Genomic DNA, 115,343 nt, shown 5'->3' with positions numbered 1-115,343 from the left:
CAGCGCCTTTTCTTTATAAGCACTGCGTTGGCTAAACCAGCTGGAGAGCGTATTGATCTGCTGCATAATGCCGGGCGTGGATTGCCCGCGCGGACGTTCCGTCTCTTGCAGGAACGCTAATCCTTCGGTAATACGCACCAGCGCCAGATGACCGGGGTCAATCATGCTCGCCAGTTTTTCCACCAGCTTCAGGCGCATCATCAGATTCTCGCTGGAGACGCCCGCCAGAACCCACGCCCGCAGCTGTGTCTGGGATAACACTTCCTGCGTCAGGCGCGCGCGCAGACGCTGCTGCTGTTGCAGAAAACCGCCGGAACGTTTGGTTTCATCTCCCTGAACCAGATCGACCATAAACTTTGGGTAGACGCACTCCAGCGCCCGCCCGGGGCCTTCCAGTAACACGTTAGTCATGTATGCTCAGCTGCAAAAAGGGTATGGATATCATCACGTAGCAAACGGGAGTCTTCATAAATCCATGACGCAATCGTAATACGGTGCTGCAGTTGTTCACTCAATGCGCTCACAGCAGATTCATTTTGCTGACGCAGGATCAGACTCTCACGCAGGCTCGCCTGCAATTGCGTCAGACACAGCGAAAAATCGGCAAAAAACGTCGCCATGCCAGCCGTAACAGAAATATCGACCTGCGCCACTAAAGCTTTACGAATTTGTTGGCAAAACAGCGTAACGTACTGCCCAAGGCTGTTGTGCAGTGCGTTGATATCAATCAGGTACCGCGTTTTTGCGGCGACATCATCATTCCATCCCCAGTTCGGCTGATTCAGCCAACGTGAGAACGTATCCCGCACTCCGCCCGCGGAGGATGTGCCTTCATCCAACGGCGTATCCTGCTCAATCGCTTCGTTAAACAACTGGCGGGTATTGAAGTTAAACATCGCCGAATGAAACGCCGGAAAGCGGATCCGGGCACGGAATCCGGCATGGCTTAACTCCTCTTTCACCCGCTGCTCAATGGGTCGTATGGCGTCATTTAACGCCCGCGACAACGTCGACTCAAGTTGCTCAAAGCGCAGGGCTAAATCGCGGCTGATACTCTCCTGTGCCGCCAGCAGGACGACTTCACAGGCGGAACGAATTTTATCTAACACAATTTTCGCTTGCCCTTCATCATGCAGCACCAGCATTTCTCCGGCCATTTCCGCCGCCGCAACGCCCGACCCCATACCGTGTCGTGACATCCTCAGCACGCTTTCTTTTTCAAACAGCCTATCGATACTGCCCAGGATCTCAGCCTGCTGCTGATTGAGAAACGCGGTGGTCGCCTCCAGTGCCAGATCAACTTCGTGTTTAACCTCATCGCTGACCTGCTCCTGACCCACCTGGATCTGCTGCATATCCTCTTCAATATGGTCGATGTTCAGCTGCAACTTGTCACACGCGACCGTTAATCCGTGATAGCGAAACTCAAGGTATTCGTGTGCGCTTTGCGCATAATTCAACAGCTTATGGGACGCGGAGCGGAGCGCATAGAGCGAGGCATTCGCGTAGGCGGCATAAATAACATTCTGAATCGGCTGCTCAAACAGCGAGTCTTGCCACAGTAAATCGGCAGCATGCCGAATATGCTCGGTATCATCCAGATCGGCGGTACGCCAACGCCGACCCAGCGCCGCTTCGGCAAAATCCTGTACCCAACGTTGTTGCTGGTGATCCGGCAGCCGCCCGTGAGTCATCAGTTCATGACGTGCGCGGTTCGCCAGATACCCCCACATGGAAGACACCGGATAAATACGCTCAGGCGTAATACCGCCCTTCATCAACGTGCCAGAAATCAGCGCCCGCACCTGCTCTTCATCATCGCTATTACGGTCTTTTTGATCGAATTTATTGACCAGGGCATACAGCGGTACCGATTTACCCACCGCGGTGATCGCCTGGCGAACTTCCTCATCCGAAATCGACTTCAGTTGGGTATAGTCCATCACCGCCAGTACCGCAGACGCCCGCGCCAGCTGTTCCTTCAGCATCTTTTGTAAGTGCGGCTGTCCGGCTTCATTCGGCCCCGGCGTATCCAGCAGGGTTAACTGCCCCGGATAATTTGCCTGCCCGGCCAAATGCACAAACTCAACCTCAATCACCGGAATATGCTCAATGGCGGCGTACGCAGAAAAAGGAAAATCAACCTCCAGCGCTTTTGACAGACGCACCAGATCGTTCAGGCTCTTGAGGCACTGGAAAATAGGTTCGGCACCTAAATAGGTGCGCTCGAACGCCACACCGTTTTCAATACGCAGCAGCAGCGTATTCATATCTTTATCAATTTCCAGCTCATGGCTAAGAGACCGGCGATCGCACTCGCGCACACGCTGCTGCAAGGTTTTCATTAAGGCATCAATCGGCGCGACATGAGAAAAATACAACACCGGATCTTTCTGGCCTGGCGTATGGCGGATCAGCGTCGGCAGGGCCGTCATCGGACGATTACGATTGGGTAACACTTCCGTCCCCACAATCGCATTAATCGTCGTCGACTTTCCCGCTTTCATCGTGCCGACAATGGCCAGTACCATTTCCAGACGCGTGACCTTCCGTAGCTCATTATTGAGCGTTGCTTGCTGGACATCCATGCCACGCGCAGTGAAATGCAGGGGCTGTACGTGCCCGCTATGCTCACCTTTTTTCAACGCGACATCATCCAACGACGTCGTCGGCAATTTTTTCAACTGCCTGAGATGGTCAAGAGAGAGCATCAGCAAGCGTTCAGCTTCCTGACTTAATTCATATATTGTCTGTGTGTACATGGAAAATTTTTCCTTAACGCAAATAATCTTACTTTTATTCAGCCAAATCTTTTTATTTATGAATTTTCGGCTTTTATCATTACGTGTGGAAATAATTAAAATCAAAATAACTAATTGATATTATTAAATTAAATTTGTTTTATAACCGCTGGCCCGATGCCTCTCCCTTACTGTAATAAGTAAGAAAGATAAACAGAGTAGTTCAGTTTTGAAAAATGCCAGTTTAATTCCCCTACCTAAATTAAGGGGGATGCGATATCCACTTACAATAACTAAGCCATTCTGAGAGCCATGTTATCAATGAATATCAGGTGGTTCGCCTCACCTTAACTTAAATAACAAAGCGGAGCAATTTCCCTTAAAAAATATTCCGCCAAACGTGCAAGTAGTGGAAAGTACAGGTATTGAGACCTTTATCTGCGCCGTGCCTCAGCGCTTAATCAGACAGTAGTCCCGACAACCGCAGGGATTTTATGTATAATTGCGGCCTTTTTCGGCAATCTGCCATTTTTTGGGCGCTTTTGCCCCTGCTGACTTTTGAGGAAATCCACATGTCATTACCACACTGCCCACAATGCAACTCCGAATACACCTACGAAGATAACGGCATGTTCATCTGCCCGGAATGCGCTCACGAATGGAACGATGCTGAACCCGCGCATGACGGCGACGAACTGATCGTGAAAGACGCTAACGGTAATCTGCTGGCCGACGGCGACAGCGTAACCGTCGTGAAAGATCTGAAGGTCAAAGGTAGCTCTTCCATGCTGAAGATCGGTACCAAAGTGAAAAACATCCGCCTGGTGGAAGGCGACCACAACATCGATTGCAAGATTGATGGATTCGGACCGATGAAACTGAAATCCGAGTTTGTGAAAAAGAACTAATTTTGTTGGCCGGATAAGGCGTTAGTCGCCATCCGGCTTTTATTGCCCGGTGGCGCTTCGCTTACCAGGCCTACGCTAACTACACTTAACGGGCTTCTTTTACCTGAGGTAAAGATCATGTCGTTAAGTCCCTACATCTCTTTTGCAGGCAACTGCGCTGACGCCATTGCGTACTACCAACAGACGCTGGGCGCAGAACTGCTCTACAAAATCAACTTCGGTGAAATGCCCCAGTCGGCGCAGGACAGTGAAGAGGGTTGCCCTTCTGGAATGAAATTCCCCGATACCGCCATCGCCCACGCCAACCTGCGTGTTGCGGGCAGCGACATCATGATGAGCGACGGCGTCACGACGGGAAAAGCCCATTACTCCGGCTTCACGCTGGTCCTCGACACGCAGGATGTCAACGAAGGGAAGCGCTGGTTTGACAACCTGGCAGCAACAGGTCAAATCGAAATGGACTGGCAGGAAACATTCTGGGCGCACGGTTTCGGTAAAGTCACCGACCAGTACGGTGTGCCGTGGATGATCAACGTCGTCAAACAGCAGCAGCCCCCCACGGAGTAATCCTACGGGAGGCTTGTCCTCCCGTACTGTCATCAAATATCGCTCAACTCTTCATCTTCGAGTAACCATCCCTTAACGAAAATGTCACATTAATCCGCCACGATGGGGCCACTTTTTTAGGGAGGCCGCATCATGCAAACGGTTATTCGCGTCGAGAAACTCTCCAAATCATTCAATCATCATCAGGCGCTGAATGCGGTTGATCTGACTATCCATTCCGGTGAGATGGTGGCTCTGCTTGGGCCATCAGGTTCCGGCAAATCCACCCTTTTACGTCATTTAAGCGGGTTGATTACCGGTGATAAATCGCCAGGTAGCCACGTCGAGCTATTAGGCCGCACGGTACAACGTGAAGGCCGACTGGCGCGTGACATCCGCAAAAGCCGTGCCCATACGGGCTATATCTTCCAACAGTTCAATCTGGTGAACCGTCTCACCGTGCTGGAGAACGTGCTGATTGGCGCCCTCGGCAGCACGCCGTTCTGGCGCACCTGTTTTAGCTGGTTTACGCCACAGCAGAAGCAACGGGCGTTACAGGCGCTGACCCGCGTTGGCATGGCGCACTTTGCCTACCAGCGCGTTTCTACGCTCTCCGGCGGACAGCAGCAGCGCGTCGCCATCGCCCGCGCCCTGATGCAACAGGCAAAAGTGATCCTCGCCGATGAGCCGATTGCCTCGCTGGACCCGGAATCTGCACGCATCGTGATGGACACCCTGCGCGACATTAACCAGACCGACGGCATCACCGTCGTGGTCACGCTGCATCAGGTGGATTACGCCCTGCGCTACTGCGAACGCATTGTTGCGCTGCGCCAGGGACACGTCTTCTACGACGGCAGCAGCCAGCAGTTTGATAACGAACGTTTTGACCATCTCTACCGCAGCATGAACCGCGTCGACCAGAACGCACAGGCTGCCTGACATCCCCACAATGAGGAATGGAAATGAGTTATAAGACAGTTGCCGCGCTGGCCTTCACCAGCATGTTTAGTCTCAGCACCTTCTTAAGCCCGGCATATGCCGAAGAACAGGAAAAAGCGCTGAACTTTGGCATTATTTCGACCGAATCACAGCAAAACCTGAAGCCACAGTGGGAACCGTTCCTGAAGGACATGGAAAAATCGCTGGGCGTAAAAGTGAATGCCTTCTTCGCCCCGGACTACGCCGGGATCATCCAGGGCATGCGCTTTAACAAAGTCGATATCGCCTGGTACGGCAACCTCTCGGCGATGGAAGCGGTGGATCGCGCCAATGGACAGGTCTTCGCCCAGACCGTCGCAGCAGACGGATCGCCGGGTTACTGGAGCGTATTGATCGTCAATAAAGACAGTCCGATCAACAACCTGAACGATCTGATCGCCAAACGTAAGGATCTAACCTTCGGTAACGGCGATCCAAACTCCACCTCGGGCTACCTCGTCCCCGGTTACTACGTCTTCGCGAAAAACAACATTGCTGCCAGCGACTTCAAGCGCACCGTTAACGCCGGGCATGAAACTAACGCCCTGGCCGTCGCCAACAAGCAGGTGGATGTTGCCACCAACAACACCGAAAACCTCGACAAGTTAAAAACCTCTGCACCAGAAAAATTGAAAGCGCTGAAGGTGATCTGGAAATCGCCGCTGATCCCAGGCGATCCGATCGTCTGGCGCAAAAACCTCTCCGAAACCACCAAGGACAAGGTGTACGACTTCTTCATGAGCTATGGCAAAACGCCGGAAGAGAAAGCCACGTTGGAACGCCTGGGCTGGGCGCCGTTCCGTGCCTCCAGCGATCTGCAACTGGTACCGATTCGCCAGCTGGCGCTGTTTAAAGAGATGCAGGGCGTGAAGGACAACAAGGGCCTGAACGCGGAAGAGAAAACCAGCAAAACCTCGGTGATTAAAGCACAACTGGATGATCTCGACCGCCTGACCGCCGCGCTGAGTGCCATGACCAGCGTAAATAAAGCGGTGCAGTGATTTGTAGGCCTGATAAGTGCAGCGCCATCAGGCAAGCGCGTAAATGCCGGATGGCGGTGCAAACACCTTATCCGGCCTACAACGCAAACACCTGTTCCAACGGAGCCAAATATGCAAACCATCACCGTCGCCCCGCCCAAGCGTAGCTGGTTCTCGCTGCTGAGCTGGGCCATTCTTCTCGCCGTGCTGGTCGTCTCGTGGAAAGGGGCCGAAATGGCTCCACTCACGCTGATCGAGGATTCCGGCAATATGGCGACCTTCGCCGCTGACTTCTTCCCGCCGGACTTCAGCCAGTGGCAGGACTATCTCAGCGAAATGGCCATCACCCTGCAAATCGCCGTCTGGGGGACCGCCCTCGCCGTGGTGCTGTCGATTCCTTTCGGCCTGATGTGCGCCGACAACCTGGTGCCGTGGTGGATTTACCAGCCGATGCGTCGCCTGATGGACGCCTGCCGCGCCATCAACGAAATGGTCTTCGCCATGCTGTTTGTGGTTGCGGTCGGTCTCGGGCCGTTCGCCGGGGTGATGGCGCTGTTTATCCACACCACCGGGGTGCTCTCCAAACTGCTTTCCGAGGCGGTAGAAGCCATTGAGCCGGGTCCGGTCGAAGGCATTCGCGCCACGGGTGCTAACAAAATTGAAGAGATCCTCTACGGCGTTCTACCGCAGGTCATGCCGCTGCTCATCTCCTACTCGCTGTACCGCTTTGAGTCCAACGTCCGCTCCGCCACGGTGGTCGGCATGGTTGGCGCAGGCGGCATCGGCGTGACGTTATGGGAGGCGATTCGCGGCTTTCAGTTCCAGCAAACCTGCGCCCTGATGGTGTTAATCATCGTCACCGTCAGCCTGCTGGATTTCCTCTCTCAGCGTTTGCGTAAGCACTTCATCTAATCAGCGAGGCATTGATTGCTATGCACTTGTCTACACATCCGACCAGTTATCCGACGCGTTATCAGGAAATTGCCGCCAGACTTGAGCAGGAGCTTCGTCAACATTATCGCTGCGGTGACTACCTTCCGGCCGAGCATCAGCTTGCCGCCCGCTACGCGGTCAACCGCCACACGTTGCGCCGCGCCATTGACCAGTTGGTCGAACGCGGCTGGGTGCAGCGTCGTCAGGGCGTCGGCGTGCTGGTGCTGATGCGCCCGTTCGATTACCCACTGAATGCCCAGGCGCGCTTCAGTCAGAACCTGCTGGACCAGGGCAGCCATCCCACCAGCGAGAAGTTGCTGGCGGTGCTGCGCCCGGCCTCGAGCCATATTGCCGACGCGCTCAGCGTCACCGAGGGCGACAACGTCATCCATTTGCGCACCCTGCGCCGGGTGAACGGCATCGCGCTCTGTCTTATCGACCACTATTTTTCTGACCTCACCCTCTGGCCGCTGTTGCAGGGCTTTAACCACGGCTCACTGCACGACTACCTGCGCGAGCAGTTGGGTCTGATGTTACTGCGCACGCAAACACGCATCAGCGCCCGCCGCGCGCAGGCCAAAGAGAGCAAGGTACTGGAAATCCCCAACATGGCGCCGCTGCTGTGCGTGCGCACCCTGAACCACCGTGAAGGCGAAGAACACGCGACGGAATACTCCGTCAGCCTGACCCGCGCCGACATGATCGAATTCACCATGGAGCACTGAATGCACCTTGATACCGCCACCCGCCAGCGCTGGATGCGCGCGCTGGCTTACAGCAACGCTGAAGACCTGAATGCGCGCGTCAACGCGCTGAAACTGACACCAGAATATGAACTTATCCGCGCACCTGAAAGCGGGCTGATGCAGATCCAGGCCCGCATAGGCGGCACCGGCAACCGTTTTTTTGCCGGTGATACCACGATAACGCGCGCCGTCGTACGCCTGAAGAGCGGCACGCTGGGTTATAGCTACCTGCTGGGACGCAACAAACCCCACGCCGTGCAGTGCGCCGTGATTGACGCACTGCTGCAGGAACAGACGTATTTCCAGAGCGTAATGGAAACCTTAATTACCCCGCTGGAAGCGGAACGCGATGCGCTAATTAACGCTCGCCGTGCCGAAGTCAACGCCAGCCGGGTCGACTTCTTCACACTGGTACGCGGAGATAACGCATGACACGATCTACGGCACTACAGAGCGCCTTTAATTTACCCGTCCAGGATGCGCAGCAGTGCTTTCGTCGCCTGCTGAAAGCCATGAGCGAACCGGGGGTGATTGTCGCCCTGCATCAGCTGAAACACGGCTGGCAGCCGCTGGGTCTGGCGACCACCAGCGTGCTGCTGACCCTGGTCGACGGTGACACCCCGGTGTGGCTGGCTCCAGCCATGGATAACGACATTGCCCGACAGAACCTGCGTTTTCACACCAATGCCCCACTGGTAGAACAACCGCAGCAGGCGGCCTTTGCCATCGCCGACAATCGCATTAGCAGCGAACAGCTCAACGCCCTCTCTTCCGGTTCCGCCGTAGCACCAGAGACCAGCGCGACCCTGATTGTGCAGATCGCGGGCTTAAGCGGTGGACGCATGCTGCGCCTGACCGGGGCCGGTATCGCCGAAGAACGGATGATCGCCCCACAATTACCGGAATGCCTGATTCATGAACTGACCGAGCGCCCGCATCCGTTCCCGCTGGGGATTGATCTGATCCTCACCTGTGGCGAACGGCTGCTGGCTATTCCGCGAACCACCCACGTGGAGGTGTGCTGATGTACGTTGCCGTCAAAGGGGGCGAGAAGGCAATAGCCAACGCCCACGCGCTGCAGGAGAACCGACGCCGGGGCGATGCGCACATTGCCGAACTGAGCGTGGCGCAAATCGAACAGCAGATGAACCTCGCCGTTGACCGGGTCATGACTGAAGGCGGTATCGCCGACCGTGAACTGGCGGCACTGGCGCTCAAGCAGGCCAGCGGCGACAACATTGAAGCCATCTTTTTGCTACGCGCTTACCGCACGACGCTGGCAAAACTGGCGGTGAGCGAGCCGGTCAACAGCGCAGAGATGCGCCTGGAACGGCGTATTTCCGCCGTCTACAAGGATATTCCCGGCGGGCAGTTGCTGGGTTCAACTTACGACTATACCCACCGCCTGCTTGATTTCACTCTGCTGGCCAACGGCGAGACGCCGCCGCTGCGCGCCGCGGAGAGTGAACAGGATGCCGCCCCGCACGTCTTCTCCCTGCTGGCAAATCAGGGGCTGGCGAAGCACGAAGAGGACGACGGCGCTCAGCCCGATGACATCACCCGCACGCCGCCGGTGTACCCCTGCTCGCGCGCCTCGCGCCTGCAACAGCTAATGCGCGGCGACGAAGGGTATCTGCTGGCGCTGGCTTACTCCACCCAGCGCGGCTACGGGCGCAATCACCCGTTTGCCGCCGAGATCCGCAGCGGCTATGTGGCGCTGGAAATAGTACCGGAAGAGCTGGGATTTGCGGTAAACGTCGGCGAACTGCTGATGACCGAATGCGAAATGGTGAACGGCTTTGTCGCGCCAGAAAATGACTCTCCCCATTTTACCCGCGGCTACGGGCTGGTGTTCGGCATGAGCGAACGCAAAGCGATGGCAATGGCGCTGGTAGACCGCGCCCTACAGGCACCCGACTACGATGAAACGGTCACGGGACCGGCGCAGGACGAAGAGTTCGTGCTGGCGCATGCGGATAACGTCGAGGCGGCGGGTTTTGTTTCCCACCTCAAACTCCCCCACTACGTCGATTTCCAGGCCGAGCTGGAACTGCTCAAACGCCTGCAACAGGAGGCCGTCCGTGACCGCTAATCTTTCCGGCTACAATTTTGCTTATCTCGATGAACAAACAAAACGCATGATCCGCCGGGCACTGCTGAAAGCGGTCGCCATTCCGGGGTATCAGGTGCCGTTCGGCGGGCGTGAAATGCCCATGCCCTACGGCTGGGGCACCGGCGGTATTCAGCTTACCGCCAGCGTGATAGGTGAAGCTGACGTGCTGAAGGTCATCGACCAGGGCGCGGATGACACCACCAACGCGGTGTCCATTCGCAACTTCTTCAGGCACGTAACCGGGGTAAACACCACCGACGCGACCTGCGACGCGACGCTTATTCAGACCCGTCACCGCATCCCGGAAACGCCGCTCACGGAAGATCAGATTATTATTTTCCAAGTGCCGATCCCCGAACCGCTGCGCTTTATCGAGCCACGCGAGACGGAAACCCGCACCATGCACGCGCTGGAAGAGTACGGCGTGATGCAGGTGAAGCTGTATGAGGATATCGCCCGCTTCGGCCATATCGCCACCACCTACGCCTATCCGGTCAAGGTCAACGGGCGCTACGTGATGGATCCGTCACCCATCCCAAAATTCGACAACCCGAAAATGGACAGGATGCCCGCGCTGCAGCTGTTCGGGGCCGGGCGTGAAAAACGCATCTACGCCGTACCGCCGTATACCCGAGTCGAGAGCCTCGATTTCGACGATCACCCGTTTACCGTGCAGAGCTGGGATGAACCCTGCGCCATCTGCGGTTCCACCCACAGCTATCTCGACGAAGTGGTGCTCGACGACAGCGGCAAACGGATGTTTGTCTGCTCCGACACCGACTACTGCCGCCAACAGAGCGAGGCCCTTAGCCAATGATGCAACCGCTGCTTTCCGTCAATAACCTGACCCATCTCTACGCGCCGGGCAAAGGCTTCAGCGATGTCTCTTTTGACCTGTGGCCTGGCGAAGTGCTGGGCATTGTGGGCGAGTCCGGTTCCGGCAAAACAACCCTGCTGAAGTCGATTTCCTCGCGCCTGACGCCGCAGTCTGGCGAAATTGTGTATCAGAACCGTTCGCTGTACGGCATGAGCGAAGCCGACCGTCGCCGCCTGCTGCGCACCGAATGGGGCGTAGTACATCAGCACCCGATGGACGGCCTGCGCCGTCTGGTTTCGGCGGGCGGTAATATCGGCGAACGCCTGATGGCCACCGGCGCACGCCACTATGGCGACATCCGCGCTACCGCGCAGCGCTGGCTGACCGACGTCGAAATTCCCGCCTCGCGCATCGACGATCTGCCCACCACCTTCTCCGGCGGCATGCAGCAACGTTTACAGATTGCCCGCAACCTCGTCACCCATCCCAGGCTGGTATTTATGGATGAACCCACCGGTGGGCTGGACGTCTCGGTACAGGCCAAACTGCTGGACCTGCTGCGCGGCCTGGTGGTGGAACTGGATCTGGCCGTGGTGATTGTCACCCATGATTTGGGCGTGGCGCGCCTGCTGGCAGACCGTTTACTGGTGATGAAACAGGGTCAGGTGGTGGAAAGTGGATTAACCGACCGCGTGCTCGACGATCCGCATCATCCGTACACCCAACTGCTGGTGTCGTCGGTGTTGCAGAACTGATTTTTTGTTGTGCCGGATGGCGGCTTACGCCTTATCCGGCCTACAGGTGCGTTTTTTGTAGGCCGGATAAGCGCAGCGCCATCCGGCAATAAGAACCATGAGGCTCAAATGATCCGCGTAGAAAATGTCAGTAAAACCTTTGTACTGCACCAGCAAAACGGCGTACGCCTGCCGGTGTTGCACAACGCCACTCTGGACGTAAAAAGCGGTGAGTGCGTGGTGCTGCACGGTCACTCGGGCAGTGGGAAATCAACGCTGCTGCGTTCGCTGTACGCCAACTATCTGCCGGACACCGGCCATATTCATATTCAGCACGGCGACGAGTGGGTGGATCTGGTGCAGGCTCCGGCGCGGAAAGTGCTGGAAGTGCGCCGTTCCACCATCGGCTGGGTCAGCCAGTTCCTGCGCGTGATCCCCAGGGTCTCGGCGCTGGACGTGGTGATGCAACCGCTGCTGGATCTGGGCGTCTCCCGCGACGTGTGTGCGGCCAAAGCGGCGCGCCTGCTGGAACGTCTGAACGTCCCGGAAACGCTGTGGCATCTCGCCCCATCGACCTTTTCCGGCGGTGAGCAGCAGCGCGTCAACATTGCGCGCGGGTTTATCGTCGATTACCCAATTTTACTGCTCGATGAGCCCACCGCGTCGCTGGATGCCAAAAACAGCGCCGCCGTAGTGGCACTGATAGAAGAAGCCAAAGCGCGCGGCGCGGCAATTGTCGGTATTTTTCACGATCAAACCGTTCGCGACCGCGTGGCGGACCGTTTGCACCTGATGGGAACCACAGCATGATTATCAATAACGTAAAGCTGGTGCTGGAAGACGAAGTGGTACAGGGATCGCTGGAAATGGAGGGCGGCGTGATTCGCGCCTTTACCGAAAGCCAGAGCCGTCTGCCCGAGGCGCTGGACGGTGAAGGTGGCTGGCTGCTGCCGGGGCTTATCGAACTGCACACCGATAATCTCGACAAATTCTTCACCCCGCGCCCGAAGGTGGATTGGCCCGCGCATTCGGCGATGAGCAGCCATGACGCGCTGATGGTCGCCAGCGGCATCACCACCGTGCTGGATGCAGTAGCGATTGGCGATGTTCGCGACGGCGGCGATCGCCTGGAAAATCTGGAAAAGATGATCAATGCGGTGGAAGAAACGCAGAAGCGCGGGGTCAACCGCGCCGAGCATCGTCTGCATCTGCGTTGCGAACTGCCGCATCACACCACCCTGCCGCTATTTGAAAAACTGGTCGGGCGCGAACCAGTGACGCTGGTTTCACTGATGGATCACTCGCCAGGCCAGCGCCAGTTCGCCAACCGCGAAAAATACCGGGAATATTATCAGGGCAAGTATTCACTTACCGATGAGCAGATGGCCCGCTACGAAGAAGAACAGTTGGCCCTCGCCGCACGCTGGTCGCAGCCCAACCGGACCGCCATCGCGCAGATGTGTCGCGAACGCCATATTGCGCTGGCAAGCCACGACGACGCTACCCATGACCATGTTCTCGAATCACATCAACTTGGCAGCGTGATCGCCGAGTTTCCCACCACCTTTGCAGCCGCAGAGGCTTCACGCCAGCACGGCATGAATGTGCTGATGGGCGCACCCAATATCGTGCGCGGCGGCTCGCACTCCGGCAACGTCGCGGCGCATAAGCTGGCTGAACTGGGGCTGTTGGATATTCTCTCCTCTGATTACTACCCCGCCAGCCTGCTCGACGCAGCGTTTCGTGTAGCGGACGACGATGCCAACCGCTTCACGCTGGCGCAGGCGATTCATCTGGTGACCCGTAATCCGGCGCGGGCGCTGAATCTCGACGATCGCGGTGTTATCGCTGAAGGTAAACGCGCGGATCTGGTGCTGGCGCACCGCAAAGGCGATCACGTGCATATCGACCACGTCTGGCGGCAGGGAAAAAGGGTGTTCTGACTATGGGAAAACTGATCTGGCTGATGGGGCCGTCCGGCTCCGGTAAGGACAGCCTGCTGGCCGAACTCCGCCAGCAGGAACAGGCGCAACTGCTGGTGGCGCATCGTTACATTACCCGGGCCGCCAACGCCGGGAATGAAAACCATATTGCGCTGAGCGAACAGGAGTTTTTTACCCGCGCCGGACAGAACCTGCTGGCGCTGAGCTGGCATGCCAACGGCTTGTACTACGGCGTCGGCGTGGAGATTGACCTCTGGCTACACGCCGGGTTTGATGTGGTGGTAAACGGCTCCCGCGCCCATCTGCCACAGGCAAAATCACGCTACGGCGCGGCGCTGCTGCCGGTCTGTTTGCAGGTATCACAAGACGTGTTGCGCCAGCGCTTACTGGCGCGCGGGCGAGAAAATGAAACGGAGATTGCCGCCCGTCTTGAACGTGCAGCCCGCTATGCGCCAGAGGACTGCCATACGCTAAACAATGACGGTAGTCTGCTACAGTCAGTGAATACATTGCTCACACTGATGGGACGTAAGCATTCTTATGCCTGAGAGCGCACGGACCCGTAGGCCGGATAAGACGCCTGCGTCGCCATCCGGCTATACATGACCTGGGGAGCAACAATGAGCTTAACGATCACTTTAAGCGGCACCGGCGGCGCGCAACTGGTGCCGGTTTTTGGCTGCGACTGCCCCGCCTGCCAGCGGGCGCGTATTCAATCGCAATATCGCCGCCGACCCTGCAGCGGCGTGGTCAAATTCAACCATGCCGTGACGCTGCTCGACGCGGGGATCCCGCATCTGATGGACGACTGGCCCGCCGGCAGCTTCCGCCAGTTTCTGCTCACCCACTACCATATGGATCATGTGCAGGGACTGTTTCCGCTGCGCTGGGGCGTGGGGAAAACGATCCCGGTATATGGGCCGCCGGATGAACAGGGCTGCGACGATCTGTTTAAGCATCCCGGCATTCTCGACTTTAACCACACCGTCGAACCGTTTGTGGTGTTTAATTTGCAGGGGTTGCAGGTGACACCGCTGCCGCTCAACCACTCAAAGCTGACGTTTGGCTATCTGCTGGAAACCGCGTACAGCCGCGTGGCGTGGCTCTCTGATACCGCCGGGCTGCCCGACAAAACGCTGACGTTTCTGGGCAACAATCAGCCGCAGGCGATGATCATCGACTGTAGCCATGCCCCGCGCACGCAACCGCCGCGCAACCACTGCGATGTAAATACCGTGATTGCGCTCAATGACGTTATCCGCTGCCCACGGGTGATTCTGACCCACATCAGCCATCAGTTCGACGAGTGGCTAATGCATAATCCGCTACCGACAGGCATCGAAGCCGGGTATGACGGCATGGAGATTGTGCTGGATTAAGCGGAGACACTTCATAATAAGACTTGTTAACAGGTCTTTCCCATCCTACATTAAGACCAGTTAAATGGTCTTAAGGAGCGATTATGCCACATATCATTTTAAGCGACACCACCGCCAGCGTGAGTGAGCTAAAAAAGAACCCGATGGCGACTGTTAGCGCAGGGGATGGGTTTCCGGTCGCAATCCTGAACCGTAACCAGCCCGCCTTTTATTGTGTTCCCGCTGAGCTTTACGAAAAAATGCTTGATGCGCTGGACGATCAGCAACTGGTTAAATTAGTCCATGAACGGAGCCAACAGCCACTGGTGGATGTTGATCTGGACAGCTATTTATGAGTTATACGGTAAAATTCAGGGAAGATGCGCTGAAAGAATGGCAAAAACTGGATAAAACCATTCAGCAGCAGCTTGCCAAAGAACTTAAGAAATGCGGTGAAAATCCGCATGTCCCCTCCGCGAAGCTCAGGGGAATAAAAGATTGCTATAAAATCCAACTACGCACTTCAAGGTTCCGTCTTGTTTATCAAGTTATTGACGACACCCTGGTCATCGCTGTCGTTGCCGTCGGTAAACGCGAGCGTAGTGAAGTTTATAATCTTGCCAGCGAAAGGCTACGTTAACGATCGTAATCGTCTTCCATTCTACGTTCTTCATCTTCCAGCTGACGCCGTTCCTGATCGAGCCGACGCTGGCGGTCATCCAACTGCCGACGGCGGTCTTCAAACTGGCGGCGACGATCGTCATATTGCCTGCGGCGATCGTCGCTTACCTGGCGTTGCCAGCTTTCGTCGCGCGAGTCATCGTAATCCCGATTATTATCAGGCTTATAGGCGTCGCTGACGGCGCGTTGAATATTGCCGATGGCGTCATCAATAATATCCGCCTGCGCCGACACGGTGGTCAGCATCAGCAAACTGAAAAAAAAGATCGTCGGGGAGCGTGTCATAAACCAGCCTCAAAAAGAAACTCGCCCCACGGTAATCAAAGCGCTTGCTCACGAGTAGCGGAGGAATCTCAATTGCGCGGATGACGCAGCGCCTGCGCCAATTCCCCGCGGGTAAACGGTTTTCGCAGTAGCGCCACCTCCGGCAGGGCCGGGTTGTGTGCCGGACGCAAATCCTGACCGCTGATCAGAAGGATACTCAACTGCGGGTAATGCTTTAGCGCATGGTTAACCACATCCACGCCGCTTAATCCACCGGGCAGCATGAGGTCGCTGATCAGAATGTCGATCTCTGAAGATGCGGCAAGCAAGTGCATCGCCTGCTCGCCGTTGGCGGCCTCCAGCGTCAGATAACCCAGCAGGTGGAGCTGCTCACACAACGTCTGGCGCACATCGGCCTCATCTTCGAGCACCAACACCAGTTTCTCACCGCTGTTCGCCGCATGTTCCACCACAGGGATGTCCTGAGGCTGCACCGGCACAATGGCGCGCGGAAGCTGTAACCGGACCGTGGTCCCTTGCCCCGGCGCGCTCTCAATTTCCACCCGACCACCAGACTGACGCACAAAACCGTACACCATCGACAGGCCCAGCCCGCTGCCGCTGCCGGTCTGTTTGGTGGTGAAGAACGGTTCAAAGACCTGCGCTTTGATCTCCTGCGACATCCCACAGCCCTGGTCGGCCACCTCCAGCATCACCATGTCCTGCTTGCGTCCGTCGCTGCGCGTGACCCGCTGATTCCAGCTGCGAATTTTAATCGTACCCGCCTGCCCGTCCATCGCATCACGGGCGTTCATCACCAGATTAATAATGGCGTTTTCCAGCTGGCTGACGTCGATCCACGCCGGCCAGGCGGGTGACTGCGCTTCAATCTCCAGCGTCAGCGTCGCCGGTAGCGAATGGCGCATCAGCTCCCCCAGGTTCTCCAGCAACGTTTTCAACTCCACCGCATGTGGGTGCAGCGATTGCTTGCGCGAAAAAGCCAGCAGTCGCTGAGTCAGTAGCGCCCCGCGCTCGGCGGCTTTTAGCGCCCGGTTGATACGCGGCGCATCGGGCGAGTCCGGACTGACCAAATCCAGGCTGCCAATAATCACTGCCAGCAGGTTATTGAAATCATGCGCTAATCCACCCGTTAACTGCCCCACCGCCTTCAGCTTTTGGCTGTGCAGTAACGCTTCTTCCAGCCCCTGACGCTCGGTGCGGTCGATTTCCATCTGCGTTGTTTTTTCTTTCAGCAGCCGAGTGGTGTGTTCAAGCGACGCCGTATTGCGGGCAAACACGCTAAAGGCGCGCGCCAGCTCTCCCAGCTCATCGCGCCGCTGTAGGGCCGGCACGCTGACGTCCGATTCGCCATGCGCCAGCCGGGTCATCGCCCGCGAGATAGCCGTCAGGTTCGAGCCTAAGTTACGGTAGATATACCAGCCGGCAAAGCCGGTGATCACCACCGCCAGCAGCGCAAAAATCATGATAAACAGCACGCCGGACTGCAGTTCCTGATGGCTTTGCGCCACCCGCTGCTCGGAGATACTCGCCACCTGTGAGACATACTGGTTGATATCGCTGTTGAGGATCGCCACCAGCGCTTTGATATGGAACATATACCAGCTGATCGCCAGGTCACTCTGCTCCAGCGCGGACGAAAGCGGCTCCAGCTTATGCAGTTCGAGGTTGAAGTCGCTAAGAATACGACTCACCAACTGGCTGGGGTTTTGCAGAACAAGCGCGGGCATCACGCCGCCCAACTGTTTAATTACCGAACGCGGCGTCGGCGTTTCAATAGCGGCAACGATCAGGCGGTCCATCTGCCTCAGCAGCGCGTCATCCTGCGCGCCGGTGAGTTTTTGCAGATGGCGTAAATAACTTTGATTCTGGTACAACGAACTGAGCAGAGCATTACGTTCCAGATGCCGCAACTGCCCGCGCTGCAGCATGCCTTCCACACTGCTTTGCAGTTCGTTACTGCGCTGGATAATGCGCTCGACCAGCCCCGGTTCCTGCTGCGCCAGCGGGGCGCTGGCCAGCTGTTCCAGCGAATGCTTGAGCGCGCGCTGGGTCTCCTGTAGCCGTTCCGCTTCACCTTTGTATTCCAGCGCCCCCACGACCTGTGAGAGCCGCACCGCCGCCGTCGCGACGTTCGCCGTGTCGCGCGCCAGATTCATGCTGCCGGTCATGTCATCAACGGTTTGCTGTTGCACCTGTTCCTGGATCTGGCTGGCGTGCTGAAACCCCAGCACCGCCACCCCGCTGACCATCAGCGTGACCGCCACCACCAGCAGATTGAAGAACAGCAATCGCCCGCGCGCACTGGCGAAAAAGTGACGTCCGGGTTGCGGCATATCACGCTCCATGAAGAAAAATCGCAATATGACAAATATGAACGGCTTCTGACATTTTGCATTTACATTCCTGTGATGGACTGCTGATATCGGCCACCCCGCAGGAGATCCGTTATGAGCAAGACACCGGTTCTGGAGATGCGCAACATTGCCAAAGCATTCGGCAAATTTTACGCGCTGAAAGGGGTCGATTTAACGGTGTGGTCCGGCGAAATCCACGCCCTGATGGGTGAAAACGGCGCCGGGAAAAGTACCCTGATGAAGATCCTCGCCGGGGCCTATACCGCCACCAGCGGTGAGATCTTAATTGACGGTCAGCCCTTTCATATTCGCGGACCCAAGGATGCGCTGAGCGCTGGCATCACGCTGATTTATCAGGAGATGCAGCTCGCGCCAAATCTGACGGTAGCGGAAAATATCTTTCTTGGCAGCGAACTGTCGCGCGGTGGTCTGGTACAGCGCAAAGAGATGGTGATGCAGGCGCAAAAGGTCATCGACCGGCTCGGGGCGCAGTTTAAGGCCAGCGATCGGGTCATGACGCTGACCATCGCCGAGCAGCAGCAGGTCGAAATCGCCCGCGCCCTGCACCGTAACAGCCGCATCCTGGTCATGGATGAACCCACCGCCGCCCTCTCTTCACGTGAAACCCACCGCCTGTTTGAGCTGATCATGCGCCTGCGTGATGAGGGGATGGCGATTATCTACATCAGCCACCGCATGGCGGAAGTGTATGAACTTTCGGATCGCGTCAGCGTGTTGCGCGACGGGCAGTACGTCGGCAGCCTGACCCGCGACAAGCTTAACGCCTCTGAACTGGTGCGTATGATGGTCGGCCGCCCGTTAAGCGATCTGTTCAACAAAGAACGCGATATCCCTTTAGGCAAGGCGCGCCTGAACGTGCATCACCTGACCGATGGCAACAAAGTCCAGCCGTGCAGTTTACTGGTGCGTTCCGGGGAGATTGTCGGCCTGGCCGGGCTGGTCGGCGCCGGTCGCTCCGAGCTGGCGCAGCTGATATTTGGCGTGCGCAAAGCCATCAGCGGCATGATTGAAGTCGACGGCGAGCCGGTGGTGATCCACTCCCCGCGTGAGGCCATCGATCACGGTATCGGCTTTCTGACCGAGAACCGCAAAGAACAGGGGCTGTTTTTAGAGCTGGCGGCGGCTGAAAACATCACCATGGCCACGCTGGAGCGTGACGCCAACTGGGGCATGCTGAACCGCAAAAAAGCGCAGACCATCTCCGATGACGCCATTCAGTTGCTCAACATCCGCGTACCCCACGCGCAGGTCCGCGCGGGCGGACTGTCCGGCGGCAATCAGCAAAAATTACTTATCTCTCGCTGGGTCGCGATTGGCCCACGCATTTTGATCCTCGACGAACCCACGCGCGGCGTGGACGTCGGCGCCAAAAGCGAGATCTACCGGATCATGAACGAGATGGCGCGCAAAGGTGTGGCGATCTTAATGATCTCCAGCGAACTGCCGGAAGTAGTCGGCATGAGTGACCGGGTGTACGTGATGCGCGAAGGCAGTATTGCCGGTGAGCTGAACGGACAAAGCATTACTCAGGAAAATATTATGACGCTGGCAACCGGCGTGAACGACTCCCATCATCAGGCGGTGTCCCATGAATAATCCAACCCCTTCCCAGCCGGTGGCCAAATCCGCCTCGGCGAAAAAAATGTTGATGGGCGATCTGATGCAAACGGTCGGTATCTTGCCCATTTTAATCCTGATTGTGGCGGTATTTGGCTTTATCGCACCCAACTTTTTTACCGAAAGTAACCTGCTCAACATCACCCGTCAGGCGTCGATCAACATCGTGCTGGCAGCGGGGATGACCTTCATCATTCTCACCGGTGGGATCGACCTTTCCGTCGGTTCCATTCTCGGCACCACCGCGGTGGCGGCGATGGTCGTGTCGCTGATCCCGGAGCTGGCAATGTTGTCGATTCCGGCGGCATTGATGCTTGGCCTGGCACTGGGGCTGTTTAACGGCGCACTGGTCGCCTTTGCCGGACTGCCACCGTTTATCGTCACCCTTGGCACCTATACCGCGCTGCGCGGCGCGGCTTACCTGCTGGCGGACGGCACCACGGTTATCAACTCCAATATCAGCTTCGAGTGGATCGGTAACAACTACCTCGGGCCGATCCCGTGGCTGGTGGTGATTGCGTTGGCGGTCATTGCGGTGTGCTGGTTCATTCTGCGTCGCACCACGTTGGGCGTTCATATTTACGCGGTGGGCGGCAACATGCAGGCCGCACGGTTAACCGGTATCAAAGTGTGGCTGGTGCTGCTGTTCGTCTACGGCATGAGCGGGCTGCTTTCCGGCCTCGGCGGGGTGATGAGCGCCTCGCGACTGTACAGCGCCAACGGCAACTTGGGCATGGGCTATGAGCTGGACGCCATCGCCGCGGTGATCCTCGGCGGCACCAGTTTTGTCGGCGGGATCGGCACCATCACCGGCACGCTGGTGGGGGCGTTGATTATCGCTACGCTCAATAACGGCATGACGCTAATGGGCGTGTCTTATTTCTGGCAACTGGTGATCAAAGGGGCGGTGATCATCATAGCGGTGCTAATCGACAAATACCGTACCCGACACCATCAAAGTGCATAGACAAGCTTACTGGCCTACATATTCGTAGGCCTGATAAGCGCAGCGCCATCAGGCGTATAACAACAATACCCTACGTGAGGAAACGAGTATGCGTTTGAAGCCATTAGTTACCGCGCTCTGTGCTGGCGCACTGCTTGCCGCGACGCCGTATGTGCAGGCAAAAGAACTGAAATCCATCGGCGTAACGGTCGGCGATCTTGCTAACCCGTTCTTCGTGCAGATAACCAAAGGTGCAGAGCTGGAAGCGCGCAAGCTGGCGGGGGATAATGTCAAAGTGACGCTGGTGTCCAGCGGCTACGATCTCGGTCAACAGGTGTCGCAGATAGACAACTTTATTGCCGCTAAAGTCGACATGATCATTCTTAACGCGGCAGATTCCAAAGGCATCGGCCCGGCGGTAAAACGGGCGAAAGACGCGGGGATTGTGGTCGTCGCCGTTGACGTGGCAGCGGAAGGCGCTGACGCCACCATCACCTCCGACAACACCCAGGCCGGCGAAATGGCCTGTAAATACATCACCGACCGCCTGAAAGGGAAAGGCAACGTCGTTATCATCAACGGGCCGCCGGTTTCCGCCGTGCAGAACCGCGTAGAAGGCTGCCAGACCGAGTTCAAACGCCACCCGGACATCAAGGTGCTGTCGCATAATCAGAACGCGAAGGGCAGCCGTGAAGGCGGGCTGGAGATCATGACCGCTCTGCTGGCGGCCAATCCGAAGATCGACGGCGTGTTCGCCATTAACGATCCGACAGCGATCGGGGCCGATCTGGCTGCAAAACAGGCGCAGCGTAGTGAATTCTTTATTGTCGGCGTCGACGGATCGCCGGACGGCGAAGAGGCGCTGAAGCGGGAAAACTCATTATTTGTGGCGACCCCGGCACAAGATCCGCAGGTGATGGCAGCCAAAGCGGTCGAAATCGGCTATGACATATTGCAGGGTAAACCCGCGCCGAAAGAACCCGTGCTGATCCCGGTGACGATGATCGATAAGAACAACGTCGGCAGCTATAAGGGTTGGACGGTGAAATAAGTCGCCACAACAACGCCGGATGGCGGCAAAAATGCCTTATCCGGCCTACAAGATCGCTATGAATTTGTAGGCCGGATAAGCGCAGCGCCATCCGGCATTATATTAAGGAGAATTCTGTCCATGAAACGCTCCGCAATAAATGAGATTCTGGGTCACACGCGCCAGTTTTTTTCCTTGCACGACGTGCATCTCCCACCCTTCGCCAGCTTCCCACCCACCCAATGGCGCAAACTCGACGCCGGAGCCTGGAGTGAAGTCTTTGACCTCAAACTCGGCTGGGACGTCACCGCATTCGGCGGTGATAACTTTGCCGTCCTGGGCTTAACGCTGTTTACCCTGCGTAATGGTTCACCAAAAGGCATGCCCTATGAGAAATGCTACGCCGAAAAAATCATGCACGTCCGCGATGGCCAGGTGACACCCATGCATTTTCACTGGCGCAAACGCGAAGACATTATCAATCGCGGCGGCGGTAATTTGATTGTGGAACTGTGGAACGCCGGAGTCAGAGAACAAACGGAAGACAGCGACGTCAGCGTAGTGACTGACGGCTGCCGGCAAACGCACGCAGCGGGCAGCCAGCTGCGCCTGACGCCAGGGGAAAGCATCTGCCTGACGCCCGGTCTGTATCATAGCTTCTGGGCCGAAGAAGGGTTTGGCGACGTGCTGGTTGGCGAAGTTTCTTCGGTTAACGACGACGATCACGATAACCATTTTCTACAACCCATCGCCCGCTATAACGACATTGAAGAAGACGAACCGGCGCTGCTGGTGTTGTGTAACGAATATCGCCTGTTCCGCTAACCAAGGAGCGCATTATGCCGTTGATTTCCCTCGCCGATGGCCTCGCCCATGCTCGCGAGCACCGCTATGCCTTAGGCGCGTTTAACGTTCTGGATTCGCACTTCCTGCGTGCGCTGTTTGCCGCCGCGAAGCAGGAACGATCGCCATTTATTATCAACATTGCCGAAGTGCATTTTAAATATATCTCGCTGGATTCTCTGGTCGAAGCGGTAAAGTTCGAAGCCGCACGCCATGACATTCCGGTGGTGCTTAACCTCGATCACGGCCTGCATTTTGAGTCGGTGGTGCGGGCGCTGCGCTTAGGCTTCAGCTCGGTGATGTTCGATGGTTCTACGCTGGAGTACGAGGAGAATATTCGCCAGACCCGCGAGGTGGTGAAGATGTGCCACGCCGTCGGCGTGTCGGTGGAAGCAGAGCTGGGGGCCGTCGGCGGCGATGAAGGCGGAGCGCTGTACGGCCATGCCGACGAGTCGCTGTTTACCGACCCGATGCTGGCACGGGATTTCGTCGACAGAACCGGCATTGATGCCTTAGCCGTCGCCATTGGCAATGCCCACGGCAAGTACAAAGGCGACCCCAAACTCGACTTCCCGCGGCTGGACGCCATTCGACAGCAGGCGGCGATCCCGCTGGTACTGCACGGCGGCTCCGGCATTAGCGACGACGATTTCCGTCGCGCCATCGAGCTTGGCATCCACAAAATCAACTTCTATACCGGTATGTCACAGGCGGCGCTGACGGCGGTGGAGTCGCGGATGAACAACCGCCAGCCGCTGTACGACGAATTTGCTGAGCTGCTGCTGGGTATCGAAGAGGCCATTACCGATACCGTCTCCGAACAGATGCGCATCTTTGGCAGCGCGGGGCAGGCCTGATGGAACGCAGAGGCATTATCGCCGCAGGCAACATGCTGGTCGATCATGTGCATCAAATTGTGCAGTGGCCGGAATGCGGTTGGCTGGCAGAGATCACCCACAGCGAACGCGCTACCGGCGGTGCACCTCTGAACGTGCTGCTGACGCTGGCGAAAATGCACACCGGGCTACCGCTGCAGGCGGTGGGATTGATCGGTCAGGACAGCGATGGCGACTACATTATGGCGATGCTCGAGCAGTATCACGTGAATCGCCAGCACGTGCAGCGCACCACGTCCGCCCCCACCTCGATGTCGCAGGTGATGACCGACCCGAGCGGCCAGCGCACTTTTTTTCATTCTCCCGGCGCAAACCGGCTGCTGGATCTTCCCGCCTTTGAGCAGCTTGATAGCACGATGAAAATTTTCCATCTCGGCTATCTGCTGCTGCTCGACAGCCTGGACAAGCCGGATGATACCTTTGGCACGCGCAGCGCTCGGCTACTGGCGCAAATGCGCGATAACGGGTTTGAAACATCGCTGGACCTGGTGTCGCGCAAGGGCGATCCGCGCTATCAGCCGCTGGTAATGCCAGCGCTCCGTCATCTCGATTATCTGGTGATCAACGAGCTGGAGGCCGGGGAATTCAGCGGGCTGGCGATCCGCCAGCCTAACGGTGAGCTGCATATCCCGCACATCGCCAGCGCTGCACGTGAGCTGCTGGACGCGGGCGTGCGCCAGCGGGTGGTGATCCACTGCCCGGAAGGCGCCTGGGGCGAAACGCCGGATCGAGACGGCACATGGATCCCTTCGCAGCATCTGGCGCAGGAAGAGATCGTCGGCAGCGTCGGTGCGGGGGATGCATTTTGCGCCGGATTTTTGTACGGCTGCCATGAGCACTGGTCGCTGGAAGAGAGTATCCGGCTGGCGCACGCCTGCGCGCGGGCCAGTTTGCTGTGCGCCAATGCCATCGACGGCGCGAAAACGCTGGCAGAGTTAAAAGCTGGGATGGCTGATGCCTGATGCGCTGCGCTTATCAGGCCTACGTAGCCATTATCGCTTTTGTAGGCTGGATAAGGCGTTTACGCCGCATCCGGCAACTGCACACGATCACGCCGCTTTTTCGTGATGCTGGACGTCAGCGGCAAACACGTACCCTAACCCGCGCAGGGTTTTAATCAGCATAGGCTGATGCGGGTTGGCTTCTATTTTGCGCCGCAGTCGCATGATTAACACGTCGATGGTGCGATCAAACACCTCGACGCTGTCGCTGCGCGTCAGTTCCAGCAGCTGCTCGCGGCTCAGCACCCGCCGGGCATTTTGTGCCAACGCCAGCAGCAGGCTGTATTCACCCTGCGTCAGGTCGACTTTCAACTGCTGGGGATTACGCAACTGGCAGCCCGCGGTATCCAGATGCCAGCCATTAAAGGAAAGCCCGGTGGTTTGCGCACCCGAGCCTTCAGGCGTGAGCACGCCTACGCGTCTGAGCACCGCCTTCACCCGCGCCACCAGCACCCGCGCATTGAACGGTTTACCGATGTAATCATCAGCGCCCATTTCCAGCCCGACCACCACATCCGACTCACTGCCCATTCCTGTGAGCATCACTACCGGCAGGCCCGGCCTCATCTTTTGCACCTGTTGCAGCACCATCAGGCCGTTGGTGTCGGGCAGCACCATATCCAGTAAAACCAGCGCAATATCCGGCTGAGTCTCAATGCAGCGCAACGCCGCCTGTCCGGTATGACAGGTCGTCACGGCAAAGACGTGTTCGCTCAGCACATCCTCCAGGAGTGCGCAGATTGTTACGTCATCATCCACAACCAGTATCGCCGGCTTCATTGTTTTTCCCCATCTCGCGCCAACTCAAATGAGTGTGAATGATTCTGCACAGAGTGACAGCGATAAGGCACAAGGACGTGCGGGAAACATAGCCCCGGTCACACTGCCGGGCCGTCACACTTATAGGATTCGTCACGTCAAATATGACGACAGCCTGTTTTTCGTCAGGGTTTTGCTCAAATGATGCCCGTATTATCGGCCAATGCCCCTGCTAAAAACATGGCATAAAAGATGCATAACAAAAACGACAAGCGCGTATGCGCGATTTGATTAACTGGAGCGAGACCGATGAAAAAAGTCGTCACGGTTTGCCCATATTGCGCATCAGGTTGCAAAATCAACCTGGTGGTCGATAACGGCAAAATCGTCCGGGCTGAGGCGGCGCAGGGGAAAACCAACCAGGGTACCCTGTGTCTGAAGGGCTATTATGGCTGGGATTTTATCAACGATACCCAGATCCTAACCCCTCGCCTGAAAACCCCAATGATCCGTCGCCAACGTGGCGGCAAACTGGAATCTGTTTCCTGGGATGAAGCGCTGGATTACGTGGCAACTCGCCTGAGCGCCATCAAAGCGAAGTATGGCCCGGATGCTATTCAGACGACCGGTTCATCTCGCGGAACGGGTAATGAAACCAACTATGTAATGCAAAAATTCGCACGCGCCGTTATTGGTACCAATAACGTTGACTGCTGCGCTCGCGTCTGACACGGCCCTTCGGTTGCAGGTCTGCACCAATCGGTCGGTAACGGCGCAATGAGTAATGCGATTAACGAAATTGATAACACCGATTTAGTGTTTATTTTCGGGTACAACCCGGCGGATTCCCACCCTATCGTGGCGAATCACGTGATTAACGCTAAACGTAACGGGGCGAAAATTATCGTCTGCGATCCGCGCAAAATTGAAACCGCGCGCATTGCCGACATGCACATCGCGTTAAGAAACGGCTCGAATATCGCGCTGCTCAACGCTATGGGTCATGTCATCATCGAAGAAAAACTGTACGACCAGGCTTTCGTGGCCTCACGTACGGAAGGCTTCGAAGAGTACAGCAAGATCGTCGAAGGCTATACGCCGGAGTCCGTCGAAGACATTACTGGCGTGAGCGCACAGGAAATTCGTCAGGCTGCACGTATGTATGCATCGGCAAAAAGCGCGGCTATCCTGTGGGGCATGGGCGTGACCCAGTTCTATCAGGGCGTGGAAACCGTGCGTTCACTGACCAGCCTCGCCATGCTGACCGGCAACCTCGGTAAGCCAAGCGTGGGCGTTAACCCGGTTCGTGGCCAGAACAACGTTCAGGGCGCGTGCGACATGGGTGCGCTGCCGGATACCTATCCGGGCTATCAGTACGTTAAATTCCCAGAAAACCGCGAGAAATTTGCTAAAGCCTGGGGCGTAGAAAGCCTGCCTGCCCATACCGGCTATCGCATCAGCGAGCTGCCGCACCGTGCGGCGCATGGCGAAGTGCGCGCGGCGTACATTATGGGTGAAGATCCATTACAGACCGATGCTGAACTGTCCGCAGTGCGCAAAGGTTTTGCGGATCTGGAACTGGTCATCGTGCAGGATATCTTCATGACCAAAACCGCCGCTGCCGCAGACGTTATTTTACCGTCTACGTCATGGGGTGAGCATGAAGGCGTCTACTCTGCGGCTGACCGTGGCTTCCAGCGCTTCTTTAAAGCAGTTGAGCCGAAGTGGGATCTGAAAACGGACTGGCAGATTATCAGTGAAATTGCTACCCGTATGGGCTACCCGATGCACTACAACAACACCCAGGAAATCTGGGATGAGTTGCGCGGCCTGTGCCCGGATTTCTACGGCGCCACCTACGAGAAGATGGGCGAACTGGGCTATATCCAGTGGCCTTGTCGCGACACCTCGGATGCCGATCAGGGCACGTCTTACCTCTTCAAAGAGAAGTTTGACACCCCGAACGGTCTGGCACAGTTCTTTACCTGCGACTGGGTTGCGCCAATCGACAAGCTGACCGACGAGTACCCAATGGTCCTGTCGACGGTGCGCGAAGTCGGCCACTACTCTTGCCGTTCAATGACCGGCAACTGTGCGGCGCTGGCGGCATTAGCGGATGAACCGGGCTACGCCCAGATCAACACCGCCGATGCTGAACGTCTGGGCATTCAGGATGAAGAGCTGGTGTGGGTTAACTCGCGTAAAGGTCGTGTCATCACGCGTGCAGCAGTCAGCGATCGTCCGAACAAAGGCGCGATTTACATGACCTACCAGTGGTGGATTGGGGCCTGTAATGAACTGGTCACCGAGAACCTGAGTCCGATTACCAAAACGCCAGAGTACAAGTACTGTGCCGTCAACGTTGAGCGCATTGCCGATCAGCGTGCTGCCGAGCAGTATGTGATTGATGAGTACACCAAGCTGAAAGCCAGTCTGCGCGAAAGCGCGATGGGCTGATCTGCCGGATGGCGGCATGAATGCCTTATCCGGCCTACGACCTGTTTCCACTGTAGGCCTGATAAGATGCGTTGGCATCGCCATCAGGCATTTTCCTTACAACGGTCTCCATTCGGAGGCCGTTTTTTTATGCAAATAATCTCTCTATACTGTTCGTTCCCTACTCTAAATCTAAAAATAAGATGAAACGACTTTTCGCCTTGATGGTGTTATTGACATGTTTTGCCCATGCCGAAGAACCAGGTAGCCAGTTCCTGAAGGCCGCAGAGGCTGGAGACCGACGCGCACAATATTTTCTCGCCGATACCTGGTTTAGTTCAGGCGATTTGAGTAAAGCCGAATACTGGGCGCAAAAGGCTGCCGACAATGGCGATTCGGACGCCTGGGCTCTGTTGGCACAAATTAAAATTACCAATCCAGTCAGTCTGGATTATCCGCAAGCCAAAACGCTGGCTGAAAAAGCGGCCCAGGCGGGCAGTAAGAGCGGCGAAATTACACTGGCACGTATCCTGGTCAATACCCAGGCGGGGCGTACCGATTACCCCAAAGCCATTACGCTGTTACAAAACGCCTCGGAGAATCTGGAGAGCGACTCAGCCGTTGATGCGCAGATGCTGCTCGGCCTGATTTACGCCAACGGCGTAGGCATTCCCGCAGACGATGACAAAGCCACCTGGTATTTCAAACGCAGCTCGGCCATTTCGCGTACCGGGTATTCCGAGTACTGGGCCGGGATGATGTTCTTAAACGGTGAGCAGGGTTTTATTGAGAAGAATAAACAGAAGGCGCTGCACTGGTTGAATCTGAGCTGTACGGAAGGGTTTGATACCGGCTGCGAAGAGTTTGATAAGTTAACGAACGGGTAGTGAAGGTGGATTGCCTGATAAGCATAGCGCCATCCGGCAATCCAGAGCGGGTTGCCGGATGGCGGCGTTGCCTTATCCGGCCTACACGGCGGTCTTATCAAATTTGCCCAATACTTCGCGCTCATAGGCCAGCGCTTTTTTACGGTCAAATTTGTGTTCCCACTTGGCGATAACCAGTACCGCCAACGCGTTACCCACCACGTTCAGCGCAGTACGCGCCATGTCGAGGATACGGTCAACACCGGCGATAAATGCCAGACCTTCCAGCGGAATACCTACGCTACCCAGCGTAGCCAACAGCACCACAAACGACACGCCCGGCACACCCGCGATCCCTTTCGAGGTCACCATCAGCGTCAGCACCAGTACGATTTCCTGCCACAACGACAGGTCAATACCGTACAGCTGGGCGATAAAAATCGCGGCGATACTCTGGTACAGCGTCGAACCGTCAAGGTTGAACGAATACCCGGTCGGCACCACAAAACTGGTGATGGAGGCCGGTGCGCCATAGGCTTCCATCTTCTCAATAATACGCGGCAGCACGCTCTCAGAGCTGGCGGTAGAGTAGGCCAGAATCAGTTCGTCTTTCAGGATACGAATCAGGATCCAGATGCTCAAACCGCACACGCGCGCCACGATACCGAGCACCACCAGCGCGAAGAACAGGATGGCGAAATGCACCAGCAGCACCAGCTTCGCCAGCGGCCACAGGGAGGCAAAACCGAAGTTCGCCACGGTGACGGCGATCAGCGCAAAGACACCGACCGGCGCATAACGCATCACCATGTGCGTCACTTTAAACATCGTTTCAGAGATGGAACGGAACACGGTCACCAGCGGTTCGCGGTGAGTGGCCGGCAGTGAAGACAGGCCCAGACCAAACAGCACCGAGAAGAAGATAATCGGCAGCATGTCGCCTTTCGCCATCGACGCAACGATGTTGGTCGGCACCAGTGACAAAATCGTACCCATCAGGCCATGCGCGTGGCTCTGCACTTCTGCGGTTGTACTTTGATATTTCGAAATATCCACGGTCGCCAGCTGCGACATATCGACACCGGTACCAGGCTGGAACACATTCGCCAGCGTGATGCCGAGGATAATTGCCACGGTGGTGATCACTTCGAAATAGATAATGGTTTTGGCGCCAATACGGCCCAACTGTTTGGCATCACCGACCCCGGCAATACCGACGATCAACGTGGAGATAACTATCGGCACAACAATCATTTTGATCAGGTGGATAAAGATATCCCCTGCCGGAGACAGCAGGTTAACTACCAGCCATTCGCGGCTGTCACTGTGATAATGCAGGTAACTCCCCAGCAAAATGCCCAGCACCATGGCGATCAAAATCTGCCAGGCCAGGCTGACTTTCAAATTTTTCATAACAACGGACTTCCTCGATGGAGCGCTATTTCACATATAACCTATGGGAATAGTACATACTGAAAGGGTATGAATTGTGTTGCGTTCGTTTATGGAATTTTTTAACGCTTATTATCATTATCATTTGCATGGCATTCAGCGCAACCCTTTAAGAACAGGGCCTTTAGCTGATTTTATGCATAAAAACGCGAGTTTATGCGGGTCATCATGAATAACTTTTTGTTATAAAAGAATATTCATTTGATAAAAAATGAAGAATTATGACTGTGCGTTTTTTTCGCTAATTTGTTCAACTGCTGTTTTTTTGCACAGCAAAAACGACGCAAATCACAAAAAAACAAAAATTATTTTTGTCGATTCTGCAGCAATTTCGCCATATTGATTGAGTCAATCAACTGAGCACGATCCACCCTCGGCGAGTTTAAATCGAGAACTTTTTGCCACTGCAAAATAGCCTGTGCATAGTCGGCCTGCATAAACGCATCAGCAGCCAGCAGCATCAGCGCGGTAACTTCTGTCGGGTCCAGCGCCAGCGATTTCTCAATCATCTCACGGGTTTGCGGCGTCATATGCTGCCCGGACTGATAGTACAGCACCGTCGCCAGTGCCGAATAGATCTCGGCGTTTTCACCGCGCAAACGCAGCGCCTGCTCATAGGCCAGTAGCGCATTATGATACGCGTTTTGCCAAAGATAATACTCACCCAGTTGCGCCCATTGCGTGCTGTCTTGCGGGTTGGCACGTATTTTTGACTGCAGCGAAAGCAGCTGTTTTTCCTGCATATTTTCATCAGAAAACGCATGTAACGGGTCAGCCAGTCGCGCCTGCTCCTGCTGGACCGCCTGCCATTTTGGCGACAACAAATACCCTCCCGTGCAGGCAATCACCATCAGCACAGCTATAGCGGCCAGGCGTTTTACCGGCATCGGACGCAACGGTGCACAACATTCAGGCTGACTCATCGTTCATCCTCTTCTACGCGCTGATGCGTTCTCACCCGCCAGATAATCACGCCCACCAGCAGCAATAACAGGCACGGCAGTGCCCACAACAACAGCGTCTGCTTATTGAGCGGCGGGTTATAGCGGACGAAATCACCGTAACGATCGGTCATCCACGTGGTGATCTCATGTTCACTTTTGCCCTCTGCCACCATGCTATACACCTGATGACGCATACTGACCGCCACCGGCGCATTGGATTCCAGTAAGTTTTGATTCTGGCACTGTGGGCAGCGCAACTGGCTGGCAATAGACAGCGCTTTTTCCTGCTGTTGCGGGTTGTCAAAACGCCAGGTGTCGACAACCTGGGCATGCGTAGCGAAAGTGATGAAAAACAAGACGATCGTTAAGAGTAAAAACTTTCTGCCGGATGGCGCTGCGCTTATCCGGCCTACGGTTTGCGTACCCTGTAGGCCGGATAAGGCGTTTACGCCGCCATCCGGCAACGCTGTGATTAATTTACGCATCGCGCTTTCTCCCCCGCCAGCCGCTGAGCAGCGCGCCGAATACCATCAGCAGCCCTCCGCCCCAAACCCAACGCACACCACTTTGCACGTACAAGCGCATGGCATAGCGCTCCGGTCCGGTTTTTTCGCCGATCACCGCGTACCAGTCGTGCAGCAGGTTCCAACGGATACCCGGCTCCATCATTTGCTGGCGACGCGCGGAATAGAAGCGTCTTTCGGGCTGCAGGCTGCCGATGCGTTTCTCATCCTGCCAGAGCGTAATCAGCGCCTTTTCACTGGTGTAGTTTCCTTTTGCTTCCAGAGAGAGGTGCTCAAAGCGGAAAACATAGCCTGCCAGTTCAACCTGCTGCCCAGGACTCAGATTCAGGCTCACTTCCTGGCGGCTCCCGCTGGAGAACACGATCCCTGCAGCAAAAACCAGCACGCCAGCATGCGCCAGCAGCGCCGGAAGCTGGCTTCGCAGCGGCACCTTCCGGCTTCTGATCGTCGCTATCACGATGACCACCAGCATCAGCAGGCCAAACGGCAGCGTTGCACGGTTGAAGTAAGGCGCGCCAACGGAGAGTCGTCCCCAACCAAACAGGCCGTAAATCATCGGATACAGCGTGCCAATCAACACGATAAGCAGCACCGCGCAAAACAGCAGCAGCGCGACCAGAATCATCATCTCACGCGACCAGCCGCCAAAACGTACCGTGTGACCGACGTCCCGCGCCCGCCAGGCATACAGACCGAGCGATGCCAGGCTTAACACGGTAAACAGCGCAAACAGCGGCGCAGCGCGGACGTTGTCCAGCGCAAAGGCATGAACAGAAACCAGTATGCCGGAACGCACAATCAGCGTGCCCAACAGCGATAAAATCAGCGTGACAATCGCCAGCAGCAGCGACCAGTGCGGGAAACCTCCACGCTGCCGTGAGACATACAGGCTATGCAGTAACGCACTGGCGGAAAGCCAGGGTAATAAGGAAGCGTTTTCTACCGGGTCCCAGAACCACCAGCCGCCCCAGCCCAGTTCACAATAAGCCCACCAGGAACCAAGGATGATCCCAAGCGTCAGGGCGCACCAGCCGGGCAGCGCCCAGCGCCAGCACACCCAGGCAGTCCGCGCGTTAAAGCCGCCGCGCAGCAGCGAAGCCAGCGCCACGCCGGCCGCCACCATCAGCCCACCGTAGCCCAGATACAGCAGCGGTGGATGCAGAATCAGCCCCAGGTGTTGCAGCATCGGGTTCAGGTCGCGCCCTTCAATTGCCGGCGGGAAGATGCGTACGAACGGATCGGACCACACCACCACGAACAGCAGCAATGACGCGGTCATCATTGACAAGACACAGAGGGTTAACGGAAATAGCGCGTCCGGCTCACGCCTGGAGCGCCAGGCGAACAGTGCGCTCCAGGCAGAAAGAAACAGCACCCACAGTAGCAGCGATCCTTCATGACCACCCCACACCGCCGCCAGCTTTAATCCCCACGGCAGCAGGCTATAGCTGTGCTGAGCTACGTAAACAACGGAGAAATCACTGGTCAGGAAACAGAACACCAGAATGGCAAAGGCCAGCAACAGCAGCGCAAACTGCGTCCACACGCCCACGCAGGCCAGACGCATAACGCCCTGCCAGCGCTGACGTACGCCCGTCAGCACGGCAAGCGGGGTCAACACGTTGACCCCGAGACTTAACAACAATGCCAGAAAACCGGCTTCAGGAAGGAGTACGTCCAGAAATCACCTTGCCCTACGCAACCGTCAGTTGCCCTGCATACAGAATGAAAAAGCGCAGCAGCAGCACGCCGGTCAGGCTGGCACCACACACTGCCAGCACACCGTGAAACGTCGGGCTGCGATTCGCCCACGGTTTCAGCAGCATCGGCAGGATCAGCCCCAACCCGGCCACGCCCAGCCAGAACCACCAGGTCCAGAAACCACCGCCCAACGCCGCAACCAGCGCGCGCATTTTGCCGTCATCGCCCAGCGCCAGCCCGATAAAGAACGCCGCCAGCAGGAAGATTTCCAGCCACACTACCGGGGTTTCCATGCGGTGTACAAAATGCGCCTCGGTGGTGTGCGGGTTACCGCGATGGCGCAATGCCATGGCGATCAGCGCCACCGCCGCACCGGACGAGATCCCGGAAAACAGGAACAGCACTGGCAAGATCGGGTTATTCAGGAACGGATAGGATTTCAGCGCCGACAGCAGGAACCCTGTGTAGGCCCCGAGCAGCACCGCCAGCACCAGCATCACTGTTTCCAGCAGACGATGGAACGGCGCGATCAGCGCCAGCAGTTTTGGCACGATCGTCAGACGAGGCACGAAGCGCTGTTGCAGGGCAATAACCTCTTTATCAAAGATTTTTGCCAGCCACAGCACCAGCACCACCATATACAACTGGAATAGCATGACCCCCATCGACATCACCGAGGTGAAGCTGTAGTGGAACATCAGTTTCCAGAAGGTCCATGGACGCGTCAGGTGCAAGACCAGGATCAGCAGGCCGAGAATAATCGCTCCCGGCCCGAGTACCAGCGTGGTACGCAGTAACGTACTGTCTGAACCGCCCGCTTCCGGATGCAGCCGTCGAAGCAATACCGACAGCGTCACCAGTCCGGCGGAAATACCGATCAGGAACAGATAGATGGCGATGGGCCAGTCCCACACCAGTGATTCAAAATGGAATGCAGAAGCGGGTGTCATTGACTCACCTCCCCGTATTTAAAGGGAACGCGGTAGACCTTCGGTTTGGTGCCTAACGCCAGCTTGTAACGGTAGGTATTTTTCTGGTGTAACAGACGAGAGACCTCGCTGTTGGGATCGTCCAGATTACCAAACGTCAGCGCTTTCGTCGGACATGACTCAACGCAAGCAGGCTGCTTGCCCGCTTTCAGGTTGGTTTTACGGCAGAAGTCGCACTTATCTGCCGTTTTGTTGACCGGATGAATAAAGCGCACACGATACGGGCAGGCGGCGATGCAATACTGGCAACCGACGCACAGATCCGGGTTCACATCCACAATGCCGGTGGCAGCATCGCGATACGATGCCCCCGTCGGGCAGACGTCAACACAGGGGGCGTGATCGCAGTGCTGGCACGAATGGCGGAAGAAGCGGTACTTCACATCAGGAAACGTCCCCAGCGGCTCGCTGCGAATAATCGTCAGACGCGATACGCCTTCCGGCACGCTGTTCACTTCCCGACAGGCATCCATGCAGGCGGTACAGCCGATGCATAATGATTCATCATGTATCATGCCGTAACGCACGCCGTTAATGTTTAACGTCTTCGCCACGACGCGTCCCGCCGTCCCGCTAACAGCCACCAGCGCGCCGACGCCGGTGATAAACTGGCGACGAGAGCAACTCATGGATGCTCCTTAAGCAAGGGAATCGACGCCGGATTAAAGTTTGGATTGTTACGCTGATCGCTGTGGCAATCGACGCAAATCTTAATCCGTCCTTTATCGCTTAGCGTCTGCATCGTGTCTTGCTTCGGATGCAGTGAGTGACAGCTGGCACACGCTACTTTCGTCACGTGGACATCGTGCGGCCAGAACGCTTTTTGCAACTGCTCAGGCAGGTGACAGGACATACAGACGCTGTTCTGCTGCTCCACGTTGTACATCGGCTCATTAAAGCGCATCACATCCTTCACCCCTTCGCGGTGATTGGGTGACGGCTGGCCGTGACAGTTGGTGCAGGTAACCGGCAGTTTATTATTTGGGTTGATGACTTCGGCATGTTTACCATGCATGCCTTCGGTGTCCGGCTTGTGACAATCCAGACAGGCGGCATCCGGATTACGCTGTTGGGTGACCGTAAAGCGTTGATCTGAGTCCTGTGGCGTGGGGGTCGCGGCATTCCCGCACAGGCTCCAGAACAGGCCTGACGCCAGCACCCCAGCAGTTAATAACGAACGTAATACGCTCATATTCACTCCGTTGAGTTATCCGCCCCTTGCGAGGCGGAAAGGGGTTATTGGCTTAACAGACCGTTTTTACGCGCCTGGTCTTCCCACTGCGGAATCACCGTTTTGATGAAGTCCTGCTTCTCAGCATTGATTTGCTGCATGTTCAAACCGATCGCCTTCTGGGCTTTCTCTTTCGTCGAGATATCCGGCAGCGGAATTTCATGGGTGATGCCTTTGGTCGCCAGCAGACGGACCAGCTTGGTACGGGCATCGGCCGCTTTATCCATCGCGCTACCCAACATACGCAGACCTTCTTCCGGCGCGTGCATGTGAATCCCGTGCGAGGCGATAGACAGATCCCAGCGCCATTGCGCATGGCGAATATCTTCCAGAATCGGCTTCATTTCAGCTTCCGTTGCGCCCGCATCCCATGCAGCTTTCGCTTCGAAGTGGGCATGTACCAGCTGATCTTCAACCTTGATTTTCAGGTCATGAATCGCTTGTTTACGCTCGGCAACCACTTTTTGCAGGGACGCTTTGTCCTGGGTGTGGCAGTTGGCGCAGGTCTGAGGGAAGTTATCGAACGGGTTACCAATTTTATGGTCGGTGTAGATCTTGCCTTCAGCGTTTTGCACTTTCGGCATATGACAGTCGATGCAGGTCACATTGTTCTTGCCGTGAATGCCCGCAGTCCAGGTTTCATATTCCGGGTGCTGCGCTTTCAGCATCGGCGTTTTAGACAGGGAGTTGGTCCAGTCGGAGAACGCAATGGCGTCGTAGTATTTCTCCATGTTCTCAACTTTCATCCCCTCGTCCCACGGGAACTTAACGGCTTTGTTTTTACCGTCGAAGTAGTACTCCACGTGACACTGGCCGCAGACCATGGACTGCTGGTCAAAACGACCGGCTTTATCAAACGGTTTGCCGATGCTTTCCATCGCGCGTTCTGCATAAGGGCGGGACAACGTCAGCTCGGGCTTCCCTTTGGCGAAATCTGCCGAGGCGGTGTTATGGCAATCCGCACAGCCTAAATTGTTAACAATTTCCGGGCCGCCGCGCGCCCATTTACCGTGGAAATAACCGTCTTCGCCGTCTTTCTGGATCAGGCGCGCCACGTCAGGGCTTTTACAGCTCCAGCAGGCCATCGGCAGCGGACCATCTTCTGCAGTTTTTGGCGCGCCGGTACGTAATGTTTCACGGACATCGGTCACCGCGTAAGCATGCCCACGCGGTTTGTTGTAATCACGCGAGAAAGGATATCCCGCCCACAGAATCACCAGTCGAGGATCCTCTGCCAGCGCATCTTCACGTGCGGACTGCTCCGACGTGGCTTTCCATGAGAGGTATTGATCGGGATGCTGAGGGGCGAAGGTTTCATTCTTCGCTTCAACGGTGACGGTTTTTGCGGGTACTGGGGTTTGTTCAGCGTGAACGGCAGAGATAAATAAAAACGGTAATATCAGGCTGAAGAAACGGAGTACGGGTGATTTTGTCCTTGCCATAGGGGGGTCTCATCCAGATGACGCCATTGTCTGCAATGGCGATTCTTTTATTGTTTTCCATAACAGCAACCACACGTATACTGTCATGACATTGCTCCACCCTCTTTTTATCAAAAAACCACACTTAGAATGTTGTTTTTAATCAATTGTAAGTGCATGTAAAATACCACTTTAGAGTTAGTAAACCCCTCCAACCTCTCACTCTTTGGTCTATTCCCAACACCGATCACCTTTTTCAAACTTCTTCATATAACTGCATGTTATCGCGAGATTTAATCAATTTTTGCTAGTTCTCTTCAAAAATCAGTTTGCCGCTAATTTGCACAATTCGCTTATTGCGTGATCTGCCGCTCAAATCCCAAACAAAACTCCAAATGCCCCTACATTTAACGTTTATGAGACATATTATTAACATCCTACAAGGAGAACAAAAGCCATGAGCCAAATACATAAACACGCTATTCCCGCAAATATTGCGGATCGTTGCCTGATAAACCCGGAGCAGTACGACGCGAAATACCAACAATCTATTACCGACCCCGACACATTTTGGGGCGAGCAGGGAAAAATTCTCGATTGGATGCAACCTTATAGCCTGGTAAAGAACACCTCTTTTGCGCCCGGCAATGTGTCCATTAAATGGTACGAAGACGGCACGCTGAATCTGGCAGCGAACTGCCTTGACCGTCATCTACAGGAAAACGGCGATCGCACCGCCATCATCTGGGAAGGCGATGACGCAACTCAAAGTAAACATATTACCTATCGCGAACTGCATCGCGACGTTTGCCGTTTTGCCAATACATTGCTGGATTTAGGCATTAAAAAAGGCGATGTGGTGGCGATCTATATGCCAATGGTCCCGGAAGCTGCGGTGGCGATGCTGGCCTGCGCCCGTATTGGTGCGGTGCATTCGGTGATCTTTGGCGGGTTCTCGCCGGAAGCCGTTGCCGGACGTATCATCGACTCAAACTCACGCCTGGTGATCACCGCCGATGAAGGTGTGCGTGCTGGACGCGGCATCCCGCTGAAAAAGAACGTGGATGATGCGCTGAAAAACCCGAACGTGAAGACCGTTGAGCACGTGGTGGTCCTCAAACGTACCGGCGGAAAAACAGACTGGCAGGAAGGCCGCGACCTGTGGTGGTCCGACCTTATTGAGAAAGCGAGCCCTGAGCATCAACCGGAAGAGATGAACGCGGAAGATCCGCTGTTTATTCTGTATACCTCCGGTTCAACCGGTAAGCCAAAAGGCGTGCTGCACACCACCGGCGGGTATCTGGTTTACGCGGCGACCACCTTCAAATACGTGTTTGATTATCATCAGGGCGATATCTACTGGTGTACCGCTGACGTCGGCTGGGTAACCGGGCACAGCTATTTGCTGTACGGCCCGCTGGCCTGCGGCGCTACCACGCTGATGTTCGAAGGCGTACCCAACTGGCCAACGCCTGCGCGCATGTCGCAGGTCGTGGATAAGCATCAGGTTAATATTCTCTATACCGCACCCACCGCGATCCGCGCTCTGATGGCAGAAGGCGATAAAGCGATTGAAGGCACCGACCGTTCGTCACTGCGTATTCTGGGCTCTGTCGGCGAGCCGATTAACCCGGAAGCCTGGGAATGGTACTGGAAGAAGATTGGCAACGAAAAATGCCCGGTCGTCGATACCTGGTGGCAGACCGAAACCGGCGGTTTCATGATCACCCCACTGCCGGGCGCTACCGAACTGAAAGCCGGTTCGGCAACACGTCCGTTCTTCGGCGTGCAGCCGGCGATTGTCGATAACGAAGGCAACCCGCTGGAAGGCGCGACCGAAGGCAACCTGGTGATCACCGATTCCTGGCCGGGTCAGGCGAGAACCCTGTTTGGCGATCACGATCGTTTTGAGCAGACCTACTTCTCCACCTTCAAGAATATGTACTTCAGCGGCGACGGCGCGCGTCGTGACGAAGACGGCTACTACTGGATAACAGGACGCGTGGACGACGTGCTGAACGTTTCCGGCCACCGTCTGGGGACGGCTGAAATCGAGTCGGCGCTGGTGTCGCATCCGAAGATTGCCGAAGCCGCGGTAGTGGGTATTCCGCATAATATTAAAGGCCAGGCCATCTACGCCTACGTCACGCTGAACCACGGCGAAGAGCCGACACCTGAGCTGTACGCTGAAGTACGCAACTGGGTGCGTAAAGAAATTGGCCCGCTGGCAACGCCAGACGTGCTGCACTGGACCGACTCACTGCCAAAAACCCGCTCCGGCAAAATTATGCGCCGTATTCTGCGCAAAATTGCGGCTGGCGATACCAGCAATCTGGGCGATACCTCGACCCTCGCCGATCCTGGCGTGGTAGAGAAACTGCTCGAAGAGAAGCAGGCTATCGCGATGCCATCATAACCCTAACCGTGAAATGCCCGATGGCGCGCTGCTTATCGGGCCTACAGGTTCAGCATCCCTTGTAGGCCGGATAAGGCGTTAGCCGCCATCCGGCAAAATAAAAAATCCCCCTACCCTCTCTTCATCGGGAGGGAAATTATAAAACCTCCCCCAAAGGATTTCGTGTTGCCGGACTGCGACAGCTAACAGGTCATGCCTGCAGTGTGAAAGACAAAGGGGACCTCTGGAGAGCTCTGCGATGAATGACAATATTTATCAGCGGATAGAAGACAGTGCGCGTTTCAGGGAGTTAGTTGAAAAAAGGCAACGGTTTGCCGCTGTACTATCCATCATCATGCTGGTGGTTTATATCAGCTTTATTTTACTGATTGCCTTTGCGCCTGGCTGGCTGGGGACGCCGCTACATGCGGGAACCAGCGTCACCCGGGGTATTCCAATTGGGGTGGGCGTGATCCTCATCTCCTTCCTCCTGACCGGAATCTATATCTGGCGGGCTAACGGTGAATTCGATCGTCTTAACAATGCGGTTCTGCACGAGGTTAAAGCATCATGAAGAGAGTCCTGACGGCGCTAGCCGCCACGCTGCCCTTCGCCGCAAATGCGGCGGATGCTATTAGCGGTGCAGTCCAACGCCAGCCAACCAACTGGCAGGCGATTGTTATGTTCCTGATTTTCGTCATCTTTACGCTCGGCATTACCTACTGGGCGTCTAAGCGCGTGCGTTCGCGTAACGACTATTACACCGCGGGCGGTAACATCACCGGTTTCCAGAATGGGCTGGCGATTGCGGGCGACTATATGTCGGCGGCGTCGTTCCTCGGGATTTCCGCGCTGGTCTTTACCTCTGGCTATGATGGGCTGATTTACTCACTCGGCTTCCTGGTCGGCTGGCCAATCATTCTGTTCCTGATTGCCGAACGTCTGCGTAACCTCGGTCGCTACACCTTTGCGGACGTCGCCTCTTACCGTCTGAAGCAGGGGCCTATCCGTATTCTGTCGGCCTGTGGTTCACTGGTGGTGGTCGCGCTGTACCTGATCGCCCAGATGGTGGGTGCCGGGAAGCTTATCCAACTGCTGTTCGGTCTGAACTATCACATTGCTGTGGTGCTGGTTGGCGTACTGATGATGATGTACGTGCTGTTCGGCGGCATGCTGGCCACTACGTGGGTGCAAATCATCAAAGCCGTGCTGCTGCTGTTCGGCGCCAGCTTTATGGCCTTCATGGTCATGAAGCACGTCGGCTTCAGCTTCAACAACCTGTTCACCGAAGCGATGGCGGTACACCCGAAAGGCTCGGCGATTATGAGCCCGGGCGGATTGGTGAAAGACCCAATATCGGCGCTATCGTTAGGCCTCGGACTGATGTTCGGAACCGCGGGTCTGCCGCACATTCTGATGCGTTTCTTCACGGTCAGCGATGCCCGCGAAGCGCGTAAGAGTGTGTTCTACGCCACCGGCTTTATGGGTTATTTCTACATCCTGACCTTTATCATCGGTTTTGGCGCAATCATGCTGGTCGGTGCAAACCCGGCATATAAAGACGCGGCTGGCGCACTGATTGGCGGCAATAACATGGCGGCGGTGCATCTGGCCAACGCGGTGGGCGGTAACCTGTTCCTCGGCTTTATCTCCGCAGTGGCCTTTGCCACCATTCTGGCCGTGGTTGCTGGTCTGACGCTGGCGGGTGCCTCGGCGGTCTCTCACGATCTGTACGCTAACGTGTTCCGTAAAGGTGCTACCGAGCGTGAAGAACTGCGCGTGTCGAAAATCACCGTACTGGTACTGGGCGTGATTGCCATCCTGCTCGGCGTGCTGTTTGAAAACCAGAACATCGCCTTTATGGTCGGTCTGGCGTTCGCTATCGCGGCAAGCTGCAACTTCCCAATCATCCTGCTTTCCATGTACTGGTCACGACTGACCACACGTGGTGCCATGCTGGGCGGCTGGTTAGGTCTGATAACGGCAGTGGTGCTGATGGTGCTTGGCCCAACGATTTGGGTGCAAATTCTCGGTCACGAAAAAGCCATTTTCCCGTATGAATACCCGGCGCTGTTCTCCATTAGCGTGGCGTTCCTCGGTATCTGGTTCTTCTCTGCCACCGATAATTCCGCAGAAGGTAATCGCGAGCGTGAGCAGTTCCGTGCTCAGTTCATCCGTTCCCAGACCGGGTATGGCGTAGAGCAAGGTCGCGCGCACTAATAGATCTCCTCCCCGGCTTCACCGGTCGGGGAGTGTTCGGCACAGATTCAACCTGCGGTAAAACTCGCCACCAGACGGAGTTTTCCATCAATTAGCTTAAACAAATATGACGAGGCTCCGTCACAAGACTCTGAGAGGCCAGGCCGTTGTTTATTCGCATCGGTACCCTGAGAAAGCCTTAAAACGCCCTCGTCAAATTCCCCCATAGCAACCGTGTCGCAGGTTCCGTCAACCACGTGACGCTGACCGTTTTCTTCATAATAAAACGTGCCGTCTTCATCACCCGGAAAGTATTTCCGTTTCTGCTCTTGTGCCGATAGCGCGTTTATCCGGTGTTCTTTGATTTCCAGAGTGTCAGGGTTAACATCAAGACTACTCAAGATGTGTAAACCCTTAATAATCTGCGACGCATTTTTATCAAACACCGCCTCGGTAAGCTGATCCGACTGAGATGATTGTGATTCATCGTAAGGAATAAAATCATCAAGGCTGCCCGGTAATGGGAATACAAAATAAGACTTTAATGCGGCAACGTTTTTCTCACTCAGCACCTGCTGGAACTGTTGAAACTGAATCAGCGCGCTTTTCTTTTGTTCGGGCGTGTTGAGAGGGGTAACATCTTTCACATCATCAAGGATGAGCAAGACAGAGGTAAAGTGGAGGCCAGTTTGGGCATACATCGTTTTCCCAGTCAGGATGACATCTTTTCCCAGAGAAGGAGCAAGATCGGCGTAACCAGGCTTACTTTTGCCCATCAACATAAGCTGTACTAGCGGTACACTTTCACTCTCACCGGTAATATCACACTCAAAAGGTTGATCCAACTTTAGATAATCATAAGTTACCGCTTCATCGCCGTCCTTGATGCTTTCGTAATTTGGCGGGCCGGGTAGCGTCTGTTGTATCAATGTTCCCTGAAGTACCACCTTTTGGTCCTCATCAGGACACCAGGCCATAACGACCTGGCTGAACAGGAGAGCAGATAACCACAAATATTTCACACTGAATATCCTTACACTGGCTAACGGAATTAATAACGATTGTAAAATATGAGCGTAAGGCTAAAAAGCGTTCATGGGAAAATCAGAATATCGACATCTTCTCCGGTCTTTTTCGCTGGGGATCACAGTTTTCTCTCTCCAACGTATCCATCACTGTTGATAGCGCTACAGTACCAAAATGAAATTGAAACACTGTTTTTATTAAAAAAAACACGTTAATTCATTTTGAGAAAAGAGGATGCGATGAAGAAATATGCCCTGGTAGGAACCGGCGGGCGAGCGGGCCTGTATATCTCAGCGATTGGTGGGCAATGGAAGGAAAACGCCCGGCTGGTCGCCTTTTGCGACACCAACCGAACCCGTATGAACTACGCGAATCAGCTATTAAAAAATGAGGGGGCCGCTCCGGTATCCACCTGGAAAGCCGCACAGTTTGAAGACATGATCCGCGAAACCCGCCCCGATGTCATCATCGTGACCACTATGGACCGCACCCACGATGACTATATCGTGCGGGCGCTGCACGCGGGCTGTGATGTGATCACTGAAAAACCGATGACCATCGATGAGAAGCGCGCCCTGCGTATTCTCGACGCCATTGAAGAGACCGGACACGAGGTGCGCGTCGCTTTTAACTATCGCTATGCTCCGCATCACAGCAAGGTACGCGAGCTGCTGATGAACGGTGCCATTGGCGACGTCTTTTCGGTTCACTTTGAGTGGTTACTGAATACCGAACACGGCGCCGATTACTTCCGCCGCTGGCATCGGGAAAAGCGCAACAGCGGCGGCCTGCTGGTGCATAAATCAACCCATCATTTTGACCTGATGAACTTCTGGCTGGACAGCTATCCACAGCGTGTTTATGCCGAAGGCAGCCTGCGTTTCTACGGAAAAGAAAATGCCGAACGCCGCGGTGTGACGCAGTTTTATCCACGTGCTCATGGCTATGCGCAGGCCAAGGACGATCCGTTTGCACTGCAAATGGCGGAGAATCCGCAGCTTAAAGCGCTGTATCTGGATGCTGAACACGAAGACAACTATTTCCGAGATCAAAGCGTATTCAGCGATGGCATCACCATTGAAGACACGCTGTCGGTGCTGGTGAAATATCAAAACCAGGTACAGCTCACCTACTCGTTGAACACTTATCTGCCGTGGGAAGGACTGAACGTGGTGTTTAACGGTAGCGAAGGTCGCCTGGAGATGAAGATCGTGGAGAAATCATACGTCAATGCAGGCGGGGCGAGGGAGAACGAAGGCAGCCTGGAAAGCTGTGATATTACCGTTTTCCCGATGTTCGCTGCGCCCTGGCAGGCCGACTTCACGCTGGGCGAAGGTGGCCACGGCGGCGGTGATAACGCGATGCTGGCCGATCTGTTTGGCGAGCCGCGACACGATCCGCTGCAGCGAGCCGCCGACCATCGCGCGGGCGCCATGTCAATTCTGACCGGCATCGCCGGGAATCGCTCCATGCAGCAGCAGCGCCCGGTAAATTTTAAAGAGTTTGAACTGATTTCACGGCTGAAATAGCGTACGGGCCGCTGGTCAGAACATCAGCCTCGCGACCAGCGGTGCCACCAGCACCATCACCACGCCGGAAAGCATCATTACCAGGCTGGCAATCACCCCTTCCTGTTGGCCAAGCTCATAGGAGCGCGCGGTGCCTGCGCCGTGCGACGCCGCACCAAACCCAGCCCCTTTCGCCATCCCTTCACGAATGGAAAGGCGCAAAAACAGCATGTCGCCCACCGCCATACCGAATACGCCGGTGATCACCACAAACAGCGCCACCAGATCCGGTTGCCCGCCCAACGGCTCGGCCGCCGCCAGCGCAAATGGCGTGGTTACCGAGCGCACCGCCAGGCTGCGCTGGATTTCATCGGGTAACATAAACAGACGCGCCAGCCATACCGAACTGGTGACGGCCACCAGCGTTGCCGTCACCACGCCTGCCGTCAGCGACATCCAGTGACGCTTAATGACCGCGAGGTTATCGTAAACCGGCACGGCAAATGCGATGGTCGCCGGGCCCAGAAGCCACATCAGCCAGTGCGATTCACCAATATAGTTTTGCCAGGAGATATGCCCGAACACCAGCATCAGCACCAGCAGCGCGGGCGTGAGGACCAGCGGCATCAGCGGCAATGTCCGAAAACGACGATACAGGCGCTTGTTGGCAAAATAGATACCCAGCGTAATCACCAGACACAACACGCTTAACTGGAAATTACTCACGGTTTAACCTGCTCATTTCATAGCGATACACTTTATCAACCACCCACGCAGTGGCACCGAGCACCATCAGCGTGCTGATGGCAATAACGGCAAAAATGCGCCAGCCATCCACCAGCAACAGGTGCGTATAGTTCACCACGGCAACAACCGCCGGGACAAAAAACAGCAGCATTTCAGCCAGCAGCCAACGGGCGCCTGCGCGTATCCAGCTAAGCGGGATCACCCTGCACACAATCAGCGCCAGCATCAGTACCATCCCGACCAGGTTGGCGGGAAGCGGCAAATGTAGCCAGGAGACAAGATATTGAGCAAAAACAAATAAACCTGCGTACAACAGAACCTGAACGGGGACCTGGAGTCGATGAATAACCGCAGGCGTCACGCGGCTAATCGCCACAGCCATGAGGGAATGTCCGTAAAAAAGAGAGAGCGCCAGTATAGAGACCCTCCCCCAAGGACTGAAATGAATTAAACTCATTGCAGGCATAGTCTTAAGGAATAATCATGGATATCAGAACGCTGCGATATTTTGTTGAGGTGGTTCGCCAGCAGAGCTTTACCCGCGCGGCAGAGAAGCTGTTTGTCACCCAGCCGACCATCAGCAAAATGTTGAAGAACCTTGAAGACGAGCTGAACTGCACGCTGCTAATCCGCGACGGGCGGCGATTGTTGTTGACCGATACCGGACGTATCGTCTTTGAACGCGGCCTGGCAATCCTCGCCGAATTCCGCCAGCTTGAGGCAGAACTGAGCGATATTAACCATTTGAATAAGGGGATCCTGCGACTCGGTATCCCCCCGATGGTCGGCATGTTAATGGCCGGCCCCATCAGCCTGTTTCGCCAGCGTTATCCCGGCGTTGAGCTGAAAATATCAGAATTTGGTGGCTTAACCGTCCAGCAGGCAGTGATGAACGGCGATCTGGATGTGGCGATGACGGCGCTACCGGTCGAAGAAGAGAGCGGTCTGGCGACCTTGCCGCTTTTCAGCCATCCACTTTGCGTGCTGGTGCCGCGCTCCGGCCAGTGGACAACCTGTGATTCTATTTCCCCCGAGGCGCTGGCCGAGCACCCGCTGCTAATCTACAACGAAGATTTCGCCCTAAGCCGTCAGTTGCTGGAGTTGTTTAGCCAGCACCACGTCAAGCCACGCATTGCGGTACGCAGCGGACAGTGGGATTTCCTCGCTGCGATGGTACAAGCCGGGGTTGGGATCGCCATTTTACCAGAACCCATTTGCGAAAAACTGGATAAGCAGACGCTACGCTGGATCCCGCTGGAAAGCCATTTACGCTGGCAGTTGGGCATGATCTGGCGCGAAGGCGTGTATCTGTCGCACAGCGCACAGGCATGGCTAAAATGCTGCGAAGGGTTTTGGTTAACGCAGGAGACGTAAGTTGCCGGATGGCGGCGTGACCGCCTTATCCGGCCTACAATTGCGTTCCGTAGGCCTGATAAGCGTAGCGCCATCAGGCACGTTCACCAGCACGGAGGTCCGTTATCTCACCTGCCCAGTTCTCCGGATACAACCCCAATTTAACATCACGATGAAACGTTGAAAAAGGCCATGACTTCACCTGCTGCGCCCAACCATGTTTCACAGGATTAATATAAATGTAATCCACATGCTGGCAATAATCGCGCTCATCACGAATGGTATGTTCCCAAAAGCGAGGTTGCCAGATATGCCTGACGGATAACGATCGGGTGAAATGCTTTTTAATTTCCCGCCAGCGGGACGAAAAATCAGCGTCATTTTCAGGCAGCGTCCAGATGCAATGCATATGCTCAGGTAAGACGACCCACGCATTGATATGGAAAGGTTTAACCTTGTTTACCTCGGAAATAGCACTGCGAAGATGATAGATTTTTGATGTTAAAAGATGGCTTCTGCGGTCTTGTAGATTCACCGTAAAAAACCATGTCCCACCGTTGATGTAGTGACGCCGATAATCAGACATGTTTCCCCCTTTTCTTAACCGTATGGAGAAAAGAGGGAATCGACAAGACAAACAGATCAGTTCAGGAAAGCGGCTCGCAAATTCCGTAATGATAGATTTGCCGGATGCGGCGTAAACGCCTTATCCGGCCTACAGGCAATTATGCCCATTTCGTAGGCCTGATAAGCGTAGCGCCATCAGGCGCTACCGTTTATTGATTCTCTATCAGCAGTGCTTCCAGCAAATCCAGATCGTGCAGCAGTTTCTGCAGCGTTTCATTGCTGATTTCACGGGTGGCGCGCAGATGATACAGCTCTGCACGCTCCGAGCGCAGCGCCGCCAGACGGAAACGCCGTTCGAGGTTTTCTTCCTGCATCGAGCTTTCCACGTCGTTTCGCCCATCAGCACGACGGCGCAGGTTACCAATCACCCGCGAGCTCACCTCGGTCAGCAGCTGATTATCAATATTCTCTTCGCTATCCGCAGCCAGACGCTCTTCCATTTTCTGGATGGCTACAATCGCCACTTCCGCCGTCGCGGCACGGGCAATGCGGATCTCTTTTTGCTGCTGCGAGTGATCCGCCACTTCAAGATGCTGCAGCAGGATCGGCAGCATCACCACGCCAACAAACAGCGAGAACAGAATCACACCGGCTGCAAGGAAGATCAGCTCATAACGTGCAGGGAAGCCGCTGCCGTCAGGCAACAATAGCGGAATAGAAAGGACACCAGCCAGCGTGATAGCCCCACGCACACCCGCAAAGGATGCGATCAGGATTTCGCGCGTGGTCCACGAGCCAAACTCCATCGGCTTCTTCTTCAGAAAGCGCATGCTGAAGTTTTTCATGGTCCACAGCCAGCCAAAACGCACCAGCATCAGTGCCGCATAGATCAGCACGATATCGGTAAACAGCATCCACATTTCGACATTCGGATCGGCGTCTGCCGCCGCCAGCGAAGACTCCAGAATACCCGGTAACTGCAGCCCTAACAGCAGGAAGACCATGCCGTTAAACACGAACTCGAGCATGGCCCAGGTACTGTTTGCACGTAAGCGCATCGCCAGCGGAGCACGGCGCATGACACCTGAACGGGTAATCGTCATCCCGGCCGCCACCGCCGCGAGGATCCCGGAAACACCGATATGTTCCGCAATCAGATAAGAGGCAAACGGCAGCAGGAACAACAGGACGATTTGCGTGGCTGGCTCATCGCCACCCCAGCGGCTGAGAAAACGCAGGGAGCGACCGTACAGCCAGCTGACAACAAACCCAGCCAGGATACCGCCAATTGCCACCTTGAAGAATTCAACCGTCGCGCCGCCGACGGTAAACACCATCGTGCCCATCGCCACCGCGACAGCAAACTTGAGTGAAACCAGGCCGGAGGCGTCGTTCATTAACGCTTCGCCCTGCAGGATGCCCATGATTTTCTTCGGGATGCGGCCTTCACCGACAATGCCAGAAAGTGCCACGGCGTCAGTTGGCGACAGCACGGCGGCCAGCGCAAAAGCCGGGATCAGCGGAATGCCCGGCACCAGCCAGTAAATCATAAAGCCTATTCCGACCACCGTGACCAGCACGAGCGCCAGCGCAAGGCCGAAAATCTCTCGCCCATGCTCGAGAAACTCACGCGTTGGCGTCTTCCAGCCATCGGCAAACAGCAGCGGCGGGATAAACAGAACCAAAAACAGTTCAGGGTCGAACTCCACATGCAAACCAAACGTCGGCCACGCCAGCAAGGCGCCGATGGCGATCTGCATAAGGGGTAAAGGGAGTTGGAAGGGCAATACGCGAGTCACTACCCCCGACAGCGAGACCACAAGGGTCATGATGAGTATGGTAAAAAAGATTTCCATGCGTTCCCTGTTTGCGATGTTTCTTATGATATGCGACGAGAGGCGTCGTGCCTCAATTCTATCTTCCTCAGAGTAACGCAAAAGACAACGGGATGTGTTCCGAAAATAAAAACGGGCGGCAAAAGCCACCCGTTTTCAGGATCATCATGATGTGAGAATCAGATTGCCCAGCCGCCGGCATAGAAGGCCACCAGCGCGATAGAAATGACTACGGTACCGATGTTCAGTTTACGCCATTCACCGGAAACAATGCGTCCAATCACCAGCGTAGCAAAGCCGATCATAATGCCGGTAACGATGTTACAGGTCAGCACGATGAACACAGCAGTCACCAGACCCGCCATCGCATCCACAAAGTCTGCGAAGTCAATTTTCGCTACGTTGCTCAGCATCAGCAGGCCGACATACATCAGCGCCGGTGCGGTCGCGTAGGCAGGAACCAGATAAGAGAGCGGAGAGAGGAACAGGATCAACAGGAACAGCACGCCGACGGTGATCGCGGTCAGACCGGTTTTACCACCCGCCGCCGTACCCGCTGCGGACTCAATATACACTGCCGCAGGAGCCGCCCCCACCAGACCAGAGAACACGCTGCTCAGGGAGTCGGTGGTTAACGCTTTACCGCCATCAATAATCTGTCCGTCTTTATCCAGCAGATTCGCCTGCCCCGCCACGGCACGGATAGTCCCGGTCGCATCGAAGACGGCGGTCATCACCAGCGCCAATACGCTCGGCAGGACGATCGGGTTCAACGCCCCCATAATGTCCAGGCTGCCGATCAGGGAATTCCCTTCCGCATCGCTCAAAGAAGGCATGGCAAAAATACCGGAAAAATGCACGGTAGGGTCGAAAATCAGGCCAACAACAGAAATACCGATGATGGTCAGCAGGATGCCGCCCGGTACTTTCAGTTTTTCAAGGCCGATAATGACCGCCAGGCCAATCAGCGACATGATCACCGGGAAGGTATCGAAATCGCCCAGAGCAACCGGCAGGCCGTCCAGTGGGTTCTTAATCACCAGCCCAACGCCGTTTGCCGCAATCAGCAGCAGGAACAGGCCGATACCAATCCCCGTGCCGTGCGCAACGCCCTGCGGCAGGTTGCGCAGGATCCAGCTACGAATACCGGTCGCAGAAATAATGGTAAACAGGACGCCCATCAGGAACACCGCACCCAGCGCCACTGGCACGCTAATATGCTGCCCCAGCACCAGGCTAAATGCGGTAAACGCCGTCAGCGAGATAGCGCAACCAATCGCCAGCGGCAGGTTTGCCCACAGGCCCATTACAATAGAACCCACGCCTGCTACCAGGCAGGTCGCTACGAAAACTGCAGCCGGTGGGAACCCGGCTTTACCCAACATCCCCGGAACCACAATGACGGAGTAGACCATTGCCAGGAACGTCGTTAATCCGGCAACGACTTCCTGACGAACGGTACTGCCGCGGTGCGAAATTTTAAACCAGGCGTCGAGTGAGCCGCCGGTACGCGCTGAAGGCGTAGACATAGAAAACATCCCCTGAGAGTTTATTTTTCGTCAATATGCGTGATGGACAATCCACTGCCTGCTAAACGTTTTCTCCATGTGCCAGGTTTGCGCCAAAAGGGGTGTCGCAAAAAAGCAAACGTTTAGCTTCACGCATAAAAAACGGGTGGTAAAAAAAAGCAAACGATTATCCTGCGATCATACGGCGGTTTTCAACAGAACTTTGCCGCTTTTTATGCATTTCTTCTTATAGCGCACAAGAAATAGCCAACCGATGCGCAAACGTTATCGTTAATGCGCAATCTGGCAACAAATTTCGCTGGGTTATTGCAACATGCGCTACTATTTCAGGCGAAAAGTCGCACAGGAAAACAGGTGAAGATGCAGGAAAAATTTCGGCTAAAAAACCGCCAATTGACTGGCAATTGTCCTGGGGTGGCTTACAATTACTTTATCAACACAGACCGGAACCTCCACTACGTGCTCGACTGAGGGGTGTTGATGTCGGGGGAAACCCTCCCGTGAACCAGCGGGATAGAGTGAAAGACAAAGACCGGAACCAAACTAAAGCGCCCAGTTGTGGCGCTTTAGTTTTATACCCATCACCGGTTTCAAACTCATCAATCATCTTCCAGCAATCGCGCCCCAGTCCCCTGCTCACCAAGCTGATCGCCTGGGTTACGCAACGGACAATCACTGCGTGACAAACAGCCGCAGCCAATACAGCCGTCCAGCTCATCGCGTAGTGCCACCAGAGTATGAATGCGTCGGTCAAGCTCTTCGCGCCATTGTGAAGAAAGCTGCCTCCACTCCTTCGCACTGAGCGAGTGGCCTTCGGGTAATACACCCAACGCATCACCAATTGTTGCCAGCGGAATACCAATCCGTTGAGCAATCTTGATGATGGCCACATAACGCAGCACATCTCGTTTGTATCGACGCTGATTACCGCTATTGCGCATGCTGCTGATTAACCCTTTGCTTTCATAGAAATGCAGGGTCGATACTGCCACGCCGCTACGCTTTGCCACTTCACCAGGGGTGAGCAGCGCTTTAATCCGGGGTAATTTCTTTTCCATAAATCGCTTTACCTCAAGTTAACTTGAGGAATTATACTCGCCGACAGACAAAACGACGAATCGAATACTGAGAAAGAGGCTGCCATATGTCCCATCAGCAAATTATTCAGACACTTATTGAATGGATTGATGAACATATCGACCAACCGCTGAATATCGAAGCGGTCGCGAAAAAATCAGGTTATTCAAAGTGGTATTTACAGCGAATGTTCCGTACGGTGATGCGCCAGACGTTAGGCGACTATATTCGTCAGCGTCGACTGCTGCTGGCCGCCGTTGAGCTACGCAATACTGAGCGACCTATTTTTGATATTGCGATGGATCTCGGCTATGTATCGCAACAAACATTCTCACGTGTGTTCCGCCGCGAGTTTGATCGAACCCCCAGCGACTATCGCCATCGTTTGTAGAATTATTGCCCGCCCTGCGTCAGTATGGCGGGCGAGCGCTTAACCCAGTGCATGAACTCCTGCGGCGGCAATGCTTTCGCAAAGTACCATCCCTGACAAAACTGTACGCCGCGCTCCAGCAGCCAGCTGATTTGATCCGCTGTTTCGACCCCTTCTGCAATTGTCTTCAGGTGTAAACTTTGCGCCATTTCGATGATATGTTCGGCAATCATGTGGCTGGTACTGTTGGTGGTCAGCGTACTGATAAACGATTTATCGATCTTCAGAATATCCACATTCAACGAAGACAGATTGTGCAGATTGGAATACCCAGTCCCAAAATCATCAAACGCGACTTCATAACCCGCCTGACGAAATGCCTGAATAACCGGGGTCATCTTCTGCAAATCAATAAATCCGCGCTCGGTGACTTCAACCTTGATTTGCTGCGAACGTACAGAGTAGTCGCGTGATTTTTCAGCAATCAGCGCGATCAGCCGGGATGAATGAAAGTCGGAGGCAGAGAGATTTATTGAGATGTAAAGCTGAGGGTGTGCTGACAGAAAATAGCCCAAATCGTTGAACACTTCTTCGACCACATAATCCGTTATCTTCTCAATCATCCCTTCCTTTTCCGCCAGCGGAATGAATTCTGTCGGACTCATGACCTCACCTTTGCAACCGGGCCAGCGCAACAGCGCCTCGGCCCCAACGCATTGACCATTTTTGATATCAATGATCGGCTGGTAATGCAGGCAAAGCTGGCGTTTTTTGAGCGCGCGTTTTAACAGACGGCGAGGAGAATAGTATTGTTGGCGCGTACGCCACCACATCAGTAGGATCAGGATGCTACAGATCACGCCGAAAGGGAGCGTTAGTACAGCTTCATGATAGAAATTCTGATCAACGCGATCGTCCGTGGTCGACACAATAACCGCAATGGGCCGCTTTTCTGAATGCACGATGGTATAGAAACGATCGTCTTGCTGGAATGTCGGGGCATCGCCGCGTACCAGCGGCAGTAATTGCGCAACGTTTGACCCTTCACTGGCAGAGAAAAAGCTATCCGTTACCGTATCATAGACACCCCAGGCAAGGTCCGGATCATCAGACATGACCTCGCTGTAGGATAAAGGATTGATAACGACAACGTAGTTTCCTCTTTGCATATACGTCATTCTGTAGCCAGAAAAAAACGGCGTATCGCGATAGTAATAAATGGAGATGTCCGGCGTCCGCTTATAGTCAGCGGTGGGCATAATATATGAGGCTGGCGGCACCATCGACGTTGAGCACAAAAAATGATCGCCCTGCGCATAAATGAGATCGCTGATATATAAACGCCCACGAATAATATTCAGCATACTTTTTTGATGCGCCGGGGTACACATCTCCCCTTGATACAGTTGTGCCATATCACGCGCGAGATCGGCTTGCTGGATCACCAGCTCCGTTTTATTGAGGGCCAGCTGCGCAAAAGTGCGGAGTTGATTGCGGGTTTCGGACGTCGCCCTGACATGAGCAAACCATAACGCCAGTACCACGGGGAGCAATACCACCGTGAGTGTTCCAAGGAACCTCAGCGTCTTACGTCGCGCACTGTGAGTCATGTCAGCCCTATTTCCCTGTATCGTATATGCCAGTACCCATCAAGGCAGGATGCTATAAACGCCGGCTAGTTAAGTTGTATGAATCTATCAACATTCGCAACCGCCGTCTCTATGTAAAAGTCTGATAATAGCGGATGATGATATTCTTTTTCCGTAAGGCAAACTTAAAGTTAAGCTTATTTGAAAATAGCACACTGTAAAAGTCGTAATGTTTTATACGCGTTATACGGGCTTCGCATAAAAAATACATAAATTTTTTTAAAGATTAATTTAGGATAAAGATAACAAGCAGCGTAAATACACCTTCTATTACGAATGATGCATTCGCTCACCACACCCCATAACCACAATTAAATAAAGGTTATTAACCAATAAAAAGAGCGTCCCGCACTGGTGAACAAACGAACAGATGTGATATAGTTCACAAAAATCATGTAACAGAAACAGTGTTTCATTGATGTGCATGCCCGCCGATAGCCAGAGTGCCACACCTGTTGTGAACAACCCCGTGCTGTCCTGGGCATCAAGACTTTTTGAGGACGTTTTTCATGGCAACAATAACAACTGGCGTAGTTCTTCTGCGGTGGCAACTGCTGAGCGCAGTGCTGATGTTTTTAGCCAGCACGCTCAATATCCGTTTTCGTAAATCAGATTATATTGGCCTGGCCGTTATCAGCAGCGGTTTAGGGCTGGTTTTCGCCTGCTGGTTTGCAACCGGATTGCTCGGCATCACCCTGATGGACGTGTCCGCTATCTGGAATAACATCCAGTCTGTGATGGTAGAAGTGATGAGCCATACGCCGCCAGAGTGGCCGATGGTATTAAACTGATCAAAAGAAAGCGTCCGACTGAACTAAAATTTCAATCGGACGCTTATTTTTAGGTTAAGTGAACCCATTCAAAGCTATGAACTACCACTCCATACGGAAACCCGCGTTAACCTGCCAGTTCATATCAATGTCACCTCCCGCCGATCTTTCCAGATCAACATACAACCGGGAGTTATTGTTCTGAGTGAGATGGATATTGGTACCTATACCATAGTTGATCCAGGAGTCACTTCCCCCTTCGCTCACTTTCAGTGCGGCATCTTTACCCCAAACGGTGACATCACGATCGCCAGCAAACTCATGCAGCAAATCCAGCTTCACGTAAATATCGCTATCCGGGCGCGATTCAAACCGATAGCCTCCGCGCAATCCGACACGGCCAATAACGCTGTCTATATCGTTTTGACGGACTTTCAACCCACTACTGGTGGTGTAACTGGCCTCATCCAGATAGGTATACACGAGCTGACCTTGCGGTTCGATAAACGTAGAGTTTCCTAAGCTAAACTCGCGACCGTATTCTGCGCTGGCGCTGATTGACCATGTGCTGCTATCTGCAAAGCCAGAGTTGCCGTATGTGTTCCTGTAATTGAAGTCACTTTCATGGCGGCTATATTTCAGCACCAGATCCAGGTAATCTTGTTTCTCTGGGCGATTCCATGCAGCATAAAGTGAACCACCGTAGTTCTTGTTATCGCCAGTACCATAAGTGAAGTCGGCATTGCCTCTCATGTAATGCGCGGCAATCCCTCGCGTCCAGACAGACGATTCGCCTTCGTCTTTGTTGTCATAACCGAGTTGCCAGAAGCTATACAGGTTTTTGAAGTAGCTCCCAGTATCACTCTCTATTTCACCACCTTTATAGCGTATCCACAGACCATTTTGCTGCTGATCCTGGCGGAGTTCGCCTAAACGCTTATTCAGGCTGTCGATTTCAAGACGGGCGGTCGCCATTGCGTAGTTCAGCCCAGCATTGGCGATCACGGTGTTACTACCTGCGCTGGCTTTCGTCGAAACACCCGTGATATACCAGTTGGTACCGTACTGGCTTTGCGGATCGCCTTCACGGATATCAGAACGCAGCAGTGGTTTATAGTCATACACATACTCGTTCGTAATATCGACTTTATCGTACGCTTCGAATATCACATTACTTGCCGCATCGGCAACCCAGATATCTTCCTTCAAATCAGTGAGCTTGTTGATATTCAACGCTTCAATCGCATGTGTACCGCCGGTACTACTTTTAACAACTTCAATGAAGTCGCTGCCGTTACGTCGCTGCTCATCCGTTTTATTGGTATTGACATCAATCAGGAAAATACCGTTGTTCCCTTTCAAATCATGAATTTTAACGGTTTCGTTGATACTCTGATTGGTGTGCAGGTTAAAACCATGCAGGTTTACCGTACCGCCGTCTTTCAGGGTGATGGCACTGATTTCCGCATCTTTACCATCGGGGATCCAGTGGGCGTTATTCGCCAGCGTAAGGTTGAGATCGCCGCTCCATTTCCCGGTTTTTTCATCAAAGTAATTAGCTTCATGCCCATGCCAGTATGAGTCTGCACCATTGAGCGTAATATTCATCTGGCTTGTATTAGAATAAAGTTTATCACCGAAGTCGAGGTTACCTAATAGATTAACCTTGTTGCCTCCAGCCTGATTAATATTAACGACACCACCGTCTTTAGCACTGACCGCATCACTTTTTGATGAGCCTTCCGGGTAACCGCTATTGTTCTCCAGGAGTTCTTTAAAGTTACTGGCATAGGTATTAATGTAAACATCGCCACCGTTTGCCGTAATGGTTGAACCCGCGCCCCGCGCATAAATTCCGTTATTGGCCAGCGTTGCATCTTCGCCCTGTTTGGTGTGCTCAACTTCAGAACGAATGTACACATTGCCGTTCACAGACACATCCGCGCCACCGCCTACATATAACGCAGTATTGTTGTGTGTGTACTTATTGCCAATTAGGAAATTATTTTTAAGACTAAAATTGTCGACAGTCACTTTGGTGTCACTGCCTTCTGCAGACAACCCAAAGAAGGCTAACCCGGCACGATGCTCCTGCTCCGTGGTCCCGCTAATATTGACGTTGTAATTACCAATATGATACTCACCGCCCTGATCACTCGTGATGTTGCCAATCTTGACCTCAAGACCGTTACCTTCGCCTCGCACAGGATTATCAATTTTAACCGTAAAATCGTAGTTGTTGTCGCCGGCAATCGTATCTTTGATGCTGATACCAGGGAGCTCGGGGTCCTTACCGATATAGTTCAGTGTATAATCTTTAGCGAATGCTGCCCCAGAATATAGCGCATTACTAATGCTCACCGACAAGGCTAAAGGCAATATTACCTTAGCGTTATTCTTCCATTGATACATATATAGACTCCGAAGTACAAAAGAATATAGAAATATCAAGACGACTATCAAATCCTCATTAATAAAAAGAGATCGGAGAGCAATACACTTGTATCAATGATGAATTGACAATCTCAGAGCATTATTTAATGCGGTACATCACGCTGTCAATATTTTTTGAATCATGAAACAAATAACTTCGCAATAGTTTATTTAAATTTGATTACTATCAATGTTATTAATTGCATATATTAAAATAGCAATTATAAACAATGATTATATTTCGTTTTTTCCTTGCAAAATATTCGAATATTATATGTGAGAAGATCGTCAAATACAAAAAAGCCCCATTTTAAATGGGGCTTTTCATTCATTACGGTAATAATCGTTAAATCACGATCAGAACGGAATGTCGTCGTCAAAGTCGATTGGCGGTTCGTTAGACGGCGCTGCCGGAGCGGACTGCTGCGGACGAGACTGTGCACCGCCGCTGAACTGGTTGCCACCCTGCGGCTGCTGAGGCTGACCCCAACCACCCTGTTGACCGCCACCTGCATTACCGCCCGCCGGTGCACCGCCGCCCTGACGACCACCCAGCATTTGCATGGTGCCGCCGACGTTCACAACAACTTCAGTCGTGTACTTCTCGACACCTGACTGATCGGTCCATTTGCGGGTACGCAGCTGACCTTCAATGTAGACCTGAGAACCTTTGCGCAGATATTCGCTGGCGACTTCCGCCAGTTTGCCAAACAGCACAACACGGTGCCATTCAGTCTGCTCTTTCATCTCGCCGGTCGCTTTATCACGCCAGGATTCGGAAGTAGCCAGCGTAATGTTGGCAACTGCACCACCATTCGGCATATAGCGTACTTCCGGGTCCTGGCCCAGATTACCGACGAGAATCACCTTGTTTACGCCTCTGCTGGCCATGATCGTGTCTCCTGAAAAACGTTTCTTAATAAGTGTAAGCGCGGGATTGTAGCATTTCCAATAGCGCTTTTACTACGTTGAGAGGTGGATTCCAGTAAACAACCTCAGCCAGACATTGTTACACAGACACCTGCGTTTTGCATTCCAATACTGTATATCCATTCAGGTCAGGTTGTGTCATAATTAACCGTTTGTGATCGCCGGTAGCACCATGCAGCCAGGCAAAAAAGCGTTTAATCCGGGAAAGATGAATGGATAAGATCGAAGTTCGGGGCGCCCGCACCCATAATCTCAAAAACATCAACCTCGTCATCCCGCGCGACAAGCTGATTGTCGTCACCGGGCTTTCGGGCTCAGGCAAATCCTCGCTGGCTTTCGACACCTTGTATGCCGAAGGGCAGCGTCGTTACGTTGAATCGCTTTCCGCGTATGCGCGTCAGTTCCTGTCGCTGATGGAAAAACCGGATGTCGACCACATTGAGGGGCTGTCGCCAGCCATCTCAATTGAACAAAAATCGACATCCCATAACCCGCGATCCACGGTAGGCACCATTACCGAAATTCACGACTACCTGCGCCTGCTGTTTGCCCGCGTCGGTGAGCCGCGCTGTCCGGATCACGACGTACCGCTGGCAGCGCAGACCGTTAGCCAGATGGTGGACAACGTGCTGTCACAACCGGAAGGCAAGCGCCTGATGCTGCTGGCACCGATCATCAAAGAGCGCAAAGGCGAACACACGAAAACGCTGGAGAATCTGGCAAGCCAGGGTTATATCCGCGCCCGTATTGACGGTGAAGTGTGTGACCTGTCCGATCCACCAAAGCTGGAGCTGCAAAAGAAACATACCATTGAAGTGGTCATCGACCGCTTTAAAGTCCGTGACGACCTGTCACAGCGTCTGGCGGAGTCTTTTGAAACCGCGCTGGATCTCTCCGGTGGCACGGCGGTGGTTGCCGATATGGACAACCCGAAAGCGGAGGAGCTGCTCTTCTCCGCCAACTTTGCCTGCCCGATTTGCGGCTATAGCATGCGCGAGCTGGAACCCCGCTTGTTCTCGTTCAATAACCCGGCGGGCGCATGTCCTACCTGCGACGGTCTCGGCGTGCAGCAGTATTTCGACCCTGACCGCGTGATCCAAAACCCAGAGCTATCGCTGGCTGGCGGCGCGATCCGTGGCTGGGATCGTCGTAACTTCTATTACTTCCAGATGCTTAAGTCACTGGCAGAGCATTATAAGTTCGACATAGAAGCCCCGTGGGCCAGCCTGAACCCAACGGTTCACAAAGTGGTGCTGTACGGTTCCGGCAAAGAGAATATCGAATTCAAATATATGAACGACCGCGGTGATACTTCCGTACGTCGTCACCCGTTTGAAGGTGTGCTGCACAATATGGAGCGCCGTTATAAAGAGACGGAATCCAGCGCGGTACGCGAAGAATTATCTAAGTTCATCAGCAACCGACCGTGCGCCAGCTGTGAAGGCACGCGCCTGCGTCGTGAAGCGCGCCACGTGTTTGTTGAGAACACACCGCTGCCTACTATTTCTGACATGAGCATCGGTCATGCGATGGATTTCTTCAACAATCTCAAACTTGCCGGTCAACGGGCGAAGATTGCGGAGAAAATCCTTAAAGAGATTGGCGACCGCCTCAAGTTCCTGGTTAACGTCGGTCTGAACTACCTGACGCTGTCGCGTTCGGCCGAAACGCTCTCCGGCGGCGAAGCCCAGCGTATCCGTCTGGCAAGCCAGATCGGTGCGGGCCTGGTCGGCGTAATGTACGTGCTGGATGAACCGTCCATCGGTCTGCACCAGCGCGATAACGAACGCCTGCTGGGTACGCTTATCCATCTGCGCAATCTGGGTAATACCGTGATTGTGGTTGAGCACGATGAAGATGCGATTCGCGCCGCTGACCATGTGATCGATATCGGTCCAGGCGCGGGCGTCCACGGTGGACAGGTGGTGGCGGAGGGTACGCTCAATGACATTATGGCAGTGCCTGAGTCACTGACCGGCCAGTATATGAGCGGCAAGCGCAAGATTGAAGTGCCGAAACAACGCGTGCCCGCTAACCCGGAAAAAGTGCTGAAGCTCACCGGTGCGCGCGGCAACAACCTGAAAGATGTCACCCTGACGCTGCCGGTTGGCCTGTTTACCTGTATTACCGGCGTATCCGGTTCCGGTAAATCAACGCTGATAAACGACACGCTGTTCCCGATTGCTCAGACCCAGCTCAACGGCGCCACGCTGGCTGAACCTGCACCTTATCGCGACATTCAGGGGCTGGAGCATTTCGATAAAGTTATCGACATCGACCAGAGCCCCATTGGTCGTACGCCACGTTCCAACCCGGCAACCTATACCGGCGTATTTACACCCGTCCGCGAACTGTTTGCTGGCGTGCCGGAATCACGCGCGCGCGGCTACACGCCAGGGCGCTTCAGCTTTAACGTGCGCGGTGGACGTTGTGAAGCCTGTCAGGGCGACGGCGTAATCAAAGTTGAGATGCACTTCCTGCCGGATATCTACGTGCCGTGTGACCAGTGCAAAGGCAAGCGCTATAACCGTGAAACGTTGGAGATCAAGTACAAGGGCAAGACTATCCACGAAGTGCTGGATATGACCATTGAAGAGGCGCGTGAGTTCTTTGATGCCGTCCCGGCGCTGGCGCGTAAACTGCAAACGCTGATGGACGTTGGCTTGACTTATATTCGCCTTGGGCAGTCCGCAACAACCCTTTCTGGCGGCGAGGCCCAGCGCGTGAAGCTGGCGCGTGAGTTATCAAAACGCGGTACAGGACAAACGCTGTACATCCTCGATGAGCCGACTACCGGTCTGCACTTTGCGGATATTCAGCAGTTGCTGGACGTGCTGCACCAGCTCAGGGATCAGGGCAACACCATCGTGGTCATTGAGCATAATCTGGACGTGATTAAAACGGCCGACTGGATTGTCGATCTCGGTCCGGAAGGGGGTAGCGGCGGCGGAGAAATCTTGGTTGCCGGTACGCCGGAAACGGTTGCAGAGTGTGAAGCCTCACACACCGCCCGCTTCCTCAAACCACTGCTGTAGTTACTCATGCCCGATGGCGCAAGCTATCGGGCCTACAGGATAGACGTATTGGGTTGTAGGCCAGATAAGGCGCTTACGCCGCATCCGGCAAAAAGGCTCAGAACTGCGCCAACATCCTGCGTTTATCTTCTGGCAGCGTCTTGATAGCCTGTTGATATGAGGCGTCCACCAAATAGTAAATTTGTGAATCTGGCAGCGAACCATCCAGGTACACCGTGCTCCAGTGCGCCTTATTAAGATGCCGGCTTGGCCGGACATCGCTATGCTGCTGGCGCAATAACTCGGCCAGTTCAGGGCTGGTTTTCAGCGACACAGCAGGGCGTTCTTCCACCTCTTTTACCATCGCAAAAAGCACATCTTCGACTTTAATTTGCGTGGCTTTCCAGTCGCTGTGCACGCTCTGTTCGGCACCTGTTTTCGCCATGCAGTATTGCAGCAACTCCGAGTTCGTCATCTTTATTCCCCTTACCAGCAGCTCGCCTAATGAGAACATCTTTTACTCAGTGTGCAGCAACTCTGCCAAAGGTAAAAGCCAGCAACGCAAATTTGTTTAAAAAATCACCAATAAAGAACCTGTACCCTCAGTATTCTGAGTTTACAATCACCTCTTCGCCATATGCCCCGGCCTGCGGCAGTGGTTTATAGGTGGAGTTGGAGGCGCGCAAAATGCGAATACCGCGAATACCTACGTCGCGCGCGGCGGTGATGTCATTGTCGGAATCGCCGTAGAACATGCGGATGTTTTTATCCTGTAACCACTGCGTTTTGGTGTTCTGCCCGGCTTTATCACCGGCAAAGATAACCGGATTCATATTAGCGGATGGAATGTGGAAGTTATCGGACAGTGTTTTAGACACGGTTTCGGTTTTTGTCGGGCTACGTCCCGTGACAAAGAAGATGCTGTCACCGCGACGAACATGCATATCAATCAACTGACGCGCGACTTCTTTTGGAATACTAAATTCATCCCAGCCATTGTTCATTTTTTCCCAGAACGCCGGATTCTTCAGGTAATCCTCACTCTCCGGGGACCAGGTTTTTTTGCCACGCCAGAAACCCGGGCTGGAAAAAAGAACGGTATCATCAATATCGAATCCGACGGCCATTGGCGGGCGTCCGGTCAGGCTGTTTTCAATCTGAGCAACAGAGACCCAGTGAACCGGAGACTGCTCAGCGAGTTTTGCAACGTTGGTGCCTGGATTAAGCTGCGAGGGGGAAGAAACTAAAGCCTGGGCGGAATGGTTTAACGTGAACAATAAGCAAACGGCACTAAGTGCCAACGTAATCTTGCGCATATTTTTCCCTAAGTAGTCAGCTAGTTATCATTTTTTTATTAACAACTGGTCAAAAAACTATCTGACCTTACCCCCTGGGGAAGGTGAAAGGAAGGGGTTTCTCTCGTTTTGTTACAGAAAAAGAGGATGATCACACAGAAAAAGCGTGCCTGATGGCGCGACGCTTATCAGGCCTACAAACGAAAAATCCAATGCTTTGTAGGCCGGATAAGGCGTTTACGCCACCATCCGGCATCACTGTGCGAGAAATGACAAATCCGGTTACATGACAGCAGCAAACGCTTTTGCCACACGCTGGACGTTACCGTGATTCAACCCGGCGACGCACATGCGGCCGCTGGCGATCAGGTAAACCCCGAATTCATCACGCAGGCGATCGACCTGGGCGGCACTCAACCCGGTATAGCTGAACATACCGCGCTGTTGCAGAAGGTAGTCAAAGTTACGGCCCGGTATCTCGGCATGGAGAACATTGACCAATTCCTGACGCATCGCCAGGATGCGGGTACGCATCGCTTCTACTTCCGCCAGCCAGTTGGCTTTAAGCGCATCATCGCCCAGCACGGCGGCAACTACCTGCGCACCAAAGTTAGGTGGGCTGGAGTAGTTACGACGCACCGTGGCTTTTAACTGCCCCAGCACGCGACCCGCAGTCTCAGCGTCTTCGCACACCACGGAAAGGCCGCCGACACGCTCACCGTATAAAGAGAAAATTTTAGAGAACGAGTTGCTGACCAGGGCAGGCAATCCAGCGCTGGCAATGGCGTGGATCGCATAGGCGTCGTCTTCCATTCCCGCGCCAAATCCCTGATAGGCAATATCAAGGAAAGGGATTAGATCGCGCGCTTGCAGAATCTCGATAACCGCATCCCACTGCGCGGGCGTCAAGTCCGCACCGGTCGGGTTATGGCAGCACGGATGCAACAGTACAATGCTGCGAGCCGGTAAGGTGTTCAAGGTTGCCAGCAGGTCGTTGACGCGCACGCCGTTAGTCGTGTTGTCATACCAGGGGTAAGTGCTTACTTCGAATCCAGCCCCTTCAAAAATCGCGATGTGGTTTTCCCATGTCGGATCGCTGACCCAGACGCCAGAATCAGGGAAGTAACGCTTCAGAAAATCCGCACCTACTTTTAGCGCACCTGATCCTCCCAGCGTCTGAATCGTCGCCACGCGCTGCTGCTGAAGAACCGGGTGTTCTGCACCAAACAGTAGTGGCGCAATGGTGTGGCGATAGCTGTTCAGGCCTTCCATCGGTAAATACAGCGACGCACCCTGCGGCTGAGCATTGAGCCGGGCTTCCGCTTCGCTTACGGCGTTAAGCTGAGGGATTATCCCGTCTTCGTTGTAATACAGACCGATGCTGAGATTCACTTTGTCACGACGTGAATCTTCCTTGAAGCGCTCCATGAGCGATAAAATCGGGTCGCCGGCGTAGGCGTCAACTTTTTGAAACACGTGGTGGTTCTCCAGGTTTACAGGCAGGGGATAAGAACACAATAAACCGGAAGCGGGAGAAGATCGAGAGGATGTTGAGAGGATTATTGCCGGATGGCGGCAGAACCGCTTTATCCGGCAGACAGCCAGATTCAGTCCACGTACTTCATCGCTACCCTTGATGTCAGGCGCGTGATAAGTTCGTAAGCACTTACTTTCGTTATTTCAGCAATGCGTTCAACGGGCAGACCATCGCCCCACAGAATCACCGGATCGCCGGCTTTTTCCTGCGCTTCTGGCCCCAAATCAACGCAGATCATGTCCATTGCCACACGACCAACAATCGGCACTTCCCGACCATTGACCAGTACCGGCGTGCCGGACGGCGCTGCACGCGGATACCCGTCGCCATAGCCCATCGCCACCACGCCCAGGCGCGTGTCACGCGCGCTTTCCCACGTTCCACCATAGCCAACAGGTTCGCCCGCTTTGTGCTCGCGCACGGCGATCAGGCTGGAGGTAAGCGACATCACCGGCTGGCAGCCAAAATCAGTCCCGGCGGAATGATTCTCCAGCGGCGATACGCCATACAGAATTAGCCCCGGACGCGCCCAGTCGAAATGGGACTGCGGCCACAGCAGGATACCGCCAGATGCGGCAATAGAACGCTGTCCCGGCTTGCCTTCACAAAAACGATTGAAGATATCGAGCTGCTTTTCCGTCGCGCCACATTCGGGTTCGTCTGCACGGGCAAAGTGGCTGACGATGTTGACCGGCTGACGCACGTTTTTACAGTGGGTCAAGCGTTGATAAAACGCCTCAGCCTGCTCCGGACGTACGCCCAGACGGTGCATCCCGGTGTCGAGCTTCATCCAGACGGTGACGGGTTCCGCCAGTTCAGCCGCTTCCAGCGCCGCAAGCTGCTCCTCATTGTGCACGGCAGTATGCAGCCGCTGTGCGGAGATGGTCGGCAGATCGGAGGCATCGAAAAAACCCTCCAATAGCAGGATGGGTTGCGTGATCCCACCCGCGCGCAGTCGCAGAGCTTCTTCAAGACGAGCGACACCAAAAGCGTCCGCATCAGGGAGCGTTCGCGCGGTCTCTAACAGACCATGGCCGTAAGCGTTCGCTTTCACCACCGCAACCAGTTTACTGGCAGGTGCCAGTTCACGCAGACGTTGCAGGTTGTGTCGCAGAGCGCGGCGGTTAATGACAACAGTTGCCGCTTGCATTTGAATTCCTTAATAAATGGACGACGGAGCGTTACTCATCGTCATACTGTGGTCCGGCATAATTATCGAAGCGTGACCACTGGCCGTTAAACGTCAGGCGCACCGTACCGATTGGGCCGTTACGTTGCTTACCAATAATAATTTCCGCGATGCCTTTTAAGTCGCTGTTTTCGTGATAAACCTCGTCACGATAAATAAACATGATTAAGTCGGCATCCTGCTCGATAGACCCCGATTCACGGAGGTCCGAGTTGACCGGACGCTTGTCGGCGCGTTGTTCCAGAGAGCGGTTAAGCTGCGACAGCGCCACCACCGGCACATGCAGTTCTTTTGCTAATGATTTCAGCGAGCGCGAAATTTCAGCAATTTCCAGCGTACGGTTATCGGAGAGCGACGGCACCCGCATCAGCTGCAGGTAGTCGATCATAATCAGTCCGATACCGCCGTGTTCACGGGCGATACGGCGTGCGCGCGAACGCACTTCCGTTGGCGTCAGACCGGAGGAGTCATCAATGTAGATGTTTCGTTTCTCCAGTAAGATCCCCATGGTGCCGGAAATTCGCGCCCAGTCTTCGTCATCCAACTGACCGGTACGGATTTTAGTCTGGTCTACGCGCGACAGCGATGCCAGACAACGCATCATGATCTGTTCGGAGGGCATTTCAAGACTGAAGATAAGTACCGGCTTATCCTGCAACATCGCCGCATTTTCGACGAGGTTCATTGCAAACGTCGTTTTACCCATCGACGGACGCGCGGCGACGATAATCAGGTCCGACGGCTGTAGACCGGCAGTCTTTTTGTTGAGGTCGTCGTAGCCGGTATTCACCCCGGTTACACCGTCATGCGGCTGCTGGAACAGCTGTTCGATGCGCGCGACGGTGGCGTCGAGCACCTCGGTAATATTTTTCGGGCCTTCGTCTTTATTGGCGCGGCTTTCGGCGATTTTAAAAACGCGGGATTCCGCGAGATCCAGCAAATCTTCACTGGAACGCCCTTGCGGATCAAATCCGGCCTCCGCGATTTCATGGGCTACCGAAATCATGTCGCGCACGACGGCGCGTTCGCGGACGATATCCGCATAGGCGCTTATGTTCGCCGCACTTGGCGTATTTTTAGATAACTCAGCCAGATAGGCAAAACCGCCGACGCTGTCGAGTTGCCCCTGCACTTCCAGCGACTCGGCCAGGGTTATCAGATCGATGGGTTTGCCCATCTCCTGCAAACGATGCATTTCGGTGAAGATATGCCGGTGCGGTCGGGTGTAAAAATCCTCCGCGACGACACGCTCGGCAACATCGTCCCAGCGTTCGTTATCCAGCATTAAACCGCCCAACACCGACTGTTCCGCTTCAATCGAGTGCGGCGGTACTTTCAGCCCGGCGACCTGCAGATCGCGGTCACGAGCATCAGTCTGTTGTTTGTTGAAGGGTTTATTTCCTGCCATAGTGAATGGAGTTACCGAGATAATGATTGGGTCGAAAGATTACCACATTTCTGGAGGAAGCATGGCAACACGTATTGAATTTCACAAGCACGGCGGCCCTGACGTACTGAAGGCTGTGGACTTTACGCCCGTTGATCCGGCCGAGCATGAAATCCAGGTCGAAAACAAAGCGATTGGCATCAATTATATCGATACCTACATCCGCAGCGGACTGTATCCGCCCCCTTCTCTGCCCAGCGGACTCGGTACCGAAGCGGCCGGCGTGGTCAGCAAAGTCGGTAGCAAAGTAACCCACATCAGCGTTGGCGATCGCGTGGTCTACGCCCAGTCAATGCTCGGCGCCTACAGCTCCGTACATAATGTCCCCGCCGATAAAGCCGCCATTTTACCTGATGCCATCTCGTTTGAGCAGGCTGCCGCGTCCTACCTGAAAGGGTTAACCGTTTTCTATCTGTTGCGTAAAACCTATGAAATCCAGCCTGACGAGCCGTTTCTGTTCCATGCCGCCGCAGGCGGCGTTGGTTTGATTGCCTGCCAGTGGGCAAAAGCATTGGGGGCGAAGCTAATTGGTACCGTCGGCACTGCGCAAAAGGCGCAAATTGCATTACAGGCCGGCGCATGGCAGGTGATTAACTATCGCGAAGAGAGCATTGTCGAGCGGGTTAAAGAAATTACGGGCGGTAAAAAAGTCCGGGTAGTTTATGACTCGGTGGGTAAAGACACCTGGGAAGCCTCGCTGGACTGCCTGCAACGCCGGGGATTGATGGTGAGTTTTGGTAATTCTTCCGGGCCGGTGACCGGCGTTAACTTAGGCATTCTGAACCAGAAAGGCTCGCTGTACGCCACACGCCCTTCTCTGCAGGGTTACATCACCAACCGCCATGAATTGACCGAAGCCAGTAATGAGCTATTTTCACTGATTGCCAGCGGCGTGATTAAAGTCGATATCGCGCAAGGTCAGACGTTTGCGTTAAAAGATGCCCAGCGGGCGCATGAAGTACTGGAAAGCCGGGCCACGCAGGGGTCGAGTTTGCTGATCCCGTGAAACTTCTCCCTTAAATAATTCAAGCAGCCAATACGCCTGCGGTTTGAATTATGACGGGGAAGAAAAGAATTAGGGCTTCCCGTAGGAAGCCCTTTCTTTTTTTAGTTCGGCTGTATGTAGGGTACAGCTCGATGAATTCGTTAACCGCGCAATAGTGACAGATTTAATAATCAATTCCTATTTGGTTCTAAAGGCAATGTTGCAGGTTGTGATGTACCGCTCAATACCTTAGTAAAATCGACGGTTATTGCGCTGATAGTGCGGGACTTTTGGCGCTTTTATGGCCTTGATAACCCACACCACGGCGACAGCCAATAACAGCCATGGCAGCAGTTTAATCATCAGCGCAAACATCCCGCCGAGGAACATCACGGCGGTCGCCACCATCAGCGCAGCCAGAATCCCCAGCAGCGACACGCCGGTGACCATCAGCATGACAAAAAAGCCAATCACAAAAAGTAGTTCCAGCATGATGCTCTCCCATAATGAATTTCTGCTTAAACCATTACAAAAATCATGCCAGAATTAATTGATTGATTTATAAAGAAAACGCCCCGCGACAGTGCGCAGGGCGTGGTGAAATTGACTAACTTTTGGTGAACAATTAACGTTTGTCTGCTACCAGCTTCAACGCATGTTCCAGCACGTTGATATCCGCACCGGCTTTGTGCGCATTTTCGCTCAGGTAACGACGCCACTGACGCGCGCCCGGAATGCCCTGGAACAGTCCCAGCATATGGCGGGTAATATGTCCCAGATACGTTCCCTGGCTCAGTTCCCGTTCAATATACGGGTACATGGCGCGCACCACGGCAACAGGGTCCACGTCAGCACCCGTTGAACCGAAAATTTCGCGATCCACGGATGCCAGAATACCGGGGTTCTGATAGGCTTCACGTCCCACCATCACGCCATCCATATGTTCAAGGTGCGCTTTCGCTTCTTCCAGCGATTTAATGCCGCCGTTGATCGACATAGTCAACTGCGGGAAATCACGCTTCAGCTGGTAGACGCGGGTGTAATCCAGCGGTGGGATTTCACGGTTTTCTTTCGGGCTCAGCCCGGACAACCAGGCCTTGCGCGCATGAATGATAAACATCTCACATTCTCCTTTGCCGGAGACCGTGTTGATGAAATCACACAGAAATTCGTAGCTGTCCTGGTCATCAATGCCAATACGGGTTTTGACCGTCACCGGAATTGACACCACATCGCGCATCGCCTTGATGCAGTCGGCAACCAGTTGCGCATTGCCCATCAGGCAGGCACCAAACATCCCGTTTTGTACGCGATCAGAGGGACAGCCCACGTTGAGGTTTATCTCGTCATAGCCCCGCGCTTCCGCCAGCTTCGCACACTGTGCCAACGCGGCCGGGTCGCTACCACCAAGCTGTAAGGCTATCGGATGCTCTTCGTCGCTATACGCCAGATAGTCGCCTTTACCATGAATGATTGCCCCGGTGGTTACCATCTCCGTATAGAGCAGCGTCTGGCTGGACAGTAAGCGCAAAAAGTAGCGGCAGTGTCTGTCCGTCCAGTCGAGCATCGGCGCGATAGAAAAACGATGTGCAGGGAAAGCGGTGGACTGAGATTCAGGCAGCATGGCGAATAATTAAGCATCCGGTTAAAAAAGGGGCGCCACTATAGCATAGACCGCGACGATAGTGAGCCACATCGTCACGGCCCCCCTCATGCTATTTCGATCCGGGTTTACCGTCGTGGGAACCAAAAAACTGTGGTGGATGGTCAACCCAGCGATCCTCGCGCGTGGCCGCATACACCGGATTCAGTGGGTAATAGATACGATTGAATTTTTTATTTGCCTCGCCGACGACCAGCAGTCGCACCTCTTCACTGGTGTTATTGATAAAGGTGTGACACACGCCGGTTCCCGCTGGAAATCCGACGCTGTCCCCCGGTTCCAGCTTCCATAAATAGCCGTTAATCCAGGCCTCCGGATACCCTTCCAGCACGTAGATAAACTCTTCTTCATCGCTTTCGGCGTGAGGGTACGAGGTGCGACGGCCCGGAGGCAGGCGTTCATGGTGAATACCGAGGCGACCCAAGCCCAGCTTACGAGCAAGCGGTGCGCCGATAGAAAACAGCTCATCACTTCCGGGATAGGTAGCGTCGTCAGCCCCCTCCACCTCACGCCAGTGGCGAATACAATCCGGTCTTTTCATTTTATATTTTCCAGTATTGCGATGCGTCAGGTATAGCACACCACGGCTGATCTCGGCGTTTTATGCAGAACATGATAAAGTAAGGGATTAACCTTCCACGCAAATCGAGGCGCAAAAATGGAAAGAACCCCTACGCAGGAGTTGCTGGCTCACGCTGAAAAACTCTGTGCGCAACGTAACGTGCGACTCACGCCGCAACGCCTCGAAGTGCTGCGCCTGATGAGCCTCCAGGAAGGGGCAATCAGCGCATATGACCTGCTAGATTTATTACGGGAAACTGAACCACAGGCTAAACCGCCTACCGTCTATCGTGCGCTCGATTTTCTGCTCGAACAAGGTTTTGTCCACAAGGTAGAATCCACCAACAGCTACGTGCTTTGCCATTTGTTCGATCAGCCCACCCACAGCTCCGCGATGTTCATTTGTGACCGCTGCGGCGTGGTGAAAGAAGAGTGTGCGGAGGGCGTGGAAGACATCATGCATACGCTGGCGGCCAAGATGGGCTTTGCCCTACGTCATAACGTAATTGAAGCGCATGGCCTGTGTCAGGTCTGTGTGGAAGTTGAAGCCTGCCGTCATCCTGGCGACTGCCAGCATGATCACACGATTCAGGTAAAAAAGAAGGTCGGGCGTTAAGCGAGAGAACGTACATCCTTGTACATTCAGGCGGGAGGGGATAATTACCAACGGTAGTCGTTGCGGGTTTCCCAATCCTTCACTTCTTTCTCCGCCTGATCTTTCGCATAACCGTAACGTTCCTGGACTTTACCCACCAGCTGGTCACGCTTACCTTCAATGACCGTCATATCATCATCGGTCAGTTTGCCCCATTGCTCTTTCACTTTACCTTTCAACTGCTTCCAGTTACCACCGACTTCGTCTTTATTCATCATCAAATCCTCATCGTTAGGTTGTGAATAGCGAGAGTGCTGCGTCCAGACACGCTATGTTTTTGCTGGACGTGAGAATAAGTGTAGTCAGTGATTCTGAGTTCTATTTATTATTCGGAATTTTTAACCATACGAGTCAGGAAAACCAGGTGCCATTTCGCCAGTGACGCCGCCAGATAAAAGCCAGCGAGAGTCCGCGCAGCGTCAGAAAAACGGCGAGTGCCAGCCACAAACCGTGGTTGCCTAACAGCGGTAACGTGAATAAGGTTAAGCCGAATCCTGCAGCGGCAACGGCCATACTGTTACGCATTTCCGCAGCACGCGTTGCGCCAATAAACATGCCGTCCAACAGGTAACACCAGACGCCCACCAGTGGTAACACCACCTGCCAGATAAGGTAACGATCGGCCAGTTGCTGAATCTGCGGTAGTGAGGTCAACGACGCAATAATGTGCTCGCCAAACAGGGCATAGACCAGTGAAAAAAGGATCGCCACAATGCCCGACTGTCGACACGCCGCGCGCCAGACATCCAACAGTTGGCTGCCATCCCGGGCACCATAAGCCTGACCAGAGTGCGCTTCCACGGCATAGGCAAATCCGTCCAGCGCATAGGCGGTGAAGGTCAACAGGGTCATCAGAACGGCGTTGACCGCAATAATATCGCCCCCGAGACGCGCCCCGAGTACCGTAATCGCACCAAAACACAGCTGCAGCAACAGCGAACGCAGCATGATGTCGCGGTTAAGCGCCATCAGACGGCGGAAGTTTCCGCGCCATGCCTGTTTCAGCATCATGAGCGAAACACCGCGCAGGTGGAGAACCTTGCGCACCATCAGCAGGCCAATCAGCAACGTGGCATATTCGGCAATCACCGTCGCCAGCGCGGCGCCCTGCACGTTCATATGCAGCCCCATCACCAGCCATATATCGAGCACAATGTTGAGGATATTGCCGACAATCAACAGGATCACCGGTGCTCGCGCGTACTGAACGCCCAGCAGCCAGCCGAGCAGTACCAGGTTCGCCAGCGAGGCAGGCGCGCTGAGCCAACGGATTTCAAGGAAGCGCCGGGCCTGTTCCAGTACCGCTTCGCTCCCCCCCACGATGTGTAACGCCAGATCGATAATCGGCGTACGAAATAGCGCAATTGCCGCCCCCGCCCCCAAAGCCAGAATCAGCGGCTGCACCAGCGCACGGGCCAGCGCCTGCGGATTTTTTGCGCCAAATGCCTGAGCCGTCAGCCCGGTGGTACTCATGCGTAGAAAGAGCAGCAGCATAAAGAGAAAACTGGTTGCCGTCGCCCCCACGGCGACACCACCCAAATAGACCGGGCTATCCAGATGACCAATCACAGCTGTGTCCACCAGTCCCAGCAGGGGAACGGTGATATTGGAGAAAATCATTGGCAGGGCAAGATGCCAGAGCGCTTTATCAGAGGAGGTAAAGAAAGGCATACAGGAGAGCCTGAGAAGAAGTTAAACGTACTGGACAAAGTTGTGTAGACCCGGTAAACGCAGTGCCACCGGGCACGTTGCCGGATGACGACGTAAACGTCTTATCCGGCCTACAGGAAATCAACAGACCGTTACAGCCATTCACCGTTACGGATAACGCCGACGGCCAGTCCTTCAATGGTGAAGTTCTGCTCACGCAGGTCGACAACGATCGGTTTGAACTCGCTGTTTTCTGGCAGAAGCTCGACCTTATTGCCCTGTTTTTTCAGGCGTTTAACCGTCACTTCATCATCAATGCGGGCAACAACCACCTGGCCGTTACGCACGTCCTGTGTCTTATGCACTGCCAGCAGATCGCCATCCATAATACCAATGTCTTTCATTGACATACCGCTGACGCGCAGCAGGAAATCAGCATTAGGTTTGAACAGGGATGGATCAACCTGATAGTGGCCTTCGATGTGCTGTTGCGCCAGCAGCGGCTCACCTGCAGCAACGCGGCCTACAAGCGGTAATCCTACCTCTTCTTCATGCAACAGACGAATACCACGCGATGCACCAGAGACGATTTCGAGCACCCCTTTACGCGCCAGCGCTTTAAGGTGTTCTTCAGCCGCGTTTGGGGAACGGAATCCCAAACGCTGCGCGATCTCCGCACGCGTCGGTGGCATACCTGTCTGGCTGATGTGATCCCGAATGAGATCAAACACCTCTTGCTGCCTGGCCGTTAACGCTTTCATTCCGCCCCCTGGGTGTATATACAGTTATGCTGTGAGTATATACAGCTAAAGGCGATTTTGGAACCGCAAACTGCACAAAAAACAGGAGATTTATGAAGTTGTGGAATCCTTATCGAAAATGGGACCACAACAGGATGCCCCAGGTGATCAGGGCGACAAAAATAGACAGCAGAACAGCCGCCGACCCCATATCTTTCGCTCGACCGGAAAGTTCGTGATACTCCGATCCAATACGGTCGACCACTGCTTCAATAGCGCTGTTTAAGATTTCAACGATCATCACCAGCATTACTGAACCAATCAACAACACACGGGTAATGGCGTCGACGTCCAGCCAGCAGGCGATGGCGACGCCCAGCAGTACGGCAACGCTTTCCTGACGAAATGCCGCTTCATTTATCCATGCGGCGCGAAAACCTTTCCACGAGTAGCCAGCAGCTTTGATAATTCGGGTAAATCCAGTGGTATTATTGGCCATCAAAAGAACCTTTTTACATTATTAGCGTCAATGTCATTGTAACGTTACCCCGTTTGTTTCAGGGTGTGGCAAAGCAGCGCGAAGTATGACGGGATACACCAGAAATTCACTAAACTTTCTGATATCCTTGCAGCGCATTTGCATTATTAACCAGAGGCTTTACATCGTTTATGTCCGGCTGGCCACGAATTTACTACAAATTACTGAATTTACCATTAAGCGTCCTGGTAAAAAGCAAGTCTATTCCGGCAGAACCTGCCCCGGAGTTGGGACTCGATACGTCTCGTCCCATTATGTACGTCCTACCGTACAACTCAAAAGCAGACTTGCTGACGCTACGTGCCCAATGTTTGGCGCACGATCTTCCCGATCCCCTGGAACCGCTGGAGATAGACGGGACTTTACTGCCGCGCTACGTGTTTATTCACGGCGGTCCGCGTGTGTTCACCTATTACACGCCAAAAGAAGAGTCCATCAAGCTGTTCCATAACTATCTCGATCTGCATCGCAGCAATCCTGACCTTGATGTGCAGATGGTGCCGGTTTCGGTGATGTTTGGCCGCGCGCCTGGCCGCGAAAAAGGTGAAGTCAACCCGCCGCTGCGCATGCTGAACGGCGTACAGAAATTCTTCGCCGTTTCCTGGCTCGGTCGCGACAGTTTTGTCCGTTTCTCGCCGTCGGTCTCTCTGCGCCGCATGGCAGACGAACACGGTACGGATAAAATCATCGCCCAGAAACTGGCGCGCGTGGCGCGTATGCACTTTGCCCGTCAGCGTTTGGCCGCTGTTGGCCCGCGCCTCCCTGCCCGTCAGGATCTGTTTAATAAGCTGCTGGCCTCAAAAGCAATCGCCCGTGCGGTAGAAGATGAAGCCCGCAGTAAAAAGATCTCCCACGAAAAAGCGCAGCAAAATGCCATTGCGCTGATGGAAGAGATCGCCGCCAACTTCTCCTACGAGATGATCCGCCTGACTGACCGTATTCTGGGATTCACCTGGAACCGACTGTATCAGGGTATTAACGTTCACAATGCAGAACGCGTTCGCCAACTGGCGCACGACGGGCATGAAATTGTCTATGTCCCCTGCCACCGCAGCCATATGGATTACATGCTGCTGTCGTACGTTCTGTATCACCAGGGGCTGGTTCCTCCGCACATTGCGGCCGGGATCAACCTGAACTTCTGGCCGGCTGGCCCGATTTTCCGCCGCCTGGGTGCGTTCTTTATTCGTCGTACCTTCAAGGGCAATAAGCTCTATTCCACCGTCTTCCGCGAATACCTCGGCGAGTTGTTCAGCCGCGGTTATTCGGTTGAGTACTTTGTCGAAGGTGGGCGCTCACGTACCGGTCGTTTGCTGGATCCGAAAACCGGCACGCTGTCGATGACCATCCAGGCAATGCTGCGCGGCGGTACGCGTCCTATCACCCTGGTGCCGATTTACATTGGCTACGAGCACGTGATGGAAGTCGGCACCTACGCGAAAGAACTGCGTGGCGCGACAAAAGAGAAAGAGAGCCTGCCGCAGATGCTGCGTGGCTTAAGCAAGCTGCGTAATCTGGGTCAGGGCTACGTCAACTTTGGCGAACCGATGCCATTGATGACCTACCTCAATCAGCACGTGCCGGAGTGGCGTGAGTCTATCGATCCTATCGAGTCGATTCGCCCTGCCTGGCTGACGCCGACGGTCAATAACATTGCCGCCGATCTGATGGTGCGCATTAACAACGCCGGTGCGGCCAACGCCATGAACCTGTGCTGTACCGCGCTACTGGCATCCCGCCAGCGTTCCCTGACCCGCGAGCAGTTAACTGAGCAGCTTGATTGCTACCTCAGCCTGCTGCGTAACGTACCGTATGCATCAGATGCAACGGTTCCGACGCAGAGTGCCAGTGAGCTTATCGATCACGCCCTGCAGATGAACAAGTTTGAGGTCGAGAAAGATACCATCGGTGACATCATCATTCTGCCGCGCGAGCAGGCGGTATTGATGACTTACTACCGCAACAACATTGCGCATATGCTGGTGCTGCCGTCACTGATGGCGGCGATTGTGACTCAGCATCGCCGGATTTCACGCGTCGCATTGCAGCAACATATTGATGCACTGTATCCGATGCTGAAAGCCGAGCTGTTCCTGCGCTGGGAGCGCGATGAGCTTACAGGGGTGATCGACGAACTGGCTGGAGAAATGCAGCGTCAGGGTCTGATTACGTTGCAAAACGATGAGCTGCAAATCAACCCGGCACGCTCCCGCACGCTACAGCTGCTGGCCGCAGGTGCGCGTGAGACTCTGCAGCGCTACGCCATCACCTTCTGGCTGTTGAGCGCGAATCCGTCTATCAACCGCGGTACGCTGGAGAAAGAGAGCCGCACCGTCGCTCAACGTCTTTCCGTACTGCACGGTATNCATGGTAAACGTGCGTTTTCGCTCAACGTCAATGCAGCAACAGTCATAAGCTCCCTGGTGCTGACCCTGCGTGACGAAGGCTACATCAGCGACACCGGAGATGCCGAGCCGGAAGAGACGATGAAGATTTACCAGATGCTGGCCGAACTGGTGACGTCGGATGTCCGTCTGACCATCGAGAGCGCCACTCAGGGTGAGTAAGCATAAAAAAACCGGTCGAAATGACCGGTTTTTTTTATCGCAGACTAAAACTCAAAGATGCCAGTAACTCATCGCAAGGCCTAAGAACAACACCAGGCCCACGTAGTTGTTATTCATAAACGCTTTAAAGCAGGCATCCCGCTCGCGGTTAACGATCAGCTTCTGCTGATACACAAACAGCGCCCCTGCCACCAGCAAAGACCAGTAATAGCCCAGCGCCAGTCCGTTCAGCCAGCCCACCAGCGCCATCAGCACCAGTACGCCCACTTGCAGAAGACCAATAATCAGTTTGTCGTTTTGGCCGAACAGGATAGCGGTCGATTTAATGCCAATCTTCAGGTCATCATCGCGGTCGACCATCGCATATTGGGTGTCATAAGCCACTGCCCAGAGAATATTGGCCAGAAACATCAACCAGCAGCTGAGCGGCACCGACTCGCTCACGGCGGCAAACGCCATCGGGATAGACCAGCCAAACGCTGCACCCAGCACCACCTGCGGCAGGTGCGTATAGCGCTTCATGAAGGGATAAACCCACGCCAGCGCCAACGCGGCAATCGACAACAAAATGGTCATCGTGTTGAGCGTCAGGACCAGCAGGAAGGCGAGCAACACCAGCACAACAAACAACGTGCGGGCTTCTTTCTCCGTCACGGCACCGCTTGGCAGAGGTCGGTTCGCGGTGCGTTTCACATGACCGTCAAATTTGCGGTCAGCATAATCATTCACCACGCATCCGGCGGCGCGCATTAACCAGACGCCAGCCACAAACACCGCCAGGATCCACAATTGCGGAACCCCAGGGGTCGCCACCCACAACGCCCACAGCGTTGGCCAGAGCAGCAGTAAGGCGCCGATTGGCTTATCCGTACGCATCAAGCGGTGAAACGCCAGCAGCTTATTCTGCGTCAGACTCCACTCCATCTTTATCTTCCTCTCAGTACAACGGCGATGCAGGTAAAAAAAGCTCGGTAAGCATCAGTGGCTTACCGCTCAGCCGCAGGCGGGAACGACGCCCCCACAGCTCTGCATCGCGGCCAATCTCAATAAAATCTCGGGTCAATGTCGATGACGTAAACAGGTAGCGCCCGAGCGGGGTTTTCCCCAGATTTTGCAAGGCCAGTTCAGGGCCACACAATGTCGATTCCGGCACCACGGTGCGCCCGGCAAGCCAGGGTTCACCATCCGCGCAGAGCAGGATTTCACGTAACCAATAGCGGGATTCTGTCGGCAGCAGCGTCAGTTCTTCGGCCACCTCATTTTGCCCAACAAATCCTTCTCGTATCAACGTTACGCTGACCTGCTTTCCCTGCTGCTCAAAACGTTGGGTCATGGAGTCTTCCAGTAACAACCAGTCAAGCAGTTGGGGGTCCAGCGTCGGGATCGCATCAAAATAACGCAGCGCACGCAGTTGCGTTAACGCAGGGTGTGGCATGCCTTACTCTCCGATTTATCACGTTCAGGCATTGTATCGCAGAAAAGGCATTACGGGGTGAGCAAACATGATTAAGTGATCGGCGGAGCAACACAAGCATAACAAGTAGCATGGAAGGATAAAAAAAGGTGCGCCAGGAGACGCACCAGTTGTTGCAAAATCAGCAATGTGGGGAGACGGTTACCCCTTGCCTTTTACACTGCTGATAAAGGTGGAACGGGCAGATTTGGATCCCAGACGTTCAGCTTCATCAAGCAGCTTCAGCGCTTTATCGACATCGCCTTTCGCCACAGCATCCTTAATCGCCTGGTTAAAATAGCTTTCCGTGTCGTTCAGCATCGGCTCGCTTTTCTGCGGGGCTGGTGCGGCGACCGGGGCAGCTGCCACCGCAGCCGGAGCCGCATAGGCCGCTGCTGGTGCGGCAGTGTTGCCCACCGTCACCGGTCCCGGACCGGATGAGCCAAACAGCGGCCCGACCAGCACGCTGGAGGAGGAGCTGGTTTTGACTTTTAGTTTCAGCAAGCCATCTGTGGTATGACGGGCGATCGGATCCGGGATATCCGGCACGGCGTTACCCACGCCCTTGGCATAGGCTTTTGCCGGGTCAAGCAGAGTCGTGGTCTGCTGGAGATCTTTCTCGGTGGTGAAGACCAGAACATAGAGCTTCTGCTGGCCCAGCGCTGGCGTCAGGCGCATGACCCCTTCCAGGCGATCCGCGCTCATCACGCCGGGCTCCTGATAGGTGAAATAGCTGCTGGGGAAGAAAGCAGATGGCGTCATGTTCTGATCAAGAATCAGGACGTTTGGCGCAAATACGCTGGTTTGTTTGTTCACTTCACTGGAGAGCGTCAGGGTCAGCTCACCAATATTGGCCGGTACGCTATAGGCGGCAACCGGACCGCTAATTCCCGCTACGTCCAGACGCTGACCGGCGGTCGCAAGCTGTGTGGACTGAACCTTAGATTGATCAACAGGCGTCCAGGCTAATTGTTGCAGTGCGGCAGTGGGAATCGCGGGTGCGCCGGTGGTGTTCTGTGGCACAAAATTCACATCGGCCAGGCTGATGCCGGGCGCACTGGCAAATAACCCTGCAGATAAACAAAGGGCAACGAGACTTTTCTTCATTTTCATTGTTATCACCTCAGATAGCATGGGTTCAGCGGTGGCCAGGCAATAGCGCGCTAAACCTTAAGTAAGAGGGGCTTACGCCCCTCTTTCGGTCTTTACGTCAGGTTAATGCTGGATTACCACCAGATTTCCATCTGGGCACCGAAGGACCACTCGTCGCTGTCGCCACGGCTGGTGGTGCTGATACCGGAGTTAGTTGCTGCTGCGAATTTGGTAACGTCGTTACCATTTTTCACGTAGCCCCACTCTTCATCCCATTTGGCATAGGTTGCGAAGACGCGGATTGCCGGACGAGACCAGATGCTGTCGCCCGCCTGCCATTGTTGCGCCAGGGTGACTTTGTACTGGCTGTTGCGATCGCTGGTCTGCTGCGATTTCACGTTGTCATAGCCCACTTCCAGCAGGGTGCTCATGATCGGCGTCCATTTGTACATCGGACGGATACCCACGGTGTACCATTCGGTACCCAGGTCGTTATCCATGTCGAGGTTCTGGTACATACCGACGTACATCAGGTCCCATTTGTCGCCCAGCGAGATAGCACCGTGGTCCAGCACGCGGAACAGGCTACCGTTGTTATTCACCACGTTATTGGCGAAGTTAGTCTTAGTACCATCTGGATTGGTAATGGTTGTCGTAGAAGAACCGTAAGAGCCCTGGTTCAGGCCTTTACCCTGCGTGGTCATGGAGTCTGTCGCATACTGAACAACAAACTTGTTATAGCCTTTCAGCATGCTCTGGGTATGTTCAGCGGTGAACATCCAGCCATCTTTTGATGCGCCGTCTGCCAGGTGGTAGTCATCGGTGGTGTTAGCACGACCGTAGTCCACACCCAGTTCCAACATACCGTCCGGGTTAATCGCCATTTGCGCTAAACGCACGTCGAACACGTCGTTGGCGGTGTCTTTGGTACGATCATAAATATTCTGGCTGCTGAACGCGTAAGAGCCGCCCGCTTCCTGAGAACGGGTCGCTGCCAGCGCCAGTTTACCGAAGCCCAGATCGATGTTTTCAATACCGGCACCAGGACCTGAAATATCCCAGTAGTAGAAGTCGATCATGTGCACATCATGACGCTGGTAGAAGCGCTTACCGGCCCAAATGGTGGAACCTGGCAGCCATTCAATCAGGTTTTTACCCTGCACGTTTGCTTCACGGAATGCCGGGTCAGTTCCTTCCCAGTCATTCTGCTGTGCGACGGAGTAGGCGACGTTGGTGTCGAAGTAGAAGCTCTTATCGCCCTCTTTCCACACTTCCTGACCCAGTTTAATTTCCGCATAGGTTTCACATTCGTTACCGAGACGGTATTTACTTTGTGCACCGGTTGCCTGGAAACACTGTTGTTCGCCGCCACTACCCGTCCAGCCGATACCGGAACGAGCATAACCATGGAAATCCACGGCCATTGCCTGAACAGACATAATGCCTGCTGCTACAGCAACCGCCAGAGGGAGTTTGCGCAGAGTAATCATCATTCTATCTCCTGAGATCATTGCTTTTCTTTGAACGCTTCACCTTGACGGATTTGCGCTTTTTTTTAATGGGACACCTTAAACGCCCGGCTCTTGATGCAACCGACGACATGCAGTGCCATCTTCACGGAACAGATGGCAACGCTCTGGCGGCAGGCCGATAGCGAATGTGGCACCCTCTTCTACCAACACCACGTCATTCTGGCGGTACACCAGGTTTTGACGGATGGCGGGGATCTGGATATGTATTTGCGTTTCGTGGCCCAACTGCTCGACCACCTGAACTTCACCTTCGAGGGTGACGTCAGCGATATCGCTGGGCAGCAGATGTTCCGGGCGAATACCTAAGGACATGTTGGCGCCAACCTGCACGGCACGGCTTTCTACCGGTAGCCAGATTTGCTGGCGGTTAGGTAATTCAACCTGCACCTGATCGATTGCGGTTGCGGTGACTTTCACCGGCAGGAAGTTCATCTTCGGTGAACCAATAAAGCCCGCCACAAAGCGGTCGGCTGGGTAGTGATACAGCTCCAGCGGCTTGCCGACCTGCGCGACGCGGCCCGCATCCAGCACCACGATTTTGTCAGCCAGCGTCATCGCTTCGACCTGATCGTGGGTGACGTAAATCATCGTGCGGCCCAGACGTTTATGCAGGCGGGAGATTTCAATACGCATCTGCACACGCAGTGCCGCATCCAGGTTAGAAAGCGGTTCATCGAGCAGGAACACGCGCGGTTCAGCCACCAGCGTACGGCCAATCGCCACGCGTTGACGCTGACCGCCAGAGAGTGCTTTTGGCTTACGCTCAAGCAGGTGCGCCAGCTGCAGGACTTCAGCGACCTGATTCACACGCTGGTTCATGACGTCTTTTTTGGCACCGGCCAGTTTGAGACCGAAAGACATGTTCTCGGCGACGGATAAATGGGGATACAGCGCGTAGGACTGGAAGACCATACCCACACCGCGTTCGGCGGGCGGGATGTCGTTCATTCGGGTGTCCCCGATAAACAGGTCGCCGCTGGTGATGGTTTCCAGCCCGGCGATCATACGCAGCAAGGTCGACTTACCGCAGCCTGACGGTCCGACAAATACCACGAACTCTCCTTCGTGAATGTCGAGATTGATATCCTTCGATACCACCACGTCACCCCAGGCTTTCGTTACATTTCGCAGCTGTACGCTCGCCATGCCCTTCTCCCTTCGTTACAACCTGTCATCGACAGCAACATTCATCATGGGCTGACTATGCGTTATCCATTAGGAGCGTGAATCCTCCACCCCCCAGCTTTTTTATGGGGGAGGAGGCGGGAGGATGAGAGAGTCGCGTCTGAGACCCGGGCCGTACGCCGCCAAGGAATTTCGTGATGTTGCCCGCAAAAATCAGTGGGTTTTTATGTGCGCCAGCACGCATTACTCACATTTCTGTAACACAGATCACATAAAGAATGGGTGGGGCGTAGGGGTAAGGAGGATGGAAAGAGGTTGCCGTATAAAGAAACTAGACACCGTTAAGCCACCTCTGTGTATCCAAGCGCACATCACCAAAAAGGATGGGGAATATGAAAATCAAAACCGGCGCACGCATCCTCGCATTGTCTGCATTGACGACGATGATGTTTTCCGCCTCGGCTCTCGCCAAGATTGAAGAGGGCAAACTGGTTATCTGGATCAACGGCGACAAAGGTTATAACGGCCTCGCTGAAGTGGGTAAAAAATTCGAGAAAGACACCGGCATCAAAGTCACCATTGAACATCCGGATAAGCTGGAAGAAAAATTCCCGCAGGTTGCCGCGACCGGTGACGGCCCGGACATCATCTTCTGGGCACATGACCGTTTTGGCGGCTACGCGCAATCGGGTCTGTTGGCTGAAGTTACGCCAGACAAAGCGTTCCAGGACAAACTGTTCCCGTTCACTTGGGATGCCGTACGTTACAACGGTAAACTGATCGCCTACCCGATCGCCGTTGAAGCACTGTCGCTGATTTACAACAAAGACCTCGTGCCAAACCCACCGAAAACCTGGGAAGAAATTCCTGCGCTGGATAAAGAGCTGAAGGCGAAAGGCAAATCTGCCCTGATGTTCAACCTGCAAGAACCGTACTTCACCTGGCCGCTGATTGCTGCCGACGGCGGATACGCGTTCAAGTTTGAAAACGGCAAATACGACGTCAAAGACGTGGGCGTGGATAACGCTGGCGCGAAAGCGGGTCTGACCTTCCTGGTCGATCTGATTAAGAACAAACACATGAACGCGGATACCGACTACTCCATCGCTGAAGCGGCCTTTAACAAAGGCGATACCGCGATGACCATCAACGGTCCGTGGGCCTGGTCGAACATCGATAAGAGCAAGGTGAACTACGGCGTAACGCTGCTGCCAACCTTCAAAGGCAAAGCGTCTAAACCGTTTGTCGGCGTACTGAGCGCCGGTATTAACGCCGCCAGCCCGAACAAAGAACTGGCGAAAGAGTTCCTCGAAAACTACCTGCTGACCGATCAGGGTCTGGATGAAGTGAACAAGGACAAACCACTGGGTGCCGTCGCGCTGAAATCCTTCCAGGAAGAGTTAGCGAAAGATCCACGTATCGCGGCCACCATGGGTAACGCCGAGAAAGGCGAAATCATGCCGAACATCCCACAGATGTCTGCATTCTGGTATGCCGTTCGTACCGCAGTGATCAACGCCGCCAGCGGTCGTCAAACCGTTGATGCTGCGCTGAAAGATGCACAAGGTCGTATCACCAAGTAATGCTGTAGCGCACGTGCCGGATGGCGGCATGAATGCCTTATCCGGCCTACAAATCACTGTAGGCCTGATAAGCGCAGCGCCATCAGGCATTTTTGCCGACAGATGTTCAAAGTTGTAGAGGAAGATCCCCATGGATGTCATTAAAAAGAAATACTGGTGGCAAAGCGACACGCTGAAATGGTCAGTGATGGGTCTGCTGGGTCTGCTGGTGGGCTACCTTGTTGTTTTGATGTACGCTCAGGGGGAGTACCTGTTTGCCATCATGACGCTTATTTTAAGCTCTGCTGGCCTGTATATTTTCGCCAACCGTAAAGCCTATGCCTGGCGCTATGTCTATCCTGGCGTGGCTGGTATGGGGTTATTTGTTCTGTTCCCACTCATTTGCACCATTGCAATTGCCTTTACCAACTACAGCAGTACCAACCAACTGACCTTTGAGCGCGCCCAGGAAGTCCTGATGGACCGTTCTTATCAGGCGGGTAAAACCTACAACTTTGGTCTGTATCCGGCGGGTACGGAGTGGCAACTGGCCCTCACCGACGGTGAAACAGGTAAAAATTATGTCTCCGACGCCTTTAAATTTGGCGGCGAGCAGAAACTACAATTGAAAGAAGCCGAAGCGCTGCCAGCAGGTGAACGTGCCACGCTGCGTATCATCACGCAAAACCGCCAGGCGCTGACCCAACTGACCGCCGTGCTGCCGGATGACAGCAAGGTGATTATGAGCTCGCTGCGCCAGTTCTCCGGTACGCAGCCGCTGTATACGCTTGCTGATGACGGCACGCTCACCAACAATCAGAGCGGCATAAAATACCGTGCCAATAACGATATTGGTTACTACCAGTCACTCGCGCTAGACGGTAGCTGGGGTACAGAGAAACTCAGCCCAGGCTATACCGTCGCCATCGGCTGGGATAACTTCACCCGCGTCTTTACCGATGAAGGCATTCAGAAACCGTTCTTCGCGATCTTTATCTGGACCGTCGTCTTCTCAGTGCTCACCGTCATCCTGACCGTTGCCGTCGGTATGATTCTGGCCTGTCTGGTGCAATGGGAATCGCTGAAAGGCAAAGCGATTTATCGCGTGCTGCTGATTCTGCCTTACGCCGTGCCGTCGTTTATCTCGATACTGATTTTCAAGGGGTTATTTAACCAGAGCTTCGGTGAAATCAACATGATGTTGAGCGCGCTGTTCGGCATCAAGCCGGCCTGGTTCAGCGACCCAACCACCGCGCGTTCGATGATTATCATCGTCAACACCTGGCTGGGCTATCCGTACATGATGATCCTGTGCATGGGGCTGCTGAAGGCGATTCCCGACGATCTGTATGAAGCCTCGGCAATGGATGGCGCTGGCCCATTCCAGAACTTCTTTAAGATTACGCTGCCGTTGCTGATCAAGCCGCTGACGCCGCTGATGATCGCCAGCTTTGCCTTTAACTTTAACAACTTCGTGCTGATTCAGCTGTTGACCAACGGTGGCCCGGACCGACTCGGTACCACCACGCCAGCCGGTTATACCGACCTGCTCGTCAGTTACACCTACCGTATCGCCTTTGAAGGCGGCGGCGGTCAGGACTTCGGTCTGGCGGCGGCGATAGCCACCCTGATCTTCCTGCTGGTTGGCGCGCTGGCGATTGTGAACCTGAAAGCCACACGTATGAAGTTTGATTAAGGGAGATAACGACAATGGCTATGGTCCAACCGAAATCACAAAAGTTACGTTTATTCGCAACGCACTTAGGTCTGCTGATTTTTATCGCGGCAATTATGTTCCCGCTGCTGATGGTCATTGCCATCTCGCTGCGCGAAGGTAACTTCGCCACCGGCAGTCTGATCCCGGAAAATATCTCCTGGGAGCACTGGAAACTGGCGCTGGGCTTTAGCGTGGAACACGCGGATGGCCGCGTGACGCCGCCTCCGTTCCCGGTGCTGCTGTGGCTGTGGAACTCGGTGAAAGTGGCCACCATTACCGCGATCGGTATCGTGACCCTCTCCACCACCTGTGCTTACGCCTTCGCCCGCATGCGCTTCCCAGGTAAAGCCACGTTGCTGAAAGGCATGCTGATTTTCCAGATGTTCCCGGCGGTACTGTCGCTGGTGGCGTTATATGCCTTGTTTGACCGTCTGGGCCAGTACATTCCGTTTATCGGTCTGAACACCCACGGTGGCGTGATCTTCGCCTACCTTGGCGGCATTGCGCTGCACGTCTGGACAATCAAGGGGTATTTCGAAACCATCGACGGTTCACTGGAAGAAGCGGCTGCGCTGGATGGCGCAACGCCGTGGCAGGCATTCCGCCTGGTGCTGTTGCCGTTGTCGGTGCCGATTCTGGCGGTGGTGTTCATTCTGTCGTTCATCGCCGCAATTACCGAAGTCCCGGTCGCCTCACTGTTGTTGCGTGATGTGAACAGCTATACCCTGGCAGTCGGTATGCAGCAGTATCTCAATCCACAGAACTATTTGTGGGGCGACTTTGCCGCTGCAGCCGTGCTTTCTGCTATTCCGATCACCCTGGTGTTCCTGCTGGCCCAGCGCTGGCTGGTTAACGGCCTGACGGCAGGCGGTGTGAAAGGCTAAGTTTCATCGATGTACCCGCCCGGCAACGGGCATGCCACTGCAACCCTCAACTTATGTTATCCCAACCTGTGACTGTTTTTCGGCGCTCTACGGAGCGCCCTTTTTTTATGTAATTTTGCATTGCTGTTACGATTATTTTCTTTCGTGCTCGCCATCACTGCAATTTTATTTCTCGCCTGAGCGGACATTAATTAAACAGAGTGAAGATCACAGAAAAGACAAAACGTAATTGCAATGTAAAAAATGATAATTGTCATACCTGCCTGTTAAATCCACCATCACAACACTGATAAAAAGAGCTGTATCTTCTAAGGCAGGTCTGAATGAATACCCAATATAATTCCAGTTATATTTTTTCGATTACATTAGTTGCCACATTAGGAGGACTGTTATTCGGCTACGACACCGCCGTCATCTCCGGTACCGTCGAGTCCTTAAATACGGTTTTTGTCGCCCCACAACATCTGAGCGAATCCGCCGCAAACTCACTGTTAGGCTTCTGCGTCGCCAGCGCGCTGATTGGCTGTATCATCGGTGGTGCGCTGGGTGGCTATTGCAGTAACCGCTTTGGTCGTCGCGATTCACTCAAAATCGCCGCGATCCTGTTCTTTATTTCCGGCATCGGTTCCGCATGGCCGGAATTAGGATTTACCGCCATTAATCCGGATAATGCTGTTCCTGTTTATTTAGCCGGATACGTCCCCGAATTTGTTATTTATCGCATTATTGGTGGTATCGGCGTCGGTTTAGCCTCCATGCTCTCACCGATGTATATCGCAGAACTGGCCCCGGCACATATTCGTGGAAAACTGGTTTCCTTTAACCAGTTCGCGATTATTTTCGGGCAACTGATGGTCTACTGCGTAAACTATTTTATTGCCCGTTCCGGCGACGCCAGCTGGCTGAATACCGATGGCTGGCGTTATATGTTTGCCTCTGAAAGCATTCCTGCCCTGCTGTTTTTAATACTGTTGTATACCGTACCGGAAAGCCCACGCTGGCTGATGGCGCGCGGCAGACACGAGCAGGCGGAAGGTATTCTGCGCAAAATTATGGGCAGCAATCTTGCTACCCAGGCGATGCAGGAGATCAATCAGTCACTGGAGCACGGTCGCAAAACAGGCGGGCGTCTGCTGATGTTTGGCACTGCGGTCATCGTCATCGGCGTCATGCTGTCCATCTTCCAGCAGTTCGTCGGCATCAACGTTGTGCTCTACTACGCGCCGGAAGTTTTTAAAACCCTGGGCGCCAGCACCGACGTCGCGCTGTTGCAGACCATCATCGTGGGCGTAATCAACCTGAGCTTCACCGTGCTGGCGATCATGACGGTCGATAAATTTGGCCGCAAACCGCTGCAAATTATTGGCGCGCTGGGTATGGCCATCGGCATGTTCAGCCTCGGTACTGCGTTTTATACCCAGGCTTCTGGTCTGGTGGCGCTGTTGTCGATGCTGTTTTATGTTGCGGCATTCGCCATGTCCTGGGGCCCGGTGTGCTGGGTACTGCTGGCTGAGATTTTCCCCAACGCGATCCGTGGCAAAGCGCTCGCCATTGCGGTGGCCGCCCAGTGGTTGGCGAACTACTTTGTCTCCTGGACCTTCCCGATGATGGACAAAAATTCGTGGCTGGTTGCCCATTTCCACAACGGTTTCTCCTACTGGATTTACGGTTGCATGGGCATTCTGGCGGCACTGTTTATGTGGAAGTTCGTACCGGAAACCAAAGGCAAAACGCTGGAAGAACTCGAAGAGCTGTGGGAACCTGCAGCAGAGAAAACGCAGCCCGCGTCTGCGCAGTAATCAACGTGAACAACACGCCGCAGCCCAATGCGGCGTGTTATTTTTTACTCACGCTTCAACCGTTTGGAATTACACAACCACAGCGTGATCACCAGCAGCAGGATCGCCGCGGAATAGATCAGTACGTCCATGGGGGCTTTATGATCGACGATGATCAACCGCACAATCGCCGTGATCCCGATATAAACAAAGTAGCGCAGCGGAAAGTGAAAACCTGACTGAAAGTACTTCACAATCAGCGCGATAAATTCAAAGTAGAGGAAGTAAACCACCAGCCCTTCCACCAGCTCGTATTTGCTGGTTTGTTCCGGCGCGAACAGCACATCCGCCAGATGCAGCGTCTCTTTGCCGAGGAATACCACCAGAATCAGCCCCAGACTCAGTAGCCCAAGATTCAACACAGTCTGTAACATCGTGGAGATAAACTCCACGCGCGGACGAGATATCGGCGTCATAGCAGCCCCTTTTGCTCAATGGCGAAGTTCCTGTATAACGCAAAAATGTGACGGAGATCTACATTTTTTGTTTATGTTTTGTTCACACAACGGTTCTTGCCGGATGGCGGCTTTGCCTTATCCGGCCTACCGTAGGCCCGGTAAGCGTAGCGTCACCGGGCGATCAACATTCACATCAACGGAAGTTCTCACTCCTGTCACTGGTCATATCGTACAAACCAAACTTACGCCCAAGCTGCTGACCGCCGTCGCGCGTCAACGGCGTCCAGCCAATTGCCGCACGGCTGCGGGTTGGTCCCGAGGAGAAGAGATCCAGCGGCACGGAGACATACACGCCTTTGGTGAAATCACCTTCCCCATACTCATCCGGTGATGCATCGGTGAGGGTTGCATAACCGCCGACCACCACGCCGCTGTCGAAGCGTTTGGCGATTTCAAGGGTCCCGCCTTTATCGCCCGCTAGGTACTGCCCCACGCTGGCTTTTACCAGTACATCCTGGGCAAACGACGGGTTCCAGTACGCCGTCAGATGTCCGGTCTTCACGCTGTAGTCGGTGAATTTCATCATGTCCTGCGCACTACGCCAGTCACGCTGCTTCACATAGTTGGCGTCAACGCCAAACGCCCAATTGCTGTCCAGTGGACGGTACAGCACTTCAGCCCCTGCGCCGCCAAACATGGTTTCCAGATAGCCACCGTACACTTGTCCGTAAAACCCGTTGCCGAGTGACTGGAAGTAGTTGGCCTGCAGGTTATTCACATACACATCGTTCTGAACGTAGTCACGGACGTGAGTACGGACCCGCGGCAAATGTGAATCACTGGGCGGATTGGTATAGTTAAACTTGTCGTAGTTATTGGCCAGGTTAGCAAACAGACTGCCGGTCGTGAGCAGATGGTCTGTCACCCACAGATCTGCCGTTCCCATGACACCCAGCTGATACATATAGAAGTTTTCCGGGCCGCCCACGGACTGGTTGAGTACCGGATCAATGTGAAAATCAAAGCGTGATTTATCGATATACCAGCCCTGCTCGGTGGTCTGCGGCACCACGGGCTCCACGCGCTTTTGCGCCAGCGGTGTTTCATAGCCCAGCGGCTCGCCTTGCAGATGATCCTGCAGACTCGCAACATCTGTTTCGGTGGTGACCTGCGGTAAATTCAGGCGATTTTCCGTAATACGGATCGTACGAATCCCCTCAGGGAGATCGTTCATTACGATCCGATTTGCCCGTTCGATCCCTTCCCGCGAGTCACGGTATTTCACCTGTTCGCCGGTCACGTACAGCGTATCGCCCTGCACCTGGAGTTTCGGATCCGCCAGCCCGGCGTTGTATTTCAGTAGCGTGAGCTGATTCGCCACCACCGAATGTTGCAGGATGGCATCCTGCGGCTGGGGCTGATATTGCGGTCGCGCGTTGTCGTTATACGTTGGTCGCAGATCGTTGAAGTTCGTGCGTAGCGTGACTCCGAACATAAAGGTATTACCGCGCTCGTAGCTGAGGTTAACGTCGGCCCAATCGGTGACGCGGTAAATGGCGCCGACGTTAAACTTGCTCTTCTGATCCAGCTTGCCGGCAAAATCCTGCTGGTAGTTGTTACCCTCATATTCCAGCTTCAGGCGCAGCGGCTGCCAGGGCGTCTGGTATTCCACGCCGCCAAACAGTGACGCAGGGCCGTGGAACATCTGGCTACCGTCGATGGAGCCCGCCTGTTTATAGCTGTTATCGCGATAACAGAATTTATCGCTGTACGAGCACAGCGGATTACTCACATTGCCGCTGGTACCAAGATATCCCCAGCCAAGACCAAGCGAGAAATCAAACGGCCCCCAGGCTTTGTTGGCCACGATGTATTCCGCATCAAACAGACCGGTTCCGCCGATATCCCGTGCGCCAACCGCGACCTGCGGCATCCAGTAGCTCTCTTCCCACAATCGCAATTTGAGATCGAACGCTTTGTCTTTATACGTCTGATCGCCTGAAAATGACTCCACGCTGCTGTATTTTTTGGTGCGCACATCGGTATAGCGTAAGGTCGTTTCCAGCCACGGGAACAACTGCACCGACGCGGAGTAGTAGCGGTACTGATCGTTATCGCGGTAGTTGAGGCTCATTTCCCCTTCACGCGCCATCCGCGCGGTTGGCGTTTGCAGCAGCCCCACGCCGCCAAAGTCAGACTGGGAAGGCCCAATCGGCGCAGGGTACGTTTCACCGTGGCAGGCCGTGCTGATACCCAGCGCCAGCAGGCTGAGCAGATAAGTTTTTCTCATTATTCAGGTATCCGCTGGGTCAGAGTGCGAAGAATGTCGGCATTGATTTGATCCGGGGCGCGGCTCCAGACAGAGTCAGACAGCCCAACAAAAATGATGCTGCCGGGCATCGGCTCAACGTGACGTTTATTCCAGTAAGCGACCGGTACTTTTTGCGTGCGTCCATCGGGATAGACCACCCACGCATAGCTGCGATCTGCACCGCTCAGCAGACTTTGTCCGGCGAGATAGCTGGCGATATCACGCCCTGACATAAACGGCTGTTTACCCGGATGATTGATCGCGCCAAACAGGGTGATTTCAGTTGGCTGAGGCCCAACCCACAGCGTGTAGTTGCCCTGCAACGGCGGATTCCCCCGTTCACTCACCCGCACCGCGTCCGGGTCGAGATTCACCCGCTGTCTGCCGGTTACCTTCAGGGTCTGAATTTGCTGGCGTAGCGTGTTGATAGCGGCTGCATCGTCTCCGCCTTCTTCTGCACTCAGCGCCGCCAGCCGTCCCAACAGCGCCTGTTGCTGGCGCTGCGCGGTAACCGTCGCCAGCTCTTCCCCGATCACCGCCGCGGGCCACCAGCTATTCGCCAGCGTGGGTTGACCCACCAGATCGATAAGATGTTCCGCGCCGGTCAACGTTTTCGGTTCTGCACTGCCTGAGGTGATCACTTTTACCGTTCCTGCGGCAAAAACAGATGCCGCACAAAGGCTAAAAGTCAGCGCGGTAATCATTCGTTTCATCATGATTTTGCCGCCTTGATCAGCGTGGTCTTCACCGGGAAATAATTCGCACCCAGATACTGCTCTGACTGGCGAATCATCCCGTCACTGTCGATCCAGTAACGGTTATGCCAGCGAGTCCGATCGGTGGTGACTTCTTCGTCCAGCACGCGTACCGGGGTATCTTCGCTGGCAACCCGAATACTGTCAGTGCCGTCCCATCTGAAGACCGAACGGGCGGTGGCGTAGCGCACCTGCTTATGCTCGGTCCAGCCCATCGTGCGGGTCCAGGTGACGCCATCAACAATCTGGTTTGGTTTGATAAGCGGGTCCGCCGCCAGATTATTCACCGCGATCAGGTTGTCTCCGCCCAGCAGCGTTTTCACCAGACGCCCGTGTTGCGTTACGAGCATGGCCTGGTCCTGGGTGACCCATTTCTGCTGCCCGTTTTCAGCGAAAGCGAGCACCACAAACAGCTGCGGACCGCCGTTAAGCTGCATGTACTGGCTGGCGTAAGGCATGTTGTGGATATCATCATCCGTCATCTGTACGCCGGGAGTACCCAACACGCTTTGCCACAGCGAATGACCCAGCCCTTCGGTGGTAGCTGAACACGCCTGTAATAACAGACAAACCAATATGAGCGCTGGTCGCATCACGACGTTTCTCCGCATTATTGCCGGGTGGCGCGACGCTTACCCGGCCTACAAATCCCACAGGCTTTTGGAAATTCAAAATAACCACACCGAAGTGTGGTTATGGTTAATCCCCTTCATACTTCAGGGGCTACGTACCGGTATTACTGGGTACTGGTGGTCGTGGTGGTGGTGGTTCCGGTATTCGAACCATCGCCACCGCCGGTTGCCGCCAGGGCGACCCCCACCGCGGAGCTTACGGTGCTCACGCTGGTTGCGGAGGAACTTCCTGCCGAAACCGACGCGGCTGCCGACCCTGCCGCCTCCCCCACCTGAACGGGGGCAGCATAGACAGAGGTCGTCGCAAGCGCAGATATAGCCAACAGGCCATACAGTACTTTTTTCATCACAATATCCCTTCATTGTATGAATGGAGATTTACCCAAAAGAATTTCGGGCGAGATCGAGTATACACAACCGAAAGTGTGTAAATTACGCCGCGCAGGAATTTAGGATAATTAGAAAAAGTGGGAGCTAACATTATTAAAAAATACACAAATCAATACAAATCAATCACATGAAATAAATACATAAATAATGCAATATCCGTAAAATCTGAAAATCATTGTGTTAAATCTAACGTGGTATAATTATTTTAGGATTAAACTCAATTAAATCCCATGTAATGAGGAAGACAAGATAAATTATCTTATAAAAAAAGCCGATAATAATATCGGCTTTTTTTATAAGTAATCAGTAAATTCATTCGAATTGCAGCAAGGCGGCAAGCCCGTTAATCCCCGGGAGCATAGATTACTATGTGACCGGGGTTAACGAACGCAGCCAACACCGCTGCGGTTCGAAGGAAGAAGCTGATTAACGCCAGGACTTATAACGGTTAATCAAACCGTTAGTCGAGCAATCATGGCTGTTGATCTCTTGATCATCGTTCAACTCAGGCAGAATGCGGTTCGCCAGCTGTTTGCCCAGCTCTACGCCCCACTGGTCGAAGGTGAAGATGTTCAGGATAACGCCCTGAGTAAAGATTTTATGCTCATACAGCGCAATCAGTGCACCCAGGCTGTACGGAGTGATTTCGCGCAGCAGGATAGAGTTCGTAGGACGGTTGCCTTCGAACACTTTGAACGGCACAACGTGGTCCAGCGTCGCCGGATCTTTACCCTGGTCGCGGTATTCTTGTTCAACCACTTCACGAGACTTGCCAAACGCCAGCGCTTCGGTCTGGGCGAAGAAGTTAGACAGCAGCTTCGGATGGTGGTCAGACAGCGGGTTATGCGTGATAGCCGGAGCGATGAAATCGCACGGCACCATTTTGGTCCCCTGGTGGATCAGCTGATAGAACGCATGCTGACCGTTGGTCCCCGGCTCACCCCAGATGATTGGGCCAGTCTGGTAATCCACCGCATTGCCGTTACGGTCAACGTATTTACCGTTGGATTCCATGTTGCCCTGCTGGAAGTAGGCCGCAAAGCGGTGCATATACTGGTCGTACGGCAGGATGGCTTCGGTTTCGGCACCAAAGAAGTTGTTGTACCAGATACCGATCAGCGCCAGCAGTACCGGCAGGTTTTTCTCCGCTGGGGTAGTGGAGAAATGTTTATCCATGGCGTGCGCGCCGGACAGCAGTTCAACGAAGTTGTCGTAGCCCACGGACAGGATGATCGACAGACCAATCGCTGACCACAGGGAATAACGACCGCCAACCCAGTCCCAGAACTCGAACATGTTGGCCGTATCGATACCGAACTCACCGACTGCTTTCGCATTGGTGGACAGCGCCGCGAAGTGTTTTGCCACGTGTTTTTCATCACCGGCGGTCGCCAGGAACCAGTCGCGCGCGCTATGGGCGTTGGTCATGGTTTCCTGGGTGGTGAAGGTTTTAGAGGCGACCAGGAACAGCGTGGTTTCCGGATTCACTTTCTTCAGTACTTCGGCGATGTGCGTACCATCGACGTTAGACACAAAGTGCATATTCAGGTGATTTTTGTACGGACGCAGCGCTTCGGTCACCATGAACGGACCGAGGTCGGAGCCACCGATACCGATGTTCACCACATCCGTAATCGCTTTGCCGGTGTAGCCTTTCCAGCTGCCGGAGATAATCGCTTCAGAGAAGGATTTCATCTTCTCCAGCACCGCATTCACTTCCGGCATCACATCTTTGCCGTCCACGATGATCGGGGTATTGCTACGGTTGCGCAGCGCCACATGCAGCACCGCACGATCTTCCGTACGGTTGATCTTCTCACCGGAGAACATGGACTTGATAGCACCGCTCAGGTCGGTCTCTTTTGCCAGGTCCTGCAGTTTCGCCAGCGTTTCTTCGGTGATGCGGTTTTTGGAAAAATCCACCAGCATCAAATCGTCAAACGTTGCGGAAAACTTGGCGAAACGATCGCTATCTTTCGCGAACAAGTCCGCGATCGTAACGTCTTTCATCTCTTCAAAGTGTTTTTGTAGTGCCTGCCAGGCTGAGGTCTGCGTTGGATTGATGTTTTTCATTAGCAATACTCTTCTGATTTTGAGAATTGTGACTGAGATCGATTGTAACGCCAGTCACAGAAAAGTGTGATTGTTTTAGTGCCGTTGTCCTGGCGTCCATCAAACAGGGGTAATTATAAGCTCGGTTACTCAGGGCTACAGCAGCATGAAAAATCCGCATAATCCCAGCATTGACAGTACAGGCCATGCCTTTTATTTATATACATAAAGTCATTCGATATGCGTCAAGGCGGCAAACCTGCTCGCCACAGGAGCTTACTGAAGTAAGTGACTGTGGTGAGCAGGTGCAGCCAACGAAGAGGCAGATTGAAGGACGAAATGTAATACGGTATTTGCGCCTGCACCGGTTTCCGTTCTGCCCTTGTGCCATGGTCGCTCTATTCATTCCCTGACACGAGGTAGTTATGACTGATGTAGTTGTCTCCAAGTTTGGCGGTACCAGCGTCGCGGATTTCGACGCCATGAACCGCAGCGCTGATGTGGTGCTTTCCGATGCTAACGTCCGTTTAGTGGTGCTTTCCGCTTCAGCGGGTATTACTAACCTGCTGGTCGCTTTGGCTGAAGGGCTGGAGGCAACTGAACGCTTCGAGAAACTCGACACTATTCGTCAGATCCAGTTCGATATTCTGGAGCGTTTGCGTTATCCAAACGTGATCCGCGAAGAGATCGAACGTCTGCTGGAAAATATCACCACGCTGGCGGAAGCGGCTTCGCTGGCGACCTCAACCGCGCTGACTGACGAACTGGTCAGCCACGGTGAACTGATGTCCACCCTGCTGTTTGTCGAAATCCTGCGCGAGCGTAATGTTCAGGCGCAGTGGTTTGACGTGCGTAAAGTGATGCGTACCAACGATCGTTTTGGTCGCGCAGAACCAGATGTCGTGGCGCTGTCTGAACTGGCAACGCTGCAGCTGGCACCGCGCCTTGAAGAAGGTCTGGTGATCACCCAGGGCTTTATCGGCAGCGAAAGCAAAGGCCGCACTACCACGCTGGGGCGCGGCGGCAGCGACTATACCGCCGCCTTGCTGGCAGAAGCCCTGCACGCCGCACGCGTCGATATCTGGACCGATGTACCGGGCATTTACACGACCGACCCGCGCGTGGTGCCAGCCGCAAAACGCATTGATGAAATTGCCTTTGAAGAGGCCGCAGAACTGGCGACCTTCGGCGCAAAAGTCCTGCACCCGGCGACGCTGCTCCCTGCCGTGCGTAGCGATATTCCGGTGTTTGTCGGCTCCAGCAAAGACCCCAAAGCAGGCGGCACACTGGTGTGTAATAAAACCGAGAATCCACCGCTATTTCGTGCCCTGGCGCTGCGTCGCAAGCAAACGCTGCTGACGCTGCATAGCCTGAATATGCTGCATTCTCGCGGGTTTTTAGCGGAAGTGTTCGGCATCCTGGCGCGCCACAATATCTCGGTGGATTTGATAACAACCTCAGAAGTCAGCGTCGCACTGACGCTGGATACCACCGGTTCAACGTCCACCGGCGATACGCTGCTCACGCAATCCCTGCTGATGGAGCTGTCCGCGCTGTGCCGGGTCGAGGTAGAAGAAGGTCTGGCATTGGTCGCCCTGATCGGGAACGACCTGTCTAAAGCCTGCGGCGTGGGAAAAGAGGTGTTCGGCGTGCTGGAACCGTTCAACATCCGCATGATTTGCTACGGCGCATCCAGCCATAATCTGTGCTTCCTGGTGCCGGGCAGCGAAGCCGAGCAGGTCGTACAGAAACTGCATCATAATTTGTTTGAGTAATACCAGCCGGATGGCGGATGCGGCGAAACGCCTTATCGGGCCTACGGTGAATTCGTAGGCCCGATAAGAGGCAATACCATCGGGCAACACAGTCATGACATCACTGTCTCATATAACAGTCGGTCCAGTTCCCTGACATCGCCTTCCCGGCTATCCGGTAACACCGGTGGCGTTTCGCCTCGCGCCAGCTCCTCGCGGATAAACGCATGCAGCAGTGGACGGCGCAGTCCATATTCCGCTTCCCCTGCCCGCTGCTTGCGTTCCAGCAGGTCGTCTATCTCCTGACGCAGCGGCGCATCCAGCTCGCTCCCCGCCAACAGTTCGGCAAAGCGCATGGGAGGCACGCCTTTTCCCGCTTCGACCCAACGCACGGCCAGCAACGGACGCAGCACGTAGAAGTATTTTTTTAGTCGCACTTCATTGCCTTGCAGATAGCCACGGAAGTTTTTTCGCGCCATTGAATAGTAGTGCCAGCGGGCACGCACAGGCGAAAACCATTTTGGCACCAGCGCTTTCAACGCAGACACCGTCGCGTCATCCTGCTGATAAACCACCGGCGAATCCAGCCACTCGATAAGCGTCGGGTTAGCCCCTTTCAGCAGACCCAGCGCTTTTCGCCACTCCCAGCCGCACACGTCCAGTTCATCGTCTATAGGCAGTTCAATAACATCACGCGGCGCTTCCACCCGCAGATACCATTCTGGCGGATGAACGTATAGAAATCGCACGTCGTAATCACTGTCCGGGGAAGCGAATCCCCAGCCACGGCTGCCGGATTCACAGGCGTATAGCACCTTCACGCCATAGCGCTGTTCCACCTTTTTTAGCTGGCGCACTACCCGTTCGCGCATCGCGGCGTTCACTCCGTTATTGCTCATTTTACTTATCCTTTTATATTCACCAGACCGTGCAGAACCTGGTCCAGACCACCAAATACCGAGATTTTATCGATACGCTCCGCCACTCTCTCGAGGGTTTCCAGCTCTTTTAAACGCAGCGCCACCGGGTTGTTTTCCATCACTTTCGCTGTGTTCAACAACGAGCGCGTGGCGGCCGTTTCTTCACGTCGACGAATGACGTTGGCCTGCGCCGATTTTTCGGCCTCCACCAGCTGCGACAGGATGGTTTTCATATCGCCTGGCAGCACGATATCTTTCACGCCCAGCGAAGCAACCTCAATGCCAAACGGCGTCATGCGGTTTTTCACCTGCGTGCTTACCACGTCATCAATCACCTGCTTATCTTCCAGCAGTTCGTCCAGCGTTCGGGTACCAACCGCCTCGCGCAGCGCAAACTGCAGCTCACGGTACAAGTGATCCAGTGGTTTTGTCAGTTGGCCAAACGCCTGTAATACGCCGCTGTAGCGCCAGTTCGCCGCCAGATTCAGACGCAGGTTGACCTTATCTTTGGTCAGGATCTCCTGCCCGCCGACCTCCAGTACCTGCAAGCGGGTATCAACGACTTCCGCTTCCACCAGATGATTCACCTTCCAGTACGCACTCAGACCTGGCGGCAACAGCGCCTGCGTCTCACCATCAATTTTCAGCACACCGACGTGCCAGGCCGGAACCTGCACCGTTAAGATCGCGTCACGACCTTTTACCGCACCGCTACGGCGTGGCTGTAACACGGCATTCATCACGTCCGTTGGGACCTGAACCTGACGCGTATCCATACGTACCAACGTTAACGCCTCCTCGGCTCGCCAGTACAGGCGACGGGTTGAAGGCGGTAAAATTTCCTGCAAGACGCCGTTCACATACAGCGCACCGGCTTCGATATCGGTTAAATCTGCCGCCACACAGTACTGTTCCACCCACGCAGGCTGGAAGCGACGCAGATACTCCGCCAACGCCTCAGGAACATCACTGCCATCGGCATTTACCACCAGAACATCCGGTGTGTTAAACCACGGCAAACGGTGTTCACCTGCATTCAGCACTTTGTAGTAGTCACCCTGGCGGGATAACAGACCAAGCTGGCCTTTACGAATAGTGATTTTCTTCATCATTTTTTATTCCTTATTGTGAGTCAGGCGCGGGTGCAGGGGCGAAGCGGCAGGGGAATTCCCTTTTGCCTGTCGCACGGCGTCATTACCGGCAGCCTGTTTTTGGGCGGTGCTGACTGCGCACGAACCCGTTTTATTCCTATGATTAACAACCAGTTTTCATGTGGAGGATGAAATTGGGAATCGAACCCACTTGGTGGTCATCGGCTGACGGAACACCCCGGGAAAACAGCCTGTGCCGTTCCTGACGTGCCGGCGGGGTTTAACCCCCTGCGTTTTCAGCGTTGTTGACGTATCAGGTATTGCCAGAAGCGTGCCAGAAAGAAAAATCATCAAATTTATTTTTTATTTTATTGATTCATATGGTTTTTATTTTTAACACTCAGATTAATGATTGCCGTTGCGCAGAGATTTTTTTATCTTCCAATATCGATATTTATCTTTATGGATAAAGCATGAAAAAGCGGCGGGTGGTGATTGGCGTTCTGGGCACGGTGCTGGATAAGCGCGGTAAACGGGCGAATCGGTTTAAGAAATGGCGCCCTACGGTTGGACTGTGCCAGCAGGCTGATTTCCCCATCGACAGACTGGAACTGCTCCACCAGCCGCGCGACGAAAGCATGGCACAGCGGCTGATTGAAGATGTCGCCCTGCTCTCTCCTCATACCGAGGTGCGCCCGCATGCGGTGACCATTAACGACCCGTGGGATTTTGAGGAGGTTTACGCCGCGTTCCTCGACTTCGCCACCCACTACACATTTGATACTGAAAACGAAGAGTATCTGGTGCATATCACCACCGGCACACACGTGGCGCAGATTTGTTGGTTTCTGCTGACGGAGGCGCGTTATCTGCCGGCCAGCCTTTTGCAATCCAGCCCGGCACCGCGAGGTTCATCTGATGAGGCCGTCGCCGCAGGTGTCTGCTCGGTTATCGATCTCGATTTAAGCCGCTATACCACGCTAACCAGCCGCTTTCAGCGTGAGCAGCAGCAATCGGTCTCCTTCCTGAAAGCCGGTATTGAGACCCGTAATGCCACGTTTAATACGCTCATCGACCGTATTGAGCGCGTGGCGCTGCGCTCGACCGACCCGATTCTACTGACAGGCCCCACCGGCGCGGGGAAATCGTTCCTCGCCAAACGGATTTTTCAGCTACGCCAGTCACGCCATCTGGTGGCCGGTAAACTGGTAGCGGTTAACTGCGCCACCCTGCGCGGCGACAACGCGATGTCGACATTATTCGGACACGTCAAAGGCGCGTTTACCGGCGCACTCACGCCACGCACCGGTCTGTTGCGCGAGGCTGACGGTGGGGTGTTATTTCTCGATGAGATTGCCGAACTGGGGCTGGACGAGCAGGCTATGCTGCTGAAAGCGATTGAAGAAAAAACCTTTTTTCCGTTTGGTGGCGACAAAGAGGTGCACAGCGATTTCCAGTTGATTGCCGGGACGCATCGCGATATGCAGCAGTGGGTGGCAGAAGGTCGTTTTCGCGAAGATCTCTACGCGCGCATCAATATGTGGCGCTTTGCCCTGCCCGGTCTGGCGCAGCGGCGGGAAGATATCGCACCCAACGTGGAGTATGAGCTCCAGCGCTTTTCCAGCCTCAAACAGGCGCAGACTCGCTTTGATAAAGAAGCGCGCGAGCGCTATCTGGCTTTCGCCTGTTCACCAAAGGCGCTATGGCGCGGCAACTTTCGCGAGCTGAGTTCATCCGTTGCACGCATGGCGACGCTGGCCGAACAGGGGCGCATCACGCTCGCGCTGGTCGAAGAGGAGATCGCGTTATTGCAGGAAAGCTGGCAGCTCACCGATTCACAGCCGGAATTCGATCTGGACATTGACCTGTTTGATAAGCGTCAGTTAGAAACGGTGATCGACGTCTGCCGACGCAGCGCATCGTTGTCTGAAGCGGGCCGCGAGCTGTTTGCCGTTTCCAGACTGAAGAAAGCCAATCCTAACGACGCCGACCGCCTGCGCAAATATCTGGCCCGTTTTGGGCTGAGCTGGGAAAACGTCCGTAGCCAATCATAAAATTAAAAAAAGTACCGGGTGACGCATGCTTACCCGGTCTGGATGCTATCAGCCAGCCCAGGATTACCGTACACTGGGTTAATCGGCAAACTGAGGGCAACCGTATGGCACTCCCCCGCATTACCCAAAAAGAGATGACCGAGCGCGAACAGCGCGAACTGAAAACGCTGCTCGACCGCGCGCGTATTGCACACGGTCGACTGCTAACCAACGCGGAAACCAACAGCATTAAGAAAGAGTACATCGATAAGCTGATGCTGCAGCGCGAAGCTGAGGCTAAAAAAGCCCGCCAATTGAAGAAAAAGCAGGCTTATAAACCGGATGCGGAATCCTCGTTTTCCTGGTCAGCGAATACGCCAACGCGCGGCAGACGTTAACGCCCTTTCTTCTTACGCCCCGGCTGAACAAAACGTTTACCGTTGGATGCCGGGCGCGCTTTCTCTTTCTCAGCAGCTTTTTCGATTTTCACCACCGGGCGCTTAATGCCTGCAGTTTTTGGCTTCGCTTTCGGCTTCGGTTTCGCTTCCGAGGAAGAGTTTTCAATCAGCTTGAACAGATCGATCAGCTCATCATCGGTCAGGTCACGCCATTCCCCCAGCGGCAAACCAGACAAGCCGATGTTCATGATCCGCGTACGTTCAAGTTTTACCACTTCATAGCCAAAGTGTTCGCACATCCGACGGATCTGACGGTTCAGGCCCTGCACCAGGGTGATACGGAAGACAAACGGTGCCTCTTTCCTGACCTTACATTTCTTGGTGACGGTACCGAGAATGGGTACGCCCGCCCCCATGCCACGAATAAAGTCATCGGTTACGGGTTTATCGACCGTCACCAGATACTCTTTCTCATGATCGTTACCGGCACGCAGGATTTTATTCACCAGGTCGCCGTGGTTAGTGAGAAAGATCAGCCCTTGGGAATCTTTGTCCAGACGACCAATCGGGAACACGCGCTTACTGTGGTTAACAAAATCAACGATGTTATCGCGCTCACCGTCTTCAGTGGTGCTGACAATACCGACCGGTTTGTTCAGCGCGATAAAAACCAGATCTTCCGCTTCACGCGGCTCAATCAACCGACCATTCACTTTCACGACGTCGCCAGGCATCACCTGATCGCCAATGGTGGCGCGTTTGCCATTCAGGAAGACATTCCCTTGTTCGATAAAGCGATCCGCTTCGCGACGCGAGCAGATTCCGCTTTCACTGATGTATTTGTTTAATCGGATGGATGAGTCGGGCAGCATAATTTCTCCTGTATACACTTCATCCTTCAAGCTGTCTCTGCGTTGGCTGCCCTCACTCACCCAGGTCACATAGCAATCTATGCCCCCAGGGATTCGCTCCCTTGCCGCCTTGATACAACTTGAATGATCTTGTGTATTAAAAGCGAAATATACCCTACCTTGCGGGGGATAAAAATAATCGTGAACGCCAGTCCCGACACTATTTGCGATCTGTCACGCCTTTCAACATAATCAGCCCCGTCATGGCGCTCTAATAACCATTAATCAGAAAATCAATTGCATCTCGAAGTTCAGCCCTGTTTGCGGTCAGGTCTCCCACACAGTTACCCATATTTTTCAAAGGGATGCCTGTCATCATGTGCGTCATCACCACATAGGCTTGCCCACCAATACTAACAACAGGACAAATTTTAGCTGGAGGTACTTCGTCAGGGAACTGACTGAGCGCTATAACGGGTGCAACCAGTACATGCCGCAAAACAGCGGCCACCGGATGCTGTAAGCTAATTAAAAACGGATAAACACCTTTTCCACTTCCAGTGTTCTCATAAGCGCAATACTGCTCCATCAGAATGTCCTTTGAAAATCACTGAACGAACCGTTTTCTTCCACCCATTGATTTAATACTTCTATCGATTTTTTATTATCCCGCAACCATTCTTCGCGTCTGTTCTCACGAAATTTTTCGATTAGGGCTTCGGTTAAAACAGCTGACAGATTGATTTTAAGCTTACGTGCCTCTTCCAGTATCTCTGGAGCCAGAGATACATTAACTGATTTTTTTACCTTAGATACAGTGCGCATGATAACCCCCATAGTAATGCGCATGACATACCTAAGGTTAGCGTAATAAGCGAGCATTTTCTATTCCCCGACCAGCAAATCATCATGTCACAGTAGGGTGGTTGCACAGGCCTGTCACGCCCCGAAGAAGAAGTCTGCGAGGCGCTTTCCTGTTTCCTCCAACCCAGGTATGCCCGCATCACAAACTTACTTAATATCCACTCTCAACTTGTCAATTCAGAATGTAGTTTATAAAATACATGGAACGTACTCATGGAAATTCTTCAGACAATGGTTTTCCAGCGTTGGGAGCAAAACCTACGGGACAGGAGAGCTAAAACGCTCATTGCTACACGCCTTTTTCGTTTGGCTAATGGTTTAGCTGGTGATGTCAAACCTGTTGGAGAAGGCATCAGCGAAATGCGCATTTCCTACGGTCCTGGTTACAGGATTTACTTTAAACAGCAAGGCTGCCACATCATCATTTTGTTATGTGGGGGCGATAAAAGCTCACAAGCCAACGATATCACTATGGCAAAAATGCTCGCCCGTTCACTGGATTATCAAGAGATCCGCCACCATGAATAAACTTACTCGGTACGATCCCGCAACTGCGCTGGTTGATGATGAAGAAATTGCCGTATTTATGGCGGATGCCCTCGAAACAGGCGATGCAGCGTACATTGCAAAAGCCCTGGGCGTGGTGGCTCGCGCTAAGGGAATGGCGAACATCGCGGCAGAAACGGGATTATCCCGCGAACAACTTTATCGCTCTTTTAGTGAGAAAGGTAACCCAACGCTGAAAACTACGCTTGCAGTGATGAAGGCGCTCGGTATTGAATTGACACTTAAAAAATAGCCCCTGCTTCTATCTCCCCCCTTCCAACATCGTGAGCCATATCAGTGAGGCGTTATACTGACGGTGGTAACATGACCGCGGTTTGTAATTTTTTGATTACATGGAGAAATGATGGAACTGCTTTTATTGAGTAACTCGACGCTGCCGGGCAAAGCCTGGATGGAACACGCGCTACCGCTGATTGCTGAGCAACTGAACGGTCGCCGTACTGCGGTGTTTATCCCGTTTGCTGGCGTGACGCAAACCTGGGATGAGTACACGGCGAAAACGGCCGCCGTCTTTGCTCCCATGGGCGTCGACGTCACGGGTATTCATACCGTTGCCGATCCGGTGGCGGCAATTGAAAATGCAGACGTGGTGATTGTCGGTGGTGGTAACACCTTCCAGTTGCTGAAAGAGAGCCGCCAACGCGGGCTGCTGGCGCCGATTGTTGACGTGGTCAAACGCGGCGCGCTGTACATTGGCTGGAGTGCAGGTTCCAACCTCGCCTGCCCAACCATCCGTACCACTAACGACATGCCGATTGTCGATCCAAAAGGCTTTGATGCCCTGGGCCTGTTCCCACTGCAGATTAACCCGCACTTCACCAACGCGTTGCCGGAAGGCCACAAAGGCGAAACGCGTGAACAGCGTATTCGCGAGCTGCTGGTGGTTGCGCCAGAGCTGACGGTAATTGGTCTGCCAGAAGGCAACTGGATCAAGGTGAGCGATGGTCAGGCGGTTCTTGGCGGCCCGAACACCACATATATCTTTAAAGCGGGTGAAGACGCGGTTGCCGTTGAAGCAGGCCACTGCTTTTAGTGGATTTGTTGTCTGATGCCGGATGGCGGTTACGCCTTATCCGGCCTACAAGATTGACGACAAAATTGACGGTTATCCGTAGGCCCGGTAAGCGTAAGCGCCACCGGGCAACATTTCACCTGTTCCCGTTAGTAATCATCCCGTTCGTCGTCTTCGTCCGGTTGCTCCAGCACGCTGTAGGCAACGGAGCAAAACAATGAGTTCAGACGCTGCATGTCGCCTAACAGCGCGAGGTGCAGGGAACTGGTTTCGATGCTCTGCACGTTTTGCTGATGCAGGCGATCGACGTGTGCGTGCGAATAACGACGGTTAAGAATACGAAAACGGTGTTTGCTGCGACGCAGTCGACGGGCGCTGGTCACGTCGCCAGAGAAGAACACTGACATCGCCAGCTTCAGGTTGTTGAGCAACTGATCGTAGAGCGCATCCAGCTCTTTCAGACCTTCCAGAGAAAAGGCCCGACGCGCGGCCAGCGACTTATCGGCAATCTCGCTCCCCATGCGTTCGACGATATCGGAGGCCTGCTCCAGGTTGAGCGACATCTCGATAATCTCCGCCCAGCGCTTAGACTCCTCTTCCGCCAGCTCATCTTTTGGCATCCGCGCCAGGTAAAGTTTGATCGCGGTGTACAACACGTTGATATCGTCGGCCATCCTGCGCAGCTCTTTTTCCTCGCGCGGCTCACCGTGCATCACCCGCTTCAGCCCCTCCATCATCTGCTCCATGGCGTCACCAATACGCAGGGCTTCGCGAGCCGCATTCGCCAGTGCGAGCGTAGGGGTATCGAGTGCGCTGACGTCCAGATGCTTGGGCTTCAGATGGCCGTCCAATTCCGGCTCATCGCGGATAATACGTTTGCAAAAGCGCGCCATCGGCTCGGCGAACGGCACCATCGCCACGCAGCGCACCAGGTTGTAGAAGACGTGGAAGTAGATAACCAGTTCGGATTTTGGCAGCGGCAGTTCATCCATCAGATTCGCCAGCGGATGCACAAACGGCAGAATAATCAGGCTGCCCACCAGCTTAAACAACAGGCTGCCGAGCGCCACGCGGCGGGCGGCAGCGTTGGCGGCACTGTTATTGAGCATCGCCAGCAGGCCGGAGCCGAGGTTCGCACCAATCACCAGACACAGCGCTACCGGGAACGAAATAATACCCGCGGCTGTCAGCGTTGCCGTCAGCAGGACCGCCGCCAGGCTGGAGTAACTGATAATCGCGAACATGGCGCCAATCAGCGCATCGAGCATGATATCGCCGGTGAGCGAGGCAAAAATGACCTGCACCCCGTTGGCCTGAGTGATCGGCGTGACCGCCTGCACAATCAGCTCCAGCGCCAGTAAAATGAGCCCCAGCCCGATGCCTACGCGCCCCAGTTGCCCAACGCGGGACTGCTTACGTCCGAGGAAGAAAACAACGCCAATGAAAATCAGCAGCGGCGACAGCCACGAGAGGTCAAAGGTCAGGATACGCGCCATCAGCGCGGTCCCGACGTCAGCGCCAAGCACAATCACCAGCGCAGGCGTCAGCGCCACCAGATCCTGGGCGACAAACGACGTCACCAGCATGGTGGTGGCGTTACTGCTTTGCACCAGAGCAGTAACACCAATGCCCGCGCAAAAGGCGAGCGGCTTCTTTTCAACGCTACGGCTGAGCACGGTACGCAGGCGTGCGCCAAAGACGCGCATCACGCCGGTACGCACGATATGGGTACCCCAAACCAGCATCGCCACGGCAGAAAGCAGGTGTAACAGAGTTAGCACGGAATCAGGTTCTCCTTATCGTTATATGCTCCTGAGGCTCATGACACCAACGCGCACAAGTTCCCTTCAGTATAAGGGTTTAAACGTAATAAAGAGACAGGGCACTCATTGAGTGCCCTGTTTGTTGTAAAGAAAGATAACAGTTTTGTGAATCAGTCGGCGTCGTAGCCTAAGTTAGGCGCTAACCAGCGCTCAACTTCTGCCACGCTCATGCCTTTACGGAAGGCATAATCTTCAACCTGATCGCGTTGAATTTGTGCGACGGCGTAGTACTTGCTGTCCGGATGACTGAAGTACCAACCGGAAACCGATGCACCAGGCCACATGGCGAAGGATTCTGTGAGTTTCATACCGGTGTGCGTTTCTACATCCAGCAGCTCCCAGATGGTCGCCTTCTCGGTGTGCTCAGGGCACGCCGGATAGCCCGGAGCCGGACGAATACCTTGATAGTTCTCGCGGATCAGTTCGTCATTACTGAGGTTCTCGTTCGCCGCATATCCCCAGTAAACTTTACGCACCCGTTCATGCAGATATTCAGCGAAGGCTTCCGCCAGACGATCGGCAATCGCTTTCACCATGATTTTATTGTAATCATCATGCTGTGCGTCAAACGCGTCAGCCAGCGTGTCTTCTTCCAGGCCGCCGGTGACGGCGAAAGCGCCAATGTAATCCGCTTTGCCGGAGGTTTTCGGTGCCACAAAGTCAGACAGGCAGTAGTTAGCAAAACCAACCTTCTCCGTCTGCTGGCGCAGATGGTGGCTGACGGTCAGGACGTGCGTCCGCGTTTCATCCCGGTAGATCTCAATGTCATCACCTACGCGGTTAGCCGGGAACAGGCCAACGACACCACGCGGGTTCAGGGTTTTCTCGGCGCTCAATTTATCCAACATGTCGTTGGCATCTTTGAACAGGCGTTTAGCCTCTTCACCCACCACCTCATCTTCCAGAATGCGCGGATATTTCCCGGCCAGTGACCAGGTCATAAAGAACGGTGTCCAGTCGATGTAGTTGCGCAGCGTTTCAATGCTGGCTTCAACTTCCTGCACGCCCAGGCGGTGCGCCACCGGCGGGGTATAGTTTTCCCAGTCGAAGGCCAGGTCGTTATCACGCGCGGCCTCCAGCGTCACCGGCGGGGTACGCGGTTTTTTACGCGCATGTTGAATACGCACAGTTTCGTACTCTTTACGCGTGCGGGCGACAAAATCATCGTGCTGGGTATCAGATAACAACGCAGCCACCACGCCGACGGTGCGCGAGGCGTTCTGCACATAGACCGTCGGGCCGCTGTAGTTCTGCTCGATTTTCACCGCCGTGTGCGCTTTTGAGGTGGTCGCGCCGCCAATCAGCAGCGGAATAGTAAAGCCCTGGCGCTCCATCTCTTTCGCTACGTTGACCATTTCGTCCAGCGACGGGGTGATCAGCCCGGAAAGGCCAATCAGGTCAGCATTCACTTCGCGTGCGGTGCGCAGGATTTTCTCTGCCGGCACCATCACGCCAAGATCGATAATTTCGTAGTTGTTACACTGCAGCACCACACCAACGATGTTTTTACCGATGTCGTGCACGTCGCCCTTGACGGTGGCGATCACCATCTTGCCGTTGCTGGAGCCTTTCTCTTTGCTGGCTTCAATGTACGGTTCAAGGTAGGCCACCGCCTGCTTCATCACGCGAGCAGACTTCACCACCTGCGGCAGGAACATTTTACCGTCGCTGAACAGGTCACCAACCACGTTCATGCCGTCCATCAGCGGCCCTTCGATAACCTCAATCGGGCGCGCAGCCTGCTGACGGGCTTCTTCGGTATCCTGCTCGATAAACTCGGTAATGCCTTTCACCAGCGAGTATTCCAGGCGTTTTTTCACGTCCCAGCTGCGCCATTCTGCCAGTTGCGTATTGGCCGTTTCGTCAGTTTTGCTGCCGCGATATTTCTCTGCCAGCTCCAGCAGGCGTTCGGTACCGTCATCGCGGCGGTTGAGGATCACGTCTTCAACCGCATCGCGCAGTTCAGCAGGCAGATCGTCATAAATCGCCAGCTGACCAGCGTTCACAATCCCCATATCCATGCCGTTGCGAATGGCATAGTACAGGAACACTGCGTGGATCGCTTCGCGCACCGGATCATTGCCACGGAACGAGAACGATACGTTGGAGACACCACCGGAGATTAGCGCATGCGGTAGTTCGCGTTTGATGTCTTCACAGGCACCGATAAAGTCTTGCGCGTAGTTGTTGTGCTCTTCGATGCCGGTCGCGACGGCAAAGATATTCGGGTCAAAGATAATGTCTTCCGGCGGGAAACCCACGTCTTCGGTGAGAATTTTGTACGCCCGGCGGCAAATCTCAATTTTACGCGCGCGGGTGTCGGCCTGGCCCTGTTCATCAAAGGCCATCACCACCACGGCAGCACCGTAGCGACGGACCAGTTTGGCATGGTGGATAAACGGCTTAACGCCCTCTTTCATCGAGATGGAGTTAACGATGCCCTTACCCTGAATGCACTTCAGCCCTTTTTCAATGACGTCCCATTTCGAGGAGTCGATCATGATCGGTACGCGAGCAATATCCGGTTCACCGGCGATCAGGTTGAGGAAACGCACCATCGCCGCTTCGGCGTCAAGCATCCCCTCATCCATGTTGATATCGATAATCTGCGCGCCGCTTTCCACCTGCTGGCGAGCAACATCCAGCGCTTCGCTGTATTTTTCTTCTTTAATCAGTCGCTTAAATTTGGCAGAGCCGGTGACGTTAGTACGTTCACCGACGTTAACAAACAGGCTGTCATCACCAATGTTCAGCGGCTCAAGGCCTGAAAGACGGCAGGCAACCGGCAGTTCCGGCAGTTGACGCGGCGGTAAACCTTCAACCGCACGGCTCATGGCGGCAATATGTTCCGGCGTGGTGCCGCAGCAGCCGCCGACGATGTTCAGGAAACCCGCTTCAGCCCATTCGCGGATTTGCTTCGCCATGGTGTCAGCGTCGAGATCGTATTCGCCGAAGGCATTTGGCAAACCGGCATTCGGGTGCGCGGTGACATAGCAGTCGGCAATCCGCGACAGTTCCTGTACGTACTGACGCAGCTCGTCCGGGCCTAACGCACAGTTGAGGCCGAAGGTCAGCGCGTCAGCATGGCGCAGTGCGTTATAGAAGGCTTCGGTGGTCTGCCCGGAGAGCGTACGCCCGGAAGCGTCGGTGATGGTGCCGGAGATCATAATCGGCAGCTCAACGCCCAGGGCTTCAAATTCGGTTTTTACCGCAAAAATAGCGGCTTTGGCATTAAGCGTGTCAAAAACGGTTTCGATCAGGATCAGGTCGCTACCGCCTTCCACCAGCGCTTTAGTGGATTCACGGTACGCGGCCACCAGCTGATCAAAAGTAATATTGCGGTAGGCGGGATCGTTGACGTCCGGTGAGATAGACGCGGTGCGGTTAGTCGGACCGAGAACACCCGCGACATAGCGCGGTTTATCCGGCGTACGCGCTGTCCATTCGTCGGCGCAGGCGCGCGCCAGTTTTGCCGCGGTGAAGTTGATTTCCGCCGACAGGGATTCCATCTGGTAATCCGCCATGGCGATAGTCGTCGAGTTGAAGGTGTTGGTTTCAATGATATCCGCGCCCGCTTCAAAGTAGGCGTGATGAATCGCGGTGATAACCTCCGGCTTGCTCAGCACCAACAGGTCGTTGTTGCCTTTCAGATCGCTCGGCCAGTCGGCAAAGCGTTGGCCGCGGAAATCGTCTTCACTCAAACGATAACCCTGGATCATGGTGCCCATACCGCCGTCCAGCACCAGAATACGTTCTTTTAACTGCTGACGTAATTGTTCAACTTTGCTGCTCACACTCACTCCCGACAACGCTCAACCAGACCGAAAAAAGGCCAACAAAGCATACTGGCATAAACCAGTGAGGTGGAAAAGCAAACAACGACCAACATGAGACATGTTCAGCTTCACTCATCCGATCAGTACAGGAACTCTTGCATTATAATTGAATAAAACGAAAATGATTTCCACGATACAGAAAAGGAGTCTGCCATGGTTGCCACTGTCCCCGCGAAACGCGGTAGAAAACCCGCCGCCACAACTACGCCTGCAACCGGGCAGGTTCAGTCTTTGACCCGAGGTCTGAAGCTGCTGGAATGGATTGCGGAATCCAACGGCAGCGTAGCGCTGACCGAGCTGGCGCAGCAGGCCGGTCTGCCCAATTCTACCACGCACCGTTTATTGACCACCATGCAGCAGCAGGGTTTTGTGCGTCAGGTGGGTGACTTAGGACACTGGGCCGTGGGCGCCCATGCGTTTATCGTCGGCAGTAGCTTCCTGCAAAGCCGCAACCTGCTAGCGATCGTCCACCCGATTCTGCGCAAGTTGATGGAAGATTCCGGTGAAACAGTGAACCTGGCGGTGCTGGATCACAGCGACCATCAGGCGATTATCATCGATCAGGTACAGTGCACACAGCTGATGAGAATGTCTGCCCCTATCGGTGGCAAACTGCCGATGCACGCCTCTGGCGCGGGGAAAGCGTTCCTGGCGCAACTCAGCGAAGAACAGGTTACCAGCCTGCTGCACCGCAAAGGCCTGCACGCGTATACCCACGCCACGCTTGTCTCGCCGGTGCATCTGAAAGAAGATCTCGCCCAGACCCGTAAGCGCGGTTATTCGTTTGATGATGAAGAACATGCGCTGGGCCTGCGCTGTGTGGCGTCATGCATTTACGACGAACATCGCGAACCGTTCGCCGCCATTTCGATCTCCGGCCCGATCTCCCGCATTACCGACGACCGCGTCACCGAGTTCGGTGCGATGGCAATCAAAGCGGCCAAAGAGGTCACACTGGCATACGGTGGGATTCGTTAAGATGGGACTTCCGGGTGGCAGCTACGCCTGGCCCGGCCTGCTATCCAAGGTTGGGATGATTTGTAGGTCTGATAAGCGCAGCGCCATCAGGCACGGCGCACATTGCCGGATGGTGGCGCAAAGGCCTTATCCGGCCTACGGTCGGTTTCATAACGCACGCTAAACCGCTGGCGGCGCCGATAGGCGTAAACGTCTTCCACGTGCCCTTCACGGATCCGCGTTTGCAGACCTCGCCAGTAGTCGGCGCAGAACAAATCGGCATGCATCTCTTCAAATAACGGTCCAATACGCGGATCGGCGCACAGCCAGTGACGAAATTCTTCCGGAAATACATCTCCCGGCGAGACGCTGTACCACGGTTCGCTGGCCAGCTCATCCTCCGGGTAACGCGCGGGCGGGATATGGCGGAAATTCACCTCCGTCATGTAGCAAATTTCATCATAGTCGTAGAACACCACCCGCCCGTGTCGGGTCACGCCGAAGTTTTTAAACAGCATGTCACCCGGGAAAATATTGGCGGCAGCCAGTTGGCGAATAGCGTTACCATATTCTTCTATCGCATCCCGCAGCTGCTGGCCTTCGACCTGCTCCAGCCAGATATTTAGCGGCACCATCCGCCGTTCGATATACAGATGACGGATCACGACCTGCTCGCCGAGATCGGTCATTTTTTCGGGTACTTCCTGCTGCAACAACGCCATCAGCGCCGGGGAAATTTGTCGTTTATCCAGCACAAAATTTTCGAATTCCTGGGTATCGGCCATGCGTCCAACGCGATCGTGCTCTTTGACCAGTTGGTAACAGGCGCGGACGTGGGCCGCAGACATCTCTTTTTGCGGCGCAAATTTGTCTTTAATAATTTTGAAGACCCGATCGAATCCAGGCAGAGTAAACACCAGCATCACCATGCCGCGTATTCCCGGCGCTTCGATAAACTGTTCATCGCAGTCGGCCAGATACAGCAGATATTCACGGTAGCTTTCGGTTTTCGCATGCTTCTGACAGCCAATCGCCATATACAGCTCGGCGGTGGTTTTACCGGGCAGGATCTCACGCAGCCACTCGACCAGTGCCGCAGGCAACGGCGCGTAGACCATAAAGTAAGAGCGGGCAAAACCAAACACAATGCTGGCTTCCGCCGTAGTCGTCAGACAAGTATCGACAAACAATTCGCCTTCGTCAGTGCGGTGAATAGGCAGTAAAAACGGCAGCGTGACCTCTGGTGTGATCAGTTTTCCCACCAGCCAGGCGGCCTTATTGCGATAAAACAATTCGTTCGCCACCTGCAAATGGCAGCGCGCCAGCACCGCTTCGCCAACAATTTCCGTCAGGTGCTCGATGATGTAGTGAATATCACGCTGTTTATTCTGCCATGGCAGACGAAGGGGGAGATCGCTGAGCACGCGCGTGAGCAGCCCTTCCCAGCCTGAATCAGGGAAAAAGTCTTTCGCCAGCGGGCGCGGGATAGTACGAAATCGACGTTCTGACTGAGAGCTGAAAATAAACAACCGCTCGGGCGTCAGCGAGCGGTGATCAAATAACCGGCAGTACACGGAGTTAAAAAAACTCTCGGCAATCTCAAAGCGCGGATAGTCCGGCAGCAACTGGGTGTAATGCTCTTTTACACGCAGTAAAAATGCCGCATCGGTACTTTTGCCGTCGGTAATGCAGCGCAACTGTTCCACTACCAGACCAACGTGATGATCGTAGAGATGGATACGGCTTTTCATCGCCTGCTGCACAGCATGCCAGTCAGCGTGTTCAAAACGCTGCTGCGCGCCGGACGTCACTTCCAGAAACCGGCCATACTGCGCATCAAAACCTTGCAGGATGGTTTGGGCAATCAGCAATTCCAGGCCACGCGACATCTTTTGCCCTCGTTCAGAATCGAATAATGCCGGATGGCGCATTCGCGTATCCGGCCTACACAGAACTGTAGGCCCGGTAAGCATTACGCCACCGGGCATCAGGTCGATCAGAACTGTGATTCTTCAGTAGACCCGGTCAGCGCAGTAACGGATGACGCGCCACCCTGAATGATGGTCGTCACTTTGTCGAAATAACCGGTACCCACTTCCTGCTGGTGGGATACGAAGGTGTAGCCATCTTTCGCCGCCGCAAATTCTGGCTGCTGAACTTTCTCAACGTAGTGGCGCATACCTTCGCCCTGTGCATAGGAACGCGCGAGGTCAAACATGTTGAACCACATACTGTGGATGCCCGCCAGGGTAATGAACTGATATTTATAGCCCATATCGGACAGCTGTTGCTGGAAGCTGGCAATGGTTTTGTCATCCAGGTTCTTCTGCCAGTTAAACGACGGCGAACAGTTGTAGGCCAGCAGTTTGCCCGGATATTTAGCATGGATGGCATCGGCAAAGCGGCGCGCCAGTTCGAGATCCGGTGTGGAGGTTTCGCACCACACCAGGTCAGCATACGGGGCGTAGGCCAGTCCGCGACTGATCGCCTGCTCAATACCCGCATGGGTACGGTAGAACCCTTCGCTGGTACGCTCGCCGGTAATGAACTCGCTGTCGTAAGGGTCGCAGTCAGAGGTAATCAAATCCGCTGCGTCAGCATCGGTACGGGCAATAACCAGCGTCGGGACGCCCATCACGTCTGCCGCCAGACGGGCCGCCACCAGTTTCTGGATAGCTTCCTGAGTCGGTACCAGCACCTTGCCGCCCATGTGACCGCATTTTTTCACCGAGGCGAGCTGATCTTCGAAGTGAACCGCCGCTGCACCGGCTTCAATCATCGATTTCATCAATTCAAACGCGTTCAGGACACCGCCAAAACCGGCTTCGGCATCGGCAACGATCGGCAGGAAGTAATCCACATAGCGCGGATCGGTTGGCTCAATGCCGGTTGACCATTGGATCTGATCCGCCCGACGGAAGGTGTTGTTGATCCGATCCACCACGGCGGGCACAGAGTTAGCCGGGTATAGCGATTGATCCGGGTACATGCTGGAGGCCAGGTTGGCGTCTGCCGCCACCTGCCACCCGGAAAGGTAGACCGCTTCAATACCGGCTTTCGCCTGTTGCAGCGCCTGACCACCAGTCAGTGCACCGAGGCTGTTGATATAACCTTTCTTCGATCCGCCGTGCAGCAAACGCCACATTTTCGCTGCGCCAAGCTGCGCCAGCGTACATTCCGGGTTGACCGAGCCACGTAACTTCACCACTTCCTCCGCGCTGTACGGGCGGGTAATGCCTTCCCAGCGTGGTTGTGTCCATTCTTTCTGTAAGTCTTCGATTTGTTGGGTACGGGTTTTCATGTGCAGATGCTCCATATTATTCTCCTGGCTTCCCAGGCGTTATTGGTGAAGGCAGTTTGGTCACGGCCAGCGCGCAAAAACCGGAGCGTACTTATAGTACGTGAGGATTTTGAGCACTGCCCGGGGCTAAAATGGCGAACAAAATAGCCTGGGCTGTTAAGCCAGTAAGCGGTAGCCTGGCAAGGTAAGGAAGTCGATCAGTTCGTCAGAGGTGGTGATTTGCTCCATCAGGCGTGCGGCGTCATCAAAGCGCCCACTGCTGTAGCGGTGTTCACCCAGCTCGTCCTGAATCACCCGCATTTCTTCGGCCAGCATCTGACGGAACAGCGGTTTGGTCACCGGCTTACCGTTGCTGAGGGTTTTCTGATGGTGTATCCACTGCCAGATGGAGGTACGGGAGATTTCGGCAGTTGCCGCATCTTCCATCAGGCCATAAATCGGTACGCAACCGTTGCCAGAGATCCACGCTTCGATGTACTGCACGGCAACGCGAATATTGGCGCGCATGCCTTCTTCAGTACGTTCCCCTTCGCACGGAGCCAGCAGTTGTTCTGCGGTAATCGGCGCATCCTCTTCTCGGGTGACAAACAGCTGATTTTTGTTGTTGCCCAGCACGTCGTTGAAAATCGCCATTGCGGTATCTGCCAGTCCAGGGTGAGCAACCCAGGTCCCGTCATGACCGTTATTGGCTTCCAGCGCTTTATCCGCTTTAACTTTTGCCAGCACCTGATTGTTGCGCTCAGCGTCTTTGCTGGGGATAAACGCCGCCATACCGCCCATCGCAAAAGCACCGCGTTTATGACAAGTTTTAATCAGCAGACGCGAGTAGGCGCTGAGGAACGGCTTATCCATCGTTACCACCTGACGATCGGGCAGAACACGATCCGGGTGATTCTTGAGGGTTTTGATGTAGCTGAAAATGTAATCCCAACGACCGCAGTTGAGGCCGACAATATGGTCACGCAGCGCGTGCAGGATCTCATCCATCTGGAAAACGGCTGGCAGTGTTTCGATCAGCAACGTGGCTTTTATCGTGCCGCGTGGCAGATTAAATCTGTCTTCTGTATAGCTGAAGACTTCACTCCACCAGGCCGCTTCTTGCCAGGCCTGCGTTTTCGGCAAATAGAAGTAAGGACCACTGCCTTTAGCCAGCAAGGCTTTGTAGTTGTGGAAGAAATAGAGGGCAAAGTCGAACAGACTGCCGGGAAGCGCTTCCTCACGCCAGGTGACGTGTTTTTCCGGCAGATGCAGGCCACGTACACGACAAACCAATAACGCCGGATCGGGCTTCAGTTGGTATATCTTGCCAGCTTCGTTGGTGTAACTGATGGTACCGTTCACCGCATCGCGCAGGTTGATTTGCCCGTCGATCACTTTACTCCACTCGGGAGCCAGTGAATCCTCAAAGTCAGCCATAAAGACTCTAACGTTGGCGTTGAGCGCGTTAATCACCATCTTGCGTTCAACGGGTCCGGTGATTTCCACGCGACGATCCTGTAAATCATCAGGAATACCGCGAATCTTCCAGCCACCTTCACGAATGGAAGCTGTTTCCGAAATAAAATCAGGCAACTTACCGTCATCAATATCCTGCTGCTGCTGAATACGCGCGGCGAGAAGTTTATTGCGTTTTGGCGTAAATCGAGTCACCAATTCGGTCAGGAATTCCACCGCCTCTGCGGTCAAAATCTGCTGTTCTTGCTCGCCATGCGGCCTGGTAAAAACCAGCTCATCGGTTGTTGTTGCCTGTTGATTCATTGCGTAGTTCCTCGTCATTGATCCAAACACATCCCCAATGCGAACGAAGGATCGTTGTGCGGTTTTCGTTCAGCACAACTAAGACTACCCATTTAAATTTCAAAATCAAAAACAATTTCCATTTTTAATTTAATTATCAATTAACTTATTGATAACAATCATAATAAAAATTAATCACACAGTGAGGTGCGTTTCGGAAATAAAAAAAGCACCCGAAGGTGCCTGATTCAACATGCTGAAACGCTTAAGGATCGTTTGCTACAGAAGATTAATCCAGCGTTGGATTCATGTGGCGCAGATCGTATGGCGTGATCTGGTAGACGTAATAGTTGAGCCAGTTAATAAACAGCAAATTGCCATGGCTACGCCAGCTTGCCCGAGGTTTGTTTTGTGGGTCATCTTGCGGGAAATAGTTGTACGGAACGTCCGGGGTCAACCCCGCTTCGGCGTCACGAAAATATTCACCGGCCAGCGTATCGGCGTCATATTCCGGATGACCCGTCACGAACGCAATACGTTTATCTTTACTGGCAAACAGGTAGGCATCGCCCTCTTCCGTCTCGGCAAAAATCTCAAGATCGGTGTAATCCCTGATCAACGCAGCAGGGAAATCAGCATAGCGTGAGTGCGGTGCAAGGAAGGCATCATCAAAACCACGTGTCAGCAGGGCATGGGGATGAAGGATGTGGTGTTCGTATACACCTGAAAGCTTGTCGTTGCGGGTTTGCTTGGGGATGCCATAGAGGATATTCAGTGCGGCCTGCACCGCCCAACAGACAAACAATGTTGATGTGACGTGGTCTTTCGCCCACTCCAGTACCTGTTTGATCTGCGGCCAGTAGGCCACATCGTTAAACTCAACCAGGCCTAACGGTGCCCCGGTGACGATCAGTCCATCAAAGTTCTGATCGCAAATATCCTCGAAATTACAGTAAAAGTTATTCAGATGCTCCGTCGGCGTATTGCGCGACTCGCGGGCATCAATGCGTAATAGCTGAACGTCCACCTGCAGCGGTGAGTTCGACAATAACCGGAGAAACTGGTTTTCCGTTTCGATCTTCTTCGGCATCAGGTTGAGGATAAGCACCTTCAGAGGACGAATTTCCTGACCGGATGCGCGGGATGTCGTCATGACAAAGACGTTTTCCTCACGCAAGAAATTGACGGCGGGTAGCTCGTCCAGCACGCGAATTGGCATAACCTGATAACCTCACAACATACGTTTAAACGTTTAGACATCCAGATAGCTGACAATAACCAGGAATCGTGTGAATGTCGAGCCTGCATGCTCAAGGTGAGAAAGTTTCACGACTCACTCGCTGTAGAATAGTGCAGTAAGAGTCAAAAGGAGAATGCTTTGTCGTTTACGGGCAGGATAAAGGACATTTTACGCGGACAGAAGAGAGGCTTT

General features: G+C 54.3%; 102 protein-coding genes and 1 pseudogene (1 of these 103 running past the window's edge). 47 read left to right on the top strand and 56 right to left on the bottom strand.

Annotated elements, in window-relative coordinates; translation table 11 throughout:
* Together FDX22_RS27085 and crfC are read right to left on the bottom strand one after the other, a co-directional pair.
* Nucleotides 1–411, bottom strand: the 5' end (the start) of a protein-coding gene (locus tag FDX22_RS27085; RefSeq protein WP_146718051.1) for a diguanylate cyclase regulator RdcB family protein. It extends 483 nt beyond the left edge of the window; only the first 411 of its 894 coding nucleotides appear in the window; its start codon is at nucleotides 409–411; its stop codon lies beyond the left edge, outside the window.
* A complete protein-coding gene (gene crfC, locus FDX22_RS27080) occupies nucleotides 408–2,762 on the bottom strand; it encodes a clamp-binding protein CrfC (RefSeq protein ID WP_146718050.1) in 2,355 nt (784 codons plus the stop codon). The genes FDX22_RS27085 and crfC overlap by 4 nt, the downstream gene beginning before the upstream one ends.
* A gap of 551 nt (nucleotides 2,763–3,313) precedes the next feature.
* Between crfC and FDX22_RS27075 the strand changes: the two genes are divergently transcribed.
* The 17 genes from FDX22_RS27075 to FDX22_RS26995 all read left to right on the top strand — a co-directional run bounded on the left by FDX22_RS27075 (nucleotide 3,314) and on the right by FDX22_RS26995 (nucleotide 15,440).
* Nucleotides 3,314–3,649, top strand: a complete 336-nt coding sequence (locus FDX22_RS27075) for a zinc ribbon domain-containing protein YjdM (protein ID WP_117343575.1) — start codon at nucleotides 3,314–3,316, stop codon at nucleotides 3,647–3,649.
* A 117-nt stretch (nucleotides 3,650–3,766) separates the two neighbouring features.
* On the top strand, nucleotides 3,767–4,216 hold the full coding sequence (gene yjdN, locus FDX22_RS27070) for a VOC family metalloprotein YjdN (protein ID WP_146718049.1): 450 nt from the start codon (nucleotides 3,767–3,769) through the stop codon (nucleotides 4,214–4,216).
* Nucleotides 4,217–4,348: 132 nt separating this feature from the next.
* Nucleotides 4,349–5,137 carry a phosphonate ABC transporter ATP-binding protein gene (phnC, locus tag FDX22_RS27065; RefSeq protein WP_115259667.1) on the top strand — a complete coding sequence of 263 codons (789 nt, stop codon included), beginning with the start codon at nucleotides 4,349–4,351 and terminating at the stop codon, nucleotides 5,135–5,137.
* Nucleotides 5,138–5,160: 23 nt separating this feature from the next.
* Complete coding sequence (phnD, locus tag FDX22_RS27060) at nucleotides 5,161–6,177, top strand: phosphonate ABC transporter substrate-binding protein (RefSeq protein WP_137399194.1); 1,017 nt, start codon at nucleotides 5,161–5,163, stop codon at nucleotides 6,175–6,177.
* Between the two features lie 111 nt (nucleotides 6,178–6,288).
* Nucleotides 6,289–7,068: a phosphonate ABC transporter, permease protein PhnE gene (gene phnE, locus FDX22_RS27055; protein WP_096758655.1), complete on the top strand. Its 780-nt coding sequence runs from the start codon at nucleotides 6,289–6,291 to the stop codon at nucleotides 7,066–7,068.
* Between the two features lie 20 nt (nucleotides 7,069–7,088).
* On the top strand, nucleotides 7,089–7,814 hold the full coding sequence (gene phnF, locus FDX22_RS27050) for a phosphonate metabolism transcriptional regulator PhnF (protein ID WP_115259669.1): 726 nt from the start codon (nucleotides 7,089–7,091) through the stop codon (nucleotides 7,812–7,814).
* A complete protein-coding gene (gene phnG, locus FDX22_RS27045) occupies nucleotides 7,815–8,267 on the top strand; it encodes a phosphonate C-P lyase system protein PhnG (RefSeq protein WP_146718048.1) in 453 nt (150 codons plus the stop codon). It begins immediately after the preceding gene.
* Nucleotides 8,264–8,860: a phosphonate C-P lyase system protein PhnH gene (gene phnH / locus FDX22_RS27040; RefSeq protein WP_096758658.1), complete on the top strand. Its 597-nt coding sequence runs from the start codon at nucleotides 8,264–8,266 to the stop codon at nucleotides 8,858–8,860. Before phnG ends, phnH begins: the two co-directional genes overlap by 4 nt.
* Nucleotides 8,860–9,927 (top strand): carbon-phosphorus lyase complex subunit PhnI, encoded by a 1,068-nt coding sequence (locus tag FDX22_RS27035; RefSeq protein WP_135912710.1) that lies wholly within the window; start codon nucleotides 8,860–8,862, stop codon nucleotides 9,925–9,927. The genes phnH and FDX22_RS27035 overlap by 1 nt, the downstream gene beginning before the upstream one ends.
* A 46-nt stretch (nucleotides 9,928–9,973) precedes the next feature.
* Nucleotides 9,974–10,765, top strand: a complete 792-nt coding sequence (gene phnJ, locus FDX22_RS27030) for an alpha-D-ribose 1-methylphosphonate 5-phosphate C-P-lyase PhnJ (protein ID WP_137399228.1) — start codon at nucleotides 9,974–9,976, stop codon at nucleotides 10,763–10,765.
* Nucleotides 10,762–11,520, top strand: coding sequence for a phosphonate C-P lyase system protein PhnK (phnK, locus tag FDX22_RS27025; protein ID WP_146718047.1), 759 nt, complete (start codon nucleotides 10,762–10,764; stop codon nucleotides 11,518–11,520). The genes phnJ and phnK overlap by 4 nt, the downstream gene beginning before the upstream one ends.
* Nucleotides 11,521–11,628: 108 nt before the next feature.
* Entirely contained in the window at nucleotides 11,629–12,309 is a 681-nt protein-coding gene (gene phnL / locus FDX22_RS27020) for a phosphonate C-P lyase system protein PhnL (RefSeq protein ID WP_117343579.1), read from the top strand.
* A complete protein-coding gene (gene phnM, locus FDX22_RS27015) occupies nucleotides 12,306–13,442 on the top strand; it encodes an alpha-D-ribose 1-methylphosphonate 5-triphosphate diphosphatase (protein ID WP_096758663.1) in 1,137 nt (378 codons plus the stop codon). The genes phnL and phnM overlap by 4 nt, the downstream gene beginning before the upstream one ends.
* A 2-nt stretch (nucleotides 13,443–13,444) precedes the next feature.
* Nucleotides 13,445–13,990 (top strand): ribose 1,5-bisphosphokinase, encoded by a 546-nt coding sequence (phnN, locus tag FDX22_RS27010; protein WP_115259675.1) that lies wholly within the window; start codon nucleotides 13,445–13,447, stop codon nucleotides 13,988–13,990.
* A 72-nt stretch (nucleotides 13,991–14,062) separates the two neighbouring features.
* A complete protein-coding gene (gene phnP, locus FDX22_RS27005; protein WP_146718046.1) occupies nucleotides 14,063–14,821 on the top strand; it encodes a phosphonate metabolism protein PhnP in 759 nt (252 codons plus the stop codon).
* A gap of 83 nt (nucleotides 14,822–14,904) precedes the next feature.
* Entirely contained in the window at nucleotides 14,905–15,156 is a 252-nt protein-coding gene (locus FDX22_RS27000; protein ID WP_006688247.1) for a type II toxin-antitoxin system Phd/YefM family antitoxin, read from the top strand.
* On the top strand, nucleotides 15,153–15,440 hold the full coding sequence (locus tag FDX22_RS26995) for a type II toxin-antitoxin system RelE/ParE family toxin (protein WP_117343582.1): 288 nt from the start codon (nucleotides 15,153–15,155) through the stop codon (nucleotides 15,438–15,440). The genes FDX22_RS27000 and FDX22_RS26995 overlap by 4 nt, the downstream gene beginning before the upstream one ends.
* Here FDX22_RS26995 and yjdP read toward each other — a convergent pair.
* Nucleotides 15,437–15,766, bottom strand: coding sequence for a DDRRRQL repeat protein YjdP (gene yjdP, locus FDX22_RS26990; RefSeq protein WP_096758667.1), 330 nt, complete (start codon nucleotides 15,764–15,766; stop codon nucleotides 15,437–15,439). The two genes, FDX22_RS26995 and yjdP, sit on opposite strands and share 4 nt — an antisense overlap.
* A gap of 68 nt (nucleotides 15,767–15,834) precedes the next feature.
* Nucleotides 15,835–18,099: a hybrid sensor histidine kinase/response regulator gene (locus FDX22_RS26985; protein WP_137362309.1), complete on the bottom strand. Its 2,265-nt coding sequence runs from the start codon at nucleotides 18,097–18,099 to the stop codon at nucleotides 15,835–15,837.
* Between the two features lie 114 nt (nucleotides 18,100–18,213).
* Between FDX22_RS26985 and FDX22_RS26975 the strand changes: the two genes are divergently transcribed.
* The 6 genes from FDX22_RS26975 to FDX22_RS26950 all read left to right on the top strand — a co-directional run bounded on the left by FDX22_RS26975 (nucleotide 18,214) and on the right by FDX22_RS26950 (nucleotide 24,435).
* The gene (locus tag FDX22_RS26975; RefSeq protein ID WP_096758669.1) at nucleotides 18,214–19,737 is read left to right on the top strand and encodes a sugar ABC transporter ATP-binding protein; all 1,524 of its coding nucleotides are present in this window, start codon (nucleotides 18,214–18,216) and stop codon (nucleotides 19,735–19,737) included.
* A complete protein-coding gene (locus tag FDX22_RS26970; RefSeq protein ID WP_096758670.1) occupies nucleotides 19,730–20,725 on the top strand; it encodes a ribose ABC transporter permease in 996 nt (331 codons plus the stop codon). The genes FDX22_RS26975 and FDX22_RS26970 overlap by 8 nt, the downstream gene beginning before the upstream one ends.
* A gap of 88 nt (nucleotides 20,726–20,813) precedes the next feature.
* Nucleotides 20,814–21,755, top strand: a complete 942-nt coding sequence (locus FDX22_RS26965) for an ABC transporter substrate-binding protein (protein WP_096758671.1) — start codon at nucleotides 20,814–20,816, stop codon at nucleotides 21,753–21,755.
* Nucleotides 21,756–21,875: 120 nt separating this feature from the next.
* Complete coding sequence (locus tag FDX22_RS26960; RefSeq protein ID WP_146718045.1) at nucleotides 21,876–22,559, top strand: D-lyxose/D-mannose family sugar isomerase; 684 nt, start codon at nucleotides 21,876–21,878, stop codon at nucleotides 22,557–22,559.
* Nucleotides 22,560–22,573: 14 nt separating this feature from the next.
* Nucleotides 22,574–23,434, top strand: coding sequence for a ketose 1,6-bisphosphate aldolase (locus FDX22_RS26955; RefSeq protein WP_146718044.1), 861 nt, complete (start codon nucleotides 22,574–22,576; stop codon nucleotides 23,432–23,434).
* Complete coding sequence (locus FDX22_RS26950; protein ID WP_146718043.1) at nucleotides 23,431–24,435, top strand: carbohydrate kinase family protein; 1,005 nt, start codon at nucleotides 23,431–23,433, stop codon at nucleotides 24,433–24,435. The genes FDX22_RS26955 and FDX22_RS26950 overlap by 4 nt, the downstream gene beginning before the upstream one ends.
* Before the next feature lie 87 nt (nucleotides 24,436–24,522).
* On the opposite strand, the gene FDX22_RS26945 is transcribed toward FDX22_RS26950, so the two are convergent.
* Nucleotides 24,523–25,254 (bottom strand): response regulator, encoded by a 732-nt coding sequence (locus FDX22_RS26945; RefSeq protein ID WP_115259683.1) that lies wholly within the window; start codon nucleotides 25,252–25,254, stop codon nucleotides 24,523–24,525.
* 288 nt (nucleotides 25,255–25,542) lie between these two features.
* On the opposite strand from FDX22_RS26945, the gene fdhF reads away from it, so the two are divergent.
* A complete protein-coding gene (gene fdhF / locus FDX22_RS26940) occupies nucleotides 25,543–27,690 on the top strand; it encodes a formate dehydrogenase subunit alpha (RefSeq protein WP_115259684.1) in 2,148 nt (715 codons plus the stop codon).
* Nucleotides 27,691–27,872: 182 nt separating this feature from the next.
* The gene (yjcO, locus tag FDX22_RS26935) at nucleotides 27,873–28,556 is read left to right on the top strand and encodes a Sel1 family TPR-like repeat protein YjcO (protein ID WP_135912719.1); all 684 of its coding nucleotides are present in this window, start codon (nucleotides 27,873–27,875) and stop codon (nucleotides 28,554–28,556) included.
* 81 nt (nucleotides 28,557–28,637) lie between these two features.
* Here the strand turns inward: yjcO and gltP are convergent, their stop codons facing one another.
* The 7 genes and pseudogenes from gltP to nrfA form a co-directional block, all read right to left on the bottom strand.
* On the bottom strand, nucleotides 28,638–29,948 hold the full coding sequence (gltP, locus tag FDX22_RS26930; RefSeq protein WP_096758683.1) for a glutamate/aspartate:proton symporter GltP: 1,311 nt from the start codon (nucleotides 29,946–29,948) through the stop codon (nucleotides 28,638–28,640).
* A 344-nt stretch (nucleotides 29,949–30,292) separates the two neighbouring features.
* Nucleotides 30,293–30,910, bottom strand: a complete 618-nt coding sequence (nrfG, locus tag FDX22_RS26925) for a heme lyase NrfEFG subunit NrfG (protein ID WP_096758684.1) — start codon at nucleotides 30,908–30,910, stop codon at nucleotides 30,293–30,295.
* Nucleotides 30,907–33,136, bottom strand: a pseudogene (nrfF, locus tag FDX22_RS26915) (heme lyase NrfEFG subunit NrfF). Before nrfF ends, nrfG begins: the two are co-directional and overlap by 4 nt.
* A gap of 13 nt (nucleotides 33,137–33,149) precedes the next feature.
* Entirely contained in the window at nucleotides 33,150–34,106 is a 957-nt protein-coding gene (nrfD, locus tag FDX22_RS26910) for a cytochrome c nitrite reductase subunit NrfD (RefSeq protein WP_096758687.1), read from the bottom strand.
* Nucleotides 34,103–34,774: a cytochrome c nitrite reductase Fe-S protein gene (gene nrfC, locus FDX22_RS26905; protein ID WP_115259688.1), complete on the bottom strand. Its 672-nt coding sequence runs from the start codon at nucleotides 34,772–34,774 to the stop codon at nucleotides 34,103–34,105. Before nrfC ends, nrfD begins: the two co-directional genes overlap by 4 nt.
* Complete coding sequence (gene nrfB, locus FDX22_RS26900) at nucleotides 34,771–35,337, bottom strand: cytochrome c nitrite reductase pentaheme subunit (RefSeq protein ID WP_146718042.1); 567 nt, start codon at nucleotides 35,335–35,337, stop codon at nucleotides 34,771–34,773. The genes nrfC and nrfB overlap by 4 nt, the downstream gene beginning before the upstream one ends.
* Before the next feature lie 44 nt (nucleotides 35,338–35,381).
* A complete protein-coding gene (nrfA, locus tag FDX22_RS26895) occupies nucleotides 35,382–36,818 on the bottom strand; it encodes an ammonia-forming nitrite reductase cytochrome c552 subunit (RefSeq protein ID WP_096758690.1) in 1,437 nt (478 codons plus the stop codon).
* A 436-nt stretch (nucleotides 36,819–37,254) separates the two neighbouring features.
* Between nrfA and acs the strand changes: the two genes are divergently transcribed.
* The 3 genes from acs to actP all read left to right on the top strand — a co-directional run bounded on the left by acs (nucleotide 37,255) and on the right by actP (nucleotide 41,412).
* The gene (acs, locus tag FDX22_RS26885; RefSeq protein WP_115259691.1) at nucleotides 37,255–39,213 is read left to right on the top strand and encodes an acetate--CoA ligase; all 1,959 of its coding nucleotides are present in this window, start codon (nucleotides 37,255–37,257) and stop codon (nucleotides 39,211–39,213) included.
* A 238-nt stretch (nucleotides 39,214–39,451) separates the two neighbouring features.
* Complete coding sequence (locus FDX22_RS26880; protein ID WP_096758693.1) at nucleotides 39,452–39,766, top strand: DUF485 domain-containing protein; 315 nt, start codon at nucleotides 39,452–39,454, stop codon at nucleotides 39,764–39,766.
* Complete coding sequence (gene actP, locus FDX22_RS26875) at nucleotides 39,763–41,412, top strand: cation/acetate symporter ActP (protein ID WP_146718041.1); 1,650 nt, start codon at nucleotides 39,763–39,765, stop codon at nucleotides 41,410–41,412. Before FDX22_RS26880 ends, actP begins: the two co-directional genes overlap by 4 nt.
* A gap of 47 nt (nucleotides 41,413–41,459) precedes the next feature.
* Here actP and FDX22_RS26870 read toward each other — a convergent pair whose 3' ends face one another.
* Nucleotides 41,460–42,413 (bottom strand): DUF4431 domain-containing protein, encoded by a 954-nt coding sequence (locus FDX22_RS26870; protein WP_146718040.1) that lies wholly within the window; start codon nucleotides 42,411–42,413, stop codon nucleotides 41,460–41,462.
* A gap of 243 nt (nucleotides 42,414–42,656) precedes the next feature.
* Here FDX22_RS26870 and FDX22_RS26865 point away from each other — a divergent pair, with 243 nt between their 5' ends.
* A complete protein-coding gene (locus tag FDX22_RS26865; RefSeq protein ID WP_146718039.1) occupies nucleotides 42,657–43,946 on the top strand; it encodes a Gfo/Idh/MocA family protein in 1,290 nt (429 codons plus the stop codon).
* A gap of 15 nt (nucleotides 43,947–43,961) precedes the next feature.
* On the opposite strand, the gene FDX22_RS26860 is transcribed toward FDX22_RS26865, so the two are convergent.
* Together FDX22_RS26860 and FDX22_RS26855 are read right to left on the bottom strand one after the other, a co-directional pair.
* Nucleotides 43,962–44,651: an LrgB family protein gene (locus FDX22_RS26860; RefSeq protein WP_115259693.1), complete on the bottom strand. Its 690-nt coding sequence runs from the start codon at nucleotides 44,649–44,651 to the stop codon at nucleotides 43,962–43,964.
* Nucleotides 44,644–45,054 (bottom strand): CidA/LrgA family protein, encoded by a 411-nt coding sequence (locus tag FDX22_RS26855; RefSeq protein ID WP_115259694.1) that lies wholly within the window; start codon nucleotides 45,052–45,054, stop codon nucleotides 44,644–44,646. The genes FDX22_RS26860 and FDX22_RS26855 overlap by 8 nt, the downstream gene beginning before the upstream one ends.
* Before the next feature lie 101 nt (nucleotides 45,055–45,155).
* Here FDX22_RS26855 and FDX22_RS26850 point away from each other — a divergent pair, with 101 nt between their 5' ends.
* Entirely contained in the window at nucleotides 45,156–46,046 is an 891-nt protein-coding gene (locus FDX22_RS26850; protein WP_115259695.1) for a LysR family transcriptional regulator, read from the top strand.
* A 73-nt stretch (nucleotides 46,047–46,119) separates the two neighbouring features.
* Here FDX22_RS26850 and FDX22_RS26845 read toward each other — a convergent pair whose 3' ends face one another.
* The 4 genes from FDX22_RS26845 to soxR form a co-directional block, all read right to left on the bottom strand.
* On the bottom strand, nucleotides 46,120–46,611 hold the full coding sequence (locus FDX22_RS26845) for a transposase (RefSeq protein WP_146718038.1): 492 nt from the start codon (nucleotides 46,609–46,611) through the stop codon (nucleotides 46,120–46,122).
* Nucleotides 46,612–46,801: 190 nt separating this feature from the next.
* A complete protein-coding gene (locus FDX22_RS26840) occupies nucleotides 46,802–48,448 on the bottom strand; it encodes a Na+/H+ antiporter (RefSeq protein ID WP_096758699.1) in 1,647 nt (548 codons plus the stop codon).
* A 158-nt stretch (nucleotides 48,449–48,606) separates the two neighbouring features.
* Nucleotides 48,607–49,956 carry a guanine/hypoxanthine transporter GhxP gene (gene ghxP, locus FDX22_RS26835; RefSeq protein ID WP_096758700.1) on the bottom strand — a complete coding sequence of 450 codons (1,350 nt, stop codon included), beginning with the start codon at nucleotides 49,954–49,956 and terminating at the stop codon, nucleotides 48,607–48,609.
* Between the two features lie 599 nt (nucleotides 49,957–50,555).
* Nucleotides 50,556–51,014 carry a redox-sensitive transcriptional activator SoxR gene (soxR, locus tag FDX22_RS26830; protein ID WP_096758701.1) on the bottom strand — a complete coding sequence of 153 codons (459 nt, stop codon included), beginning with the start codon at nucleotides 51,012–51,014 and terminating at the stop codon, nucleotides 50,556–50,558.
* An 86-nt stretch (nucleotides 51,015–51,100) separates the two neighbouring features.
* Here soxR and soxS point away from each other — a divergent pair, with 86 nt between their 5' ends.
* Nucleotides 51,101–51,424: a superoxide response transcriptional regulator SoxS gene (gene soxS / locus FDX22_RS26825; RefSeq protein ID WP_096758702.1), complete on the top strand. Its 324-nt coding sequence runs from the start codon at nucleotides 51,101–51,103 to the stop codon at nucleotides 51,422–51,424.
* 2 nt (nucleotides 51,425–51,426) lie between these two features.
* Here soxS and FDX22_RS26820 read toward each other — a convergent pair whose 3' ends face one another.
* Nucleotides 51,427–53,013, bottom strand: coding sequence for an EAL domain-containing protein (locus tag FDX22_RS26820; protein WP_115259698.1), 1,587 nt, complete (start codon nucleotides 53,011–53,013; stop codon nucleotides 51,427–51,429).
* A 548-nt stretch (nucleotides 53,014–53,561) separates the two neighbouring features.
* Between FDX22_RS26820 and FDX22_RS26815 the strand changes: the two genes are divergently transcribed.
* Entirely contained in the window at nucleotides 53,562–53,843 is a 282-nt protein-coding gene (locus FDX22_RS26815; RefSeq protein ID WP_096758704.1) for a YjcB family protein, read from the top strand.
* Nucleotides 53,844–53,924: 81 nt separating this feature from the next.
* Here the strand turns inward: FDX22_RS26815 and FDX22_RS26810 are convergent, their stop codons facing one another.
* Nucleotides 53,925–56,234 (bottom strand): autotransporter outer membrane beta-barrel domain-containing protein, encoded by a 2,310-nt coding sequence (locus FDX22_RS26810; protein ID WP_146718037.1) that lies wholly within the window; start codon nucleotides 56,232–56,234, stop codon nucleotides 53,925–53,927.
* 378 nt (nucleotides 56,235–56,612) lie between these two features.
* The gene (ssb1, locus tag FDX22_RS26805; protein ID WP_096758705.1) at nucleotides 56,613–57,146 is read right to left on the bottom strand and encodes a single-stranded DNA-binding protein SSB1; all 534 of its coding nucleotides are present in this window, start codon (nucleotides 57,144–57,146) and stop codon (nucleotides 56,613–56,615) included.
* Between the two features lie 251 nt (nucleotides 57,147–57,397).
* On the opposite strand from ssb1, the gene uvrA reads away from it, so the two are divergent.
* A complete protein-coding gene (gene uvrA / locus FDX22_RS26795; protein WP_096758707.1) occupies nucleotides 57,398–60,220 on the top strand; it encodes an excinuclease ABC subunit UvrA in 2,823 nt (940 codons plus the stop codon).
* Nucleotides 60,221–60,317: 97 nt separating this feature from the next.
* On the opposite strand, the gene FDX22_RS26790 is transcribed toward uvrA, so the two are convergent.
* The 5 genes from FDX22_RS26790 to dnaB form a co-directional block, all read right to left on the bottom strand.
* Complete coding sequence (locus tag FDX22_RS26790) at nucleotides 60,318–60,674, bottom strand: MmcQ/YjbR family DNA-binding protein (protein ID WP_096758708.1); 357 nt, start codon at nucleotides 60,672–60,674, stop codon at nucleotides 60,318–60,320.
* Nucleotides 60,675–60,801: 127 nt separating this feature from the next.
* Nucleotides 60,802–61,515 carry an acid phosphatase AphA gene (aphA, locus tag FDX22_RS26785; RefSeq protein WP_117343604.1) on the bottom strand — a complete coding sequence of 238 codons (714 nt, stop codon included), beginning with the start codon at nucleotides 61,513–61,515 and terminating at the stop codon, nucleotides 60,802–60,804.
* Between the two features lie 261 nt (nucleotides 61,516–61,776).
* Entirely contained in the window at nucleotides 61,777–62,970 is a 1,194-nt protein-coding gene (tyrB, locus tag FDX22_RS26780) for an aromatic amino acid transaminase (protein ID WP_146718036.1), read from the bottom strand.
* Nucleotides 62,971–63,101: 131 nt separating this feature from the next.
* Complete coding sequence (gene alr, locus FDX22_RS26775) at nucleotides 63,102–64,181, bottom strand: alanine racemase (protein ID WP_115259702.1); 1,080 nt, start codon at nucleotides 64,179–64,181, stop codon at nucleotides 63,102–63,104.
* A gap of 31 nt (nucleotides 64,182–64,212) precedes the next feature.
* Entirely contained in the window at nucleotides 64,213–65,628 is a 1,416-nt protein-coding gene (gene dnaB / locus FDX22_RS26770; protein WP_096758712.1) for a replicative DNA helicase, read from the bottom strand.
* Nucleotides 65,629–65,689: 61 nt separating this feature from the next.
* Between dnaB and FDX22_RS26765 the strand changes: the two genes are divergently transcribed.
* Nucleotides 65,690–66,673 (top strand): quinone oxidoreductase, encoded by a 984-nt coding sequence (locus tag FDX22_RS26765; protein ID WP_137399210.1) that lies wholly within the window; start codon nucleotides 65,690–65,692, stop codon nucleotides 66,671–66,673.
* 228 nt (nucleotides 66,674–66,901) lie between these two features.
* Here the strand turns inward: FDX22_RS26765 and pspG are convergent, their stop codons facing one another.
* From pspG to FDX22_RS26750, 3 genes are all read right to left on the bottom strand, one after another.
* Nucleotides 66,902–67,144, bottom strand: a complete 243-nt coding sequence (gene pspG / locus FDX22_RS26760) for an envelope stress response protein PspG (RefSeq protein ID WP_096758714.1) — start codon at nucleotides 67,142–67,144, stop codon at nucleotides 66,902–66,904.
* A gap of 133 nt (nucleotides 67,145–67,277) precedes the next feature.
* Entirely contained in the window at nucleotides 67,278–68,276 is a 999-nt protein-coding gene (dusA, locus tag FDX22_RS26755; protein WP_146718035.1) for a tRNA dihydrouridine(20/20a) synthase DusA, read from the bottom strand.
* A gap of 91 nt (nucleotides 68,277–68,367) precedes the next feature.
* Nucleotides 68,368–68,856: a cupin domain-containing protein gene (locus FDX22_RS26750; RefSeq protein WP_115259704.1), complete on the bottom strand. Its 489-nt coding sequence runs from the start codon at nucleotides 68,854–68,856 to the stop codon at nucleotides 68,368–68,370.
* A gap of 117 nt (nucleotides 68,857–68,973) precedes the next feature.
* On the opposite strand from FDX22_RS26750, the gene zur reads away from it, so the two are divergent.
* Nucleotides 68,974–69,492, top strand: a complete 519-nt coding sequence (gene zur, locus FDX22_RS26745) for a zinc uptake transcriptional repressor Zur (protein WP_096758717.1) — start codon at nucleotides 68,974–68,976, stop codon at nucleotides 69,490–69,492.
* Between the two features lie 44 nt (nucleotides 69,493–69,536).
* Here zur and FDX22_RS26740 read toward each other — a convergent pair whose 3' ends face one another.
* From FDX22_RS26740 to FDX22_RS26725, 4 genes are all read right to left on the bottom strand, one after another.
* A complete protein-coding gene (locus FDX22_RS26740; protein ID WP_096758718.1) occupies nucleotides 69,537–69,746 on the bottom strand; it encodes a CsbD family protein in 210 nt (69 codons plus the stop codon).
* Between the two features lie 136 nt (nucleotides 69,747–69,882).
* Nucleotides 69,883–71,202, bottom strand: a complete 1,320-nt coding sequence (gene dinF / locus FDX22_RS26735) for an MATE family efflux transporter DinF (RefSeq protein ID WP_146718034.1) — start codon at nucleotides 71,200–71,202, stop codon at nucleotides 69,883–69,885.
* A gap of 131 nt (nucleotides 71,203–71,333) precedes the next feature.
* Complete coding sequence (gene lexA / locus FDX22_RS26730; RefSeq protein WP_096758720.1) at nucleotides 71,334–71,942, bottom strand: transcriptional repressor LexA; 609 nt, start codon at nucleotides 71,940–71,942, stop codon at nucleotides 71,334–71,336.
* A gap of 109 nt (nucleotides 71,943–72,051) precedes the next feature.
* On the bottom strand, nucleotides 72,052–72,420 hold the full coding sequence (locus tag FDX22_RS26725; RefSeq protein WP_045438520.1) for a diacylglycerol kinase: 369 nt from the start codon (nucleotides 72,418–72,420) through the stop codon (nucleotides 72,052–72,054).
* Between the two features lie 170 nt (nucleotides 72,421–72,590).
* Here FDX22_RS26725 and plsB point away from each other — a divergent pair, with 170 nt between their 5' ends.
* The gene (gene plsB, locus FDX22_RS26720; protein WP_146718033.1) at nucleotides 72,591–75,026 is read left to right on the top strand and encodes a glycerol-3-phosphate 1-O-acyltransferase PlsB; all 2,436 of its coding nucleotides are present in this window, start codon (nucleotides 72,591–72,593) and stop codon (nucleotides 75,024–75,026) included.
* A 51-nt stretch (nucleotides 75,027–75,077) separates the two neighbouring features.
* Here plsB and ubiA read toward each other — a convergent pair whose 3' ends face one another.
* From ubiA to malK, 5 genes are all read right to left on the bottom strand, one after another.
* On the bottom strand, nucleotides 75,078–75,950 hold the full coding sequence (ubiA, locus tag FDX22_RS26715; protein WP_096758722.1) for a 4-hydroxybenzoate octaprenyltransferase: 873 nt from the start codon (nucleotides 75,948–75,950) through the stop codon (nucleotides 75,078–75,080).
* Nucleotides 75,951–75,963: 13 nt separating this feature from the next.
* Nucleotides 75,964–76,461, bottom strand: a complete 498-nt coding sequence (gene ubiC / locus FDX22_RS26710; protein WP_096758723.1) for a chorismate lyase — start codon at nucleotides 76,459–76,461, stop codon at nucleotides 75,964–75,966.
* 180 nt (nucleotides 76,462–76,641) lie between these two features.
* Nucleotides 76,642–77,592 (bottom strand): maltose operon protein MalM, encoded by a 951-nt coding sequence (gene malM, locus FDX22_RS26705; protein ID WP_115259707.1) that lies wholly within the window; start codon nucleotides 77,590–77,592, stop codon nucleotides 76,642–76,644.
* 113 nt (nucleotides 77,593–77,705) lie between these two features.
* A complete protein-coding gene (locus FDX22_RS26700) occupies nucleotides 77,706–79,064 on the bottom strand; it encodes a maltoporin (RefSeq protein WP_137399214.1) in 1,359 nt (452 codons plus the stop codon).
* Nucleotides 79,065–79,139: 75 nt separating this feature from the next.
* The gene (gene malK, locus FDX22_RS26695; protein ID WP_096758726.1) at nucleotides 79,140–80,249 is read right to left on the bottom strand and encodes a maltose/maltodextrin ABC transporter ATP-binding protein MalK; all 1,110 of its coding nucleotides are present in this window, start codon (nucleotides 80,247–80,249) and stop codon (nucleotides 79,140–79,142) included.
* Between the two features lie 371 nt (nucleotides 80,250–80,620).
* Here malK and malE point away from each other — a divergent pair, with 371 nt between their 5' ends.
* The 4 genes from malE (at nucleotide 80,621) to xylE (ending at nucleotide 86,190) form a co-directional block, all read left to right on the top strand.
* On the top strand, nucleotides 80,621–81,811 hold the full coding sequence (gene malE / locus FDX22_RS26690) for a maltose/maltodextrin ABC transporter substrate-binding protein MalE (RefSeq protein ID WP_096758727.1): 1,191 nt from the start codon (nucleotides 80,621–80,623) through the stop codon (nucleotides 81,809–81,811).
* 130 nt (nucleotides 81,812–81,941) lie between these two features.
* Entirely contained in the window at nucleotides 81,942–83,486 is a 1,545-nt protein-coding gene (gene malF / locus FDX22_RS26685) for a maltose ABC transporter permease MalF (protein ID WP_096758728.1), read from the top strand.
* 14 nt (nucleotides 83,487–83,500) lie between these two features.
* Nucleotides 83,501–84,391, top strand: coding sequence for a maltose ABC transporter permease MalG (gene malG, locus FDX22_RS26680; RefSeq protein ID WP_043018069.1), 891 nt, complete (start codon nucleotides 83,501–83,503; stop codon nucleotides 84,389–84,391).
* Nucleotides 84,392–84,714: 323 nt separating this feature from the next.
* Nucleotides 84,715–86,190, top strand: a complete 1,476-nt coding sequence (gene xylE, locus FDX22_RS26670; RefSeq protein WP_096758731.1) for a D-xylose transporter XylE — start codon at nucleotides 84,715–84,717, stop codon at nucleotides 86,188–86,190.
* Between the two features lie 44 nt (nucleotides 86,191–86,234).
* On the opposite strand, the gene psiE is transcribed toward xylE, so the two are convergent.
* From psiE to pgi, 6 genes are all read right to left on the bottom strand, one after another.
* Nucleotides 86,235–86,645, bottom strand: coding sequence for a phosphate-starvation-inducible protein PsiE (gene psiE / locus FDX22_RS26665; protein WP_096758732.1), 411 nt, complete (start codon nucleotides 86,643–86,645; stop codon nucleotides 86,235–86,237).
* Nucleotides 86,646–86,820: 175 nt separating this feature from the next.
* Nucleotides 86,821–88,917, bottom strand: a complete 2,097-nt coding sequence (locus tag FDX22_RS26660; RefSeq protein WP_146718032.1) for a YjbH domain-containing protein — start codon at nucleotides 88,915–88,917, stop codon at nucleotides 86,821–86,823.
* On the bottom strand, nucleotides 88,917–89,654 hold the full coding sequence (locus tag FDX22_RS26655) for a capsule biosynthesis GfcC family protein (RefSeq protein ID WP_146718031.1): 738 nt from the start codon (nucleotides 89,652–89,654) through the stop codon (nucleotides 88,917–88,919). The genes FDX22_RS26660 and FDX22_RS26655 overlap by 1 nt, the downstream gene beginning before the upstream one ends.
* The gene (locus FDX22_RS26650) at nucleotides 89,651–90,289 is read right to left on the bottom strand and encodes a YjbF family lipoprotein (RefSeq protein ID WP_115259714.1); all 639 of its coding nucleotides are present in this window, start codon (nucleotides 90,287–90,289) and stop codon (nucleotides 89,651–89,653) included. The genes FDX22_RS26655 and FDX22_RS26650 overlap by 4 nt, the downstream gene beginning before the upstream one ends.
* Nucleotides 90,290–90,429: 140 nt before the next feature.
* Nucleotides 90,430–90,672, bottom strand: coding sequence for an exopolysaccharide production protein YjbE (yjbE, locus tag FDX22_RS26645; RefSeq protein ID WP_096758736.1), 243 nt, complete (start codon nucleotides 90,670–90,672; stop codon nucleotides 90,430–90,432).
* A 469-nt stretch (nucleotides 90,673–91,141) separates the two neighbouring features.
* Nucleotides 91,142–92,788, bottom strand: a complete 1,647-nt coding sequence (gene pgi, locus FDX22_RS26640) for a glucose-6-phosphate isomerase (protein WP_115259715.1) — start codon at nucleotides 92,786–92,788, stop codon at nucleotides 91,142–91,144.
* Between the two features lie 404 nt (nucleotides 92,789–93,192).
* On the opposite strand from pgi, the gene lysC reads away from it, so the two are divergent.
* The gene (gene lysC, locus FDX22_RS26635; protein WP_146718030.1) at nucleotides 93,193–94,542 is read left to right on the top strand and encodes a lysine-sensitive aspartokinase 3; all 1,350 of its coding nucleotides are present in this window, start codon (nucleotides 93,193–93,195) and stop codon (nucleotides 94,540–94,542) included.
* 92 nt (nucleotides 94,543–94,634) lie between these two features.
* On the opposite strand, the gene FDX22_RS26630 is transcribed toward lysC, so the two are convergent.
* Together FDX22_RS26630 and FDX22_RS26625 are read right to left on the bottom strand one after the other, a co-directional pair.
* Nucleotides 94,635–95,420, bottom strand: a complete 786-nt coding sequence (locus FDX22_RS26630; protein WP_096758739.1) for a nucleotidyltransferase domain-containing protein — start codon at nucleotides 95,418–95,420, stop codon at nucleotides 94,635–94,637.
* Nucleotides 95,421–95,425: 5 nt separating this feature from the next.
* Complete coding sequence (locus tag FDX22_RS26625) at nucleotides 95,426–96,553, bottom strand: slipin family protein (protein ID WP_146718029.1); 1,128 nt, start codon at nucleotides 96,551–96,553, stop codon at nucleotides 95,426–95,428.
* A 452-nt stretch (nucleotides 96,554–97,005) separates the two neighbouring features.
* On the opposite strand from FDX22_RS26625, the gene rtcR reads away from it, so the two are divergent.
* A complete protein-coding gene (gene rtcR / locus FDX22_RS26615; protein WP_146718028.1) occupies nucleotides 97,006–98,586 on the top strand; it encodes an RNA repair transcriptional activator RtcR in 1,581 nt (526 codons plus the stop codon).
* Between the two features lie 104 nt (nucleotides 98,587–98,690).
* Nucleotides 98,691–98,963: a DUF3811 domain-containing protein gene (locus tag FDX22_RS26610; RefSeq protein WP_096758747.1), complete on the top strand. Its 273-nt coding sequence runs from the start codon at nucleotides 98,691–98,693 to the stop codon at nucleotides 98,961–98,963.
* Here FDX22_RS26610 and rluF read toward each other — a convergent pair.
* The 3 genes from rluF to FDX22_RS26595 all read right to left on the bottom strand — a co-directional run bounded on the left by rluF (nucleotide 98,960) and on the right by FDX22_RS26595 (nucleotide 100,696).
* Nucleotides 98,960–99,835 (bottom strand): 23S rRNA pseudouridine(2604) synthase RluF, encoded by an 876-nt coding sequence (rluF, locus tag FDX22_RS26605; RefSeq protein WP_096758748.1) that lies wholly within the window; start codon nucleotides 99,833–99,835, stop codon nucleotides 98,960–98,962. The genes FDX22_RS26610 and rluF overlap by 4 nt on opposite strands.
* Before the next feature lie 250 nt (nucleotides 99,836–100,085).
* On the bottom strand, nucleotides 100,086–100,403 hold the full coding sequence (locus tag FDX22_RS26600) for a CcdB family protein (RefSeq protein WP_135912737.1): 318 nt from the start codon (nucleotides 100,401–100,403) through the stop codon (nucleotides 100,086–100,088).
* Nucleotides 100,403–100,696: a type II toxin-antitoxin system CcdA family antitoxin gene (locus FDX22_RS26595; protein WP_135912738.1), complete on the bottom strand. Its 294-nt coding sequence runs from the start codon at nucleotides 100,694–100,696 to the stop codon at nucleotides 100,403–100,405. Before FDX22_RS26595 ends, FDX22_RS26600 begins: the two co-directional genes overlap by 1 nt.
* Before the next feature lie 195 nt (nucleotides 100,697–100,891).
* Between FDX22_RS26595 and FDX22_RS26590 the strand changes: the two genes are divergently transcribed.
* From FDX22_RS26590 to pepE, 3 genes are all read left to right on the top strand, one after another.
* Nucleotides 100,892–101,206 (top strand): type II toxin-antitoxin system RelE/ParE family toxin, encoded by a 315-nt coding sequence (locus FDX22_RS26590; protein WP_135912739.1) that lies wholly within the window; start codon nucleotides 100,892–100,894, stop codon nucleotides 101,204–101,206.
* A complete protein-coding gene (locus tag FDX22_RS26585) occupies nucleotides 101,199–101,477 on the top strand; it encodes an addiction module antidote protein (RefSeq protein WP_115259723.1) in 279 nt (92 codons plus the stop codon). The genes FDX22_RS26590 and FDX22_RS26585 overlap by 8 nt, the downstream gene beginning before the upstream one ends.
* A 111-nt stretch (nucleotides 101,478–101,588) precedes the next feature.
* Complete coding sequence (pepE, locus tag FDX22_RS26580) at nucleotides 101,589–102,278, top strand: dipeptidase PepE (RefSeq protein ID WP_117343623.1); 690 nt, start codon at nucleotides 101,589–101,591, stop codon at nucleotides 102,276–102,278.
* A gap of 128 nt (nucleotides 102,279–102,406) precedes the next feature.
* On the opposite strand, the gene FDX22_RS26575 is transcribed toward pepE, so the two are convergent.
* Together FDX22_RS26575 and metH are read right to left on the bottom strand one after the other, a co-directional pair.
* Nucleotides 102,407–104,038, bottom strand: coding sequence for a Na/Pi cotransporter family protein (locus FDX22_RS26575; protein WP_096758756.1), 1,632 nt, complete (start codon nucleotides 104,036–104,038; stop codon nucleotides 102,407–102,409).
* A gap of 152 nt (nucleotides 104,039–104,190) precedes the next feature.
* Nucleotides 104,191–107,874, bottom strand: coding sequence for a methionine synthase (gene metH, locus FDX22_RS26570; protein WP_146718027.1), 3,684 nt, complete (start codon nucleotides 107,872–107,874; stop codon nucleotides 104,191–104,193).
* Nucleotides 107,875–108,069: 195 nt separating this feature from the next.
* Between metH and iclR the strand changes: the two genes are divergently transcribed.
* Complete coding sequence (gene iclR / locus FDX22_RS26565) at nucleotides 108,070–108,894, top strand: glyoxylate bypass operon transcriptional repressor IclR (protein ID WP_096758758.1); 825 nt, start codon at nucleotides 108,070–108,072, stop codon at nucleotides 108,892–108,894.
* A gap of 86 nt (nucleotides 108,895–108,980) precedes the next feature.
* On the opposite strand, the gene aceK is transcribed toward iclR, so the two are convergent.
* From aceK to metA, 4 genes are all read right to left on the bottom strand, one after another.
* On the bottom strand, nucleotides 108,981–110,762 hold the full coding sequence (gene aceK, locus FDX22_RS26560) for a bifunctional isocitrate dehydrogenase kinase/phosphatase (RefSeq protein ID WP_146718026.1): 1,782 nt from the start codon (nucleotides 110,760–110,762) through the stop codon (nucleotides 108,981–108,983).
* 107 nt (nucleotides 110,763–110,869) lie between these two features.
* Nucleotides 110,870–112,174, bottom strand: a complete 1,305-nt coding sequence (aceA, locus tag FDX22_RS26555; protein ID WP_096759483.1) for an isocitrate lyase — start codon at nucleotides 112,172–112,174, stop codon at nucleotides 110,870–110,872.
* 156 nt (nucleotides 112,175–112,330) lie between these two features.
* Entirely contained in the window at nucleotides 112,331–113,932 is a 1,602-nt protein-coding gene (aceB, locus tag FDX22_RS26550) for a malate synthase A (RefSeq protein WP_146718025.1), read from the bottom strand.
* A 268-nt stretch (nucleotides 113,933–114,200) separates the two neighbouring features.
* On the bottom strand, nucleotides 114,201–115,130 hold the full coding sequence (gene metA / locus FDX22_RS26545) for a homoserine O-succinyltransferase (RefSeq protein WP_096758761.1): 930 nt from the start codon (nucleotides 115,128–115,130) through the stop codon (nucleotides 114,201–114,203).
* Nucleotides 115,131–115,343 lie beyond the last annotated feature (213 nt).

This window comes from Citrobacter sp. TBCS-14 (assembly GCF_005280805.1).
Classification (GTDB): Bacteria; Pseudomonadota; Gammaproteobacteria; order Enterobacterales; family Enterobacteriaceae; genus Citrobacter; species Citrobacter gillenii.
The sequence above is the reverse complement of the archived record's forward strand: the minus strand, read 5'-3'. Positions and strand labels throughout refer to the sequence as shown.

Coding starts and splice junctions, on each gene's coding strand:
- crfC (WP_146718050.1), bottom strand. CDS start 2,762: ATGTACACACAGACAATATATGAATTAAGTCAGGAAGCTGAACGCTTG.
- FDX22_RS27075 (WP_117343575.1), top strand. CDS start 3,314: ATGTCATTACCACACTGCCCACAATGCAACTCCGAATACACCTACGAA.
- yjdN (WP_146718049.1), top strand. CDS start 3,767: ATGTCGTTAAGTCCCTACATCTCTTTTGCAGGCAACTGCGCTGACGCC.
- phnC (WP_115259667.1), top strand. CDS start 4,349: ATGCAAACGGTTATTCGCGTCGAGAAACTCTCCAAATCATTCAATCAT.
- phnD (WP_137399194.1), top strand. CDS start 5,161: ATGAGTTATAAGACAGTTGCCGCGCTGGCCTTCACCAGCATGTTTAGT.
- phnE (WP_096758655.1), top strand. CDS start 6,289: ATGCAAACCATCACCGTCGCCCCGCCCAAGCGTAGCTGGTTCTCGCTG.
- phnF (WP_115259669.1), top strand. CDS start 7,089: ATGCACTTGTCTACACATCCGACCAGTTATCCGACGCGTTATCAGGAA.
- phnG (WP_146718048.1), top strand. CDS start 7,815: ATGCACCTTGATACCGCCACCCGCCAGCGCTGGATGCGCGCGCTGGCT.
- phnH (WP_096758658.1), top strand. CDS start 8,264: ATGACACGATCTACGGCACTACAGAGCGCCTTTAATTTACCCGTCCAG.
- FDX22_RS27035 (WP_135912710.1), top strand. CDS start 8,860: ATGTACGTTGCCGTCAAAGGGGGCGAGAAGGCAATAGCCAACGCCCAC.
- phnJ (WP_137399228.1), top strand. CDS start 9,974: ATGATCCGCCGGGCACTGCTGAAAGCGGTCGCCATTCCGGGGTATCAG.
- phnK (WP_146718047.1), top strand. CDS start 10,762: ATGATGCAACCGCTGCTTTCCGTCAATAACCTGACCCATCTCTACGCG.
- phnL (WP_117343579.1), top strand. CDS start 11,629: ATGATCCGCGTAGAAAATGTCAGTAAAACCTTTGTACTGCACCAGCAA.
- phnM (WP_096758663.1), top strand. CDS start 12,306: ATGATTATCAATAACGTAAAGCTGGTGCTGGAAGACGAAGTGGTACAG.
- phnN (WP_115259675.1), top strand. CDS start 13,445: ATGGGAAAACTGATCTGGCTGATGGGGCCGTCCGGCTCCGGTAAGGAC.
- phnP (WP_146718046.1), top strand. CDS start 14,063: ATGAGCTTAACGATCACTTTAAGCGGCACCGGCGGCGCGCAACTGGTG.
- FDX22_RS27000 (WP_006688247.1), top strand. CDS start 14,905: ATGCCACATATCATTTTAAGCGACACCACCGCCAGCGTGAGTGAGCTA.
- FDX22_RS26995 (WP_117343582.1), top strand. CDS start 15,153: ATGAGTTATACGGTAAAATTCAGGGAAGATGCGCTGAAAGAATGGCAA.
- yjdP (WP_096758667.1), bottom strand. CDS start 15,766: ATGACACGCTCCCCGACGATCTTTTTTTTCAGTTTGCTGATGCTGACC.
- FDX22_RS26985 (WP_137362309.1), bottom strand. CDS start 18,099: ATGCCGCAACCCGGACGTCACTTTTTCGCCAGTGCGCGCGGGCGATTG.
- FDX22_RS26975 (WP_096758669.1), top strand. CDS start 18,214: ATGAGCAAGACACCGGTTCTGGAGATGCGCAACATTGCCAAAGCATTC.
- FDX22_RS26970 (WP_096758670.1), top strand. CDS start 19,730: ATGAATAATCCAACCCCTTCCCAGCCGGTGGCCAAATCCGCCTCGGCG.
- FDX22_RS26965 (WP_096758671.1), top strand. CDS start 20,814: ATGCGTTTGAAGCCATTAGTTACCGCGCTCTGTGCTGGCGCACTGCTT.
- FDX22_RS26960 (WP_146718045.1), top strand. CDS start 21,876: ATGAAACGCTCCGCAATAAATGAGATTCTGGGTCACACGCGCCAGTTT.
- FDX22_RS26955 (WP_146718044.1), top strand. CDS start 22,574: ATGCCGTTGATTTCCCTCGCCGATGGCCTCGCCCATGCTCGCGAGCAC.
- FDX22_RS26945 (WP_115259683.1), bottom strand. CDS start 25,254: ATGAAGCCGGCGATACTGGTTGTGGATGATGACGTAACAATCTGCGCA.
- yjcO (WP_135912719.1), top strand. CDS start 27,873: ATGAAACGACTTTTCGCCTTGATGGTGTTATTGACATGTTTTGCCCAT.
- gltP (WP_096758683.1), bottom strand. CDS start 29,948: ATGAAAAATTTGAAAGTCAGCCTGGCCTGGCAGATTTTGATCGCCATG.
- nrfG (WP_096758684.1), bottom strand. CDS start 30,910: ATGAGTCAGCCTGAATGTTGTGCACCGTTGCGTCCGATGCCGGTAAAA.
- nrfD (WP_096758687.1), bottom strand. CDS start 34,106: ATGACACCCGCTTCTGCATTCCATTTTGAATCACTGGTGTGGGACTGG.
- nrfC (WP_115259688.1), bottom strand. CDS start 34,774: ATGAGTTGCTCTCGTCGCCAGTTTATCACCGGCGTCGGCGCGCTGGTG.
- nrfB (WP_146718042.1), bottom strand. CDS start 35,337: ATGAGCGTATTACGTTCGTTATTAACTGCTGGGGTGCTGGCGTCAGGC.
- nrfA (WP_096758690.1), bottom strand. CDS start 36,818: ATGGCAAGGACAAAATCACCCGTACTCCGTTTCTTCAGCCTGATATTA.
- acs (WP_115259691.1), top strand. CDS start 37,255: ATGAGCCAAATACATAAACACGCTATTCCCGCAAATATTGCGGATCGT.
- FDX22_RS26880 (WP_096758693.1), top strand. CDS start 39,452: ATGAATGACAATATTTATCAGCGGATAGAAGACAGTGCGCGTTTCAGG.
- actP (WP_146718041.1), top strand. CDS start 39,763: ATGAAGAGAGTCCTGACGGCGCTAGCCGCCACGCTGCCCTTCGCCGCA.
- FDX22_RS26865 (WP_146718039.1), top strand. CDS start 42,657: ATGAAGAAATATGCCCTGGTAGGAACCGGCGGGCGAGCGGGCCTGTAT.
- FDX22_RS26855 (WP_115259694.1), bottom strand. CDS start 45,054: ATGGCTGTGGCGATTAGCCGCGTGACGCCTGCGGTTATTCATCGACTC.
- FDX22_RS26850 (WP_115259695.1), top strand. CDS start 45,156: ATGGATATCAGAACGCTGCGATATTTTGTTGAGGTGGTTCGCCAGCAG.
- FDX22_RS26845 (WP_146718038.1), bottom strand. CDS start 46,611: ATGTCTGATTATCGGCGTCACTACATCAACGGTGGGACATGGTTTTTT.
- FDX22_RS26840 (WP_096758699.1), bottom strand. CDS start 48,448: ATGGAAATCTTTTTTACCATACTCATCATGACCCTTGTGGTCTCGCTG.
- ghxP (WP_096758700.1), bottom strand. CDS start 49,956: ATGTCTACGCCTTCAGCGCGTACCGGCGGCTCACTCGACGCCTGGTTT.
- soxR (WP_096758701.1), bottom strand. CDS start 51,014: ATGGAAAAGAAATTACCCCGGATTAAAGCGCTGCTCACCCCTGGTGAA.
- soxS (WP_096758702.1), top strand. CDS start 51,101: ATGTCCCATCAGCAAATTATTCAGACACTTATTGAATGGATTGATGAA.
- FDX22_RS26820 (WP_115259698.1), bottom strand. CDS start 53,013: ATGACTCACAGTGCGCGACGTAAGACGCTGAGGTTCCTTGGAACACTC.
- FDX22_RS26815 (WP_096758704.1), top strand. CDS start 53,562: ATGGCAACAATAACAACTGGCGTAGTTCTTCTGCGGTGGCAACTGCTG.
- FDX22_RS26810 (WP_146718037.1), bottom strand. CDS start 56,234: ATGTATCAATGGAAGAATAACGCTAAGGTAATATTGCCTTTAGCCTTG.
- ssb1 (WP_096758705.1), bottom strand. CDS start 57,146: ATGGCCAGCAGAGGCGTAAACAAGGTGATTCTCGTCGGTAATCTGGGC.
- uvrA (WP_096758707.1), top strand. CDS start 57,398: ATGGATAAGATCGAAGTTCGGGGCGCCCGCACCCATAATCTCAAAAAC.
- FDX22_RS26790 (WP_096758708.1), bottom strand. CDS start 60,674: ATGACGAACTCGGAGTTGCTGCAATACTGCATGGCGAAAACAGGTGCC.
- aphA (WP_117343604.1), bottom strand. CDS start 61,515: ATGCGCAAGATTACGTTGGCACTTAGTGCCGTTTGCTTATTGTTCACG.
- alr (WP_115259702.1), bottom strand. CDS start 64,181: ATGCAAGCGGCAACTGTTGTCATTAACCGCCGCGCTCTGCGACACAAC.
- dnaB (WP_096758712.1), bottom strand. CDS start 65,628: ATGGCAGGAAATAAACCCTTCAACAAACAACAGACTGATGCTCGTGAC.
- FDX22_RS26765 (WP_137399210.1), top strand. CDS start 65,690: ATGGCAACACGTATTGAATTTCACAAGCACGGCGGCCCTGACGTACTG.
- pspG (WP_096758714.1), bottom strand. CDS start 67,144: ATGCTGGAACTACTTTTTGTGATTGGCTTTTTTGTCATGCTGATGGTC.
- dusA (WP_146718035.1), bottom strand. CDS start 68,276: ATGCTGCCTGAATCTCAGTCCACCGCTTTCCCTGCACATCGTTTTTCT.
- FDX22_RS26750 (WP_115259704.1), bottom strand. CDS start 68,856: ATGAAAAGACCGGATTGTATTCGCCACTGGCGTGAGGTGGAGGGGGCT.
- zur (WP_096758717.1), top strand. CDS start 68,974: ATGGAAAGAACCCCTACGCAGGAGTTGCTGGCTCACGCTGAAAAACTC.
- FDX22_RS26740 (WP_096758718.1), bottom strand. CDS start 69,746: ATGAATAAAGACGAAGTCGGTGGTAACTGGAAGCAGTTGAAAGGTAAA.
- dinF (WP_146718034.1), bottom strand. CDS start 71,202: ATGCCTTTCTTTACCTCCTCTGATAAAGCGCTCTGGCATCTTGCCCTG.
- lexA (WP_096758720.1), bottom strand. CDS start 71,942: ATGAAAGCGTTAACGGCCAGGCAGCAAGAGGTGTTTGATCTCATTCGG.
- FDX22_RS26725 (WP_045438520.1), bottom strand. CDS start 72,420: ATGGCCAATAATACCACTGGATTTACCCGAATTATCAAAGCTGCTGGC.
- ubiA (WP_096758722.1), bottom strand. CDS start 75,950: ATGGAGTGGAGTCTGACGCAGAATAAGCTGCTGGCGTTTCACCGCTTG.
- ubiC (WP_096758723.1), bottom strand. CDS start 76,461: ATGCCACACCCTGCGTTAACGCAACTGCGTGCGCTGCGTTATTTTGAT.
- malM (WP_115259707.1), bottom strand. CDS start 77,592: ATGAAAATGAAGAAAAGTCTCGTTGCCCTTTGTTTATCTGCAGGGTTA.
- FDX22_RS26700 (WP_137399214.1), bottom strand. CDS start 79,064: ATGATGATTACTCTGCGCAAACTCCCTCTGGCGGTTGCTGTAGCAGCA.
- malK (WP_096758726.1), bottom strand. CDS start 80,249: ATGGCGAGCGTACAGCTGCGAAATGTAACGAAAGCCTGGGGTGACGTG.
- malE (WP_096758727.1), top strand. CDS start 80,621: ATGAAAATCAAAACCGGCGCACGCATCCTCGCATTGTCTGCATTGACG.
- malF (WP_096758728.1), top strand. CDS start 81,942: ATGGATGTCATTAAAAAGAAATACTGGTGGCAAAGCGACACGCTGAAA.
- malG (WP_043018069.1), top strand. CDS start 83,501: ATGGCTATGGTCCAACCGAAATCACAAAAGTTACGTTTATTCGCAACG.
- xylE (WP_096758731.1), top strand. CDS start 84,715: ATGAATACCCAATATAATTCCAGTTATATTTTTTCGATTACATTAGTT.
- psiE (WP_096758732.1), bottom strand. CDS start 86,645: ATGACGCCGATATCTCGTCCGCGCGTGGAGTTTATCTCCACGATGTTA.
- FDX22_RS26660 (WP_146718032.1), bottom strand. CDS start 88,917: ATGAGAAAAACTTATCTGCTCAGCCTGCTGGCGCTGGGTATCAGCACG.
- FDX22_RS26655 (WP_146718031.1), bottom strand. CDS start 89,654: ATGATGAAACGAATGATTACCGCGCTGACTTTTAGCCTTTGTGCGGCA.
- yjbE (WP_096758736.1), bottom strand. CDS start 90,672: ATGAAAAAAGTACTGTATGGCCTGTTGGCTATATCTGCGCTTGCGACG.
- pgi (WP_115259715.1), bottom strand. CDS start 92,788: ATGAAAAACATCAATCCAACGCAGACCTCAGCCTGGCAGGCACTACAA.
- lysC (WP_146718030.1), top strand. CDS start 93,193: ATGACTGATGTAGTTGTCTCCAAGTTTGGCGGTACCAGCGTCGCGGAT.
- FDX22_RS26630 (WP_096758739.1), bottom strand. CDS start 95,420: ATGAGCAATAACGGAGTGAACGCCGCGATGCGCGAACGGGTAGTGCGC.
- FDX22_RS26625 (WP_146718029.1), bottom strand. CDS start 96,553: ATGATGAAGAAAATCACTATTCGTAAAGGCCAGCTTGGTCTGTTATCC.
- rtcR (WP_146718028.1), top strand. CDS start 97,006: ATGAAAAAGCGGCGGGTGGTGATTGGCGTTCTGGGCACGGTGCTGGAT.
- FDX22_RS26610 (WP_096758747.1), top strand. CDS start 98,691: ATGGCACTCCCCCGCATTACCCAAAAAGAGATGACCGAGCGCGAACAG.
- rluF (WP_096758748.1), bottom strand. CDS start 99,835: ATGCTGCCCGACTCATCCATCCGATTAAACAAATACATCAGTGAAAGC.
- FDX22_RS26600 (WP_135912737.1), bottom strand. CDS start 100,403: ATGGAGCAGTATTGCGCTTATGAGAACACTGGAAGTGGAAAAGGTGTT.
- FDX22_RS26595 (WP_135912738.1), bottom strand. CDS start 100,696: ATGCTCGCTTATTACGCTAACCTTAGGTATGTCATGCGCATTACTATG.
- FDX22_RS26590 (WP_135912739.1), top strand. CDS start 100,892: ATGGAAATTCTTCAGACAATGGTTTTCCAGCGTTGGGAGCAAAACCTA.
- FDX22_RS26585 (WP_115259723.1), top strand. CDS start 101,199: ATGAATAAACTTACTCGGTACGATCCCGCAACTGCGCTGGTTGATGAT.
- pepE (WP_117343623.1), top strand. CDS start 101,589: ATGGAACTGCTTTTATTGAGTAACTCGACGCTGCCGGGCAAAGCCTGG.
- iclR (WP_096758758.1), top strand. CDS start 108,070: ATGGTTGCCACTGTCCCCGCGAAACGCGGTAGAAAACCCGCCGCCACA.
- aceK (WP_146718026.1), bottom strand. CDS start 110,762: ATGTCGCGTGGCCTGGAATTGCTGATTGCCCAAACCATCCTGCAAGGT.
- aceA (WP_096759483.1), bottom strand. CDS start 112,174: ATGAAAACCCGTACCCAACAAATCGAAGACTTACAGAAAGAATGGACA.
- aceB (WP_146718025.1), bottom strand. CDS start 113,932: ATGAATCAACAGGCAACAACAACCGATGAGCTGGTTTTTACCAGGCCG.
- metA (WP_096758761.1), bottom strand. CDS start 115,130: ATGCCAATTCGCGTGCTGGACGAGCTACCCGCCGTCAATTTCTTGCGT.